The sequence below is a fragment of the Macrococcus armenti genome, from assembly GCF_020097135.1.
Classification (GTDB): domain Bacteria; phylum Bacillota; class Bacilli; order Staphylococcales; family Staphylococcaceae; genus Macrococcoides; species Macrococcoides armenti.
The window spans coordinates 690,612-805,954 of the sequence record NZ_CP083608.1; the positions used below are offsets into that span (position 1 = coordinate 690,612).

Sequence of the window (115,343 nt, forward strand, 5' to 3'; positions counted from 1 at the left end):
CACGCCTCACGACATTGAAGATGAACGTTCAGAACGAACGATTAAATGGCTCATTCCACATATGTCAGGTATATTAGTCGGGATATTGCTTGCAGCATTGTTATTACCAAGTATGTTTAAAGAAAAACAACAAGTTGTGACTGAACTTAGCCCGTCTGAAATTATTAAACAAAATAAAGCAACCGTAGTAACAGTCACGAACTTACAGAAAGCTTCAAACGAACCAATCGATGCAGAAGCTTCAGAAAAAGCGCCGGAAGAAACCGGTATCGGTAGTGGTGTCATTTATAAACTCGATGACAAATATGCATATATTATTACAAACTATCATGTTGTCAGTAAAGCACCTGAAATTGAAGTAACACAAAATAAATTAAAAGAAAAGGCAACACTTGTAGGAAAAGACATATGGACTGACACTGCAATAATTAAAATTCCAAAAGGAAATTTAAAAAAGTCAGTCAAGTTTGGTGACAGTAATAAACTAGAAGCAGGTGAACCTGTACTTGCATTTGGAAGCCCACTCGGTAAAATATTTGCAGGTAGTGCAACAAGTGGTATTGTTTCCGGATTAAACAGAACAGTTCCGGTAGACATTGATGGAGATAATCAGTATGACTGGTCAATGGAAGTGATTCAGACAGATGCTGCAATTAATCCTGGTAATTCTGGTGGTGCATTATTTAATAATAAAGGTGAATTTATCGGATTAAATTCACTTAAAATTACAATGAATGGCGTAGAAGGCATCGCATTTTCAATTCCTTCAAATGATGTTAAGAAAGATATTAAAATTTTAGAACGAGACGGAGAAATTAAACGTCCGAAACTCGGTATTAGTGTTGAAGATTTATCGCAATCCGGTTATAATGGCAATTTGAAAGATGGCGTACAAGTTATGAAAGTTGATGCAGAATCAATTGCAGCAAATGCTGGTATTGCTGAAGGGGACGTCATTACGCAAATTGATGATATAAAAATTACGGACAAAGTACAATTTAGAAAAGTATTGTTCAAAGATAAGAACATAGGGGATACAATTACGATTAAAGTTGAGTCAAAAGGTGCTATGAAATCTGTAAAACTCACATTAAAGTAAGGAGCGTTATATGAATAAACTGTTTGCTCGACTCACACCGCAGCAAGGTATTGTGTTGTATTATCTTGTCGCAATATTCATCGCCTTTTTATTACTGCGTATACCGTATGTACATAAAGAAGGTGTTACAATTTCATATATTGATTCACTGTTTGTTGCAGTGTCGGGTATAAGTGTGACAGGGCTATCACCAGTTTCTATTGCTGATTCATATTCTACATTTGGGCACGTTATCATATTGTTCATCTTAAATTTAGGTGGCATCGGAGTAATGGCGATGGGTACGTTACTCTGGGTCGTGCTCGGAAAAAAGATAGGCATGCGTGAACGACAACTCATAATGGTTGACCATAACCAGTATAAAATGAGTGGCGTCGTTACGTTAATTATTGAAATTATTAAAACGATGCTGACGATTGAAATTATCGGGGCACTCCTGCTTGCATTTTATTTCTATAAAGATATGGGAGATGTGAAACTCGCACTGTTTAACGGACTATTTGCAGCGGTTTCTGCTACAACGAATGGTGGACTTGATATTACTGGAGATAGTTTAATCTCATATGCAGATGACTACTTCGTGCAGACGATTACGATGTTCCTTATTATATTAGGTGCGATCGGATTTCCGGTACTTATAGAAGTTAAAAGTTATATCACGAATAAATTACCGAACTTTAGATTCAGTTTATTTGCTAAACTGACAATTTCAACATATTTAATATTATCAGTAGTCGGGACAATCGTTATTTATGTATTTGAAATTAATCATGCATTTAAAGATATATCATGGCATAAAGCAATCTTTTATGCGATGTTTCAGTCTTCCACGACGAGAAGTGCAGGGCTTACGACGATAGACTTAAATGTGTTGAGTGATGCAACGCAGTTCTTCATGTCAGGCCTGATGTTTATTGGTTCAAGCCCAAGTTCCGTCGGTGGAGGAATCAGAACGACGACGTTTGCCATACTGATACTGTTTTTAATAAATTATAGTAACGGTCGCAATTCTATTAAAGTATTCAATAAAGAAATTGATCCTATTGATATTAATCGAGCATTTGCGGTAATGGTACTTGCGACGATTATATGTTTCAGTGGATTACTGCTTATATTGTCATTTGAAGATGGTAAGTATGATTTACTGGCAATCTTCTTTGAAGTGATGAGTGCATTCGGTACGTGTGGCCTCTCGCTCGGAATTACAGGAGACTTAACGAGTTTAAGTAAGATTGTTATTATGATATTGATGTTTATCGGACGTGTCGGACTCATTTCGTTTATAATCATGCTCGGAGGAAAAGCGGAACCGGACAAATTCAGATACCCGAAAGAAAGAATTATGATAGGATAAGAGGCTATCAAGTGGGCGTTTAGCCTCAAGCAAAATCTCAAAAGGAACCAAAGAAACGGTTTTTGTTTCTGGTTCCTTTTTGAATTTTGTCGTGGTGGCTTCCCACTTGATGCCGTTTCAAGAGGCTATCAAGTAGGCGTTTAGCCTCAAGCAATATTTCAAAAAAAGATGGCAGAAACGAGATGTTTCTGCCATCTTTATGCTTTTACATTATCAAATGTAATTCTGAACTCTGTACCTATACTTGGATCAGAGATAACTTCAATTGTACCGTGATGCGCATCGATAATACTTTTAGTAACCGGTAATCCAAGCCCTGTTCCGTGGAGTTTTGTCGTATAAAATGGGTTGAATAATTCACTTAATGTTTGTTCATCCATACCTATTCCATTATCACTTAATGAAATAATCGTTTTTTTGTCTTTATTATACACTTCGATTTTAAGTATTGCAGGTTGTGAATGCTCCATTGCATCTTTAGCATTTTGAATTAAATTGATTAAAACTTGTTTAAACTGATCAACAGATACATTAATTAATGTTTGTTCATCTGTAAACTGTTTTACGATACGTATATTATGCATTGAAAGGTCGTAATCAAGGAATTTTAATATGTCACGAATGATTTCACGGGCATCTATAGTTTCAACTTCAACATTTGTTGGTTTTCCTAATAATAGAAACTGACTGACGATTAAGTTGATACGCTCTAATTCGCTTTTAACGATGTTGAATTTCTGATTTTTATGTTCCTTATCATATTGTAATTCCAATAGTTCTACAAATCCTTTTATCGTAGTGAGAGGGTTTTTAATTTCATGTGCAGTATTAGCAGCGAGTAAACCTATGATTTCTTTACGCTGAGTATTGATATCTTCAAGTACTTTTTCATTTGCACGTTTATTTTTATAACTAACAAATAATAATTGTAATGTAATAATAACAAATGACAAAAGAATTGTAAAAACGAGAGCCATAGGATAAGCATCATAATATATATTTCGGTTTGATGTAAGGATAATTTCCCAAGGCACTTTATAAAACTTTTCTCTAGTTTCAATTCCAGAATGGACAGGGTTTACAGATTCAAATATTTTATTACCTTTAAAGTCTCTTATTGTTACTGTCGTATCCTTTTGAAGTGAATCTATAACAGCACCAATAGTATTGACATCTATTTCGATAGTAATAATGTATTGTTCATCTTGTTTTGTTACAGTTTTTGATATATAGAAAACCTTTTTGTTAAATTCATTTTTTGTAACATCACTAATTGAAGAATGATTCAGGTTTATCTGACTTTTATTAAAAAAGAACGTTTTAGACTGTAATGTCTGACCGATTAATACTTCTGATGTTGAATGAATGATTTTACAGTTATCGTTTAACACATAAAGGTTAATGACACGTGGTTCGTTTTCTTTTATTTCAAACATTCTATCTTGTATATTCGATGTATATTGAAATGCCGTTGCTAAATTATCAGTAATTGATATGGATTCATTAATAAATGCATCCACTTGATTAGAATGTATATTAATTGAATGTCTGTATTCGTCCAGTAATCGTTCTTTTCCTAATTCAGCTAATGAATAAGTTATGAATACATTCAACGTAATAAATAGTATAATATGATAAAGGATATTTTTTCGTATATTTTTCATAAACACTCCATATTCATTTATTTAAAGGCAGGGATTTCATGAAGAAAGGTATTATTAATATACATATTATCATATCAAGCGATATATGCGGGAAGATGTTTAGTGAAAGAAATCATCCTGGGCTGATTAAAGCAGCAACATTCATTAAAATGCAGCGCACAAGTAACGATCTGTTATTGCTCAATAACGGCCAGACATTGACTGGCAGTAAGGCAGCAGCATACTTTGCAGACCATACATCTTTCAGAAGAAACCCGCAAATTTCAATAATGAATGCAATGCAATATGATGCAAGTAATATTAGTGTGTCAGATTTTAGTTTAGGCAGAATGTACTTTAATCGTTCTCATAGTTTAAGTGATTTTCCATTTATATCTGTGAATGTTATCAATTCCAGAACGAAGGAACCTTATTATAATAAGCCATACATTATTAAGAAAATTAAAGGGATTAAAGTAGCAGTAATTGCAATAAGTGAAGTGAGTGATATCTCTCATATAATTGAAGATATTGAAGTAGAAAACCCTATTCGTGCAGCGAGAACGTGGATTCGTTATTTATATGATGTGGAAAACCCTGATTTCGTAATCGGACTTCATAATGGCGACATACATCATATTGCAAAAGATGGCCAATTGCGCACAGAAGGTATTGATTTGATTATTACAAATAGTGATGAAGTACTCACAACGTCAGAGCGTGAAATTATATATACAGATCATAATGAAATGCTCACGCAAGTAGAGCTTGAATTTAAAGAACGCACGAATTCATTTGAATATGTTAAGAAAATCGTTGCACCTGTAAATATCGATTTATATCCGAATGATCCAGGTTTAGTTGAAAAAGTATATTATGATGAGAAAGAATACAGAAAAAAGCACGAGTCGTAAATTCGACTCGTGCTTTTAACGTCCATAAATCATAATGAGTATTACAATCGCACAAATTTCTCCGATAATAGGTGTGATTAATCGTTTCGTATATACATAACTTACCGATAAAATCAGCTGAACGATAAATATCATCATGACGACATTAAATGGTACCGCATAACTAAATAATGCTGCACACATTAAACTTGTTATGACTGATGCTGCAATTGGATGTATATACTGCATCAGTTTATCCTGTAATAATGCACGCATAAATAGTTCATGCAGGGGAATCGCGACGATAAGTGTAATAATAAGTTGCCACTTAAAGTATACACCCATCTTAATCATTTCACGAAGCAGTCCGTTAAATGTAATGGTCTGATGGAGCTGCAGCAGAACTGTGTATATGACTACGATAATGAATGCTGCAATTAGCCCAGTACCAATAGACTGAAAGAGTCTTTTCGATTCGATATTTCGTTCATAGAAAATATATCCAATTGATGAGAAAAGCAATAATCCCGTATAAACATACCAGAATACTTGCTTTTCATCATGTAAAAAAATAAGCACACCATGCATGAAACTATATATTATTAGAAGTGCGATGAGTGAGCGATCGAGTTTTTTCACAATTAAGCCTCATGTATAATCTTGTAACGTTTATGATTAATTACCGTTTTCTCAGGAATTTCTAACTTCTCAAAATTCTCCATAAATGTACAATCAACGATTACTGAGTTTTCATTTACTTTCTCAACAATCCCTTGTGTACCTTCATGAAATTCAATAATATCTCCAACTTTAGCAACAGTCATATGCATCCTCCTCAAAAAAGTACTAATAAACATTATACTAGAAAATTGAAGTGATGAATATCATTTTATTTCAATTTTTGAAGTTTCTTCTGACATGACTTTCGATAATTTTTTAACGTTGATACACTTTTATTCATCATGTGCGCTATTTCTTTTTGCTTATAGCCTTGTATTGTTAGCATAAGCCACTCATATTCATGGTCACAAAGCATCTGAAAGAACTGCGTATAATCAACTAATGTTTCATCTGTGTAGCTTTCATAAGTTATACATTCCATCGGCGCAAAACGATCTAAATTTCTTTTAAGCTTTCTAATTTCGTCAATAAAGAAAAAGTTAAGTTTAGTAAAAATAAACTGTTGCATATTATTTGTTAATGCAGGGTCGTAATTTTTATAAATTTCCCATAATTTTATTAAAGCGAGTTGATACATTTCATCATGCATATATGTGAGGCGATATTTGTGTATGAAATAATGAATAACGCGTTCGTTGTTCTTTAATACTTCTTCAAAATTCACTGCATACCCTTTTCTCAACATCTAGATATTGTAATGATTTTCGGATGGTTTTATCATATTCAATTTATTTATTAATCAAAAGTTAACAAATAACTGAAAATATCTTATAAATTTAAATTTTTGTTAACTTTTTGTTTAAAAAAGGTGAAAAACGTCCAAAAAAATGAAGATTTTGTATAATAAAAGTGTAAAAATTTAATTAGGAGTGGTCTGATGGAGCTGCCAATTTCTATACATACGATGTACCTTTATCAGCATGGGGCAATTGAAGGACGTACTGAAATAAGACGTTTCAAAGAAGAAGTAATGATATATGATAAAGCTGCAGATAAGCTACTGGATGACACATTGAAGTTACTTGGAAGTTCATTAAAGACGCGTAAATATTCCGCGCAAGTATTAATGAAATCTAAAAAGTATATGCCAATTATGATAGAATCCCAGTTGAACTGGGCATACTTTCAGATTCATCAGAATCACCACCATTATAAAGCATACATCAATCATAAATATGTTACATATATTGAAGGAACGGATGAATATGTGATGATTACATTTCTTGATGGATCAACTATACAGTTTAAGCAGAAACTTAAATTTGTTCAGAAACAATATGAACGCTGTATTTGTTTAGTTGATGCGCAGTATAAAATAATAAAACGACAATCAATGTATGATTGTCGTTAATGGTTGCATAAAAACTTCTGGATAATCTTTGCAATCATTTCCGGAATTTCTTCACTCACACTTTTAATATGTATACGTTCAGAATTTTGATGTGGGTCTTTTCCGAATGCACCGATATTAATGACCGGTGCTTGTAATGCATGCATATCTTCAAACGGAATATTATAGAACATTCCGTATCCAGGAGTTTGCTTCATATAAAATTCTGCGTCTTTTAAATCGGATTGATAATTAACATAGCTTAAATCTGATATGCCATTGAAATAGTGAATTTTTTTGAGCTTACGTCGATAATTCGTATCCATATACTTAATAGCATACTTTACGATTTGTTTTACTGTTTTATCATCACTTGAATTTACAGCAGGATAGTATGGCGACGCATAGTATATAACAACCGTAAAATCATTGTTATGATTATGTGTGAGCAAACCTTGTACAATTTGTTCTGCTCTTTCCTGATCGCCCGCTGCAGTAATAAATTGATTAACATCGATATCTTTATTTTGTTGAATCAATGCTTCATAAGAGATAACTTTAATGTCAGGAATTTCAGGAATAATATGTGATAAATCACGCTTAATTTCACTCACAGTTCGTTTTACGACATGTTCAAACTTTTCTAATATTTCTTCTGCCGTCTGTTTAAACACAAACATATTATAGTAAGCTGATGAAATAAACGGTGTCTGTACATTATATTCCGATTTTAAGTCATGCATTTTTAAGCTTACAGGTAGTGGGGTAAACTCTTTTTTAAATTTTTCAGTGAATGTCTGATTGTATTCAATTTCCTGATTTATTCGGCTGATAATATAGTTTGAACTTAATCCTTTTAGTGGTTCGCCGACGTGTGTTTCTTTTCCATATACCATGACTGCTGGCATGAGTTTGCCGATGGAACCAGTGTATATATAATGCGCGTTATCATGTGGTATTTGACTGAATGAAGGTTCGCTATTCATAATGAGTGTGACGTTTAGTTGTAACGATTTTAGCCATTCATTCAGAAATTGCGTTGCAGCTTTCATGCCAGAAGAACCCACCTCTTCATCCGGAACAGAGACTAGGATGATGTTTACTGGCCATGACTCAATCGTTGCACGTTCAAGTATACTCATCTGCATCATCAGACCAGACTTCATATCCATTACACCACGACCAAATAAATAGTCACCAGAGTGAATATCTGCTTCAATTTGTTCATTAAATAATGCATTTGATTTATATGCTTTCATTAATGCATCGCAATCAAATACTGCATCAGACAATTGACCGTAATCCTGAATATCAACCGTATCATAATGACTCATTAATATGAGTGTATTATCAGTTTCATACGTACGATATAGTGCACATATCGCGTTTTTATTATCAGATGTTTCTACAAGCTGAATATGTGATTCAGCCGATTTGAAATAATCGATTTGCTCAAGTTGTTGTTTCAGGAAAAATGGAAAATGTCTTTCCCCTTCGGTACCCGTTACACTTTTTTTCTCAACGAGTCGTTTCAATAAATTAATTCTGTCTTCCGGTGTCTGCCATAACATTTTAATTTGCCCCTTAATTTAAAGAATTGTGAACGTTTCTTTATTTTGTCACTTAAGGTTATTATACTGATTTTCTTATAATAACTAAATACTATACAAAATAAATTATTTTTTTAATTCAATAATAGGGGATGTAAGTTTTTTTACACGTCTGTGACTGAAAAAGTAGACGATAAAGATTGTTGATATAACTGCAAACGTTATTGTTGAAAACAAATGATCATTAAAGTATTCATTCCAGTTGCGTGCACGAAATATACCGACGAACAGACCATGTAATAAATAAATAAACATTGTTCTAGACCCGATGTATGTGTACTTTAATTGTCTGTTCGGCACGATATTTAAGAAGCTTATCGTACTAACGATAATAATGACGTATACAGCTAAACGCTTGAGTCCACTATACATATCCGGTGCATGTGCTTCAATCGATTCATAAGGCTTACTCCCGAATAACCAGTTAAAGTCTATTTTGAACAAATAGTAAAATAAAAATACTGCAGATAAAACGAGTATTGAAAAAATAACATACTTTTTATCACGAATATATTTAAAGTGTGACGGTTGTGCATAATATCCTAATAAAAATAAAGGTAAAAACACGAGTGTTCTTGATAAACTTAACGTTCCGTCGATAAAATTAAAGTACCCGGCAGTAACTCCAATCAAAAATGAGATTGGAAGTATAATTAATGCATTAAAATCCTTTACAATAAATAAAATAATTTGCCATGATAATAAACTGATCAAAAACCACATTGCCCATTGTGGGTCGAATGGATTCAGTTTAATTGTTGAAACATCATCAATTAAATAATAATAAACAGCATAAAACGACTGAAAAATAATATATGGTAATAATAATTTCAGTGTCACTTTTTTAATATATCCAGGTTTATGAATACTTTTTGCGAAGTATCCGGAAATGAGAACGAAAGCGGGCATATGAAAGCTATAAATAAACATGTACAATGCATATATAAATTGACTTTCATCAATATAAGAACGAATAATATGTCCGAAGACAACGAGTATGATGAGATATAATTTTGCGTTATCAAAGTAATAATCTCTTTCTTTTTTCATTTTAAAGCTCCTTGAAATTATATAGCTTACAACTATATTTTTATTTAGAATATATCGTTGCTAATCTAATGGGTTTAGATTATAATTTTAATAACAGAAGTGAGGAGAGAAATTATGGAAGATAAGCGCCTTAAAAGATTTGGACAGTTAATATATTTTTTGGACTCTAAAATTGATGAGATAGCTGCAGCAGAGCTTTCAGATTATACATTGACGAGAGATCAGTTGTACATGCTTGAACTCATAATGAGTGAAGATAATATTACGCAGAAAAAACTTATCTTTAAACTCAATAGAGAACAAACTGCTGTATCTCGATCAATTAAGAAATTATTTGACAATGGCTTTATTAAGAAAGAACAAAGTAAATTTGATCTTAGAAGTACTGTACTTATACCAACAGAAAAAGGTATTGAAGTTATTACGAAAACTGAAAGTATTAAATTAAGAGTGGTCCGTAATTTTCTTCGTGACTTATCTGCTCAAGAATCTGAACAGCTCATTAGCTTGCTGGAAAAAGTATATGACGCATTCGCAATTCGCGATCCATTTCGTTTCTAACCAATTATATATATAACCGAATTCATAAATTTTAATCATTCTATTAAACAACAAGTAGCGATACTTGTTGTTTTTTGTTGTAAATTGAAACTTTTTAGAAATCGTTATATATTATTTTTGAGGTGAAGATATGTTTATTAAAGTTTATGATAAAAGCCCATATGAATCATATTTAGTAGATGTAGTAGACCGCATTAAACTGGATGATATTGATGAAGCGAAAAAGTTTACATTTTATAACGGATATATAGGCGAAAAACAATTTTATGAGGAAATTAAATCATGTGGCGGTATAAAAGCATGGAATATTCGATTAAATTTGAGTGGTGAAGTGCAGTACGATTTTTTCATCATTCATGAAGGTTATTTAATTCATATTGATGTAAAGAACTTTAGTGGCAGATATACATATCGAGATAATAATTTTATTTCAGAAAGTAACTACGTTATTAAAGACCCAATCTCACAATTAAATAGTGCACATTTCAAACTTAAAGTATTCTGTGAAAAACACAACCTGAATTATATTGTAAAGAGTTACGTACTATTCATAAATGAAACATTTACGGTTTCAGGATTTAATGGACACAGTTCAATATTATTCAGAAATGATTTACAAAGAATAAAAGCTTCACTGGTTAATGAACCGAACCAGGCAGATATAAAAGCGATGGAGTTAATTGTGAGTTATCACCTGAACAAAAGTAAAAATGAACAACGTATTCATTATTATCCATTTGAGCAGTTAAAACCAGGACTGAAGTGTCCGTCATGCTTTTCTTTTTTGAAGAAGTTTGAATCGTTCGAACGTAAAATAGAGTGTAGTTGTGGACATAAAGTAAGTAAAAAAGAAGCGGTACATTTAGGATTTGAAACGGTCAGAAGATTGAAGAATGATGCTGTAAAATCGAGTGAAATTGCTGCATATACAGGGGTGAGTGAATCAACGATTAAACAAATTATGCGAAATGAATATGAATATACGGGAAGTACTTGTGGTAGGAAGTATATTAACAGGAAACAGAGAGAGATCTTTTTAAGAGAGGCACGACAAGTTTATTATTACAGAAAGATGGAGGAAAATGTGTGAAACTGCCGAACTAAGCATAATGTTCGGCAGAATGGTTGAGAAATAAGGGGAAAATATGGTGAAACTGCCGAACTCTGTATGAAGTTCGGCAGAATGATCGAGAAAGATGGGGGAAAATGTGTGAAACTGCCGAACTCAGTATAAAGTTCGGCAGAATGATTGAGAAAGATGGGGGAAAATGTGTGAAACTGCCGAACTCAGTATCATGTTCGGCAGAATGATCGAGAAATAAGGTGAAAAAACGGTGAAACTGTCGAACTCAGTATCATGTTCGGCAGAATCATCGAGAAATAGAGAGAAAAAAGTGTGAAACTGCCGAACTCAGTATAAAGTTCGGCAGAATGATCGAGAAATAAGGTGAAAAAACGGTGAAACTGCCGAACTCAGTGTAAAGATCGGCAGAATCATCGAAAAATAGAGAGAAAAAAGTGTGAAACTGCCGAACTAAGCATAATGTTCGGCAGAATTAGAACAAAAAAACAATATTAATAACAAAACCTGCCGAACTTAAACTATAGTTCGGCAGGTTTTCACATATCAATTTATTTATATTCATGAACAACATAATTAACAGCATCAAGACCTAATGTCTTATACATACCTGCTATAATAGCGGCGTTTTTAGATGCCCAGTTAATATCTGTTGCATATTGATGTGTTGCAGGTTGTGCAGGATTCCAGCGCATTTGATGTAAAGTTCGTTGACCTTGATCAATATATGCACTTCTTACATATTTCGCACCACCGATAATTGCTTTAGATTGGTTATCCCAACCTTGTGATTTTGCATATTTGATGCCACCAACTTCAGTATTCGTATCTGTAGCTTTTGTACCATACATGTTGTAATATTTTTTACCTTTTGAAGTGATTGCAGTATTAGTACTATTAATTGCTAAACCATTAGATAATCGGCTTGTGCCATGTCCAGTTTCTAAAATGGCATGTGCGATTAAATAAACTTCATTGATATTAAATTGCTTCGCTGCTTGAGCAAATGCTGCACCTTGGCCTGCAAGTGCACCTTTGCCAACAAGTAGTTTATTTAAAGTTTTCGCACTAATTCCTTCAGCTTTTCCTAAATCTAAAAATTGATACTTTTGAACTGAATCGATTAATTTATCTTTTGTATCCATCGCTTTCTTTACTTCTGCAGCTGTTGCATTACGTACATTATAACCACTTCTAGGTGTACTAAACACAACTTTAGGTGCGCTACCACCTTTTAAAGTCATTTGCTTATTAACTGCAGCAGATAAACTTGTTGGCGACTTAACACGTTTAATGTTTTGTGCAAATAAATCACGTGATGATACATATCCAATCTTATTATTGTTATATATTACTTTATGCCAAAGTGTCTTTCCAACTTTGTCAGTACGGATAACTTGTAATGTTCCATTTTTAACTGATGAAAGTTTATCAATACGCTGTTTTTGTGCGCCATTAGGTATGTTGTAAATGTAACCTTTAGGCGCTTTAACCGTGTAACTTGCTTTCGTCCAGTTAATTGTTGACGTTGGTGCTGTTTTAATAAACTTACTACTTATCCAACCTAAAACTTTATTTTTACTGTCCGCTACTTTGTAATATGCAACATTATTACGTGTAGCAGTTTCGTTTACATAAACTTGCGTGTCGATAAGTTTTGTTACTGGTTTAACTGTTTTTAAATCTTTGTAAATCAGTACTTGTTTAGGTGCAGTTCTACCAATTAATTTGACGCGTTTACTTTTAGAAATGACAGGTGTACGATCAACTGAAATTTCTTGCTGTTTTATCCATCCTGCAATGTTGTTTAACTTACCGTAAATATATACAGAATTGTTGACTGTCATTTTTTTTGATGGTGTAAATGATTTACCAATAAATGGTTTTAATTGTTTAACAACTTGTTTTACAGTACCATTCGGCATATTGTATAACGAAGTTGCCTTACTGTTAACTTTGTATTTACCAGACATTTTTACTTCTGATGTACGAGAAGCAGCAACAGCGTCATTAGCTTTTACCCAGCCACGTGGAATATTGTTCTCATCAGTTAAAGCATAAAACGTTTGACCATTATAAGTTGCCTTTTTATTAACATAAAAAGTTCTGTTCGCCTTATCCTGTGCATTCACACCCTTTGTCTGATCAACTGAAGTGTAAATTTTAGAAGTCGGCAATTTTACAGTTGCGACCATTTGTGCGTTATATACTTTTATCGGTTGCGTAACTTTAGGTTTTACGATTGGTTTTGGTTTAACTGTCGGTTTAGGAACATTTAACGTTAATTCATTAAAATTGATCCATCCAGTTAAATTGTTTACAGTTCCAAAATAATAGTTCGTTTTGCCTACTGTAACTTTCTTTTGCGGTATAAACTTTTTACCAACTTGAGATTTTAAGTTTGCAACTACTTGATTTGCTGTACCCCAAGGTGTTTTATAAAGATTTGTTGCTTGGTTGTTTACATTAAAATTACCTGAAACCTTCGTTTCTGCACTTCTGTTTTGCGCTGTAGTGTCGCTGGATTTTACCCATCCTCTTGGAATGTTTGCTTCATCTGTTAAAGCATAGTAAGTATTTCCATTTAATGTTGCTTTTTTATTAACATAATACGATTGACCTGATTTTTGACCAGCATTCACACCTTTTGCACTGTCAACTGAAGAATATACTTGAGCTGTTGGTTTATTCACGCGTGCCATCATTTGTGTACTTGCTGTTTTAACTGTACCCTTAATTGTCTGAGATTGTTTCGGTGGTGTAGGCTGAGTAGTTACAGGAGGTGTTGGTTTTGTTCCATTTAATTTATAGTTGTACTTTTCTTGAACTAAACTATAAAATTCATTAAATGTATAATTATTTTCAGCAAACCATCCAACTGGATCTGTATGATCTGTACCACCTAAAAAGTTAGATACTGCTTTATGTGACCAAACAGTACCACGGCCATCATTATGTGCATTATCTACAGGTAAGTTATAGTAAATTAAGTTTGTTGCTAAATAATCTGCTAAGTTATTAACGGATTTACTGAATCTATCTTTACCGTATACACGTACTAGTTCAACGTTTATATATCGAGGGTTTGCAACACCACCAGCTCCCCATGATAAATAATCAGTGTTTGCAGTTTCGATTATATTGTTATCATCAACGAATGCATGTACAAACGCATTGTTAATGTTACGAGACATATATGAAATTTCACCCTCAATCGTTGAATTCGGGTTTGCAGTTTCATGAGCTACGATACCTTCTGGTTTACCAACACCTTTTCGGTAGGCAATTTGAGGAGCATCTTTAAAATAGCGTGTCTCATATTGTGGTGCTTTGTAGTTTTTATATTTAATATATTCATTAACAGACATATTTGAAGGACTCTTTGCTGTTAAAGTACGCACTTGATTTGTGTTAAATGTACGGCGCACATCAATCGTTTTCGGTGCAGCAGCCGTGACTTGCGTGTTTGTTTTCGATGCAGCAGCCGTCACTTGTGTGTTTGTTTTCGGTGCAGCAGCCGTCACTTGCGTGTTTGTTTTCGGTACAGCAGTCGTCACTTGCGTGTTTGCTTTCTGTGCAGCAGTCGTCACTTGCGTGTTTGTTTTCTGTGCAGCAGTCGTCACTTGCGTGTTTGTTTTCGGTGCATCAGCCGTAACTTGCGAATTTGTTTTCTGTGCAGCATTCGTCACTTGCGTGTTCGTTTTCTGTGCATCAGCCGTCACTTGCGTGTTTGTTTTCTGTGCAGCATTCGTCACTTGCGTGTTTGTTTTCGCCGCAGCAGCCGTAACTTGCGTGTTTGTTTTCGGTGCAGCCGTCACTTGCGTGTTCGTTTTCTGTGCAGCAGCCGTCACTTGCGTGCTCGTTTTAGGCGTAGTTGCTGCATCTTGCGTATTAGTTTTCTTAGCTAAGCTATATTGAGATTTTACATCGGTAGGAGTCGCTTGATTCGTTTGTGTTACTTGTGTTGTTCTCGTTGTTGGAGTAGGTTTAACTGCTGTATTTGTCTGAGCAGTTGCAGTTGTTGTACTTGTATTAACTTTGTCCTGATTTACATTTGGTTGTTCAGCAGCATGAGCAACAGTAGTGCCTCCTGCTAACATCATAAATAAGGCTGCGGGTGTTTTGTAGTAGTATTTATTATCCATGTAAAAATCCTTTCTATAAAAGCTTCTCTTAACAACTACATTATATAATGACAGAAAATTTTAGTATACATAGTATGAAAAATGTAACATACCCTTAATATTTGAAATATCTAATTTACAGAGTAATATTTATCTTCTTATCATTATCATATTATATATCGAATTTAAACATAAAAATAGAGACGTATTCCAATACGTCTCTATCTATTTATTATAATGCCTGAAGCCTGATTATTGCTGTATATTGCCAGAATAATTTCATATGCGTTATATTCCAATGGTTCATTCCCATTGCAAATCCAGATGGTTTAAAAATTTGCACGTCTGAAACTTCTAACGCTGCTGCAATTAAATATTGATAATATACATCTATTGATTTAAAACTTTCACTTAGTTCACCATTATCAAATACAAAATCAAGTGGTACTGCATAATCAAAAATATTAATTTTCTCAAATATTTCAGGAATACCTAAAATGTAACATGCACCATCCATTAATGGATTTTCACTTGCATCTCCATAATATAAAAGTAGTGCTTCATAATTTTGTCTATGAAAATCATTCAAATAAAAGTAATCTTTACGTAAATTTTCACGATCACGTTTTGAGACGATCATCGCTTCTAAACGATCGAACACTTTATCGATATGCTGATATTTCTCATATGTTTTACGTGGCATATTCTCACTCCTTAATAGGTTGTAGTGTCTATCGGTTCTTCTGATGGTAGTTCATTCGATAACATTGTGTCAGGTGCTTCTGTACCTACATTTGGATACTCAGTCGATGGTTCGAACTCCACTTGTTCATCAGACTGAGGATTTTCAACACTTAAATTATTGAAACTTTTATCAATTTCGTCTAAATCAAATGATTGTAATGGTATTAAGTCTCCATAAATCGTTCTTATTTTGAAATCTAATAAGTCATTTTCTTTAACTTCTTTTAAATTTAAATCTTCATTTACTAGTTTAGAAATTTCAAAAACATCGTCCATAACCGGATTATAATAATACACACCGTTATACATGTAATCTGTACCTTCTAACTGGCGCTGTTTAAACTCAATATCATTCGATGCGTAATATTGTGCCATAGCACTGATGTTTTCGAACGTTAAATTATGCTTTGCGTTGTTGCCGACAATTTCAACTAAATTATCAAGTTTACTGATAGAACCAGATTCCTTCGCCTTTTTTGCGAGTGCGATAATCATTTCCATTTGACGTTTACCACGCCCAAGATCTGTATCGATATGTCTGCTTCTTGCAAGCGCCAGTGCTTCATCACCATTTAATAATCTATGACCTTGTTTAACCTGAATACGGCCTTTGTCATTTTTTGTAGGTTCATCAATATCAAACGGTACATCAAATTCAATGCCGCCAAGTTCATCAACAATATCAACAAACGCCTGCATATTAATGCGAACATAATAATCAACAGGAACATGAAATTTCTGTTCAACTGCATGTACCGAACTTTCTGGGCCACCTTCTGCATGGGCATGCGTGATTTTATCATACATTTTAACGGATGGAATGTAACTTAAAGTATCACGTGGAATGCCTACAAGTCTGACTTGTTTTTTTTCTCTGTTAAATGTCGCAAGAATCATCGAATCCGTTCTTGCCTCATCTGCTTGTTGACCATTTTTTCGTCGAGATAGACTGTCATCTATACCAAGAAATAGTATTGAGAAGTTATCTGTTGCCGGGTTGACAGCACTATTACGCAAGCTGGATTTAACATATGATTTATTATATGATGCATCTATTGCACTTTTTGTAGTTTTATATAGGGACACTGCATATGTTGCAGGTACTACAATTAAGCATATCGAAAGTACAATGAGCAGCCATTTAAAGTATTGATTCATGATTACACGTCCTATTCTTTAATTACGATTTCATATTTCCTTTAATAAACTATTCAATTATATAGCTTAAAGTGGAAATTGACAATTTTTATTTCTTTGTAAGCAGTGCTGCTTCGATAATTTTATATACTGCGTCTTTTGAATATCGTTTAACAGTATCATATCCACCTTGTTTTAACTGATGTCTTAACTTCGGATTTTCAATTAAAGTTAAAATTGCCTCACTGAATAAGTTAGTGTTAAAACAATCAACAACAATTGCATTTTGTTCATTGAGCATTGTTCTAGGTCCCATAGGAGCATTAAAACTGACAATATTACAGCCAGCCTGCATCGCTTCTAAAATGACCATCCCGAATCCTTCAGAACGTGAAGGAATTGCAACGATCATACTGGAGTTGTATATCGATGCAACGTCATGCGTCATCGGATATAGTGTTATTATATCTTCCAGCTCATAATTATGTATATATTCACGTAAACGATGATGTTCACTACCTTCACCGTAAATGTTAACTTTAAAGTTAAGTTTACGTAATGATTCTGCAATATGTGACACACTTTCAATAAGTAAGTCGAATCCTTTTTCATATTCAAATCGTCCGAGGCTTGCGATGATGTTTGTCTCATTCCTATTAAATGTGACATCTTGTATAATATTCGGTAATGTAAAGACGTTATTATGGAACAAAGCATATACATCACGATCTTCATCCGTTAACGTTGTTATAAAGTCTAACTTAATATATTCAGACTTTATTAACTGCTGCATGCGTTTCGGATGTGCATTAAAGTGCATATGCTCCATACCGATTGAAGTCGTATTACTGAAATCCGCAATTAAGAAATTATAAGTTGCACGCGTACCAACGATATAGTCTGTGTCAACACTTTGGATTGCTTTAATAATTTTACGCTCAATATATGAAGAGAACTGATTTAAACCAGGCTCGTCACGGTGAATGAACTTAGGTTTAAGTAATGGCGTATATTTATTAACTCTATTCATAATCAATGGCACAAAGTTAAATTTATTACTATAATCAATAATACATTCAATATTTATATTTTCATTAATGTCGTAAGCAGGTGAATCCTTGCTTTTAAAAACTGTGAGCAGAGTAACATGATGCCCACGTTCGCTTAACGTATTGGCAAGATTAATAACGGCTCTTGTCGTTCCACCGATATAATATATATTATGAATTAAAAATGTAAATGATTGCATGATAAACTCCTAACTGAGGTGAAATATGAGAACGATGATAAAAGCGATCTATATCACGATAATTAAAGTGATGGATCGAATAATAACTATCAAACCAAAAAATAATCATATCGTAGTAACGATGACATTTACAGAAGATGTATTACCTATAATCAAAAAACTCGTATCACAAAATGTTGATATTACATTATTATACCATCCGAAGTATAACGACGTTGTGAACAAACAATTAAATTATGATAACATAACAGCAATTCCGTTAAATAATAAGTATGTAATACAGCATATTCGAGCTGTAAAGCGTGCGAAAGTCGTACTCATCGATACATATTATTTGATGTTTGGTGCATTAACGAAACAAAAAGATCAGCAAGTTATTCAAATATGGCATGCATCAAGTGCTTTGAAGCGATTCGGACTGGAAGATCGTTCTATCGATTTATCAAATAACAAAATGGTAAATCAATATAAAAGAGTATATGATTTCACGGACAGTTATATCGTAGCAGGCGATAATATGATTGATATATTTAAACAATCATTAAATGCTACGCATAAACACTTTATTAAAACGGGTTTACCGAGGCTTGAGAATGAAGTTCCACAAAGTGAAGGGGATGCAGTACTCTTTGTACCGACATACAGAGACTATACATTAAAAGAAAGTGATAAACTAACGCATCGTGATATTGTGCATTTATTAATCCGTTCTCATCCATCGGACAATAATTATAAAACGGATCATGAAATATCACATTTATCATTAGATGAATGTATGAACCTCGCAAATATTATTATTACTGACTATAGTTCACTCGCTGTAGAAGCATTATATAAAGGAAAACGCGTACTATTATACGTTCCCGATGAAGCGGCATATGATACAGCACGTGGACTCAATCAATATTATTATGCTTTACCAGCTAACTTAAAAGCATACTCTGTCGAGGATTTACAGGACAAATTATCATCTATAGAACGTATTAATATTAATGGATGGACAAACTATCAAACAAACCATGCAACTGATGATATCGTTCATTATATAAAGGAGCAGTTATCGTGATAACAGTTATAATACCGGTATACAATGCTGAAACAACAATTGAGCGTGCACTAAATTCTGCACGTCTTGCAGATCGAATTATTTGTGTCGATGATGGATCGATAGATAACAGTGCAAAAATCATTCATAATTGGAATAAAAAGCATCGTAATGTCACATACATTTATCAGGAGAATAGTGGGGCAGCACGTGCGAGAAATAAAGGGATTGCTCATTGTGAAACAGAATTTGTTATGTTTTTAGATAGTGATGACACATTATCAATTAATGTAATTCCGCACTTTAAATCACTTGTTCATCAATATAATAAAGACGTATACATCGGTAGAATAGAACATGTTAAAAACGGTAAAAAGGTAGTGATTAAGAGCCATACATATCGTGAAGGTGAGACGACGCTGAATGATATGCCGTCAATCTTACAATCGATTGGACCAGGTGCAAAATTATATCGTACTTCTCAACTAACAACGTTTGATGAAGACATCATATTTTGTGAAGAACATACATTTAATGTTCATATGTTTATGAAACAAGTGTATGTTACAGATCACGTTGTGTATTATTATCATGATACGGAAGGCTCTATTACAAAGAGCTATGAGAATGCAATTCAATATATAAACGATGCTGTAATTGTGCGTAACCGTGTGTATACAATGCTGAAACATTCTGATACAGCCGTTCATCTATATTACAGTTATCGCATGGATGAACTGATTGTAAGTTATTTAATCAAGCATACGCTTAGACATAAGCATAACAGTACATTTATTCTTGCAGTAATAAAGTATATCGAGAACATGATTCAATATCCTTATCGCGAGGAAAGTTTAAATAAAATTGTGCTATTTGTAGATTTATATGGCAATAAAAGTGAACGTAAAACACTGCATGAATTTTTTAAGAATAAAAACATTTCACTCAATGACTATATACTTGATAAACGTGTGAAAGGGCAACTGTTCAAATTCAAAACGCGACTTAAAGATACAATTAAAGCAATAAAAAACAACCGTACATCCAGTTAATGAGATGTACGGTTGTTTAATGATTGCAATATTAAATCATGAATTGACTGATTGCTATGCGTAACGTTTACGAAATGGTTCGTTTTATAATGTGTACCACATTCAATAGCTTTTAATAAATCATTGCGCGACGTATAAATCATCGGTGACAACGACTCTATCACGTCATCATATACACCACGTGTTGCCATATATTGATCGTAATCATCCATTAACATATAGCATCGTTTATTAATTGCAAGTGCATCGAATACTACAGATGAGTAATCCGTAATTACAGCATCACAAATTGCAAGTAAGTCTTCTGTTGGTAAGTCGCTCACAATACCATTTACAGATTGCTTTGATTCAGGATGAGGCTTTGCGATTACTTCATATTGTTGCAGTGAACTAAAATCCACTGATTCGTAATCATATGACTTCCATGTCGGTAAATATAATAAAAGTTGTTTATGCTTGTCCAGCTGATACTTTTTATAAACTTCATCACGTAATTTTTCTATATTGTCCTGTCTAATGAGTGACTTTAAATAATGAACACGCGGATAGCCTGCAGCGACAATGTTTTCTGGTTGTATATTAAATGCCGAAGCAAACAAATGGTTCGCATCAGTCGTATCGGTAATAAAATAATCAGTTCGGCGTAGTTTATTATACTTTCTTAAACGATACAGAAATATGTTTGCATTTTGTTCAGGTTCTCTACTATCTAAAAACAGTTGCTTAATCGGTGTCCCGTGCCATAAATTAATAACCGTCCCATTCGTATAAAAGTCATCCGGAGGGAATGATTCAAGGACAACAACACCGGCATTTTCAATAATGGCCTTCGCATCTTTAACTGCAATCACTTCGATATTCAAATTAATTAACGGAGTAGGGGGAGCATCACATACGAAATATATTTTATTATGTTTAAAACGAGCATCTCGCGAAATTGTTTCTGCTAAATATTTGGAATTACCACGAAATTCATAATCAAACCCCATAAATACTATGGATTCATTTACAGTATGACACACTTCTTTAAGTAAATGTTGATAAGGTGCTATCTTCCTATTAAAAGACCATTGATATAAAGCACGATATAATAAGTTCGGCAGTTTAACGTTTTTATTCAACTTATCGATAAGTAACGTATATGGACTTTGATTAAATGGCTGTCTTGAAATTGTTACACGATAATACTGCATATATTGCTGCCACGAATAACCGGAAACATACTTTGCTAATTGTACAAGTAACTGTCTGTCAGGTTCAGCATACGAATTAAAATTAAAAACGATATGGCCATCAGAGGCAATTATGTCAGTCTGGCTTAATATATATAACATTACATCAATTGGCTGTTTAAATGTAATATCAATATCCTTTAACTGTGATTTCAATAAACTGCTGTTATAAATACATGAAGCACATAAATAGGGCTGAACTACTTCATTACTACTTATTTCTTTATTACCGAAGCAATGATAGAAATTGATATATTTATTATGAACAGTATAATCAACAAATATATGATTAGAGTGCATCGGTATAGCATTAAGCTGATGCTCATTTATAACCATATCGTCACACTTTAATATCACATGTGTATCCAATTGAATCAGTTCATACAAATCACCAGCACTGATTGAACCTTTCCACTTAATAATCTGAACCATATGTCACCTCACGAAAAAACCAGGACAGAAGCCCTGGTGTTATTTTGCATCTCTACCGTATAATTCTTTCTTGATCTGAGTCGTAGAAATACCTTCTGTACGTTTAATATACACGACTTCACACTGATCTTTAAGGAAATCGAATTCGCCTTCCCAGTCATGACCCATAACGAAAGTATCGACTTCAAATTTTTCAACGTCCGTTTTCTTTTGTTCCCAGTTGTTTTCAGGGATAACTAAATCAACATAACGGATAGATTCAAGCATCATTTTACGTTGTTCATAGTCATAGTAAGATTTCTTGTTTTTAAGTTTATTAAATTCATCTGTTGATAGTGCTACAATTAAATAGTCACCCATCTCTCTTGCACGGCGAAGCAGTTCGATGTGACCATAGTGTAGTAAGTCGTAAGTTCCATAAGTAATAACGCGTCTCATTAATAAAGACCTCCAGTATTTTGTGTATAATTGTAAAGTTTATGTTAATATAATATTGAGATTTTGTAAACTTTTATAGGAATGTTTACAACATGAAGGAGATTGAAAATGAATAATATTTCGGTAATACTACCTTATTTTAATAATGAAAGCCATATTGAAGAAACGTTAAATAGCTTGACACAGCAAACTTACAAATCATTTGAAGTTATTTTTGTTAATGATGCTTCTACAGATACATCAGAATCAATAATTAATAATTGGCTAAAAACGAATGATATTAAACATCAGCATATTAAAAATCAAATCAATCTAGGCGTTGCTGAAAGTAGAAATATTGGATTAGAGCATGTAAATACAGATTGGATTTATTTCCTTGATGCAGACGATACAATATCTCCTTTTACTTTTGATTATATGATTCAGCAAGTTGCAGGTATTGATGGTGTCATCGCGCCAATGAACAAATTTACACCGAATAAAGTTGAAAATTTATTTGCATCAGAATTAGAAATTGAACATTTAACAAATGAAACAAATCCTAATGCATTTTTAAGACGAAACACTGTATGTGGAATTTTATTTAAAAAGTCAATTATTGAATTAAATAAAATACGTTTCGAATCAAAGCTTAGACTATTTTGTGACTATTCATTTTCAATAGAATATCAAAAACACGTAAATCAATTTGTACGTATAAAAAATAGTGGTTTTTATTATAGAGGAGAAGTTTATGATCCTTTTAATAAGCCGAATTTATCAAGAACAGAATTCAATCAAATGTTTATTTATTACTGCAAAGGATATTTCGATGCTAGAAATCGAACATTTGATTACCGTGTGAAATCATTCCTTGATAAGAAGATGCTCGGGAGAATAAAAAGATATTTTAACCCGGATTCACCTTATATTTCTGAACGATATGAAGCGCATGCTGAATTATTACAGGCCGTGCTTAAAACGATGGATAAAGAAATATACCAATCAACCGGATTATTAATGAGAAGAGAAATTAAGTTACTGATCAATGGTGAATTCAGTAAAGCGAAAGCATTAAACCATAAGCGAAAACAATCAAGAATTTATCGACGCCTATTATTAAACAAAAAAACAAGAGCACGTTCATTATATGACTTAAACGTATATAAACAAAATATTAATGAAAAACAAGTTGTCTTTGAAAGTTTTGCAGGTAAAGGATATTCTGATAGTCCGAAATATATTTATGAGTATATGTACAAAAACTTCCCGGATTATAAGTTCATATGGGTGTTAAATGAACCAGAAAAATTTGATATTCCTGGACCAGCAATTAAAGTTAAGCGTCTGACAAAAGGATTTTATGATGCGTATGCTACGAGTAAATATTGGGTTTCAAATGCAAGAATTCCTCTATATTTAATTAAGAAACCAGGGCAAGTTTATATTCAGACATGGCATGGTACACCACTTAAACGACTTGGAAATGATATGAAAGTTGTTCGTATGCCAGGAACGACAACGCCAGCATATAAATATAATTTCAAGAAAGAAACAGACCGCTGGGACTATTTAGTTTCGCCGAATAAATACTCTTCTGAAATATTTAAAAGTGCATTCTGGATGGATCAGGAACGTCTTTTAGAAACAGGATATCCAAGAAATGATATATTGACGACGAAACAAAACGATCAAGAATTTATCGACAGTATTAAGCTGAAACTAGGAATACCTGAAGATAAAAATGTAATTATGTATGCACCAACATGGCGTGATGATGAGTTTATTAAAAAAGGTAAGTATAAATTTGAACTTAAAATCGATTTAGAAAACCTTCAGAATTCAATTGGTAAAGACTCAGTAATATTACTAAGAATGCATTATTTGATTGCTAGTGCATTAGACATTTCAGAATTTAAAGGATTTGCATATGATGTATCAAGTTATCCTGATATTTCTGAGCTATATTTAATTAGTGATTTACTCATTACAGATTATTCATCAGTATTCTTTGACTACAGTATATTAAAGAGACCTACAGTATTTTTCAGTTACGATATAGATAAGTATAAAGATGATTTACGTGGTTTTTATTTGGATTACTACAAAGACTTACCTGGCCCAATTTATAAAGATGCGTACAGTTTAGCGATGGCACTGAAAGATATTGATGTACTTGCATTAAAGTATTCAAAACAAATAGAACAGTTCCATGAGAGATTTAATCAATGGGAAGATGGTAATGCGAGTGAGAAATTAATCGATAAAATAAATTTAAAGGGGTAAATAATGATTTATTCAATTACATCTGTATTAGCTAAGATTCATGGTGGTAGGACGAAATCTTTATTAGAAAGAATTAAGTTGATGGATGAACAGTTAAAAACGAATACTACGCTGTTAACTACTAATTATAATATTGAATACCCAGAAATCTATCGACATTTTAAAGAACAAGAGATAGTACCACAATCAGTTCAATTTGAAAACATGTATGAATGGCTATCAAATTATAATATTAGTAAGCCTAAAAAATCTTTCTTTAAAAAAGAAAGTTTTAATACAGGGTATAATGCGAAAAATTTCAAAGAAGAAAAAGTATCTGATTGCATATACCGATACTATGAACAAGGTAAATATAAATTATACAAAAAGTTTTACAGTGAAAATAAAATTCATTTTGAAGATTTTATGTCAGATTATTCTAATAAAAAAGTGAAACGAAATATGTATGATAAATTTGGTAATCTACATCTATCAATTAATTATCATCCAAAAACTAACAAAAAAATATCTGATAGTTTTTATGATATTAATGGATTTAATTATTTAAACCGCTTTTTTGATGAAAAAAATAAAATTATATCGATAGAATATAATAAGCCTGATGGGACTTTTGAATACTTTTCAAACGAAAAACAGTTATTTCAATACTACTTTGAACACAAGTTTAATGATGGAGATATTATTTTTAATGATGCTAGACTTTTAGATCGACCATTATTAATGAGTAATAAAAAGACAAAAAATGTATTAGTATTACATAGCTCTCATAAAGATGTTGAAACTAATGAAACACTGCCTTCTTATAAATTTGCTTTAGATCATCACGATAAAGTATTTAAATATATCGTATTAACAGGCAAACAAAAACAAGATATTTTGGCAGTTAGTGATGTGAAAGAAGATAAATTGCAAGTAATTCCTCATTTTATAGGTAAGAAAGAACATAATAGAGCTCACATTAGAAATCAATTTGTATATATAGGGCGATATTCTCCTGAAAAGCAATTAGATAAGTTGTTATATGCTTTTAAAGATTTTAAAAACATGAATAATAATGATATTAAGCTTGTTATGTATGGTAAAGATGATAAAAATAATTTGAAAGATATTAAGTTTCTTGTTAAGGAATTAGGGTTAGATGAAAGTGTTGAAATTAATGACTTTACAAATGATGCACATAAAATATTTAGTGAATCCATCGCTGCCTTAATGACAAGTAAATTTGAAGGTTTTGGATTAACATTGATGGAAAGCATTAATGTAGGTTGTCCAGTAGTTTCATTTGACGTAGATTATGGACCTTCTGAAATAATTCAGAATCATGTAAATGGGATACTGGTAAATCCTGGAGATATACATGGTTTTTCTAAAGCTCTAGAAGAGATTCTTGATAATAAGTACAGAAATGTTGAAATAAATGAAAAATTATCAATAGAAAACGCAATAATAAATTACAAAAAATTAATCGAAAGTCTCACATCGTAATTTATTGAGAGTTAGATTATTAAAAATAATATTATATATAAAAGTTTCCGGTATTAAATACTTTGTATTTATTATCGGAAACTTTTTAATATTTTACATATAATTGTGAATAATAAGTTATAAACATTTCCCGAATTACTATTGAGCAGATTTATTACTGATATTCACTTGTTTGCACTTCTATATTTGGAAACTCATAAGTATCTTTTTCTAATGGCTGTTCCTGTAATCCTAAATTTTTTAAATACGCATTCTGCACACGATTCTTTTCTTCTAAATTAGGGATAAAGTACCAAAGATTATCATTTAAAAATTGACCCGATCCTGATAATTGATATTTCTCCACACTATTCAATGATTTTGAATAATTACTTTTTAATGCTTTTATATCGTCGAATGTAATATCAGTCACAACATTGCGTTCAATAGTTTTTAAGATTGCATCAAGCTTCGATACAGACTGTATACTCAGTAACTTATCAGCAAGTGCTTGTATGACGATTTGCTGTCTTTCCTGTCTACCGAAATCACCACCAGCACCTTCTTGTTTTCTACTACGTATAAACGATAATGCTTTTTTACCATCTAGATGGGCTTCTTGATCCTGTATAAATTGATTTCCTTCATATTCAAAAGTAGCATTACTGATGACATCCACACCGTCTACAGCATCTATCATCTCTCTAATACCATCCATATTGATTGTTGCATAGTAATCAATTGGTACATTCATAAGCTGTTCAACTGAATCTACAGCCATTTTTGCACCACCATAATTATAAGCACGATTTATTTTTTCGTGTGTATTGTGACCTACGATTTTACTATAAGTATCTCGAGGTATTGATATCATTACGCTTGAGTTCTTTTGTGGGTTAATACTTAACAAGATTATTGAGTCTGAACGACCTGCATCACCTGTTGCAAGTCTCTTTGTATTTGAGTCTACACCGAATAAAGCGATTGATATCGGATCATGCTTGTTAATTGACACTGCTGATGGGCGGAATTTGGATTTCCCTCGATTTATTGAAGTATGTATCGTATTTGCTGTGTCCTTAACTTTGGAATTGAAATGAAATGCAGCAAATATTGCAAATGTGATTGCTACGATTAAGCATAAAATGATAATATTTCTAATTCTAAATTTAATTCTTTTATTCATAAAGGCCCCCGATTGGATTGAAATATCTTGTAATATATTAACATATATTGCAGTAACAAAATACTAAAGTTTAAAGGGGGTCAAATACACAATTTTCGTTGCCTTTTATTATTCATCTAATATTAACGTTACGATATTTGTCGCTTTGTTCATATTTTCTGCTTCTAAAACCGACTCTCCGTCATTAAAATTAATTTTGGTAAAAGCGCCTTCGTAATATTTATCATTTATTTTTTTAAACTTGATCTCAATATCTGTAGATTTTCGATCAACTATTCTAATTTTATTACCGTTAACTTTATATATCGTTTCGCCGTATTGAACATCTTCATGGTCCGTAACTTTACCATCTTTCGTAAATATAACTTCCATTACAACACCTGTAAGGTCTAGCACGAATGGCTTTCCTACTATTTCTGATTTAAATTTCTGGGTTTGTTGATCTTGCTTCGTTTCTTTTTCCTTCGTTTTTACATCTTCATTGTTATTGCATGCCGTTAATCCGAAACTGAACAATATTATTAGAAAAATAAGTTTTATTTTAAATTTATGCAAATACATTGAATTACCTCCGATAATATTATTGTAATAATACAATGGTATTATTATATACAAATTAAAAATAAAAATACATAAATTACAATAATATATCCGAATGTAAATGTAATGTAAACATCTTAAACGCACGGTAAATTTGCGTTTAAGATTTCTTTAATCTTAACAATTCATACTTTTCTTAAGCTATACTACCGTTGAAATAGATAAAAATTATTACTTAACATTTAAAGTATTTTAAATTAAAAGGATGGATTATTTTGAAATTAACGACTATTGGATTAGGATATATTGGTTTACCAACTTCTATTATGTTTGCAAAACACGGCGTTAACGTTGTGGGTGTTGATATTAAACAGGAGGCTGTTGATAAATTAAACAACGGTCAAATTCATATCGAAGAGCCTGGGTTACAGGAAGCGTTAGAAGAAGTACTCGCATCAGGTAAATTTAAAGCATCTACGTCACCTGAAGAAGCAGATGCATATATTATCGCCGTTCCAACGCCAAACAATAACGATGAGAATAAGTCATGTGATATTTCTATCGTAATGAGTGGTGTTGAAAGCATCGTTCCTTTACTTAAAAAGGGTGACACTGTCATTGTAGAATCTACTATCGCACCTCGTACGATGGATGACCACGTAAAACCTTATTTAGAATCTAAAGGTTTTGTAATTGGAGAAGACATCTATTTAGTTCATTGTCCAGAGCGTGTATTACCTGGTCAAATTATGCACGAACTGATTCATAACAATCGTATTATCGGTGGTATAACGCCTGCTTGTATTGAAGCTGGTAAGAAAGTATATGGTACTTTCGTACAAGGTGAGATGATTGAAACTCAGGCGAAGACTGCTGAGATGAGTAAGTTAATGGAGAATACTTATCGTGATGTGAATATCGCACTTGCAAACGAGCTTGCTAAAATTTGTCATGATTTAGAGATTAATGTTCATGATGTAATTGAAATGGCGAATAAGCATCCGCGTGTAAACTTACATACACCTGGTCCTGGTGTTGGTGGTCATTGTTTAGCGGTAGATCCATATTTTATTATCGCAGAGTCTCCTGAAAACTCACCGTTAATTAAGTTAGCAAGAGAAATTAACGTTTCGATGCCTGAATATGTCGTAAAACATACGAAAGAAATGCTTACGAAATTAAATGGTAATAAAGTAACAGTATTTGGTTTAACATATAAAGGAGATGTTGATGATATTCGTGAGTCTCCTGCATTTGATATTTATGAAATGTTAAAACAGGATTCAAATCTGGATGTAGTCGCATATGATCCTCACGTGAAGTTATCATGGGTTGAAGCGGATTTAACGAAAGCGGTTGAGGGAAGTTCACTCGTGCTTGTATTAAGTGATCATAGTGAGTTTAAACAGATGAACGATAATGACTTTGCTGCGATGAAGGATAAAGTTATTTTCGATACGAAAAATGTTATGAAATCCAAATTTAATGACGTACATTACTTTAATTATGGTAATTTATATACAATGAAAGATTTAAAATAAACAGAATACGCTAGTATTCTGTTTATTTTGTGAGAGATTATTTTGGATTGAGGTTTTTAATATGAAGAATATTATTAATGTAATACGTGAACAAATTGAGCATGTCAATTTAATTTTTAAGCTATCAATTTATAATATGAAAAGTCAATATTCTAATCACTACTTAGGCGTGTTCTGGAATATTTTACAACCTGCATTACAAGTCGCATTATACTATATTGTCTTCGGATTAGGTTTAAGAGGGACGCATCAGGATGTGAATGGTATACCGTTTATTACGCATTTAATTTCCGGCTTATTCCCGTGGTTGTTTATATCACAATCTATTAATGCAGGTTCTAATGCTATATTAGGGAAATTGAACTTAGTTACAAAGATGAAGTTTCCATCCAGCACATTGATATCAATTTCATTTGTCAATGCGCTTATCAATTTATTGATTACGACGAGCATCGTTTTTGCATTATCTTTATACAATCAATATGTTCCGGCGTTTCATTATTTATGGTTCTTTTATTTTATAGTTGCAAGTTATGCACTTATTTTCGGTATTTCTTTAATTATGAGTACGCTGATTATTTTAGTGCGTGATATGAAGAACATTTTACAGAATATTATTAGAATGGGTTTCTTCTTAACGCCTGTATTCTGGTCTGTACATAGTGCAAATCATATTCTCGTTAAGATTGTAGCTTTAAACCCATTTGCATATTTGTTAGGTGTTTATCGAAATGCTTTTGTAGATAATTCTGAAGTGTTTTATGGAACGATGTATGATCATTTATATTTCTGGTCATTATCGATTTTCCTACTAGTGTTAGGCAGTAAAATTCACTTTAAATTTAGAAATAAACTGGTTGATTATTTATAAGGAGTTTTATTATGAAGCGTTTGTTACTCGTTACGCAAAATTTTTACCCTGAAATTGGATCAGCAGCAAATCGGATGAAAAACTTATATGTGCATTTTGAATCTAAAGGATATAAAGTGCATGTACTTACGACAGAGCCATCTTATCCGAATGAGAATATGTATATGGATAAATCATATTATAATAATGCCGAGCTTAATGCAGCACCGGACTATAAAGTTATAAGATTGCAGATGAGTCATAAAAAACATAAAAACAGCATGTCCAGCAGGCTGATGTATTATATGGAATTTATGATGAAAGTCCATTACTTTGTAAAACATGCACACCATAAGTTCGACTATTTATATGTAACGAGCCCAAATATTTTTGTACCATGGGGTGCGTTATTCTTTCAAGGTAAATTAAAGCCGGAAAAGCTTTTAGAAGTACGTGATTTATGGCCGGATAGTGTAGTAGCGATTGACAGAATAAATATTGATTTTTTCATGCCCGTCTTAAAACGACTTGAAAAGAAAATGTATTTGAGCGCCGATAAAATAGTAATAAACAATGTATCATTCAAGCGTCATATTGAAAGCATGAATGTATTTAAACCGATGCTTTACATCCCAAATGGTGTAAATCCAGGTGAATTTGAAATAGAACGTAAGTTTGATACTTTTACAGTCGTATATACGGGGAACATCGGATACGCACAAGATGTCACGATGTTAAAAAATATCGCACTGTTATTTGAACAGGAAAAAATTTATTTTAATGCTGTGATCTATGGGGTAAATAGCAGACAGTTTAAAGATTTTATAACATCAGAAAATCTTAAGTATGTTAAAGCAATACCACCAATAAGTAAACAGCAGTGTTTATCGTTCACATCGAAGCATCATGTCGCATTATCGATACTTAAAGAAAATGAAGTGTTATTGAATGTTCTACCAGGTAAAGTTGTAGATGCGATATGTACGGGTCTACCAATTATCACAAACTTAGCAGGAGATACGAATACATTAATTAATCAAAATGGTGTCGGCTATGCGAAAGCATTCGCTTCTGCTCAGGATATCGTTAACGCAGTCAAAAATTACAGAGATGATCATATGCTATTAGCGCAACATTCTGCCAATGCATTAAAACTAGCGCATGCGCAATTCAACTGGCATGAGAATATAAATAAAATTATTGAGTTTATGGAGTGAAATTATGGATAATCAGCATATTTTAAGTCGTAGTATCGGATATTCTAATTTTTATTTAATTATTGAGTCTGAAGGAACACGTATATATTCGGATAAGGAAAGAACACATCATATCGGTGATATTAGTGATTACAACTATTCAATTTTAAAAGCAATTTCAATCGATGATACAGACGGTCATATTACTGTATTGCTCCAGTCTGGGAGCATGTTAATCGGCTGGGTCGAATTACAGGATTCATTATTACTGTATCGTAAACAGCATGAGCAAGTTGAAATTGATTTAACACAATATAAAACTTCGGAATTATCTTTGTTAATCGATGACAAGAAAGATTACCAGTTAGCATTTAATGCATATAACTTATCGAGTCGCTTTTACTGTTTTTACAAAGGTGAACGTATGGAAGTTATATATAAAGGAAAAAATATGCTTGCAATTGTAGAATCTAAATACGTTGCACATCAAGTGGCATTAGAAGTTGAAGATGAAACGATTGAACAAACGATCGTTTATTCATCTTCAAAATTTAATGAAGCTTTAGATCAACATTATTTTGACTTTAACCGTCCTTTCACTATTATTGCTGCATACCCTGAACTCGGTAGATTAAAGGTTAAGCAAGGTGAACGTACTGGCTGGATTAGTAATAGTGCTGCATCATATTCGGTACAAATAGATGAAAAATCGGATGAAACAATTTATTCTGAGCATATGAATTATTGTTATATCCATGAGACTGAGCTTACGCAATCAGTCGTGAAACGATTATTAAACGAAAATATCAGTTTGAGAAACCAGTTAATTAAAGCAAGTGAGCAACGTGATAGAATCGAAACTTTATATCAAAACTTAAAGAAGTCGAAGCTTGGATCTATTCAAGTGAAAATTTGGGAACGTCGTAAAAAAGGTGGTAAAAAGCGATGAAGTTTAATAGTGATAATAATTACCATGATCTCATAATAAAAAACATACTAAAACAAGATATTGATAATGAAACGATGCAGCTGGAAATAACAAATAGTGAAAAGTTACCATATCAAGCTGAACGTGAAAGAATTAATAAATATAAAGATTATATCGATATGTTTAACCATGATTTTAAACTTGCGATGAACTTATTCGCAAAAGAGAAGGACAGTGGGCAATTTGTTGACTATTTAGAACAATTTAATAAAAAAGGTAAAAAAGATTTTATGGATCCAATTGCACCTTTTCTTGATAAATTACCAAACTCAAATGGTAGTAGAATATTCAATAAAATCGATTTGAATGTCGGTATCGTTGCAGATGAATTTCTATATAATAGCTATAAAGATGTCATCAATTTACATTACATTCCTTATGACTATACGAATATTGATTTGAACTTTGATTTTGTTATTATTGCGACGATATGGAACGGTATAGATGGTAGCTGGCAAAAAGTTGCGAGCAGTAATTCAGAAGAGAGACAGCATTTATATCGATTAATCGAAACTTTAAAGAAAAACGGGACGCCTGTCGTCTTTTATTCTAAAGAGGATCCGGTTAACTTTAACGTCTTTAAAGAAATTGCTAAATATTGTGACTACATATACACATCAGCAGTTGAAAGTAAGCAAGACTATATCGATTATACTGGAAACGATAAAGTAAATGTGATTCAGTTTGGTATTAACCCGCATTATCATAATCCTGTAGGAACACGATCAAAATTAAGCAGAAAGTACAAAGATGAAGTAATTTTTGCCGGAAGCTGGCTGCAGAAATATCCGACAAGAAACAAAGAAATTGCAAGAATGTTTGATGCTATTATAGAAAACGATACAGAACTTACGATATTTGACCGAAACCTGCACTTAAATCGAGAAAGATATCATTTCCCAGTTAAGTACATTCAAAACATTACGTACCCATTATCACATGAACAACTACAGAAGATTCATAAAGTATTCAGATGGGCAATCAATGTAAACTCAGTGAAATATTCTGAGACGATGTTTGCCAATCGTGTCTTTGAACTACAGGCGTTCGGAAATATATTATTATCTAACTACTCAACCGGCGTAAATAATCAATTTCCAAATGTGTTTATTTTAAATACTAAGAAAGATTTTGCGCAAATTTTTAATCAGTTAAGCGAGCGAGAAATTAATAAAATTCAGGCGAAAGGCATCCGTAATGTCATGCGCAGTGAAACAACGTATCATCGAATGGAACAAATGATTAATGAAATCGGCATTAAGCATGATACAAGCATTAACTTTGAACCGATGATCTATGTAGTAGTAGATGAAATCACGCAAGAGATTCAAAAACAGTTTGACCATCAAAGTTATATGAATAAACAGCTCATTACTAAAAGTTCATTTGATGAGATGAACGTTCAAACAGGGTTTGTAACGTATTTTAAAGATGCATATTTTTATGAGGAATATTATTTAGAAGACTTATTAAGTGCGTTTAAATATACGGATGTTGATTTCGTAACGAAGTCGATGGATGTAAATGAACATCATGCGTATACGACGAAACAAAATGAAGGCTTAACGATGTTTGACGTTCAAACAATGAAGGAAAACAATTTAAAAGGTTATGCACTGGATATGTCTGAGATTCTTCAGAATGAAGTGAATATGACGGCTGAAAAACGATTAAGCGTCATCATTCCAATTCATAATAACGGTATATACTTGGAAGATAAATGTATGGCCTCTTTAAAACGTTCAAGTATATATGACAATATGGAAATAATATTTGTGAATGACGGCAGTACGGACCCATTAACAATTCAAATTATTAACCGTTTAAGAAGACAGAATCCTTCTATCGTCTATTATGAATTTGAAGCGGGTTCAGGTAGTGCATCAAGACCGAGAAATAAGGGAGCAGAACTTGCGTCGACGCCTTATATTACATATTTGGATCCGGATAATGAAGCAACTGGTGATGGCTATCGTATATTACTTGAACGCATGCAGGAAAATCCGGACATTGATATGGCAATCGGTAATATTATAAAAGAAGATAATACAAGGCGTTCAGTCTTTAATTATTATGCGACGGCAAAAAAATTCAACAATGATGAACCATTAATTACAGACACACACCAATTCATGAAGCAGAGTGGATTAAGAGCACAAAGCATTCAGGCACTATTAATCAAGTCAGAAATCATTAAAGACAATAATATAAAAATGATTGAAGGGGCAGCAGGCCAGGATACGATGTTCTTCCAGGAACTTATGCTGAATTCAAGAAATGCACTTGTTGTCAATGAGTTCATTCATATGTATTATGCTGCTGTAAGTGGAAGTGTTACAAATACAATATCTAAAAAGTTCTTCGATAAATATTACAAACTTGAAGTGGAGAGAATTCCATTCCTGAAACGTCATGGATTACTTGATAGTTATATGGAAAATCGCTTCAATTTCTATATTAGAGGATGGTATTTAATACGCTTAGATCGTATTAAACAAGAAGACCGACATGATGCAATTACAAGATTTTTAGATATATATCATTTATACGATGGTATTAAACGTCCAGAAAACAAAGACCTGGAATTAATGATTGACCAATTAAGTAAAGAAGTGAACTACAGAAAGTAGGGATAATATGCTTTTTCAAGGTTATGAATATCACAAGTCATATTTGCTTACGAAAGAGACGAATGCCTCAGTAGATAAAGCAAAGGTGATACAACTTAATGACTTCTTATTATATTGCAGTGAAGATTTAAACGTATCAGAAGGGAAACATGAATCCATTCGTACACTCATTCTTGGATATGCGCTACATATAGAAGATGCAAATAAAATCGATGAACAAATTGCAGAGGAACTAGCGCAATGTTACGCAAATGAAAAACAGTTCCATACGTATCTTGATGAACTTGGTGGACGATTTGTACTCATCGTATGTGACGATAAAACGGTTAAAGTATATCCGGATGCAACGACGATGCGCAGTATTTGTTACAGCGAAGTGACGAATACGTTAGCGTCACATGCACGTATCGTATATACGTTTGACCAGATGTATTATGAAACGACATATCCACTTAGAAACTTTAAAGTAAATGGCTTTTTAGATTACACAAAATTTGAAGGCATTTATAAACTTATTCCAAACAATTATAGAGATATGGAAAGTAAAACAAATGTCCGTTTCTTCCCACATGAGCAGTTTACGTTAAAGGATAATGACCAAATATTAAAAGCATTGCTGCCATATTTAAATGAAGAGCGTAAATGGTTGCAGGATAAAGATACGTTCTTATCATTTACAGGTGGTATAGATTCCCGTGTTTCGTTATCGATAATGCATGATAGAAATTTACCTTTACTTACATACATTAGCGATAATCCAAACAAAACAGCATTCGCAAAAAAAGCATATGCGAATGACAAAAAAATTGTAGAAACAATTACGGATGACTTAAACTTAAATCATCATATGCTGATGATGAATCGTAAAGCCGTAACAGAGCAGTTCAAAAAAGCATATAACCATAAGTTTGAATCAGCGCATTCATCAACGCTTGCGTATGAATATACTCAACTAAGTCAATATAAGGATAAACTGCAAATTCGCTCTACAATTCTCGAAATGGGTAAAAAAGTATATAATACTGAAGTTTATAACGATAATGATTTTGATGCATATTATCGTATCATTCACTTTAAAGCGCCTGACAGTTTAAAGGCATTACCTGACTTTAAAGCACAAATTATAGAACCGTTCTTAAAGAGAACGTGTACTGACGTTCATGCGATTACTTCAAAAGGATATTTTATTGCAGACATTCATTATCATGAACAACGCATGGGCAACTGGCACAGTAATATTGTCCAAGAAACAGATGGCGTGTTTGATCAGTTTGCATTTTTCAATTGCCGTAAACTCATGTATTTAATCGCATCACAGCCGATTGATGTGAGAGCGCAGAACGAATTATTCAAACAAATCATATATCATTTCTGGAAAGTACTTTTATTTTATCCGATAAATGAAAAAGAGGATTTATATAAACAATCGACAACATTACAAGCACAATTACAAGCACTTCAAACAATGAACAAAGTATCAAACGACATCGTGATTAAACATAGTGCAAATATTGAGCAGACGGACAATGCTTTCCAGCCTGTATTACCGATACAAGCAGGACAGAAGTATGAAACACGCATAAAAAATGTTACGAAACAACCATTAACGATAAATGTAAAAGGCCATTACAATAATCCGTTAGGGAAAGGGAATATATTTGTAAAACTTAATAACGAAGAATACGATATTTTAGATTTATATCAAGGACAGCACGTAACAATCCAAAAAGGCAAAAAATTATATATTACTGTAACGTATAAAAAAGACTTTGATAAAATATCGTGGGCTAAAGCAGGGAAAGTAAGTATAGAAATTGTATAGAAGTGTAGGTGGAAGTTATGAAGAAAGTAACGATGTTTGTATGGAACCATTTCACGAATGATGCACGCGTTAATCGTGAATGTACAGCATTATCAAATAAATATGATGTGAATCTTATCGCAATAGATGATCCGAAAGATATAAATGTAAAACAATTTGAAAAGGTAAACGATCATTTCCATGTGACGCGTGTTAAGCGATATCCATTGGTAATAACATGCTATCAGCGCGATAAAAATAAATTTCTATTAACAGTTGGCGCAGTTTCAACTGTTATTAGCGCTGCATTTTTATATATTAACTGGATGCTCCTGATTTATTTCGCATCATGTATGCTCATGGCACTTGCAACATTTAAATTACGTAAGTTCAGAAAACACTTCGTAAACGCTGCAATCATATTCAGAATGATAAAAGCAGGCTATAAACAAAATTCAGACATATACCACGCAAATGATCTGAACACATTACCTCAAGGAATCATCTGTTCAAAGTTCAGATTAAAACCAAAAAAATTAGTATATGATTCACATGAAGTACAAACATCAAGAACTGGATATAAACCAGAAAAAATCAAACGTTATGAATCATTTATGCTGAACTTCGTTGATGAAATGATGGTCGAAAATCATACACGCGCAGCACATAATGAAAAATTATATGGATTTTATCCGAGAACGCTTTATAACTATTCTGAACTATACAATATTGAAGAAAAACGTAAAATTAATTTGCATGAACAACTCGGACTTCCTGAAAACGAAAAAATTCTGCTCTATCAAGGAGGACTACAAGAAGGACGTGGACTAGAACGTCTTATTGAAATGATGCCTCTAATAAAAGAAGGAACGCTCGTGTTTATTGGTGGTGGAAAACTAGAGAAAGAACTGAAACGACGCGCAGCAGAAAGCAGTGCGAAAGAACGCATTAAATTTATTCCGAAAGTCCACTTTAAAGACTTACCATCGCATACGAGAGAAGCGTATATCGGATTCCAGGTATTACAGAATATATGTTTCAACCATTATTCAGCATCAAGCAACAAATTGTTTGAATATATTATGGCGCACGTACCTGTTGTCAGCTGCGCGTTCCCTGAAGTAAAACAAGTCGTTGAAGGTGAACAAGTTGGAATTGCCGTAGACAGCCATAATACAGAAGCAATAGCGAATGCTGTAAATGAATTATTATCAAATCAGGAATTGTACCATCAAATGAAAGAAAACTGTAAAACTGCGAAACTTAAATACAACTGGTCAGTTGAACAGGAAAAACTATTTGAAACATATGAAGCTGTCGAACAAAAAGAGACAGCATGGATAAATAAGCAGTATGTGAAACAGAAAGCAGGTGTGACAAATGCCTAAAGTGAAAGTGCGAAACGTTTCAAAAATATACGACTTAAATACAAGTAAAAAAGATAAACTTATCCAGCTCTTTACATTCGGTAATCTATACAAAGAAAAACCATACTATGCGCTACGTGACATATCATTTGATGTTGAGGCAGGCGATTCAGTAGGAATCGTTGGACTGAACGGATCAGGAAAATCAACATTATCAAATATACTCGGAGAAGTAACACAACCGACAACTGGAACGGTAGAAATCGATGGTAAAAGCTCACTGATTGCAATATCTGCCGGGCTTAACAATGACTTAACAGGTGTTGAGAACATAAAAATGAAATGTTTAATGCACGGGATGAGTGAGAAGGAAATCGATGAAAAATTCGATGACATCGTAGCGTTCTCTGAACTGGATCAGTTTATATATCAACCAATCAAATCATATTCAAGCGGAATGAGAGCAAGATTAGGGTTTGCAATCGCAATACATACTGAGCCAGATGTATTAATTGTGGACGAAGCATTATCAGTCGGAGATGCGACATTCTCTAATAAATGTATCGACAAAATGAGAGAATTCCAGGAAAAAGGCGTTACAATCTTTTTCGTATCGCACTCATCAGCACAAATTAGAAAGATGTGTAATAAAGCATTATGGCTGCAGTTTGGGGAAGTAAAAGAATACGGTGATTGCAGTACAGTTACAGCAAATTATACAAAGTATATGAATGTATATAAGAAGAAGCCGAAAGAAGAACAGCTTGCATATAAAAAAGAAATGATCCAGAAACAGCAGGAACAGTGGGGAAAACTAGAACGCGTAAAAGAAGAACGAGATATATTTGAACCAATCGTTGGCATTGCATCGTTTTGTTTGTTTGCAGTTTGTACGTGGTTACAAATAATTCAGTAAGTAAGGGGAGTGTTTATGGCTTCAATCGATGTGAAGGATTTAAATCGTAGTTTTCTTGAGGAACACAACAATCAGCGTGTCGTCATTAAAAGTGAAGGCTTAAATTTCTATATAAAACTTGCTTTGAAAGAAACAAGTGATAAACTCGTTGTGTTTTCGAATGGAGCGATAGATCCAAGTAAGAAAAAGCCACCATTATTCATGCGATCTAACTGGGTTGAAGATATGACGTACAGCGCAGTATTTATAGACGATAAAACAATTCATAATAGCCCGCTTAGAATAGGATGGGGTGTAGGGAATAAAAATAGACATTACTTGATAGACTATTCAATTATCGCTAAGAAGATAAGTCATGTACTAGATATTAAAGACGAAAATGTATATTACTTTGGGTCATCTGCAGGAGGATTTATGGCATTAGGATTAGCGACGTTTCATAAGGATGCGACGGCTATCGTGAATAATCCGCAGACAGATGTGATGAAGTATGAAAGAAGTGCATATGTTAAATTATTCGAAAGAGTGTTCAGAGGCATAGACATATCAACGATACAGAATATTTATAAAGTAAGATTATCGATTATCGAAATGATAAAACAATTTCAATATGTACCTAAAGCATACTACTTTCAGAATAGATTTTGTGAAGGGGATATGAAGTATCACTTATCGCCGTTTGAAAAACAGTTGGATGAACTAAATTTAGATAAAGATGTAGTGAATATTATTATTTATGAAGATGAAATTAGAGGACATAATCCACCGACGAAAGAGAATACATTGAAATATATAGATATGGTTGTGTATGAGAAGGGGCTAGAAGCGGATGATGCGTTTTTGTTTCTGAATGAATACAAGCCAGTTGAAGAAACAAATGATCTGGTGGATGATGTTGTCGTTCATCATGTTAATAGTGAGATAGTATCGTCTTCAGGAGATAATGGGTTCCTGAGTTGGGTGAAGGGCTTATTGAGAAAGTAAGTGATGAAGCGGTAGTGCTGTTGCATTACTGTTTTTTTGTAAACATTAATAATATTTTGTTTATATTTGTGTAAAACTAAAGCAATTTTTAATTTATCAGTCTATACAAATAAATATTATGATATTATTAAGAGTAGAAAATAAATAGGTCTTTAGGAGGCAAATATGGAAGAAGTAATTGATATTTCGAAATTATTGAATTTATTAAAGAGAAATTGGAAGTTTATTGTGAGTTTGTCTTTGCTTGGTGCATTGATTGCTGCTGCGGTAAGTTTCTTTTTAATTAAACCGACGTATTCAGCGTCGACGCAGATTCTTGTTAATTCAAAGGAAGACAAAACACAATTTGAACTTCAAGCAAACCAGACTGATTTACAATTAATCAATACATACAATGAAATTATTAAATCACCAGTTATACTAGATAAAGTAGCAAAAAACTTAAACGTTAACAATGATCTTGCTTCAAAGATTTCAGTTTCAAATGCAACACAATCAAAAGTAATTACAATTAGCGCAAACGCTAAAAATTATTCAGATGCAGCTAAGATTGTAAATGAAACGGCACATGTATTCTCAAAAGAAGTTGGGAAAATAATGAAAACTGACAATGTTACTGTATTAACAAAAGCAGATGAAAACTTAAAAGCGTCACCTGTAAAACCAAAACCATTATTAAATACAATCATTGGGTTAATACTGGGGCTTATTATTTCATTAGCACTTATTATTATTAATAACTTACTTGATAAACGTGTTAAAACTGAAAATGACGTTCAAGAAATATTGAATTTACCTGTTATTGGAATGATTCCTCACTTTGATGAGAAAACTTTAAAATAGAAAGAATGGTGTAAAGATGTTTAAAAGAAAGAGTAAATTAACTAATCTAACTAAAGAAAGAAAATTAATTACGCACTTATATCCTAAATCAACGATTAGTGAACAATATAGAATGATTAGATCAAACATTATGTTTTCAGGAGTAGATAATGAAATTAAAAAATTAGTGGTTACATCTGCTGCTCCTTCAGCAGGTAAATCTACTACTGCGGCAAACATTGCCGTTGCATATGCGCAAGCAGGTAAGAGCGTACTTTTAATTGATGGAGATTTACGTAAGCCGACAGTTCATTACACATTTGAAACGAAAAATGTATTTGGACTTTCAAACTTGATTACTGATCAAATTAATTTGGAGCAAGCTGTTCAAAACACGAAAGTAGAAAACTTATCAATTATGACATCAGGTCCGATTCCGCCAAACCCAAGTGAGTTGTTATCTTCTAAGAAGTTTAAAGATTTAATTCAAAGTTTTGAACAATACTTTGATATGATAATTATAGATACGCCGCCTGTTTTAGCAGTTACAGATGCTGTAATTATGTCAACAGTAGTCGATGGCACAATTATTGTTACAAATGTAGAAACTAATAATAAACATCATTTACTAAAAGCTAAAGAGGTTCTTGAAAAATCAGATGTTAATATACTAGGAGTAGTATTAAATAATGTGGAGAAGTCTGGTAAAGATGATTATTATTACTATGAGTATTACGGAAAATAATTAACGGAAAGGGTTTTAATAATGGATGCTAAAGCAAGAACGATGTTTTTAATTTTTTTAGACTCATTAATAGTATCACTTTCTGTTTATTTTTGTTTTTCTATACTTAAACCTTTTTTTCCTCAAAACGACTATAACTCGTTATTAATATATTCAATAATTTTATTACTTAGTCACCATTTATTTGCATATATTTTTAATCTTTACCATCGTGCATGGGAATATGCAAGTGTTAGAGAGTTATTAGCGATTGTAAAAGGAGTAACAGCAAGTATAATCCTTACAATAATTTTAGCGTATTTCATAAACGGTCAAGTTTTTATGCGACTTATATTTATTACATGGATGATGCATTTAATATTAATTGGTGGGTCTAGAATTAGTTGGCGTGTTTTAAGAAGTCAAATATTAAATAAAAATTTTGAACTTATTCCAACTTTAATCGTTGGAGCAGGAAAGGGTGGAAATTTATTAATTCATCAAATGCTTACAACACCAGCTATGGGAATGAAACCAGTAGTTGCTGTAGACGATGACAAAAATAAAAAGAACATTGAATTAACTGAAGGTATACGAGTTAGAGGTGCAACTAAAGACATTCACAGCTTAGTTAATAAATATGACATTAAAAAGATTGTTATTGCAATTCCTAGTTTAGAAAAGAATAAACTAAAAGAGATTCATAAAATAGCTACAGATACAGGTACAGAAGTATTAATAATGCCGAACATTGACGATGTCATGGCAGGGAAATTAGAAGTTTCCCAATTGAAAAAAGTTGAAGTTGAAGATTTACTTGGACGTGATCCTGTTCAATTAGATGATGAAGGTATCTCGGATCAAATAGCTGGGAAAACTATTTTAGTTACAGGTGCCGGTGGTTCCATCGGTTCTGAAATATGTCGTCAAGTCGTTAAATATAAACCGGCAAAGCTAATAATACTTGGGCATGGTGAAAATTCAATTTATTTAATTAATGAAGAATTAAATAGTAAGTTACTTGGTAGTGTTGAAGTAATACCAGTTATAGCAGATGTACAGGATAGAGAAAGAATGTTTGAACAGATTAGTAAGTATAAGCCTGATATTGTTTATCATGCAGCGGCTCATAAACATGTCCCTTTAATGGAATATAACCCAACTGAAGCTGTAAAGAATAATATTCTTGGTACTAAAAATACTGCTGAGGCTGCATTGAATGCAGGTGTTTCGAGGTTTGTTCTCGTTTCTACTGATAAAGCAGTGAATCCTCCGAATGTAATGGGAGCTACTAAACGTGTAGCTGAAATGGTGATTCAGGCATTAGATGCTCAAAGTAATTCTACTCGTTTTGTAGCTGTTAGGTTTGGGAATGTTTTAGGTTCAAGAGGGTCTGTTATTCCGAAATTTAAAAAACAAATTGAAGAAGGAGGACCTATTACAGTTACACATCCTGAAATGACAAGATATTTTATGACAATACCTGAAGCTTCTCGTTTAGTAATTCAAGCGGGTGCACTCGCTAATGGTGGAGAAATTTTTGTGCTTGATATGGGTGAGCCTGTTAAAATTGTAGATTTGGCAAAAAATATGATTAAATTGAGTGGCTTTACGGAAAACGATATAAAAATAGAGTTTTCAGGCATTAGACCTGGTGAAAAATTATTTGAAGAATTACTTAATGAAGATGAAATTCATCCAGAACAAGTCTATCCAAAAATTTATATCGGCAAAGCGAAAAATGTAGATTTAACTTCAATTGAAAATATGATTCCTAAATTGTTGGAAAGTAATGACTTAAAAGCAGACTTACTTGAATTTATTAATACATAGGAGGAAATTATGAAATTTGGTATTGTAGGATGCGGTTTTATCGCAAAAAAACATGCAACAGCTATTAGTAATATTGAAGGTGCAGAATTAGTCGCAGTATGTGACAAAGTTGAAAGTATGATGCAACCATACATTGATGAATATGGTGCAAAAGGCTATACAGAATTATCAGATATGCTTAAATCAGATGTTGATGTTGTTTGTATTTGTACGCCATCAGGCTTTCATGCAAATTTAGCAGTAGAAATTGCTGAGGCTAAAAAACATATTATTGTTGAGAAGCCAATTGCAATGAAGCTTGAAGACACAAAAATAATGATAGAAGCAGCTAAGAAAAATGAAGTGAAATTACAAGTTGTTCATCCAAATAGATTTCGTCCAGTAGTTATGGAATTAAAAACAATTTTGGACAAAGGTTTACTTGGTAAAATCTCACATGCAAATTGTATTGTCAACTGGAATAGAGGGCAAGAATATTATGATCAAGCACCTTGGCGAGGTACGAAGGCACATGATGGTGGCGTATTAATGAATCAAGCGATACATAATTTAGATTTATTACTTTGGTTTATGGGCGAACCTGAATCAATTTTTAGTATGGAAGCAACGCGATTACGTAATATCGAAGCTGAAGATGTTTCGTGCGGTATTGTAAGATTTAAAGATGGTGCACTCGCAAATATTCAAGCGTCAACAACTGTTTATCCTAAAAATTATGAAGAATCAATTACTATCTTCGGAGAAAAAGGAACAGTAAAAATTGGTGGCGCAAATGCGCTATACTTTGAACATATTATATATGAAGGTATGGATGAAAAAGAGATTGAAGGATTAAAAGAAAATATTCAAAATGACCCTTGGGGTACCCCTGGTCATCAAAGAATAATAGAAGATATGATTGATGCTATTCAAAATGATAGAACACCTTTAGTACCAGGTGAAGAAGGCGAAAAATCATTGAAATTAGTATTAAAAATGTACGAGTCAGCAGAAAAACAACAACAATTAAATTGGATATAAGGGTGGAATTAAAATGCATACACAATTAATAGAGAAGTTTAATAATAAAACAGCTACAATCGGAGTTCTCGGATTAGGATACGTTGGTTTACCACTTGCAGTTGAGAAGGCCAAAGCAGGATATAAAGTTATTGGTTTTGATGTACAGCAAGAAAAAGTTGATAAAGTTAACGCTGGAGAAAACTACATCGGAGATGTTATTCCAGAGGATTTAACGAAACTCGTAAACGATGGTATGCTAAGCGCTACAAATGACTTTGCAAAAATTTGTGAGGCCGATGCTGTTGCAATTTGTGTTCCAACTCCAATAGATATTTATAAACAACCAAATATGAAGTATGTAGAATCTAGTGCTAAGTCTATTGCAGAACATATTACAGAAGGTACTTTAGTAGTACTTGAAAGTACGACTTATCCAGGTACTACAGAGGAAATCATTAAAACAGCAATTGAAGAAAAAGGGTTTAAAGTTGGAGAAAATGTGTTCATCGCTTACTCTCCAGAACGTGTAGATCCAGGTAATAAGCAATTTAAAACTAAAAACACACCAAAAGTTGTTGGTGGTATTACTGAGAAATGTACTGCTGTCGCAGCAACAATGTACCGTAATGTTCTAGAGGGAGATATTCATGAAGTTTCATCACCTTCAGTTGCAGAGATGGAAAAACTTTTAGAAAATACTTTCCGTAATATTAATATTGCATTAGCTAATGAGATGGCTATGTTATGTGAGAAGATGAATATTGATGTTTGGGAAGTTGTGGATGCAGCAGCAACAAAACCTTATGGATTTATGCCATTCTACCCTGGACCTGGTTTAGGAGGTCACTGTATTCCGATTGATCCATGGTACTTAACTTATAAAGCACGTGAATATAATATTCATACAAAATTAATTCAAACAGCTGGTGAAATAAACGACTCAATGCCTGAGTATGTTGTAAGTAGAATGATGCAATTATTAAACAAATCTAAAAAGGCGCTTGCTGGTTCGAAAGTTTTAGTATTAGGTGTTGCATATAAAAAGGATATTGATGACTATAGAGAAAGTCCAATTTTACCAATTTTGAATTTATTAACTGAAGCTGATGCTGAGTGGGAAGTTGTAGATCCTTACATCGGGCAGTTTAAGTTAAATAAAGAAATGGTTGAAACAGTTGAAATGACTGAGGATAAAATTCAGGAAGCAGATATTGTTTTAATTGCGACTAATCATAGTGATTTTGATTATGAATTAATACTAAATAAATCTAACTTGATTTTAGATACGAGAAATAGCTATGCAAAAGCAGAAGATAACAAATATAATAAACTTTAATAAGTTAACAAACTCTACAATAGCATTGATGATAGGGATATTTGGTGGGCAATTAATCAATTTAATTGCCATGCCACTTATCACAAGAATATATTCACCGACAGATGTTGGGATATTTAGTCTGATACTCTCTTATTCTTCTATTCTAGTTATTTTTATGACGCTTTATTTAGAAAAAGCTATTGTAATATCCAATGATAATAATGAGAGAAAGAGTATATCTAAACTTATTTTATTCGTGAGTATTATTATTTCATTGCTGTCGCTTTCTTTACTTTTTCTAGTTAGAATATTTATAGAGTTTGATATATTTGTATATATCGAGTTAATTATTCTTTCATTTTTTATTGCTGTAAATCAACTTATATACTCATTATTAAATAGTTACAAAAAGTATTTAAATATGGGAATCTCAAGAATAATTATTCCAACTTTATTTTCGCTTTTCGGAATAATTATTTTTCCTTATTTACTACAAATAAATAGTTCGTCAGAATTAATCATTTCACAAATACTTGGATACTTAATTTCACTAATATTAATGATATTATTCAGTAAAGCAATTATATTAGAAGTTTTGTACGCTAACATAAATGAAAAAATCTTGAATACTTTATACCGCTATAAAGAATATCCTATTTACAGCGCGCCACATACATTGCTTGACTTAATTGTAAATAATTTTGTGTTCTGGTTTATAACTTATATCTATGGTGCTCATTATTTAGGACTATTTTCATTTACTTTTAGATTACTTAAAGCACCACTATCTATAATAGGTGCATCATTATCTCAAAGTTATATAAAAGAACTATCAATAGATGTTGAAACAAAAAGCTTCGGCTTGATACGAAGAAAATATTTAAAAATGATTACTCGTTTAACGTTATTTTCATTAATGACGTTTCTTCCGATATTATTTTTGGGAGATGATATTTTTAAATTATTGTTTGGTGATTCATGGTCAGAATCAGGGAAAATTGCAAGTATTTTATCAGTCTGGCTAATTATCAACTTTATAGGTTCTCCTATAGTAGCAAGCTATTTAGTATTCAAAAAACAAAAAGTAGCGTTTCGATTCTCAATTAGTCAAAATATTTTATTAATTTTGGCAATGTTAATATGTTATTTACTTAAAACAAGCTTTTATAAATTTTTATTAATTTATACTTTAGTCAATTTGTTTAATAATGTCGTATTCTATGCTTGGATAACAAATTTGATATTAAAAAAGAGGTGATAAATTGAATAGACTTCTATTTACAATTATTTATATTTTGGTGTTATTATCATTTCTTTCAACTTCAGTAATAGCAATATTTAATAATTTCACTACTTTGATTAATATTTCAATCATATTAATAATAATTATTATATTTATCAGGAATAAGTTTAATAAAAGTGAATTTATATATTGGCTGCTTCTTTCTTCAATTATATTAATAACAGTAATAATGAATCAAATTATGAGTGAAGCGACACTTATAGGTGTTTTTAATTTAATTTTTACCCTAATACTTCCTTTGCTTTTAATTGCTAATATTGAAAATGTGGACTACTTATTTAAACATGTCTTTAAACTTAATTATTTTGCAATGTTTTTAGTAGTAAGTTTAACAGTTTTGCAGTACTTTAATTTTTATAAAATAGCCTATAATACGAGAACAAATGGTTTAAGATGGATTTTTGAAAATCCGAATACTTTTGGTATATTCCTAGTATGCTTATTAGCAATTGCATTAATGAATAAACATATTAAGTTAAATATTATCTACATCGTTTTAATAGGATCTCTAGTATTATTTACAGGTGCAAGAAATAGTATAACTGTGTTTATTATTTTAACTATATTGTATTTTATTCGTAACAGAACCAAGTTGTTATTTATATTACCATATATATTATTTATAGCTTTTCTCGCTCTAGTGTTTATCAACTTTGATGAAGGTGTGAATTTGGTTTCAAATAAATTAAATAATGGTAAAGATATCAGATTTGAAATTTGGGATTATGTAATACATACTTTTATTTTAAAAAATAATTATCATTTAATTTTTGGTTACGGAATATCTTTTGGACCAATAGATTATTTTGGGGGTATATCTCCCCACAATTCATATTTAATGATAATTGGTAAATACGGATTAGTTGGATTAATTGCCTTATTATCATTTTATTTAAAAGTATTTTTTAATAAAAATAATAAATTTTATATTTTGATATTATTAATAGCGATTGCATTATATGCTATGTTTGAATCATCTATGTTTAATGGGCCTAATCCAGAGTGGATAATCTTTCTTTTATGCATTATTTATTTAAAAAACTTGAATGATAAGGAAGTAGCATAATGGATATAATTACTATTTCACATATGTTTCCAACTAAAGAAAAGCCACACTATGGAAATTTTGTACAGGATCAACTTCTAGAGTTAGACAAATATGTTAATTCAAATACTGTAGTAATTCCAAAACCTTATTTCCCAATTCTTAGAAACCTATCATATATGGATAACCTTAATTCTGAACTGTTTTTTAAATACTATAGCTTAGCAAATAATACAAATATCATTTATACAAAATATCTTTCATTACCGCGAAAGCTTTTATTTAATCAATCTGGAATTTTAATGTATATAAATTTTTTAAAAAATGTAAGACATAATTTCAATGAAGTAGATTTAATACATGCTCATGTTGCTTTGCCAGATGGACAATTCGCAATGAAATTAAATGAAAAATATAATTGTCCATATATAGTTACTGTGCATGGACAAGACATGCAGGTTACAATTAAAAATAAAGGCAGAAAAAGAATTATTCATGATATATTATCAAAGAGTAAAGGGATAATATTTGTTAGTCACAAATTAGAGAATATATTCATAAAGGAGTTTCCTGAAATAGCTAGCAAACGGAAGTTTATTTCTATTCCAAATGGCTATGATAAAGCTTATAATTTAAAACAGGAAAAAAACTTTAATAACGATTTGAGGATTGTTAGTGTTTCAAATTTAAAAGCTAGTAAAGGTGTTTTATATAACCTTATGGCTATTAAGTTATTGCAGGATAATGGTATTAAATGCAAATATGAAATAATTGGGGATGGTCCTGAGTTAGCAAATTTAAAAAACTATGTCCAAAAAAATAATATTAATGATATTAAATTTCATGGCTTTAAAGAAAAAAATGATATTATTAAAATATTTTCTAAAAGTGATATTTTTTCTTTGCCAAGTTATGAAGAAGGATTTGGTATTGCATATTTAGAAGCAATGGCTAGTGGTTTACCAGTTATTTCGGTTATAGGTGAAGGAATTACTCCATACTTACCTGACAACTTAAAGTTTGAAGTTAGACCAAAAAATTATATGGATATATATTCTAAATTAATGAAATATAATGATTTGTCTATAAACGAAAAAATAAATCTTTCAAATAATGTTACAAGTCATGTCAAGTTAAATTACTCATGGGATTTAAATGCAAAGAAAACTTTTGAATTTATGTTGCAAAGTTTGGAGGAAAACTAATTGAGTTATAAAATAAAAGTTTGTCACATTACATCTACTCATAAGCTTAATGATGTAAGAATTAATTTAAAAGAATGTACTTCACTTGCCAAAAAGTATGATGTATATCTGCTAGGGAATGATATAACTTACGGGGATGTAAGCGGAGATGTGAAAGTTATTAATATTAAAAAACAAATTAAAGGAAGATTAGATAGATTTCTGAATCTAAAAAAAGACTTATTAAAAGAAGCATTAAAAATAAATGCAGATATTTATCATGTCCATGATCCGGATTTACTTCAAATTTGTTTAGCTTTAAAAAAATATAAAAAAACTATTATATTTGATTCACATGAAGATGTCCCAAAACAAATATTGGCTAAAAATTATATACCCAAATATTTAAGAGTCCCTATTTCATTTGCTTATGCCAGATATGAAAAATTTATAACTCAAAAAATTGATGCGGTTGTTGCAGCTACACCAAGTATTAGAGACAAATTTTTAAAGTATAATTTAAACACGATTGATGTTAATAACTATCCATTATTAAATGAGTTTGCAGAAAGTAAAGCAACTAATTTTGAAAATCGAAAAAAGCAGATTACATATGTAGGGGGATTAAGTAAAGAGAGAGGGATTGAGACTATAATTACCTTATCCCAAAAATTGCCACAATATAATTTTAAAATTGCAGGTAATTTTTCAAGCAAAGAAGAAGAAATTAAATACAAATCGATGGTTCATAACGAAAACATCGAATTTTTAGGACATCTAAATAGAAAAGAAATCGTTTCATTATTAATAGAATCAATGTTTGGATTGGTGTTACTTGAAAAAAATGAAAGATACGCTGAGTCATTACCTATAAAAATGTTTGAGTACATGGCTGCAGGGCTCCCATTTATTGCGACAGATTTCACTTTATGGAAAACTATAACTGATAATGCACAAACAGGCTTTTGTGTAAATCCAAATAATTTAGAAGAAATACAAAATATTTTAATGAAAAACATAGAAAATCCTGATGTGATAAATACACAATCTCAAAAAGGTATAAATTATGTTTTTAATAATTGCAATTGGGAAAATGAAGAACAGAAATTACTTAATTTATATAAAAAATTGGAGGAAATTTAATATGAAAGTGCAAATGTTAGATTTAGGTGAACAATATCAAGGTATTAAAGATGAAGTTATTCAAAAGCTTGACGAGGTTATGTCATCTTCAAGTTTTATTTTAGGGCAAAATGTAAAAACTTTAGAAGCTGATGTGGCAAACTCTAGCAATTGTAAACATGGTATCGGTGTTGGAAATGGCTCAGACGCTATCCACATTGCATTGCAGGCAGCTGGAATTGAAGCAGGAGATGAAGTTATTACAACTCCATTTACATTCTTTGCTACTGGTGGTGCTATTGCAAGAGCGAATGCTACTCCAGTATATGTTGATATTGATCCTGTTACTTTTAATATTGATCCTTCAAAGATCGAAGCAGCAATAACTGAAAAAACTAAAGCAATTATTCCGGTACACTTATATGGTCATATGGCAGATATGGAAGCGATTATGGAAATTGCTAAAAAGCATAACTTAGTTGTAGTTGAAGATGCAGCACAAGCTATTGGCGCATCAATCAACGGTAAACAAGTAGGTGAGTTAGGAACTGCTGCAACATATTCTTTCTTCCCTACTAAAAACTTAGGTGCATATGGTGACGGTGGTATGCTTGTTACTAATGATGACAAACTTGCTGAAAAAGCTAGAGTAATCCGTGTACATGGTTCTAAACCAAAGTATTATCATCATGTACTTGGCTATAATAGTCGTTTGGATGAGTTACAAGCTGCGATTTTAAATGTTAAATTCCCGCATTTAAAAGAATATAGTGAAGCACGAAGAGAAAGAGCTAAGTTTTATACTGATCAATTAAACGAAAAAGTATCAGAATATGTTACTACACCAACAGAAGTTGAAGGATACCACCATGTGTATCATCAATATACACTTCGAGTTGAGCGTCGTGATGAGTTACAACAATTTTTAAAAGAAAATGATATAGCATCAATGATTTATTATCCAATGCCACTACATTTACAACCAGTATTTAAAGAGTTAGGATACAAAGAAGGAGACTTCCCTGAAACTGAAAAAGCAACGAAGGAAGCATTATCATTACCAATGTGGCCAGAATTGAAGAGAGAACAACAAGAATATGTAATTGAAAAAATTGTTGAATTCTACAATAAGTAGGTGTTAAATAAAATGAAAATTTTAACGGTAGCAGGTACTAGACCTCAGTTAGTTAAAATAGGTGCTGTATCAAGGAAATTAAGAGAAAAGTTTACGGAAGTACTAGTTAATACTGGTCAGCACTATGATTACAATATGGCCGGTGTGTTCTTTGATGAGTTGAAAATTCCAAAACCAGATTACGATTTAGGAGTCGGTTCAGGATCTCATGGAAAACAAACTGGTGAAATGATGATAAAATTAGAAGAAGTTTTTGATATCGAAAAACCAGATGTTGTTTTAGTATATGGAGATACAAATTCAACATTAGCAGGGGCGATAGTGGCAGCTAAAAGATTGATTCCATTAATTCACATTGAAGCTGGTTTACGAAGCTATAATAAAGCTATGCCAGAAGAACAAAACAGAATATTGACAGACAATCTTTCAGATTTATTATTTATTCCTAGCAATATTGCAATGCAAAATCTTCATAGAGAAGGTATAACAGAGGGCATTTATAATGTTGGTGATGTTATGATGGATGCAGTACTTTATAACGCACAATTAGCAGAAGAACGATATAACCTTTCTGATTATGGATTAACTCCAAAACAGTATATATTAGGTACAATTCATAGAGCTGAAAATACGAATGACGTTAATAAATTAACAGCAATATTAAAATCGTTTGCAAAATTAGATAAAATTGTCTACTTACCATTACATCCAAGAACTAAGAAATTGATAAATGAATATGGTATTAATGATATTGTTGATGCATCAAGCAATATTAAAATTGTAGAACCTATATCTTATCTAGAAATGCTTTTACTTGAAAAGAATGCCTATGCAATTGTTACAGATTCCGGTGGAGTTCAAAAAGAAGCATATTTTTCTAAAGTGCCATGTATCACTTTGAGAGATCAAACTGAATGGACAGAAACCATTGATTTAGGATGGAATAAACTTTTAAATCCTTTAAATGAAGATTTATCTATTGCGCTAGATAATATTAATACTGGCGAAGATATTTATGACGCATATGGAGATGGGTCTGCAGCTGATGAAATTGTTAGAATTATTGAAGAAAAATTTATAAAATAAAAAGCCAGTTTAACGACTGGCTTTTGTTAAGTACATATATTATAGGAGTGATATATATGACAATTCAAAAAGGAAATAATGTTGTTATTGGTAAAAATGTAGAGTTTGGTGAAAATATTATTATTGGAAACAATGTGGTTATTTATGATAATACAAAAATTGGATCTAATGTTATTATTATGGACAATGCAGTTATTGGTAAGACGCCTACAAGAGCAAAATCTTCAATTTTACCAGAGATAAAAGAATTACCTCCTTGTGAAATTGGTAATGGTGTGACGATTGGAACGTCTGCTATTATTTATGTTAATGCAAAAATAGCTGATGATGTATTTGTAGCTGATTTAGCCACAGTTCGTGAAAGAGTCGAAATTGGAGAAGGAACAATTGTTGGACGTGGAGTTGCAGTTGAAAATGATTGTATTGTCGGTAAGAAATGTAAATTAGAAACGAATTGCTATATTACAGCTTATTCTACTATTGAGGATTTTGTATTTATTGCTCCTTGCGTTGTAACTACAAACGATAACTATTTAGCACGCGATAAGGAAAGATATAATCATTTTAAAGGTGTAACAGTAAAAACTGGTGGAAGAATTGGAGCTAACTCTACAATCTTACCTGGTAAGGTAATAAATGAAGATGGGACTGTAGCTGCCGGAAGCATTGTTTCTAAAGATGTTGAGAAAGAATCTTTAGTTGTAGGTACACCTGCAAAAGAGATTAGAAAAGTTCCAGAATCACAATTGTTAAGAAATCAGGAGTTGTAGTTATGGAGATTTGGATTTTCAATCATTATGCAATTGGACCAAATTCGGGTGGAGGTACAAGACATTATGATTTATCTAAATATTTAGTGAAAAAAGGGCATAAAGTTAAAATATTTGCATCTTCATTCGATCATCAAACTAGAAAAGAAAAACATTTATTTAATAAAGAATTATATAAAAGTGAAATACATGATGGAGTTGAATTTATATGGATAAAAACACATCCATATAAAGGAAATGATTATAATCGTGTATTAAATATGTTATCTTACTTTAAGAATGCAAAAAAAGTCTCAAAGTTAGTAAATGGAAATCCTGATTTAGTTATTGGAAGTTTAGTCCATCCATTGGCTGCTTATTTAGGTTATATTGTATCTAAAAAGAAAAAATCTTTGTTTTATTTTGAAGAAAGAGACTTATGGCCTCAATCATTAATTGATTTAGGTAAAGTTACAGAAAAAAATCCAGTTATTTTTTTGCTGTATAAACTTGAAAAATATTTGTATAAAAAAGCTGATAGAATTATAGTATTATTTGAAAATGCAAAAAACTATGTTGTATCTAAAGGGATTAATGAAGAAAAAGTCTTGTATATACCTAATGGTATTGATATGAATCGTTTAGAAACAAGTAACAGTTCATTACCATATGAATTAGAAAATTATTTCAATGAAAATAATGGTAATAATATTATTGTTTATACAGGAACACATGGTTTAGCTAATAATTTAGATGTAGTATTAGATGCTGCTAAAGAAATCAAAACTAATACTCAATTTCTTTTTATTGGTGATGGGCCAAATAAAGAAAAACTTATTCAAAGGAAACTAAATGAAAAAATTGAAAATGTTTATTTTGCTGATCCTGTAAATAAAGATTTAATTCCTACAATTTTACAGAAAAGTAGTGTTGGTTTACTGCCATTAAAACATTCCCCAGTTTTTAAATGGGGGATAAGTCCAAATAAATTATTTGATTATATGTCAAATAAACTACCTGTAATTTTATTATGTGATATTGAAGACTCTCCTTTGCAACAAGCAGATGGTGGTTTCGTATTTAAAAAAGATTTTAAAAATGAGTTGGTGGATTTATTAAACAATATTAACAAATATGACTTGGAATCTTTGGGTGATAATGGCTATAATTTTGTTAAAGAAAATCATAATTGGGAAAAAAATTCTCAGATAATAATTAATAGTGCTATCCAAGATAAGAAAAAATGAGGTTATTATGATGAAAAGAATTTTTGATTTTTCAGCAGCTACTTTAGGACTAATTGTTGTATCTCCAATTGTTATCGGTACAGCTATTGTTGTAAAGAAAAAGATTGGATCGCCAATCTTATTTACGCAAACACGACCAGGACAATATGGTAAACCATTTCAGGTTTATAAGTTTCGTACGATGACGAATGAAACTGATGAGAATGGTAAACTACTTCCGGATGCAGATCGATTAACTGAAACGGGTAAATTCTTACGTAATTATAGTTTAGATGAGCTACCTCAACTTATTAATGTAATTAAAGGTGACATCTCATTAGTCGGACCTAGGCCATTACTAATGGAGTATAATGATTTATATAATGATGAACAACGTCGTCGTTTAGATGTTAAACCAGGTATAACAGGATGGGCACAAGTTAATGGACGTAATGCACTATCATGGGAAGAAAAGTTTAAATTAGATGTTTGGTATGTTGATAATCAATCATTTATGCTAGATATGTATATACTTTATCTTACTGTAATTAAAGTATTTAAGAGTGAAGGTATTAATCAGGAAGGTTCTGTTACTGCGGAGAAATTTAAAGGAACTCCAAGTAATGCTTAAAGTAACTTTACTTGGTAATGGTGGGCATGCTAAGGTTTTAAGAGACATTATTAAGAGAATAGATAAAGTAGAGTTATATGCTATTTTAGATGAAAAAATAGAGAATAAGTATATAGAATCTAATGTTATTTATGATACTATGAATAATTTAAATGATTATAAAAATACGCAATTTATTATTGCAATTGGTAATAATCATGTAAGAGATAAACTAGTTAATCAGTTTCGTTTATCAGATAGCAATTTTATAACAATAGTAGATCCGTCTGCTGTAATTTCTCCAACTGCAACAATAGGTATAGGCACAGTTGTAATGCCGAATGCAGTGATAAATGCAGATGCAGTAATTGGAAAACATTCAATAATTAATAGTGGTGCAATTGTTGAACATGACAATGAAATTGGAGATTATACTCATATTTCTCCAGGTGCAGTCTTATCAGGTACAGTTACTGTAGGAGATTATACTCATGTCGGATCAGGTAGTGTCGTTATACCTAATATAAATATTGGAGCACGTTGCATTATTGGAGCTGGTAGTGTCATAATAAAAGACATAGAAAGCAATGTAACTGCTGTTGGTAATCCAGCACGCATAATTAAAAGGAGCGAATAACATGGAAGAACGAGTATTTCTATCAAGCCCACACATGGGTGGAACAGAAGAAAAGTATATAAAAGAAGCATTTGATACAAATTGGATTGCACCACTTGGTGAGAATGTGACACAATTTGAGAATGCAGTGAAATCTTATACAGGTACGAAAGCTGCTTGTGCACTTTCTAGTGGTACCGGTGGACTTCACTTAGCACTTGATCTGCTAGGTGTAGGGCCAGGAGATATCGTTTTTTGTTCGTCTCTAACTTTTATTGCAACAGCTAACCCAATTATGTACTTAGGTGCGGAACCAGTTTTTATTGACTCTGATTTAGAAAGCTGGAATATGTCACCTTATGCTTTACGTAAAGCATTTGAGAAATATGCTGCAATGGATAAATTACCTAAAGCAGTTATGATTGTAAACTTGTATGGTCAATCAGCGAAGATGGATGAATTAATGGCTATTTGTAATGAATATAATGTACCAGTTATTGAAGATGCAGCTGAATCATTAGGAAGTAAGTATCATGGCAAGATGAGTGGAACTTTCGGTAAGTTTGGTATATTCTCATTTAACGGTAATAAAATTATTACGACGTCAGGCGGAGGTATGATTATCTCTGACGACGAAGAAGCGATTAATCATGCTTTAAAGAAAGCAACACAAGCAAGAGATAATGCGCTTCATTATCAACATAGTGAAGTTGGTTATAACTATCGATTAAGTAATATCTCAGCTGGAATTGGTCGTGGTCAGATGGAAGTATTAAATGATCGTGTTGAGAAAAAACGTGAGATTTTTAATCGATATGTTGAAGATTTAAAAGATATTGAAGGTATTTCATTTATGGAAGAGTTAAAAGATAGTTTTAGTAATCGCTGGTTATCTACGATTATTGTTGATAGTGAGAAGGTAGGAAAAACTTCAGTTGAAATCATTGAGCATTTAGCCCAGTTTAATATTGAAGCACGACCTGTATGGAAACCAATGCATTTACAACCATTATTTGAAGGCAAGGATTTTATTCAGGATGAGCAACAAGATGTATCTAAATTCTTATTTGAGAATGGTATATGTTTACCTTCAGATACTAAGATGACTAAAGATGTTCAGAATAAGGTAATTGAATATATTAAAACATTTATCATCGGTTAATATTTTATGAATCACCCCTCGATATATATCAAGGGGTGATTTTTTGCGACTTATAATCAAAATTATCATCATGCTTTTTATAGCAGTCATTTATTTTTTATTTTACTAATTAAAAACCCGAGCACCCTTGTGCTCGGATTCAATTATAATGTTATCTTCTGAAACAATACATCTTCCAGTGTGTACTTATCAAGCACCGCCATATATGCAGCAAGAGCTTCTCCTAACACACCTTGTAAACCGCACATTCCTGCTATCGGACAAGTATTCGTCTCGCGATCGAAGCATTCTACAATAGTCAATGTCTCTTCAGTTTTACGTATTAATTTCCCGATATTAATATCCTCTGGCTGAATCTTAATCTTCATCCCACCGCCACGGCCACGTGTCGTTTCTATATATCCAAGCGTCGCAAGATTATTCACGACTTTCGTAAGATGATTTTTAGAAATCCCGTAAAACTTCGCAATCTCTTCAATTTGTACGCGCTCATCTTTACGCGCGATATACATTAAAACACGCAATGAATAATCTGAGTAAAGTGTCAGTTTCATGGTCATCTCTCCTTATGTTCATTATATCACATTCTTTAATGATTGAATGATTTATTATATAAATGATTTGTATATTTTATGAAAGAAGTGTATATTAAAGGTGTATTTATAATATATCTTTCAATAGGGGGAACAATTATGTTAACTGAAGAAACAAAAAATATTGTAAAAGCTACGATTCCGGTATTAGAGGAGCATGGTACAGAGATTACGTCTGCATTTTATAAACATATGTTTGAACAGCATCCAGAGCTTTTAAATGTGTTTAATAAGACGAATCAGAAATTAGGACGTCAGCAAACAGCACTTGCTCAAACGGTTATTGCGGCTGCGAAACATATTGATCATTTAGAAGCGATTATTCCGAACGTCAATCAAATTGCCCATAAACATAGAGCGTTAGAAATTAAACCTGAGCATTATCCGATTGTTGGAGAAAATTTAATTTGGGCAATCCAGCATGTGTTAGGTGATGCTGCGACACCTGAGATTGTTGATGCGTGGACGAAGACGTACGGTGTCATTGCAGATGTGTTTATTAAGATGGAAGCGGCACTGTATGATGAAGCGGACTGGCAGGATTTCGTGTCATTTAAAGTTGTGGATATTAAGGATGAGTCTCCTGATATTAAATCATTCACGGTTAAGAGTGATGTTGTTGAATTAAAGCCGGTAAAAGCTGGTCAATATATTACGGTTAAAGTTCATCCGGAAGGTGAAGATAATGATGCGTTACGTCATTATTCTATTTGTTCTGTAGATACGTCACGCGGGTTAAAGTTTGCGGTTAAGCGTGATGTTGCAGGGGATGCAAAAGGTATGGTGTCAAACTACTTGCATGATAGTGTGAAAGTGGGCGATGAGTTATTGTTATCAGCGCCAGCGGGTGAGTTTTTAGTTGAGACAGATAATAAGGATATCGTATTAATCAGTGGTGGAGTAGGTATGACACCGCTAATGAGTATGTTACAAGCTGAAGTCGATACGCGTAACATTAAGTTTATCCATTCAGCTTATAATCGTGATGCTGTACCGTTTAAAGATGAGATTAAAAAGCTGCATAATCACGAGAATGTTCATTTTTACTTTAACTATTCTGAAACTGCAGGTCGTTTAAATAAAGAGAAGTTAAGTAAGATTATAAGTGGTAATGAAGAAATCTATATGTGTGGATCGGTTGCATTTATGGAAGGTATGCTAGAAATCTTTAATGACATGGGAATTGATAGAAGCCACGTTCACTTTGAGCCATTCGGTCCAAAGATGAGTATTACAGTTTAATATCTGGTAAATTGAACTAATAAAGCACAGCGTTAGCTGTGCTTTATTTTTTCATCTTTCTTCTCCTTAGTTCATTATTTTTATTTTATACGATTTTTAAAAAACTGTATGAAATTTCTGCAGTTTTTTAAAAATAGCAGAGCATTTTTTAATTTCTGATTTATTTCAGGTTATTTTGACGTGTAATTTTTGAAAAATGAGTTTTTGACAGATTTCATGATTGTTAGTATGTTGTCTGTGAGGTGACATATGATAGCGAAATATCATGAAACGAATGATAAGGTGTTGTTGCTATATGAATTACTTGGACGCGTTAATTTGTCGAAGAAAGATTATGATGTACTGATGCGTTATTTGTCTGGGCTTGAGGGTGAACGTAAGTTTCTGGATGTGATGCGTGATGTAGAGGGTGTTTTAATACTATGGGATATTTATCTTGAGGACTATAGTGCACAGTTTGATTTTTTAGTGATAGCTGGGCAATATGTGTTTCATTTTGATGTGAAAAATTATAGTGGTGTATATGAACATAAGGATGGTTTGTTTAAAGGTGCGAATGGTCGAGTAAATAAAAAGCTTATGTTGCAGCTTACAGGGAGTGAGGCGGGGCTGAATCAGTTTTTACTGCATCACGGTTTTCATTATAAAGTGGCTAGTCGCGTCGTATTTATGAACGAATCGTTTCAATTAATTGGTGACACGGATAAGTATATTTTATTCTATTATGATCTTGGGCGTGTTGTGGAATATTTAAAAGGGAATGCTGGTATAAGTGACGCTATGATGAGGTTGTGTGATACGTTGATTGCGCATCATGGTGATGATTCGAAGTTTTATAATATTGATGATTATGATATTGAAAATGTAAGAACTGGTGTACGTTGTCCAAAGTGTCGTCGTGTTGGGATGAGTCGTGATGCTAAGGGTCATAAGTATCGCTGTCGATGTGGGCATACGGTGAGTAATCGTGAAGCGGTTGATATAGTGTACCGAATGTTACAGGTGTTTCGAGTGAAAAGCATTCGTAAATGTGATCTGAATCGGCATCTAGGCATGCCGAACCGTACATTACAGAGAATTTTGAGCAATCATTATATAAAAAAAGGGATTAATCGAGGTACTTACTATGAAAAGCAGTAGAAATGGGACTGAAAATGGCACTGAAAAATGATTTGAATGCCATTTTCAGTGCCATTTCTGATTTATTAAGTAATATTGGCGCTCAAAAATGTACTAAAATATTACCATATTGAATAGTGGCCCGATAACTTGTGAGCACCAACAAAAAAGACACCCAACTTCAGTTGAGTGTCTTACAAAGCATTACTTCTGCGCACGTTTCGCGGCAAGTAATGTATTATTTAATACCATAGTGATAGTTAAAGGTCCTACACCGCCTGGTACAGGTGTAATTGCGCTTGCTACTTCAGATACTTCATCGTATACAACGTCTCCAGTTAACTTACCGTCAACGACAGTGTTTCCTACGTCTACGATTACTGCGCCTTCTTTTACTACATCTTTCGTAACAAGTCCTGGTTTACCTACAGCCGATACGATAACGTCTGAGCGTTTTAATACGTCTCCCATATCTTTACTGCGAGAGTGTAATAATGTAACAGTCGCGTTTGCATCTGTTAATAACTTCGCTACAGGCTGCCCAACGATATGACTTCTTCCGATAACTGCAACATCTTTTCCTTCTAAATCGATATCTGCATGTTTTAAAATTTCCATAATACCAAGTGGTGTACATGGAATATATGTTTCAACACCTGCGTATAAGCGTCCAATGTTAATCGGGTTAAAGCCGTCAACGTCTTTTTCTGGTGCGATCTTCTCTAATACTTTTGTTTCATCGATTTGTTTCGGTAGTGGTACTTGTACTAAAATACCATGAACGTTTGCGTCTTGATTTAATTTCTCAATTTCATCAAGTAATGCCGCTTCACTTGTACTTTCATCTAAGTGAATGATGCTTGAAGACATTCCAATTTTTTCAGCAGATTTCTTCTTGTTGTTAACGTAACTCTGACTCGCACCGTCGTTACCTACTAAAATAACAGTTAAGTTTGGCGTTACCCCTTGTGCCTTTAACTGTTCTACTTCCTGTGCAAGGTTTGCACGATAGTCTGCTGCAATTTTCTTTCCGTCTAATACTTTTGCTGCCATTCCAGTTCCCTCCATTTATTCGAACGTTTAATATTATTATAGCAGTAAACAATAGAGAAATACGAACAAAAAATTAAAAACATCGAAAAAAATTCGTGATTGTTCGTTTTTTGCGTTGAAAAAAACACGTGTCATTGTTATGCTATATATGTAATATACACTGAATTGAACAGTATTTTCAAATAATAATAAAGGGTGATATGAGTGACAGTAGCAGTAATTATGGGTTCATCATCGGATTGGGATACGATGAAGGAAGCGGTTGCAATGCTTGAAGCGTTTGGTATCGAACACGAAGCAAGTGTTGTTTCAGCGCATCGTACGCCACTAGAGATGGTTGATTTCGCGAAGTCTGCACGAGAGAAAGGCATTGATATTATTATCGCAGGTGCTGGTGGTGCTGCACACTTACCAGGGATGGTTGCTTCGATGACTTCAGTTCCGGTGATCGGTGTGCCGATTGAGTCTAAAGCATTAAAAGGTATGGATTCACTGCTTTCGATTGTACAGATGCCAGGTGGTATTCCTGTAGCAACGACTGCTATCGGTAAAGCAGGGGCGAAAAATGCCGGTATTCTTGCAGCGCGTATGATGAGTTTAAAGGATGAGACACTTATTCAGAAACTGGATGATTACGAAGCATCTTTAGTGAAGAAAGTTGAGGCGATGCAAAGTGACCTTAAATAAGTTTCCGCTCGGTAGCACAATTGGTATCGTTGGTGGCGGTCAGCTTGGTAAGATGATGGCACAGTCAGCACAGCGTATGGGATATAAAGTTGCGATTCTGGATCCGGATGATACATGTCCGGCCCGTTACGTTGCACATCACTTCGTACATGCGCCATACAATGATATCGATGGACTGAAGGAATTAAGTAATCATAGCGATGTCATTACGTATGAATTTGAGAATATTAACGCTGAAGCACTTAAGGTGATAGCAGAAGAGAATCATGTACCTCAAGGGTATGAGACAGTGAATATTTTGCAGAACCGTTTAAGTGAGAAAGAGGCGATTGCACAAAGCGGTGCTGTTGTAGTCCCTTACTTACGCGTTGAATGTCGTGAAGATGTTGATCGTGCGATTCGTGAAATCGGTTTACCGATTGTCCTCAAAACGGTATTCGGTGGTTATGACGGTAAAGGTCAGCTCGTTGTTACAGACGAAAGTCACCTGGATGAGGCATACAAAATGGCTGAAGATAATGTACTCGTTGCAGAGAAACGCATTGAACTGGATAGAGAGATTTCGATTACTGCAAGTCGTAACTTACAAGGTGAAGTTGTATATTTCCCGGTTCAGGAAAATGTACACCGTAACCAGATTCTATTCAGTACGACTGTCCGTAAATCTCATGCGTATACAGAAGCGGCCATAAGTGAAGTAGAGAAGATTTTAAGCAAAATTCATTTCGTTGGTACTTTCACAGTCGAATTCTTTATCGATAAAGCTGGTAAGTTATATGTTAATGAAATTGCACCACGTCCACACAACTCAGGGCATTATTCGATTGAGGCGTGTGACTACTCACAGTTTGATACGCATGTTTTATCCGTGCTTGGATTTACTTTACCAAAATCAATTCGTCTGCATAGCGAAGCCGTAATGTATAATTTACTCGGTCAGGATCTTGATTTAATGGAACATCTATTCCCGGAACATCCGGAGTGGCACGTCCACGTTTACGGTAAAGCTACGAGAAAAGAAAATAGAAAGATGGGTCATATTACCCTTTTGTTAGACGATAACACGGATACATATTATCCTATATATGAGGAGCTGATGAGATGAGTTTAGTGTATGAAGGAAAAGCAAAGCGTGTATTCAGTACAGATGAGGACAATGTGTTCCGCATCGAATACAAGGATGAAGTAACAGCAGGTAATGGTGCTAAGAAAGATGCAATGGAAGGTAAGGGACGTCTGAACAACTTAATTACGAGTTATTTCTTCGAACGTTTAGCACGCGAAGGTGTGGAATCTCACTTCATTAAGAAGCTGAGTGACACTGAGCAGCTCGTAAAACAAGTAACGATTATCCCGCTTGAAGTTGTCGTAAGAAATTATGCAGCAGGTTCAATTGTTAAACGTTTAGGTTTTAAAAAAGGTGAGCAGTTCAAATCACCACTTTTAGAGTTTTACTATAAAGAAGATGCTTTAAACGATCCAATTATTACAGATGACCACGTAAAGTTACTTGGCATTGCAGATGATAATGATATCGCTGAACTGAAACGTCAGGCATTAATCGTCAATGATACGCTTGTTAAGATTATGGATGAAATGAATTTACAGTTGATTGATTTCAAAATTGAATTTGGTAAGGATAAAGATGGTAACATCCTGCTTGCAGATGAGATTTCACCGGACACTTGCCGCATCTGGGATAAAGATACGAAAGAAAACTTTGATAAAGATGTTTACAGAGAAGATACAGGTTCATTAATTGATACTTATACTAAATTTTATAATAAACTGGAGGCTTTATAATCATGACTAAAATCGAATTACACATCACATTACAACCACAAGTATTAGATACACAAGGACAAACTTTAACACGTGCAGTACATGACCTTGGTTACAAACAGGTAAATGATATCCGTGTAGGTAAAGTGTTATACATGACAGTAGACGAAGCAAGTGAAGAAGCTGTAGCAAACGTTGTGAATACATTAAGCGAAAAATTATTTGCAAACACTGTAATTGAAGAATATAGCTATAAAATTGTTGAAGATGAGGAGACGAAATAATGAAATTTGCTGTTATTGAATTCCCAGGTTCAAACTGTGATCGCGATATGTTCAATGCAGCTTTGAATACTGGTTTTGAAGCGGAATATGTTGATTATCGTAATACATCTTTAGAAGGTTTTGATGGCGTGTTAATCCCAGGTGGATTCTCATTTGGTGACTATCTTCGTTGTGGTGCGATGGCACGTGTTGCGCCAATCGTTCCTGAAGTTAAGCGTTTAGCTGCTGAAGGTAAACCAGTTCTTGGTGTATGTAATGGGTTCCAGATTTTAACTGAAATCGGATTATTACCAGGTGCTTTAATGCATAATACGAAGCATCAGTTTATTTGTCAGAACGAATCACTTAAAATCGTCAATAACGAAACGAAGTTTACGCATAAGTACGATAAAGATGAGACAGTTATTTATCCTATTGCACACGGTGAAGGAAATTACTACTGCTCAGATGAAACGTTAGCAGAGCTTAAAGCAAACAATCAAATTATCTTAACTTATAATGACAATCCAAACGGCTCAATCGAAGATATCGCAGGTATCGTGAATAAAGAAGGTAACGTATGCGGTATGATGCCTCACCCGGAACGTGCGATGGAAGCATTACTTGGCACAGATGATGGTGTGAAATTATTCGAATCAATTTTAGAAAGCTGGGGGAAATAATAATGGTAAAGTTTTTAGAACCAACTGCAAATGAAATTAAAGAGAATAAATTATACCAGGATATGGGGCTTTCAGATAAAGAGTACGACAAAGTTGTCGAAATTTTAGGGCGTATGCCGAACTATACTGAAATTGGTATCTTCTCTGTAATGTGGAGTGAACATTGTTCATATAAACATTCTAAACCTTTCTTAAAGCAATTCCCGACAATAGGTGAGCGCGTATTAATGGGTCCTGGTGAAGGCGCTGGTGTTGTTGATATCGGTGATAACCAGGCGGTTGTATTCAAAGTAGAATCACATAACCACCCATCAGCAATTGAACCATACCAAGGAGCTGCAACAGGTGTCGGCGGTATCGTTCGTGATATCGTATCTATTGGTGCGCGTCCAATTCAATTACTTAACAGCTTACGTTTCGGTGAATTAACTGAAAAGCAGAACCAGCGTTTATTTAAAGGGGTTGTTGCTGGTATCGGCGGATATGGTAACTGTATCGGAATTCCAACAGTTGCAGGTGAAATCGAGTTTGACCGTCAATACGAAGGAAACCCTCTTGTTAACGCGATGTGTGTCGGTATTATCGATCACGATAAGATTCAAAAAGGTACTGCTAAAGGTGAAGGGAACTCTGTCATTTACGTAGGTCTTAAAACAGGCCGTGACGGTATTCACGGTGCAACGTTCGCATCTGAAGAGTTAAGTGAAGAAAGCGAATCTAAACGTCCATCAGTTCAAATTGGTGACCCATTTGTTGGTAAGAAATTAATGGAAGCGACTTTAAAAGCAATCACTTTCCCTGAGCTTGTTGGTATCCAGGATATGGGTGCTGCAGGTCTTACGTCATCAAGTTCTGAAATGGCTGCAAAAGGTGGCAGCGGTATTCATTTACAACTTGAAAAAGTACCAACACGTGAAGCAGGTATTTCTCCATATGAAATGATGTTATCTGAAACACAGGAACGTATGTTACTTGTTGTTGAAAAAGGTACAGAACAAAAATTCTTAGATTTATTTGATCACTATGAATTAGATAGTGCTGTAATCGGTGAAGTAACGAATACTGATCGTTTCGTATTAACGTACGAAGGTGAAGTTTTTGCAGATATTCCGGTACAACCATTATCTGATGAAGCGCCGGTATACGTATTAGAAGGTCGTGCAGCACAGTTTGAAGATGTTAACCACGATTATTCAAATATCGATGCGAAAGATACGTTAATGAAATTATTATCACATCCTACAATGGCATCTAAAAACTGGGCGTATTCACAATATGATCAGCAAGTTGGTGCGAACACAATTATAAAACCAGGATTATCAGCTGGTGTAACGCGTGTTGAAGGAACGAATAAAGCAATCGCTGCAACACTTGACGGTGAAGCACGTTATGTATTTAACAACCCGTACGAAGGCGGTAAGATGGTCGTTGCAGAAGCATACCGTAACTTAGTATCTGTCGGAAGTTTACCACTTGCTATGACGGACTGCTTAAACTACGGTAATCCTGAAAAACCAGAAATTTATCAGCAGTTAGCAGATTCAACTCGCGGTATGGCTGAAGCTTGTGGTGCGCTGAATACACCTGTTGTATCAGGTAACGTAAGTTTATACAATGAAACAAAAGGCGAAGCAATCTTCCCGACACCAGTAGTAGGTATGGTTGGTTTAATTGAAGATGTTGATTATTTAGTAGATTTTAAACCATCTATTGGCGATACAATTTACTTAGTAGGCGATATTCAACCAGATTTCGGTGGTAGCCAGATCGAAAAATTATTATTCAATGAAGTCGCTCACACTGACGTTGCAATCGATTTAAATAAAGAAGTCGCGCGCGGTGAAGCGATTCGTAAGCATGTAGTCGAAGGTAAACTTGGCCACGTTCAGGCTGTCGGTAAAGGTGGCGCAGCTGTGAAACTTGCACAAATCGCTGCATACTTCAACACAGGTCTTGAAGCGAAACTTGATGTAAGTGACGCAGAACTGTTTGCTGAAACACAGGGGAACTATATTGTCATTGCAAAACAAGGTGCAGAAATCAATATCGAAGGTGCAAAAGCAGTCGGTACATTCGGCACTGATACATTTAAATTATCTACAAACCAAGGTGAAGTTACATTAGACGTGAATGATGTAACGGATGCTTGGAAAGGGGCAATTCACGCATGTATGACATCAGAGGTCTAAACGAAGAGTGTGGTGTATTCGGTATTTGGGGTCACCCAAATGCCGCAGAGCTCACTTATATGGCACTTCATTCATTACAGCACCGCGGTCAGGAAGGTGCTGGTATCGTATGTTCTGACGAGAAGAATATTTATGGTGCGCGCGGTATGGGATTATTACCTGAAGCGATTAGTCAAGTAAAGCTTGAGTCACTAAACAGCTTCAATCATGCAATCGGTCATGTGCGCTATGCAACAACGGGTGCATCTGAACTTTCAAACGTTCAGCCTTTTATATTCAAACATTCTAAAGGGGATATCGGTTTAGCGCATAACGGTAACTTAACGAATGCGGAACAAATTAAACGTGCATTAGAGTCTGAAGGTGCGATCTTCCAGACTTCAAGTGACTCTGAAGTGCTTGGACATTTGTTATTAAAAGCAAAGTCTGACAACAAACTGAACAACTTAAAAGCATCGTTAAATCAGATTAAGGGTGCGTTTTCGTTTTTAGTACTGCATCCGGAAAAGTTATTCGTAGCGCGAGATTCTCACGGTGTACGCCCACTCATGCTCGGTAAAGTTGACGGAGCATATTGTGTTGCGAGTGAAACGTGTGCATTTACTGCTGTAGGTGCTGAATATATTCGTGATATTGAACCGGGAGAAGTTTTAACATTATCAAACGAAGGATTAGCTGAAGACGTATATACATTAGATACACAGTCAAATATGTGTTCTATGGAATATGTATACTTTGCACGTCCGGACTCAGAATTCCGTAAACACTCATTATATGAAGTACGTAAAGCTTTAGGACGTAAGTTATATGAAGAGATGAATATCGAAGCAGATGTTGTCATCGGTGTCCCGGATTCTTCACTACAAGCTGCAAAAGGATTCTCGCTTGCCAGTGGTATCCCGAATGAGCAGGGGTTAATTAAAAACCGATACGTCGGCAGAACGTTTATATCACCAAACCAGAAGATGCGTGAACGTGCTGTACGTATGAAACACTCACCAATTCGCGACGTTATCGAAGGAAAGCGCGTTGTCGTAATCGATGACTCAATCGTACGTGGTACGACGAGTAAATTTATCGTAAAAACATTAAAACAAGCAGGTGCGAAAGAAGTGCATATGGCCATTTCAAGTCCGCCACTTATTCATCCATGTTATTACGGTATCGATGTATCAACTCATGCCGAGTTAATTGCAGCAAACAAAAGCGTTGCTGACATTGAAGCAGAACTTGAAGTGGATTCTTTAACATATTTATCCGTTGAAGGGATGCACGAAGTATTCCGTTCATTTGATTCTAAAGGTGAATGTAATGCATGCTTCACAGGTGATTATCCGATTGAGATTGTAGACCATGTATTACCGGAAGAAAAAGAAAAGAAAAAGAAGGGAGTATAATTATGGCTGAAAGTTATAAACAATCCGGCGTTGATATTCACGCAGGGTATGAAGCGGTTGAACGCATGAAAAAGCACGTAAACAAAACGATGCGCAAAGAAGTGCTTGGAGGGCTCGGTAGTTTTGGTGCGGCATTCGACTTATCACAGCTGAACATGAAAGCACCTGTACTCGTGTCAGGTACTGATGGAGTTGGAACGAAATTACGTTTAGCAATCGATAGCGATCGTCATGATACGATTGGGATTGATGCAGTTGCAATGTGCGTGAATGACATTTTAACGACAGGTGCAATGCCATTATACTTCCTTGATTATTTAGCGCTGAATAAAGTAGACCCAGTCATCGTTGAACAAATTGTAAAAGGTGTTGCAGATGGTTGTGTTGAAAGTGAATGTGCTTTAATCGGTGGCGAAACAGCTGAAATGGGCGATATGTATCACTCAGGAGATTACGATATCGCTGGATTTGCTGTTGGTGCTGTTGAAAAAGATGAATATATTACAGGTGAAAAGATCGCAGAAGATGATGTTATATTAGGACTTGCTTCAAGCGGTATTCACTCTAACGGTTACAGCTTAGTGCGTAAAATTATTAAAGATAATAACTTAGATTTAAATGCTGAATTTGAAAACGGTAAAACGTTACTAGATGTCGTATTAGAACCAACACGTCTATACGTTAAGAGCGCAAAAGCGATATTGAATGCAGCGGATGTACATGGTATGTGCCACGTAACTGGTGGCGGATTTATTGAAAACGTTCCGCGCGTATTTGTTACGGACGGTTTATATCCTGAAATCGATGTTACAAACATTCCACGTCAGAACATTTTTGACTTATTACAGGAAAAAGGTAACATCGACAAAATGGAAATGTACAATATCTTTAATATGGGTATCGGTTTTATATTTATCGTGCCAGCTGATCAAGTTGAAAAAGTACGCGCAGCTGTAGACGAAGAAGTGTTTGAAATCGGTCGTGTCGTACGCGGCGATAAAGCAATCGAAATTAAAGGTGTGTAATATGATTAAAGTCGCGATATTTGCTTCAGGTAATGGCTCAAATTACGAGAAAATAATGGAGAACATCCAGGCAGGCTTCCTGGACCATATTGAAGTGACAGGCTTATATACAGATAAACGTAGCGCGTTCGCAATTGAACGCGCACGTCGTTTTGATACGCCTGTACACGTATTTGAACTAAAAACATTTAACGATAAAACAGCATATGAAACAGCGATACTGGAACAATTAAAGCACGACGGTGTGGAATGGATTATTCTTGCCGGCTATATGAAGCTTGTTGGTAAGACGTTGCTTGATGCATATGAAGGTAAAATGATTAACATTCATCCATCTATATTACCGAGTTTCCCTGGTGTGAATGCAGTAGGGCAGGCGCTGGATTATGGTTGCCGCGTAAGTGGTGCGACAGTGCATTACGTTGATAGTGGTATGGATACAGGTAAAATTATTGACCAGATGAGTTGTCCGATTTACGAAGAAGATACAGAGGAAACATTGCAACTCCGTATTCAAAATTTAGAATACGAATTATACCCACGCGTTATTAAGAAAATTATTCGATAAGGAGTCTACTTATGAGAAAAGCATTATTAAGTGTGTCAGATAAAACAGGTATTATCCCATTTGCCAAAAGTTTAACAGAACTTGACTTTGAACTTTATTCAACTGGTGGTACGAAAAAAGCGCTGGAAGAGAACAACATTCCAGTAAAATCGGTGAGCGATTTAACACAGTTCCCTGAAATTATGGACGGACGTGTTAAAACATTACACCCGAACATTCACGGTGGTATATTAGCTGACCGCAGTAATCCAGAACACGTTATAGCAATGGAAACACACGGTATTGCACCGCTTGATCTCGTCGTTGTAAACTTATATCCATTTGAAGCAACAGTTGCGAATCCTGATGTAACTGAAATGGATGCCATCGAGAATATCGATATCGGTGGGCCGACAATGTTACGTTCATCAGCGAAAAACTTCAAACATGTAATTACAGTTGTAGATCCAAGTGACTATGATGTCGTTATTGAAAAATTAAAAGCTGATACTTTAGACGAAGCATTCCGTAAACAATTAATGATTAAAGTATTTACGCATACGAACAAATATGATGCTGCAATCGTAAACTTCTTCAGCGACAATACATCAACACTTCGTTACGGGGAAAACCCGCATCAGAAAGCGCGTTTCATTAAAACAGACGCAAAACCAAATACGTTAGCTGGTGCACGTGTACTGCACGGTAAACCGCTAAGCTTTAACAATATTAAAGATGCGGATGCGACACTTACATTAGTGAAGCAGTTTGATATTCCGGCTGCAGTTGCAGTAAAACATATGAATCCATGTGGCGTTGGAACTGGTGAATCTATTAGCGAAGCATTCCAGAATGCATATGATGCGGATAGTCAGAGCATATTCGGCGGTATCGTTGCATTGAATCGTGAAGTTGACAAAGCGACTGCAGAGAAAATGCATGCAATTTTCCTTGAAGTAATTATCGCACCGAAATTTAGCGCAGAAGCACTTGAAGTATTAACAGCGAAGAAAAACATTCGTTTACTTGAAATCGATATGGATACGGACAAAGATGAAGAAGAATTCGTATCTGTAAGTGGTGGTTACTTAGTTCAGGATAAAGATTTACTTAACGTAACGCGTAAAGACATGCGTGTCGTAACGGACACTGAACCGACAGAAGCACAATGGAATGCAATCGAGCTTGGCTGGAAAGTCGTTAAAAGCGTAAAAAGTAATGCAATCGTTCTGGCAAATGATAAGCAGACGGTCGGTATTGGTGCAGGTCAGATGAACCGTGTTGGTGCTGCGAAGATTGCCATTGAACGTGCGATTGAAATGAACGACAATGTTGTACTTGCGAGTGATGGTTTCTTTCCGATGTCTGATACAGTTGAAACTGCGAATGCAGCAGGCATTAAATGTATCGTTCAGCCAGGTGGTTCTATTAAAGACCAGGACTCTATCGATAAAGCGAATGAATTCGGTATTGCAATGGTCATGACAGACGTAAGACACTTTAAACATTAGGAGTGAAACGAATGAATGTATTAGTTATTGGAAGTGGCGGTCGTGAACATGCACTTGTACGTAAGCTGGTACAGTCACCTCGCGTGTCTGAAGTATTCGTCATTAAAGGTAATGACGCGATGGCACGTGAAGCGACTTTAGTAGATATTGCTGAGGATGATCACGTACAAATTGTGCAGTTCGCACAAGAAAAAAATGTATCGCTCGTAGTCGTTGGACCGGAACAACCGTTAATTGATGGTTTAAGTGACGCATTAAAAGAAGCGGGTATCGAAGTATTCGGACCGAACCGTCAAGCTGCACAGATGGAAGGCTCTAAAGACTTCGCGAAAGCATTAATGAAGAAGTATGACATTCCGACGGCACGTTATGAAACGATTGATAATAAAGAAGATGCGATGAAGTATCTGGATGAAAAAGGGACACCAATCGTAATTAAGTACGACGGTCTTGCAGCTGGTAAAGGGGTTGTCGTTGCGATGGATCGCGAAATGGCGGTTGACGCAATCAATGACTTTTACGCGGAAGAAGGTGCAAAAGTTGTCTTTGAAGAATATTTAGAAGGTGAAGAATATTCGCTGATGGTTATCGTTAACGATGACTTCTGTATTCCTTTTGATACGATAGCACAAGATCATAAACGTGCATTCGATGGTGATGAAGGGCCAAATACAGGTGGTATGGGTGCATATTGTCCTGTAAGCCACATTTCAGACGATGTACTGAATACAACTTATGAAACGATTGTTTATCCGACAGTGCGTGCGATGCACGAAGAAGGATTAAATTACTTCGGTGTGCTCTATGTCGGCGCGATTTTAACGTCAGAAGGACCGAAAGTAATTGAATTTAATGCGCGTTTCGGTGATCCGGAAGCACAGGTTTTATTGAGACGTCTTGAGACAGACTTAGTAGACTTAATTGAAGTTGCGCGCAATAAGAAGGAACTCGATTTAGTTTGGCACAATAAGTCAATCTGTGGTGTAGTACTTGCATCTAAAGGGTATCCAGGCAGTTACGAAAAAGGGGCTCTTGTTGAAGGGTATGATTTTCAGGATGACTACATCGTCAGCGCATTAAAACGTGACGGTGACACATGGGTAACAAATGGTGGTCGTGTAATGCTAGCATTCGGTGAAGGTGATGATTTATTATCGGCGCAGCAAGCGGCTTACGAAAATGTTAAGAAAATTAAGAGTGACGGTTTATTCTACCGCACGGACATCGGTAATAAAGGTATAAAATAAAAAGATCGAGACATATGTCTCGATCTTCTTTCGATTAACAGACGAAACGGCGGAACACTTTTGTTCCAGCTTCTTTATTCAAACGTTTTCTGAACGTCTTCTTTCGTTTGCTCCACGCCTTCTTTTACTTCTTCTTGTTTTTGTTCTGATTGTTCCTTCGCTTCTTCTGCGTTTTGTTTTAATGTTTCATATTTGTCTGTCATATAGATGACCTCCTTAAACGTGTATAGTATACATTACCCGAAATTTCGTGCGATAAACACTACGTCTTAAGCATGATTTTTCTGAAATAATAAGACATTTATAACGAAACAAATTATAATGAACAGTGAGGTGGAATTATGAACTGGATAAAAAAGCATTTTGAAATACTCATCGGGTATATACTTGCTGTAATGCATATCACACTCGGCATATTTGTAATCGTGAACTATAAACAAATTGCGCGCTTTGAAGATGTGAATATTAATAAGATGCATATGTACAGTTTCTTTGATTTTGTAAATATATATGCGTTTGAGCTGATTAAGTTGCTGAGTCATTACATTCATCAATTTACGCTCTTGTTCGGTGTGCTGTTTATCGTGATTGGTTTCGCGTTTTTCTATGTTTCACGCAAGTTAAAGGTGACGACGCTTTTTGATCGAACAATCGCGCAGTTTTATTTACTGTTCAGTAGTTTATTATACATCGTTACTTCTATATTAATTTTCGAAATGTATGGTTTCTTTGCGCTGCTGTATTTATTTTTATTCGTAAGCGTCGTGTATTATACATTAAACCGCAAACGACTGAATGACAATTTTAGAAAGCTGCACCTGAACGTACTGATTTTTATTTATGCACTTGCGTATTTCCTAACGCAGCTCGCTGTATATGATAATCTTGACAAAAGAAAAGTTACACCACTTGATGTAATGACAATTAACTTTTTCTTTATTATATTAACGGTGCTCGCTACACTTTGTTTAGTGAATTATGTGTTCTTAAAACGTACGTTAATGAAACCGAATACTGAGATGAAGCGTACTGAGAAACGCCGTGACTCTAAAGTAAGTCGTCTGTTACGAGAGAATACGAATATGACAATTAATAAACTTTCAGAAGAGTCGCTTAAACTTGATGAAAAGATCGTATATTTCCTGAAGAAATTTTCACTATCAAATCTTATTAAATTAAATGAAGATGACATTCCATCGTGGTTCAGATTACCGAAATGGTTACGCATCTTTCATATAGAGATGGTGCTGAGTAGTTTACTCTTTTTAATTACCGCAATTGAGCTGAACAACAGAAATATATTATTCAGTGCAACAAAGTTCAATGTCGTTAAAATGCAGTACTTTTATGAATGGATTAATTTATTCGGATTACTCGTCATTATCATACTTTATATTTATTTTACGATAATGATTTTCTATAAATCGAAAGGTTATATCGGTCAATTATTTACGATATCTTTTTTATTGATTAAAGTGCTTGTTAGTTTTTATCTAATGATATTTAAAGGGATCAACTTATCGTTATTTATCCCTCCGATACTGATATTATTAATTTTAATCATCTTACCACTGTATGCATTTCACATACGTCGTAAATATTAATAATTTCATAGCGTTAAATTTGTGAAATTCTATTGTGTATCCCCCGTTTTCACGATATAATTATTTTGGAAACGTTACCATGGGGATGGGGAAATTTCCGTGAATCAAATATTGAGCGTAAAATAGACACTTCTTAGAGGTGTCTATTTTTTTGTGTATGCATTTATGTGTTATAGTTATAGTATTAAAAATTAAGGAGAACGATATGAAAAACGTAACTGTAAAACGCAGCAAACAGCAGAAGTTTACACATGGTTATTTATTGCTGGAAAAAGACGATGTACTGCAGTCGGACAAAATTGATGAAGGGGAATTGTTTACGGTTAAGCTTGAAAATGGTGACCTTATCGGCACATTTTATGCAGGGCATCAGAATAAAGGACTTGGATGGAAAGTAAGTGATGCTTATATACAATTTATTGATGCATCATACTTCATCGATTTGTTTGAAAATGCAAAAGAGGAGCGTACGTCATTATTTAACAGTAGTGAAACGAATGCTTTTCGTTTGTATAATGGCGAAGGGGATGGCCTTGGTGGCTTTACGATTGATCATTATGATGGTCATCTGCTTATTACATGGTACTCAAAAGGTATCTATCATTACAAAACGGATATCATTGAAGCGATTAAAGCAGTTTTCGATTATAAAACGATATATGAGAAACTTAGATATGATAAAAATGTGCCGACGAATGTCGTCAGTGACAATGAGGCTGAGTTTCCGATTATTATTAAGGAAAACAATCTGCATTATATGATTGATTTAACGGACGGGGCAATGACTGGATTGTTTTTAGATCAGCGCGATGTGCGTAAAAAATTACAGCAGATGGACACGAAACATAAAGATATGCTGAATTTATTTGCGTATTCGGGTGGCTTTTCAGTTGCAGTCGGTACAAATGGCTATAAAACGACGAATGTAGATATTGCGAAGCGTTCGATAGAATTAATGGAGCAGAACTTTGCGTTAAACGAGATGAATTTAGAAGATCAGACATTTATAACGATGGATGCATTTGATGCATTAGCTTATTTTGCACGTCATCTGAAAACATTTGATATTATCGTTATCGATCCACCAAGCTTTTCACGCCATAAGAAGAAAGTGTTTACCGTGAAAGATCATTATCATGAACTTGTGACAGAGGCGTTACCACTTGTGAATTACGGTGGATATCTTGTATTATCGACGAACGCATCAAACGTTTCATTAAAACAGTTCAGAGCGATGATAGAAGATACATTGAAAGATAAAGCCGACTATGAAATTACTCAAATTATGGGACTGCCGAAAGACTTCAGAACGACAGATAAATATAAAGCTTCAAAATATTTAAAAGTCGTTTTCGTAAAAATTAACGGTTAATGCGTTAAAAATTTGGGAATACATGTGTATATAATTCAACAGGAGGCAATAACTATGAGTTTATTAGATAAAGCAATTGATATGGCGTCAAAACAATTGACGAAAGAAGATAAAAAGCAGGTTATTAACAGTCTGCCACAAACTGAAGCGGACTTGATCGAACGTCGTAAACGCGCAGAAAGCATGCTGCATAATAAATCGTTAATGTCATCAGCTGCAGCAGTTGTACCAATTCCAGGGCTTGATGTAACTGCAGATTTAAAGTTAATGACAGATATTATCGAGAATATTAATAAAGAATACGGTTTAAGTCATAAACAAGTAAGTGGTTATACAGATGACATTAAACAGAAGATTGTATTCTCAGCTGCGAAGTCAGGAAGTGACTTTATCGGTAAGAAAGTAACGAAAGGATTTGTAGCGGTCGTATTCAAAATGATGCTTCGTCGTGAAGCATTAAAGCAATCGAAATGGGTACCTGTATTCGGACAGGCAGTGAGCGGTACAATCAGTTATTATATGATGAAGAAGCTCGGTGAGAAACATATTGAGAAATGTGAACGTGTTGCACGAGAATTAATGGTGTAAACATTTTGTGAACATTTGCACAATTTCGCTATAAAACGTATCAAATCGTTGAGTTTACAAAAAAATTTTGGTATATTGAAAACGTATAGACAAGTGTTTATATATTAAACTAATGCATAATGCAGCCTAAAGGAGACTATTATTATGGAACAAAAATCTTACGTAATTATCGATGAAACAGGAATTCACGCACGTCCAGCAACAATGTTAGTTCAAACAGCTAGCAAATTTGAATCTGACATTCAGTTAGAATATAACGCGAAAAAAGTAAACTTAAAATCAATCATGGGTGTTATGAGTTTAGGTGTTGGTAAAGACGCTGAAATTACAATTTACGCTGAAGGTAGCGATGAGAAAGAAGCAATCGATGCAATTAGCGAAGTTTTAGTAAAAGAAGGCTTAAGCAAATAATGACGACTTTAAAAGGTATTGGTGCATCAGATGGCATCGCAATTGCAAAAGCATACCTTTTGATTGAACCTGATTTATCATTTTCGAATGATACAGTATCAGATGTTGACGCTGAAGTTGAGAAATTTAAAGCTGCAGTGAACCAATCTAAAGTTGAATTAACACAAATTCGTAATAATGCAGAAGTTGCGCTTGGAGCTGATAAAGCAGCAATCTTTGATGCACATTTATTAGTATTAGAAGATCCGGAACTTATAAACCCGATTGAAGAGAATATTCGTAACAATAAGATGAACGCAGCAGCGAGTTTATCAGAAGTTTCTACAAACTTCGTAAACATCTTTGAATCGATGGATAATGAGTATATGAGAGAACGTGCAGCAGATATTAAAGACGTATCGAAGCGTGTACTTTCACATATTTTAGGTGTTGCTTTACCGAATCCGACATTGATCGATGAGCCTGTTGTTATCATCGCTGAAGATTTAACGCCATCAGATACAGCACAATTGAACAAGAAGTTCGTTCAAGGATTTGCGACAAATATCGGTGGTCGTACGAGTCACTCAGCAATTATGAGTCGTTCATTAGAAATTCCTGCAGTCGTAGGAACTAAAAATGTAACGGAATCAGTACAGCAAGGTGACTTTGTTATCGTTGATGGTTTATCTGGAGAAGTGATTGTAAATCCTGATGAATTGACAATTACAGGTTATAAAGCGCGTCAAGCTGAATTCTTACAGGAAAAAGAAGAACTTAAACAGCTTGTGAGTGATAAGACTGTAACGAAAGAAGGCGTTCATGTAGAACTTGCAGCAAACATTGGTACACCGAATGATTTAGATGGTGTTAAAAACAATGGTGCTGAAGGTATCGGTTTATACCGTACTGAGTTTTTATACATGGGTCGCGATGCGATGCCAACTGAAGATGAACAGTTTGAAGCTTATAAGAAAGTATTATCTGAGATGGACGGTAAACGTGTTGTTGTACGTACTTTAGATATCGGTGGCGATAAAGAGTTACCATATTTAAACTTACCGAAAGAGATGAACCCATTCTTAGGTTACCGTGCAATTCGTTTATGTCTTGATCAGCAGGATATATTCAGAACACAGCTCCGTGCATTATTACGTGCATCAAGCTACGGTAAATTAAGCATTATGTTCCCGATGATTGCTACGATTAACGAATTCCGTGATGCAAAAGCAATCTTAGAAGAAGAGAAACAACAGTTACTTGCAGATAAAGTGAAAGTTGCAGATGATATCGAACTTGGTATTATGGTGGAAATTCCATCTACTGCAGCGATGGCTGATATTTTTGCGAAAGAAGTTGACTTCTTCAGTATCGGAACGAACGACCTGATTCAGTATACGATGGCAGCAGACCGTATGAGCGAACGCGTTTCTTATCTATACCAGCCATATAATCCAGCAATTTTAAGACTTGTGAAACAAGTTATTGATGCGAGTCATAAAGAAGGTAAATGGACTGGTATGTGTGGAGAAATGGCAGGAGATACGACTGCGATTCCATTATTATTAGGTTTAGGCCTTGATGAATTCAGTATGAGTGCGACAAGCATCTTAAAAGCACGTCGTCAAATTAAAAACTTAAGCCAACCAGAAATGGCTAAAGTTGCTGAACAGGCATTAAACTGTGCAACACAAGAAGAAGTTGTGAAGCTTGTAGAAGCTTACCTATAAAAAAGAGCAGCGTACGCTGCTCTTTTTATTTTATTTCAAATAATGTTATTTCTGGTCTGGCACCGATTCGGAATGGAAAATGTGTCGTCCCAAGTCCATTTGATGTATACAGTTTCATTTTTCGGCGTTTATACTTTAACGTATATAATCCGCTATAATATTTCCTGCCGAGCATCGGTCTGATCGGAGCGCCGATAATTGGCAGTCGAATTTGTCCGCCGTGAGAATGGCCTGATAACTGCAGATCGATGTCGAATCGTTTCGTGAATCTTGCGAAATCAGGTTCGTGAACGAGTGCAATCGTATATGCGGAGTTATCTTTATTTCTAAGCATCTGCTTTATATTACCACCACTATTAATAATATCGTCCGTACCGCATATATAAATTGCTTCATCATCAAAGTGAATATATTTACCGTAATTGTTTAACACTTCGATTTCTGCATGATGCATCATTCGCTCTAGATCGTGTGTACGATGTGCACGCTGATCGTGATTGCCATACACGAAAAATTTATGTTTAGCACGTATTGTTTTTAGTAATGGAATATAGCGCGCTGAATTTTCTTTAAAACGGTCGAGATTATCGAACATATCTCCAGTAATACAGACGATATGTGGTTTCAAGTCATTTACTTCTTGAATCACTTGGATTAAATCATCGTAACTGAACTGAAAACCGATATGCAAATCAGAGATATGGACGATTTTAAGTGGTGTGTCATGGTGTTCTTTTAAGCCGTTAAGTTTAACTGTATTAATTGTTAACTTGTGTAATGGATTTCGTACATATGGGATAAGGCTTTCCCCGAAACGGTCAATAAATGAATACATTAAATGTTTAAGCATTGAGATACGCTTCAATCTTCTCGATATCCGGCTGATAAAATAGCGTGTCATCTATTTTAATCAGTGGGGTACTCATCGCGTTATAATCAATCATTTCAATCTTATATGGCATATGCTTAATATTTTTCTCGATAAATACATAACCTTTATTTGTGAAATATTGTTTTATAAATGTGCACGGTGGACAATCATCCTGCGTATAAATTTCTATGTTCATCTGAATACTCCTTTAATCATCATAATGAGAAGATTATAACACAGATTTGTCATAATTAAGCGGTTCAATTACTTTTAAAAAAGGAAATTGTAATATACAATTATAATTATGTGAGTATTATCACAAAAGGAGGATTATATTAATGGACGGACTCGTTATGAGTAGAATATTAACTGCGATGACATTAGGATTTCATATTATTTTCGCAACCATTGGTGTTGGAATGCCACTTATGATTATGATTGCAGAAGGTATCGGAATTAAGACAGGTAATATGAAGTATATCGCGCTTGCCAGACGTATGGCGAAAGCGTTCACGATTACAGTTGCAGTCGGTGTTGTAACTGGAACAATAATCGGTCTGCAGCTGTCACTTTTATGGCCATCGTTTATGAAGCTTGGTGGTCAGGTCATTGCATTGCCTTTATTTATGGAAACATTTGCGTTTTTCTTTGAAGCAATATTTTTAAGTATTTATTTGTACACATGGGATCGCTTTAAAAACAAATGGATTCACTGGGCGCTTAATATTCCGATTATTATCGGTTCAACTTTAAGTGCACTGTTTATTACGAGTGTGAACTCATTTATGAATACACCACAAGGATTTGAAGTGAAAAACGGTGTGCTCGTTAATATTGATCCGATTGCAGCGATGTTTAACCCATCATTTATCGTGCGTTCATTCCACGTTATTACAACTGGTGGTATGACGATTGCATTCTGTGTCGCGAGTGTGGCAGCTGTAAAGTTACTGAAAGATAGATTCAGTGAAGACCGTGATTATCATAAATCAGCATTGCATATGGCGATGATTATCGGTCTCGTATTCAGTTTACTGACGATTCTTGCAGGAGATTTATCAGCGAAATTTTTACATCAAGAGCAACCTGAGAAATTAGCAGCGATGGAATGGCACTTTGAAACTGAAAAGAATGCAGATTTAGTACTTTTCGGTGTGCTTGACGAAAAAACGCAGGAAGTAAAAGGTGCATTAAAAATTCCGGGCGTATTAAGCTTTTTAGCTGATAATAGCTTTAATACAGAAGTAAAGGGACTGAACGAATTCCCTAAAGATGAACAGCCACCACTTATCGTTCATTATTTCTTTGACTTAATGGTGTTCTTCGGAATGTTTGCATTTGCAGTTAGCGTTTTGTATGTCATTTTAAGAAAAGTACGTAAAAGTGCAAGCACGAATAACTTTATGCTGTATATGACAGCCCTTACTGGACCACTATGTATGTTAGCGATTGAATTTGGATGGTTCTTAGCTGAAATGGGACGTCAGCCATGGTTGCTGAGAGGATACATGAAAGTAGCGCAAGGTGTGACGCATGCTGAAGGTGTCAGTCTGGTACTTGTCGCATTCGGTATACTGTACTTAATACTTGCGTTCAGCTGTAGCTACGTACTTATTCGCATGTTCAAGGATAAGTCAGCATCAAGTGATATCGAACTGTATGAAAAGACATATAATGGGGGTAGAGCATAATGGACTATCAACATATTGGTATACTTGTACTTTGGACATTCCTGTTCGGTTATATCATATTAGGATCGATTGATTTCGGCGCAGGATTCTTTATTTTATACGCGAAAGTTACGCGACAGGAAAATGCGCTGCGTGACGTCATTAAACGTTATTTAAACCCTGTATGGGAAGTGACGAACGTTTTCCTTGTGTTCTTCTTCGTAGGAATTGTCGGGTTCTTCCCGGATACTGCATACTATTTTGGTACGACGTTATTAATTCCTGTCAGTATCGCATTACTGCTACTAACGATTCGTGGGAGTTTCTATGCATTTGAAACGTACGGTAAAGATTCTAAACTCGCATGGGTCGCATTGTACGGTATTAGCGGTTTATTAATTCCGGCTGCATTCTCAACAGTATTAACAATTTCTGAAGGCGGCTTTATTCATGAGACGAAAAAAGGGGTAGAGCTGGACTGGTTAGAATTACTGATGAGCCCGTTTTCATGGAGCGTCGTATTTTTATGTATTATATCGGTGCTCTTTATTTCTGCAGCATTTTTAACTGTTTATGCAAAGCGCGCGAAAGATATGCAGGCATATACAATTTTAAGAAAATGGTATTTAATTTGGGCATTGCCAATGTTAATCATTTGTCAGTTTACATTTTTAAGTTTACGACAGCAAAATGAACAGCACTTTAATACAGCAGTGGGTAACTACTGGTGGCTGTTTGGATTAAGTATCATATTTTTCTTAATTGCACTGGCACTGTATTACTTCGAGAAATCACTCGATATTGCATTTGTCTTTGTCGTGCTGCAGTTCGCTACAGCATTTTACGGATATGGTATTAGTAAATTACCTTACATTTTATATCCGTATGTGAACATGGATAAAGCAGTCGTGAATGAAACGATGGCATTTTATTTAGTCATTGTGTTTATTTTAGGTTTACTTTTACTTATCCCTTCTTTATATTTATTATTAAGATTATTTATCTTTGATGCAGATTATGTCAAAGGGAAAAAGAAATAACAAGGGGTAGTTTAAATGGAAAAAGAATTCGTTGTCATCGGTCTTGGTCGATTCGGTGGAAGTATCGTAAAAGAATTAAATGAATTAGATATAGACGTTATGGCGATTGACTCAGATGAAGCACGTGTAAATGAATATGCTGATATCGCAACGCACGCTGTTATTGCGGATACAACAGATGAAAATGTACTGAAAAGTTTAGGCATTCGTAACTTTGATCACGTAATTGTAGCGATAGGTGATAATATTCAGGCGAGCATACTGACAACATTAATATTAAAGGATTTAGGTGTTAAGAAAGTAACAGCTAAAGCACAAAATGACTATCATGCGAAAGTATTGAATAAAATCGGAGCGGATACAGTCGTGCATCCGGAACGAGATATGGGACGCCGTATTGCACATAACTTAGCAAGTTCGTCAGTACTGGATTATCTAGAGTTATCAGATGAACATTCAATCGTTGAGATTCGTGCCGGAGAAGCATTGCAGGGACGTACGATTTTAGAGCTTGATATACGTGCGAACTATGGTATTAACATTATTGCTGTAAAACGCGGTAAAGAAATTATCGTATCACCGGATCCAACGGTTGATATTGAACATGGCGATATATTAATAATGATCGGGCATGACAACGATCTGAACCGCTTTGAGAAAAAAATAATGAAAGAATAATAGCAAGAGTCTGTAACTGCCACAAGCAAAACCGAGCAAAACTAATAAATCGCTCTTTGTAGTGAACCCTAAAAGTTAGACTATTTGGAATGGAGAAATCCATTCCATTTTTTTATGCAATTTTTACATTTAGTCTACTTTCTCTGAACCCTATCGGGCTCTTCCATTCTAATTTTGATTTAATTCGCTTATTGTTGTAATACCATATATAATTTTCAATTGCTGCTTCAAGTTGTTCATAACTTTCATAAACTTTTCCGTAGAATATTTCCTGTTTTAAAATACTGAAAAAGCTCTCCATCGGCGAGTTATCCAGACAATTTCCCTTACGGGACATACTCTGAAATATTTTATTATCTTTAAGCTTTTGCCTATATTTTTTCATCTGATAAGCCCAACCTTGATCGCTATGAAAAGTTCTTCTAAACTCACATGCATCTGTTAATGCCACAGCTTTTGTAAGTGCTGACATAATACCTTCTGCATTTGGCTTTTTGGATATACTATATGAGATAATTTCTCTATTAAACAAATCCATAAATGGGTCAAGATAAAGCTTCCCAGTACAAATTAAACCATTTTCATTAAGATAATGGTATTTAAACTCTGATGTATCTGTAGTTATTTTCTGATAGGGAATATTTGTATCAAACCTACGGTTAACCAAATTATCAGCGATACGGCCAATTTTTCCTTTGTAGGATGAATATTTTCTATTTTTTCTAGTAAATGAGATTGATTTTAAATTCAATTTACTCATGATTCTCTGAACTTTCTTGTGATTAATAATATATCCTCTATTTCTAAGTTCACCTGTAATCCTTCTGTAGCCATAATTCATGGCGTTTTCCTCAAAAATTTCCTTTATTTGATTTTCTATTTTCTGATCCTTATTTTCTTTATCAAACTGCTTCTGCCAATACATATATGTAGATTTTGGGAATTTCAGTGCTTCAAGGACAATGTTTAATTTGAAATCTTTTCGGAGCTCTTTAATGACTCTTGATTCGATTTTAGCAGTCGGTTCGGTATACTTATCCCTGAAGCTTTCAACTTTTTTATATAGGCAAGTTCAGCTCTTAAAAGTTCATTTTCATGTTCAATTTTTTTCACATAGTCACTATTACTATTATTAATTTTTTTCTTCTTCATAGATGGACTTCCTTTCTTCTTTTCAGACAATCCATCAATACCATGCTTATTATAAGCATTCACCCAAGAAGATATAAGAGATGGATTATTAATACGGAATTTGGTTGAAGTAATACTTAATGAAGCATTATTCTCTTTCATCCATCTCAGTATAACAATCTTATCCTCTAAACTGTATTTCTTCTTACTTCTTTTTCTTTCTAACCCTTCAATGCCGAAGGCACTATATGCTCTATACCAATCTCTAACCATAGAGCGACTTATACCATTACGCTTACCAACAACACTGAATCCACCTGTGCCATTAATATATTCAATTACGATTTTCAGCTTGAATTCCAAATCATATTTAGCCAAATAAAACACCCCAAAAGTTAGATTTTAAGTCTAACTTTTGGGGTGCACTACAGCCCTTTGATTTATAGTTTTTGTTCGGTTTTTGTTATAGAGGCCACTTTTGTTACGCCGTTTCGTCTTTTAATCGAAAGAAGATAGAGGAATATGTCTTAATCTGTTTGTTGTGATTTGTAAATTAATCTAAAAGCGGTGTATATTTATATTGAGGTGATTTATGTTTATTTCAACATATGAATTCAGTGATTATGAACGTTATTTATTAGAAGTGAAACATCGTGTAAAGCTTAATAAATATGACAGACGTAAACTGAGTAATTTTGAAATGGGCTATTCTGGTGAATTAATGTTTTACAATAGAGTAAAATCACTTGGCGGTGTGAAATTGTGGAATGTACGGTTTGAAACAGCTGGAGAAGTACAGTATGATTTTTTGATTATTCACAATGGTTATTTACTGCATTTTGATATTAAAAACTTCTATGGCAACTATCATGTCGTCGATAATAATTTTGTGAAAGATGATGGCAATGTAATAAAAGACCCAATAGATCAGTTATTACGTGCGGATATAATATTAAAAAACTTCTGTAAAGCACATCGTTTAAATTATCGTGTTGAGAGTTTTATTATATTTATTAATGAACACTTTAAACTTAGTGGTTTCGGAGGGCATCGTCGTGTACTGTTTCATAGAGATTTAGAAAGGATTACATCATCCCTCGTACAGCAGCCGTCCCCTGAAGCGATTCGGGATGCAGAACTTATAAAAAGCTACAGCGTAACGGATAGTAACGAACGTATTCATTATTATAATTATCATACGATGCGTAAAGGTATTAAATGTCCGAAATGTAAACAATTTTTACGGAAGTTTGAGAAACTTGAGAAAAAAATAACGTGTACATGTGGGCATAAAGTGAGTAAGGCAGAAGCTGTCCGTATTGCATTCGATGCGATAACTATTCTGAAAAATTCAAGCGTTAAATGTGCTGAAGTTATGGAATATACAGGAATCGGCAGATCGACAGTACAACGAGTTTTAAACGCATATTCTGAAAAAGAAGGTAGTACAAAGAGTAGAGTATATGTCATTAATAAGTCGAATAATTTATTCGTGAAAGAATCATGTTTAAAATATGAAGTAAAACGAAATAACAATAAGAAAGTACCAGAATAATTCATAATCTGGGACTTTCTTATTGGATAAACGTATTTTTCGTTGAGGAAGTACCAGAATAAACGATATTCTGGTACTTTCTCAAGCTCATGTAGTAAATTCCGACATGTAAGTACCAGAATAAGCAGTAATCTGGTACATACACGCGCACTTAATCAAAAAAAGCAATCTCCAGAGCAGGAGATTGCTTCATTTTATTTCTTATCTTTGTTAACGTCCATAATCATCGGTAAGATCATCGGTTTACGTTTCGTTTTTTCGTATAAATATGGTGATAACGTTTCTGTAATGGCATTCTTAATATGATGCCATTCAAGCTCTTCACCAGAGTTTAACTTTTCGATAACGCGTTTTTTAAGTAAGCGACTTGCTTCATAAATCATATGACCTGATTCACGCATATAGACAAATCCACGTGAGATGATATCCGGTCCGCTCAGTAATTGATTCGTTTTAAAGTCTACACTTACTACGACGATGACTAAACCTTCCTCCGACAGCATTTTACGGTCTTTAATGACAACGTTACCGATATCTCCGATTCCGCTTCCATCTACAAGGACATTTCCGGCTTGTATGCGTCCGGCATGTCTTGCACTATCACGTGTTAATGCGAGTACGTCACCATTTTCGTGGATGAATACATTATCCGGATTTACACCGCAATCTACACCGAGTTGTCCATGCAGGCTCTGCATACGGTATTCACCGTGTATTGGCATAAAGAACTTAGGCTTCATTAAACGAAGCATTAATTTTTGTTCTTCCTGAGAACCATGCCCTGATGTATGGATATTTGATAATTTACCATGAATAACATCAGCACCCGCTTTATATAATGCGTTGATTGTACGGTTTACGCTTAACGTGTTTCCTGGAATTGGTGATGAACTGAAGATGACAGTATCATCCGGAATGATTGAAATCTGACGGTGTGTGCCGTTTGCAATTCGGGATAATGCCGCCATCGGTTCACCTTGAGAACCTGTACATAATATTAATAGTTTATGTTTCGGAACTGTATTAATTTTGTTTGCTTCGATAAATGTTTCTGGTGGCACTTTAATATAACCAAGTTCCGTACCAATTTTAATATTGTTTTCCATTGAGCGACCAAAAATTACGATTTTACGGTCGAATTTTACAGCTGCTTCAATTGCCTGCTGTACACGGTAAATGTTTGAAGCAAATGTCGCGAAAATTATACGACCTGTACATTTACGGAAAATTTGTTCAACGTTCTGACCAACTTCACGCTCACTAATCGTAAAGTTCGGTACTTCAGCGTTCGTCGAGTCCGATAATAAACAAAGTACGCCTTCTTCACCGAGACGTGCCATCTTTGCGATATTAGCCGGTTCGCCAACAGGTGTGAAATCGAACTTAAAGTCACCAGTATGCACGATTTTACCTTCAGGTGTATCAACGATAACACCATATGCTTCAGGAATTGAGTGCGTCGTTAAGTAGAACGATACTTTCAGATGTTTAAATTCAAAAATACTGTCTTCAGTAATCGGGTTCAAACTTGCTGTGCGCAGTAAACCATGTTCTTCTAATTTATTACGAATAAGTCCTAACGCAAGAGGGCCACCGTAAATTGGAACATTCAGCTGTTTCAGTAAGAAAGGTACACCACCTATATGGTCTTCGTGACCGTGTGTAATAAATAGACCTTTAATACGTTCTTTGTTTTCAACAAGATAAGTATAGTCAGGGATGACATAATCGATACCAAGTAACTCGTCCTCCGGGAACTTAATACCTGCATCAATGACGATAATCTCATCTTGATACTCAATTGCGTAAGTGTTTTTACCGATTTCACCCATACCACCGAGTGCGAATACACCTACTTCATTTTTGTGTAATTGTTTCATTAAATTTTCTCCACGCTGTAATTATCAGCTTGTTGTTCATACTCAAGGTGTGCACCTTCAAGTTTCTGAACGAATTCAATGTTATAAGGACGATCGCTTAAATATCTTCTTACTTGTTCTTCGCTTACTGCGTCAAAATATTTAACTTGTGTGTTTTCACGAATGATAACTTCTGCTTTATTTTCCTGATAAAATACTTTAAAAATTGCCATATAAATAGCCTCCTATAATTTACATAAAGAATGCCCTAGAAGTCTAGGGCTTAAATAACCGTACAAGACATTATTAAAAATGTATGAGTACTATTATATTACATGATTTTGAATATAAGTGTAAAGCCTTATGAAAAGAATAATCATATTTATATGAAAATCGTTTGAAAACTGATAGGTTATATATATAACAATATGTGGAGGATAAACATGGATAAAAAATTAATATTTTTCGATATTGATGGTACGCTTTATGACCACGATAAGAAAATTCCGGAATCTACGATGCAGGCGCTCACTATGCTAAAGGAAGCAGGGCATATGCTTGCAATTGCGACAGGACGTGCACCATTTATGGTAAAACCTGTACTTGAAGAAACAGGCATCGAAAACTTTATATCATTCAATGGTCAGTATGTTTATGCGAATGGTGCAGTTATTTATGAGAACCCACTAAAAACAGATAGTTTAATTCAACTTGAAAAACATGCATTTAAACACAATCACCCAATCGTATTTCTGACACATGATGATCTTGTTGCAAACATTGACTTTCATGAACATATAAAAACAAGCCTCGGTACACTGCATATGAAACACCCGAGAAAAGTTTCTGCATTTTATAACGATAATAAAATATATCAGGCATTACTCTTCCAGCAGTCAGATGAAGATGAATTATACGATGGTATGGACGACAATATTAAATTTATACGCTGGCATGAGGTGAGTCGAGATGTCGTTCCTCAAAATGGTTCTAAAATGAACGGTATTAAGCATCTTGCAGAGGCCTTAAATTTCGATATAAAAGATACGGTTGCATTTGGCGATGGCTTAAACGATATTGAAATGATACGTGATAGTGGGATAGGTGTCGTAATGGGAAATGGTCACGATGTACTTAAAGCGCATGCGGACTTTATTACGAAAAATGTAGATGAAGATGGTATTATGTATGCAGTACAACAATTAAACTTAATTAAGGAGCATCATGGTGAATAGACACGCACAGGAAATAATAGCAGAACTTAAAAATGACGATATACAATTAAAAGCAATTGAGTTTAATGTAAGAGGTGAAGATGTCGTAGCAACGTTTTTATATGACGATCTGTTTGAATCTGATGACGTTCATACAGCACCAAGACCGAAAGACCCGATGTTTTTAAAGGCAGACGAACTGGATGATATTACATTCGCGCTGAAAGAAAAAGGTATTGATTATACGATAAGAAATGATGAATTTATTTAAAACAAAATAAGCCAAAAACAGATTTCTGTTTCTGGCTTATTTTTATTGGACAGCGATTGCTCCCGGCTCAATTTTCAGCGGGTCATTTTTATCGATATGATCATAGAACATCACACCATTTAAATGATCGATTTCATGCTGGGCAACGATTGCAGAAAAGTCTCTCAGACGAAGTTTAACTTCACTGCCGTCAGGCGTAAATGCTTTTACTGTAATGCGTGCGTATCGATGAACAATTCCAGGGATATTCTCATCTACGCTTAAACAACCTTCACCTGTTGGCAAATACGATTTTTCAATACTATGGCTCACAATTTTAGGGTTGATCAGCTGATGTGTAACATAAGCTTCTTTTTTATCATCATAAAAATGAATGACAAGCATGCGTTTTTTAACATTGATCTGTGGTGCAGCAATTCCAACACCACTGCGTAATTGATACTTCTTACTTAACACTTCATCCTGGCTCATCTTCAGAAATTCAAGCATGTCATCGATAATTTTCTTGTTTTCTTCTGATAACGGCATTTCTACTTCCTGTGCTTTTTCACGCAATGTTTTATGTCCATCGCGAATAATATCTTTCATTGTTAACATTGTATTCACTCCTATTCTTATAAAATATATCAAATAATGATAATATGTGCTATTGTTTGAAAATGAATTTGAAAAGATATAACATATAGCCATAACGCTAGGGAGGTACAAAATGAAAATCGCAAAATTATTTTTAGTAGGGATGCTCGCGCTAGTCCTTGCAGCATGTAATAACACTGAAGCGCTTGGTAATTTCTCTAAAGAAATTGATAAATCAGTTAAAGCTGAGCAACCTGTACAGGATGTTGGGAAAAAGCTTCAGAATCTGGAAAATGATAAAGTTCAGATATTTAATAAATTAAATAAAGCAACACCTAAGGAAGTTAAGGCAGCTGCAGATAAACTTCTGAAAAATACAGAAGAAAGAAGTAAAGCAATTGAAGAAGAGATAAAAGTGATGAATAAGTCACAGAATATTTATGAAAAAGCGAAAGCGAAAACAAATGCTATTGAAGATAAAACACAGAAAAAAGCTGTAACAGAATTTATTAAATTAAATGATAATAAATATAAAAAGCATAATGATTTAATGTACAGTTATAAAGATATATTAAAAACTGAAAAAGAAGTCTTCAATTATTTAAAGGAACCACAGCCAGACGGTAAAGCCGTTAATAAAAAGATAAAAGCTGTAACAAAAAAATATGAACAGTTCCAGAAAGATACAACGTCATATACGAATATGTTACGCGTTGTTGATCAACAAAAAAATAAAATTACCGATATCTTAAATGGTAAATAATGTGTAACCGTTTTATATTTCATAATTTGATATATAACAGTTATTCCTTTTACTATAACACAGCATGAAATTCTATTGATTTCATGCTATTTTTATTGTCACAAACTTTTCCTTTAACAGTAATACAATTCTGTGATATTATGAACATGTAACGTATAAAAACTAGAAAGGTTTGGTGAATTGAATGGCTCCGAAAAAGCAAGCTCCATTCGATGCAGTTTCGACTCTACAAGAGATCGAATCGAAATTTGAAGTAGTACAAGTATTAGATTTAGACGGTAATGTAGTGAATAAAGACTTCATGCCTGACTTAACTGATGATCAGTTAGTTGAATTAATGGAAAGAATGGTATGGACACGTGTATTAGACCAACGTTCTATTTCTTTAAACAGACAAGGGCGTTTAGGTTTCTATGCGCCAACAGCTGGTCAGGAAGCTTCTCAATTAGCTTCTCACTATGCTTTAGAAAAACAAGACTACATCTTACCGGGTTACCGTGACGTTCCACAATTAATCTGGCACGGTTTACCACTTACGAAAGCATTCTTATGGTCTCGTGGACACTTCGTTGGTTCACAAATGCCTGAAGGTATGAACGCATTAGCACCTCAGATCATTATCGGTGCACAATACGTTCAAACAGCAGGTGTTGCTTTAGGACTTAAGAAACGCGGACAAGATGCAGTAGCAATTACTTATACTGGTGACGGTGGTTCATCACAAGGTGACTTCTATGAAGGTATTAACTTTGCTTCAGCATTTAAAGCACCTGCAATTTTCGTTATCCAAAACAATAATTATGCAATCTCTACACCACGTAGCAAGCAGACAGCTGCAAAAACGTTAGCACAAAAAGCGGTAGCAGTAGGTATTCCTGGTATCGTTGTTGACGGTATGGATGCATTAGCAGTATATCAAGCGACTAAAGAAGCGCGTGATCGTGCAGTAGCTGGTGAAGGACCAACATTAATCGAAACAATTACTTACCGTTACGGCCCACATACGATGGCTGGGGATGACCCAACACGTTACAGAACTTCAGATGAAGATGAAGAGTGGATCAAAAAAGACCCATTAGTTCGTTTCCGTAAATTCTTAGAAGCGAAAGGCTTATGGAATGAAGAAAAAGAAAACGAAGTAATGGAAAAAGCGAAAGAGGACATTAAAAACGCAATTAAAGAAGCGGATGCGACACCGAAACAAACAGTGACGCAATTAATGGAAATTATGTACTCTGATAACGTTCCTCAAAACATTAAGGAACAAATGGAAATTTATAAAGAGAAGGAGTCGAAATAAGTCATGGCACAAATGACAATGATTCAAGCGATTACAAATGCGCTTCAGACAGAACTTAAAAATGACGAAAACGTATTAGTTTTCGGAGAAGACGTTGGTGTCAACGGTGGGGTATTCCGTGCGACTGAAGGACTTCAAAAAGAATTCGGTGAAGATCGTGTATTTGATACACCACTTGCTGAGTCTGGTATCGGTGGATTAGCTGTAGGTTTATCATTAACAGGATTCCGTCCAGTTATGGAAATCCAGTTCTTCGGTTTCGTATTCGAAGTATTCGATTCAATCGCAGCACAATTATCACGTCAATACTTCCGTTCAGGCGGTACGAAAACTGCACCTGTAGTTATTCGTTCACCATTCGGTGGTGGTGTACATACACCTGAATTACACGCAGATAACCTTGAAGGTTTAATGACGCAAACACCTGGTGTTAAAGTTGTTATTCCATCTAACCCATATGATGCAAAAGGATTATTAATTTCAGCAATTCGTGACAACGACCCAGTTGTTTACTTAGAGCATATGAAATTATACCGTTCATTCCGTGAAGAAGTACCTGAAGAAGAGTACACTATCGAAATCGGTAAAGCAGCAGTGAAACAAGAAGGTACAGATTTATCAATCATCACTTACGGTGCTATGGTTCAGGAATCTATGAAAGCTGCAGAAGCTTTAGCAAAAGACGGTCACTCAGTAGAAGTTATCGACTTACGTACAGTACAACCTTTAGACATCGATACAATTATCGGTTCAGTTGAAAAAACAGGCCGTGTTGTCGTTGTACAGGAAGCACAAAAACAAGCTGGTGTTGGTGCGAACGTAGTATCTGAAATTTCTGAGCGTGCAATTTTAAGCTTAGAAGCACCTATCGGACGTGTATCTGCACCTGATACTGCTTACCCATTTACACAAGCTGAAAACGTTTGGTTACCAAACAAAGACGATATTATCGAAGTAGCGAAAAAGACGTTAGAATTCTAATCCAGAACAAAAACGTGTAAAATGAAAAGTAACATCACGATGTTACTTTTCATTCATTTATTTTAATTCTTAATTCTTTAGGAGGAATTTATTGTGGCATTTGAATTTAAATTACCTGCCCTTGGTGAAGGGATTTTTGAAGGTGAAATTGTTAAGTGGTTCGTTAAGGCCGGCGACGAAGTAAAAGAAGACGATATTTTATTAGAAGTACAAAGTGATAAATCAGTAGTTGAAATCCCATCTCCAGTAACAGGTAAAATTAATACTATCGTTGCTGAAGAAGGTACGGTTGCGAACTTAGGTGAAGTAATCGTAACAATAGATTCTGACGATGCACACGCTCAAAACGACGCTTCTGAAGCGAAAGAAGAGCCAAAAGAAGAATCTACAGAAACAAAAGAAGCAGCACCTAAAGCTGAAGAAAAAGCGTCAGACGTAGCAGTTGATGAAAACCGTCGCGTTATCGCAATGCCTTCAGTACGTAAATTAGCGCGTGATAAAGGTGTTAACATTAAAGCAGTTCAAGGAACTGGTAAAAACGGTCGCGTATTAAAAGACGACGTTTTAGCTTATATGGACGGCGGACAAGCTCAAGCAGAAGCTCAAACAGAAGCGCCTAAAGCTGAAGCACAGGAAGCACCAAAAGCAGCACAACCAATTGCAGCTCCAGAAGGGGACTTCCCAGAAACACGCGAAAAAATTCCGGCAATGCGTCGTGCGATTGCTAAAGCAATGGTTAACTCTAAACATACTGCGCCACACGTAACATTAATGGATGAAGTAGAAGTTCAGGCATTATGGGATCACCGTAAGAAATTTAAAGAAGTTGCAGCTGAACAAGGTACGAAGTTAACATTCTTACCATACGTTGTAAAAGCGTTAGTTTCAGCACTTAAAGCATACCCTGCTTTAAATACTTCATTAGATGATGCAACTGAAGAAATCGTACACAAACATTACTACAACATCGGTATTGCAGCTGATACTGAACGTGGTTTATTAGTACCAGTTGTAAAAAATGCTGATCGTAAATCAATTTTCGCAATTTCTGATGAAATTAACGAATTAGCTGTAAAAGCACGTGATGGAAAACTTTCTCCTAGCGAAATGAAGGGTGCATCATGTACAATAAGTAATATCGGTTCTGCTGGTGGACAATGGTTCACTCCAGTTATTAACCATCCTGAAGTTGCAATTTTAGGTATTGGTCGTATTGCACAAAAACCAATCGTTAAAGATGGAGAAATTGTTGCAGCACCAGTTCTTGCATTATCATTAAGTTTCGACCACCGTCAAATCGATGGCGCTACTGGACAAAATGCAATGAACCATATTAAACGCTTATTAAATAATCCAGAATTATTATTAATGGAGGGGTAAACAGATGGTAGTTGGAGATTTTCCTATTGAAACAGACACTATAGTAATTGGGGCAGGTCCTGGTGGATATGTTGCAGCAATTCGTGCAGCACAATTAGGACAAAAAGTAACAATCGTAGAACGTGGAAACTTAGGAGGCGTTTGTTTAAACGTTGGATGTATTCCTTCAAAAGCAATGCTTTCAGCTTCTCACAAATACGAAACAGCTAAACACTCTGAAGCATACGGTGTTAAAGCTGAAAACGTAACTTTAGACTTCTCTAAAGTTCAAGAATTCAAAAATGGTGTTGTTGAACGTTTAACTGGAGGGGTTGGATCTTTACTTAAAGGACGCAAAGTTGAAATCGTTCAAGGTGAAGCTTACTTCGTAGATCAAAACAACTTAAAAGTTATGACTGAAAAAGCATCACAAACTTATACATTCAAAAACGCGATTATCGCGACTGGTTCTCGTCCAATCGAAATCCCTAACTTCAAATTCAACAAACGTGTTATCGATTCAACAGGTGCTTTAGCACTTACTGAAGTTCCGGAACATTTAGTTGTTGTTGGTGGAGGTTATATCGGATCTGAATTAGGTACTGCATATGCGAACTTCGGTTCTAAAGTAACAATTTTAGAAGGCGCTAAAGATATTTTAGGCGGATTCGAAAAACAAATGACACAAGTCGTTAAAAAAGGTCTTAAAGCTAAAGGTGTTGAAATCGTTACTGAAGCGATGGCGAAATCAGCTGAAGAATCAGAAAACGGTATTAAAGTAACATACGAAGCTAAAGGCGAAACACATACAATCGATGCAGATTACTGTTTAGTAACTGTTGGACGTCGTCCAAATACGGATGAATTAGGTTTAGAAGGTTTAGGCATCAAGATGACTGACCGTGGTGTAATTGAAGTTGACGCACAAAGCCGTACTTCAGTTGAGAACATTTACGCAATCGGTGATATCGTTGCTGGACCACCATTAGCACATAAAGCATCTTACGAAGGTAAAATTGCAGCTGAAGCAATCTCTGGTGAGAAATCTGAAGTAGATTACTTAGCAATCCCAGCAGTATGTTTCACTGAGCCTGAATTAGCAACAGTTGGTTATACTGAAGCAATGGCAAAAGAAGAAGGTTTAGACTATAAAGCTTCTAAGTTCCCATTCGCTGCTAACGGCCGTGCATTATCTATCGGTGAGACTGATGGTTTCTTAAAACTTATCACGCTTAAAGAAGATGGATTATTAATCGGTGCTCAAGTTGCGGGTGCTGGTGCATCAGATATCATTGCGGAATTAGGTTTAGCGATTGAAACTGGTATGACTGCTGAAGATATCGCATTAACAATTCATGCACATCCAACATTAGGTGAAATGACAATGGAAGCTGCTGAAGTTGCAATGGGTAGCCCAATTCACACAATGTAATCTTTGATTTTACAATTTCAAAGTACTATTCATATTATATGAATAGTACTTTTTTTATGGAGGAATAAAAATGAACTATAGCTATCCAATAGATACAGACTGGACACAGGAAGAAATTATTGATGTTGTTAATTTTTTAAGTTTAATAGAAGATGCTTATGAACGACAAGTGAATACTGATGATTTCTTAACACTTTATCGTGCATTTAAGCAAGTAGCGCCTATGAAGTCAGATGAAAACCGCATATTAAAGTCATTTGAAGAAGTATCAACATATTCTGGTTATCATGCTGTAAAGCGTGCGAAACTGGCGAAGGACAACAATGAAAAGTCATTCAGTATGAAGTAATTCACATAACGATATTGTAATATATATAAATTTTTGATACATTTGTTATATTATTAAACTAATTGTTTATTATCATTAAACTAAGGTGTGAATTTATGGATATCGGTAAAAAGATAAAAGATTTAAGACGCCAGAAAAACTTAACACAAGAAGAACTTGGTGAACGTACAGATTTATCAAAAGGGTATATTTCACAATTAGAACGCAATTTATGTTCGCCCTCTATGGAAACATTTTTTAATATTCTTGAAGTACTTGGTTCTAAGCCGAAAGACTTCTTCAGTGAACAGCAATATGAACAGCGTATACATTATCCGAAGTCAGAGCAGACAATTTACGATGAATATGATAATGGCTATATGATCAATTGGCTTGTGCCGGACTCAAATGAGTTCGATATGGAACCTGTTATTATTACGATTGAGCCAGGTAAGAAATATAAAAAGTTTCTGCCGAGTTTATCTGACAGCTTTATATATGTTTTACAAGGTGAAGCGAGTATTCGCATCGGTCGTAAGGATTATCATGCGGCAAAAGGTGAATCATTTTACTTTAAAGCCAATGAATCGCATCAATTATACAACCGTACGAAAGAAACAGCACAAGTATTAATCGTTGCGACAGAATCATACTTATAGAGGTGAACAATGGAACAGTTTATACAATTTAACCATGTGACAAAATCATATGGGGATAATACGATACTGAATGATATTAGTTTTGAAATTGAAAAAGGTAAATTTTATACGTTACTTGGGCCATCAGGATGCGGAAAAACGACAATATTAAAATTAATTGCCGGATTCGAGAAAGCAACAGATGGAGATATTTACTTTGATGGAGAGCGTATTAACGACGTACCACCGAATAAACGAAAAGTGAACACTGTTTTCCAGGACTACGCACTATTTCCACATTTAAATGTATTCGAGAATGTCGCTTACGGACTTCGCATAAAAAAAGTAAAAGAAGAGGTCATTAAAACAAAAGTCCGTGAGGCATTACAACTCGTGAAGCTTGCAGATTTTGAATCACGAGACATTAAAGACATGAGTGGCGGACAAAGACAACGTGTTGCAATTGCGCGTGCGATCGTTAATGATCCGGAAGTAATACTACTTGATGAACCGTTAAGTGCGTTAGACTTAAAACTGAGAACTGAGATGCAGTATGAATTACGTGAAATTCAGAACCGTCTCGGAAAAACATTTATTTTCGTAACACATGATCAGGAAGAAGCACTTGCGATGAGCGACTATATATTTGTTATGAATAAAGGCAAGATAGAACAAAGTGGTACACCACTAGATATATATGATGAGCCAGTGAATCGTTACGTCGCTGACTTTATCGGTGAATCTAATATCGTTGACGGTATTATGGTACAAGATTATGTCGTAGAAATGTATGGAAAACGTTTTGCATGTGTCGATAAAGGATTTAAACAAAACGCGAAAGTAGATGTTGTAATCCGTCCTGAAGATATAGAAATTACGACGTCGGAGTTAGGTAAAGTTCAGGCAGTAGTAGACAGTACACTTTTCCGTGGGGTACATTACGAAATTTGCTGTATGGATGAAGCCGGGAACGAATGGATTATTCAGTCGACGAAACAGGCAACACCTGGAGAAAATGTAGGTTTAACATTTACTGAAGAAGCGATTCATATTATGTTACCTGGTGAAACTGAAGAAGAATTCGATCGTCGTATTGAGTCATACGAGGTGTAATATGCAAAAAGCAAAGCAGTACTTTTTAGTCCCTTATATTTTATGGATTTTATTATTTATCGTAATGCCACTCGTAATGATATTCTATACTTCATTTACAAATCACGATGGCAAGTTTACATTTGAAAACTATGCAACGTTTTTAACGCCTGCATATTTAAAGATGACGCTTTCGTCATTTGTTTATGCGTTTATCATTACTGTCTTATGTTTAATATTTGCATATCCAATCGCACTCGTTCTGAAAAATGCGAAGCATAAGCAACTATGGTTACTAATCATTATATTACCGACGTGGATTAACTTATTGCTGAAAACATATGCATTTATCGGGATTTTCAGTAAGGAAGGTACGATTAATGACATGCTTCATTTTCTGCATTTACCGACAACGCATCTTTTATTTACAGATAGCGCATTCGTATTTGTATCGGTCTATATATACATACCGTTTATGATATTACCGATATTTAACAGTATGAATGAAATACCGGATAATTTAATTCAGGCTTCACGTGATTTAGGTGCGAATGAATGGATGACGTTTAGAAAGGTCATCATGCCGCTTTCAATGGAAGGTGTTAAAACAGGCATTCAAGTCACATTTATTCCCGCATTAAGTTTATTTATGATTACTCGACTTATCGCTGGTAACAAAGTTGTAAACTTAGGAACTGCAATTGAAGAGCAGTTTTTAGTGACACAAAACTACGGTATGGGTTCTACAATCGCTGTCTTTTTAATTTTAGCGATGGCATTCGTAATGATTGTCACGAAATCTAAAAATGAAAGTGGGGATATAAAGTGAAATTAAGAGGCAAAGTATTCTTAGCCGTTGCTTTGTTCATTTTATATTTCCCGATATTTTACTTAATGTTTTATTCATTTAACTCAGCTGGAAATATGAATCACTTTGAATCGTTTACACTGGATCACTATAAAGCAGTGTTTGCAAATAAACGATTACTCGTTATCATTGTCAACACTTTAGCGGTAGCGTTAATTGCAGCAAGTATTTCGACAGTAATTGGAATATGTGGTGCAATAGCGATTCATTATATGCGCAACAAAAAGATTAAGATTGGTCTATTAACTTTAAATAATATATTAATGGTAAGTTCTGACGTTGTAATCGGTTCTTCATTTTTAATTTTATTTACTGCAATTGGGCACTTTACAGGGTTAGGTTTAGGATTCTGGTCTGTACTCATTTCGCATATCGCATTTTGTGTACCGATTGTCGTACTGCTCGTTTTACCGAAACTGTATGACTTAAATACGTCGCTCATAAACGCAAGTTACGATCTCGGTGCGAGTACGTGGCAGACGATAAAAAATGTCATTATTCCGCATATACTGCCAGGTGCATTTGCTGGATTCTTTATGGCATTAACGTATAGTTTAGATGATTTTACGGTAAGTTTCTTCGTAACAGGTAATGGATTCAGTGTATTATCTGTAGAAATTTATTCAATGGCACGTAAAGGTATATCAATGGAAATTAATGCAATCAGTACATTGATGTTCATCGTTGTTATGACAGTTATAGCGATATACTATGTATTATCATCAAACGCTGATAAAAAGAAGTTAAAGGCAGGTGCTAAGTAATGAAACAACTGATGCAGTTAATCTTTATTTCACTTGCTGTTGCAATCTTATTATTATTCTCAAGTCGATTTATCGATCCGCCACCTTCAGGAGAAAAAGGGAATGTCCTTTATGTATATAACTGGGGAGAATATATTGATCCTGATCTACTGAAAAAGTTTGAAAAAGAAAAAGGAATTCGTGTTGTACTTGAAACATTTGATTCAAACGAAGCGATGCTTGCAAAGATAAAAAACGGTGGTACGAGTTATGATATCGCTGTACCGAGCGAGTATGCAATTCAGAAGATGAAGAGTGAAAAGCTATTATTACCGATTGATCATAAAATGATTCCGAATTTAAAAAATATTAATCCTGATTATATGGATCTACCATTTGATAAGCAGAATAAATATTCAATACCATACTTCTGGGGAACAGTAGGTATCCTATATAATCCAGAAACTACGAAAGGTATCGATTTTTCGAGCTGGGATAGTTTATGGGATAAACGTTTAAGAAATAATGTTTTAATCGTTGATGGTGCACGTGAAGCGATTGGATTGTCACTCAATAGTATGGGAGAATCACTTAATGAAACGGACCCTGAAAAACTATTAAAGGCAGAACAGAAGCTTGAAAAACTTGCGCCAAACGTTAAAGGTGTCGTGGCAGATGAAATTAATACAATGATGGTACAAAAAGAAGCGGATGTTGCAGTTGTATGGAGTGGTATGGGTGCAGATATTATGACAGAAAACGAAGATTTGGATTTTGTCGTTCCGAAAGAAGGTTCGAATCTCTGGTTTGACAATATCGTTATCCCGAAAACTGCGCAAAATGTTAAAGGTGCTCATGAATTTATTAACTTCATGCTTGACGCTAAAAACGCGAAACAAAATACAGAGTGGGTCGGCTATGCAACACCTAACGATGCGGCGCTTAAACTGCTTGATAAGGAAATACGAGAAGACGAACGTTTCTATCCGAGTAAAGAAGTACAGGATAAGCTAGAAGTATATAAAGATTTAGGGTATGAAAACATAAAAAAATATAATGAACTGTTTCTTAAATTTAAAATGTCGCTGAAGTAAATCAGCGACATTTAAATTTAATTTGATGCATAATTTTATATAATGAGGGTACACTAATACAAACAACTTAAAGGAGATGTATATATGAGTCGTAGAGAATATACGCAAACAGTAAAACCAGTCAGTCGAATTCCAGAAAAAATCTTTGGATGGCTAGCATGGCTTTCATTACTAGCGATTGCGCTATTTAGTTTATTTCAATTATTAGTCACTGCAAACAATCCAGAATTTATTACGCAGATGAAGACACAATTAAATTCACAAATTCAAAGTAATCAGGAATTTGCAGATATGTTTAATCAGTTTGGAATGTCAGTTGATGAATTTGTCCCTGCGTTAATAACATACACTTGGTACTTTTTAGCTTATACAGTATTACCGATTGTAGTAGGGCTACTTGGATTGTTAATGATGAAAAAGAGAATTTTAGCAGGTATTTTATTATTACTTGCTGGATTATTAACAACAATCTTTTTCTTTACAATTTTCTTAGGCTTTATTCCTTTATTCTTCTTTATCGCAGCAATTTTATTATTCGCGCGTAAAGATAAAGTCATTACGAACAATGATTACTACGAAGAGAAATCATATGAAGAACGTGATCATGCAACAGCGCCAGCATATGTAGAGCGTGATGCTCATATTGAAAAAGAGAAATCATATGCATATGATGCTGATGAAGCTAAAACAGAACCGGTTAAAGAAACGACATATGAACATGACCCACATAAACGTGAAGATGTTGAATCAGAATACGTTTCATCAGAGCGTGTTGAAACTGATTTTGATAATAACCACGATGGAGATAAAGACCGAGTGACTTATGTGGATAATACGAAGCGTGCAGTAGATGAACGTCGTGAAAATTATAACAATAGACGATAATAATTTAGAGGCCGTTTCGTCTGTTAATCAAAAAAAGATAGAGACTTTGAAGTCTCTATCTTTTTTTGATTTATTTTTTTAGAAGAAGTGAGCCGATGGAAATGGCAGCACCAATTCCAGCAGCAATGCCGATATACTTTGCATTACTTTCGTAGACGTTGTCGTTTAATGCTTTACTCGGTAATTCAACATGATGTACATTTCCTTGTTTGCCGGCATCAGTATGAACAGGATCTACGATGCCTTGTTCTTTTTTAAGTTGTGCAAACGATGTACCGAATCCTTTAACGAATTTCGTTAAGACGATTGAACCTTCTACGAAATCCTTATTCGTTAATACTTTAATTAATCCAAGCCAGCCAAGAGGTTTACTTTGGTTGTACTCTGTAGATAATTTTAACCCTTTGTTAAATTTCAGAATCATCGGTTCAATATCACTGAAATTAAATTTACCTAATCCTTGAACTAAAAGTAGTGCGTTTCGAATCGCCTGGTCTGTTTCTGTTTCGTTAACGGCTTTTAACACTCGCGTTAATATCGGGTCACTCTGTGCAAGTGCAGCATTTGCAAGGTTTAATGCTTCGTGCTCATCGAGTTGTTCAAGTAAACGGAAAAGTTTGTTTAAAGTATCTTTATGCTTGATTAACTGATCTTCTAATTCACGTAATTCCTTCTCTCGAACTGCTTCAACATCAACTTCCATCGGTTTGATTACACGTGTTGGTTGTGCCATTATTTTTCACCTCTTTTATTTACGATATCACCTGGATATACATAATCTTTACGGTTCCATTTCGCCTGAACGTTCACGCCCATTTGTGGTACGCGGTTTCCGAAGCGGAAGTTATTCTCTGGTAATGGTGATTTGTTACCTTTATCCAGAATAATGAGTTTTGCTTTCGTTTCTTTATAAGCAGGTGTAGATGTATCTTTATCTGCAATAGAACTTGATAATAAGTTTATTGCTGCATCACCATTGTCATTCATCGGTAAGTAAACTTCTTTACCGAATACACGGTCTGTCACAAGCGCACGTACGTCGACTTTGCCGTATGGAGATTGCAGACGGATTAAGTTACCAGTTTCAATGCCACGTTCTGCTGCAAGTTCATGAGAGATTTCTAAGAACGCTTCTGGTGTTTCCATTGCAAGTCCTTTAACTTGGTAAGTCATATTTCCTTCATGGAAGTGCTCAAGTAATCGTCCGTTGTTCACGTGAATATCATATTGTGCTTCATACTCAGTAGGTTCTGTCCAGTCAACAGGGAAGAAGTTCGCTTTCTTATCTTCGAACGGGAATCCTTCAGTAAATAATAATGGAGAATCTGTGCCGTCTTCTTTAACTGGCCATTGTAAACTATTAAATCCTTCTAAACGATCATACGTAACACCAGAATAAATTGGTGTTAATGATGCGATTTCATCCATAATTTCGCTTGGATGTGAATAATTCCAGTCAGCACCTAAATGTTGCGCGATATCTTGAATGATCTGCCAGTCTGGACGAGTACCTTCAAGTGGCTCCATAACTTGGTATAAACGCTGGATGCGTCGTTCTGTGTTTGAGAAAGTACCTTCTTTTTCAAAACTTGGTGCAGCAGGTAAAATAACATCAGCATATTCTGCTGTTTTTGAGAAGAAAATATCCTGTACAACGAAGAATTTAAGCTTTTCAAAACCTTCACGTACATAGTTAACGTTAGAGTCAACAATACCCATATCTTCACCTTTTAAGTAAAGTACATCCAGCTCTCCAGCATGCATCGCATCAACCATCTGGTGGTTATTCTGACCGACGTTCGGGTTCATTTCAACACCCCATGCTTTACTGAATTTATCCAGTGCAGCTTTATCTGAAATCTTCTGATATCCAGGTAGGTGTGTCGGCATACTACCCATATCTGATGCACCTTGAACGTTGTTGTGACCACGTAATGGATATGATCCTGCACCAGGTTTCATGTAGTTACCAGTAACGAGTAATAAGTTAGAAATAGCTGTTGAAGTATCACTACCACCACGTTGCTGAGTAACACCCATTGCCCACATTACGACTGTAGACTTCGCTTCATGTACCATTTCTGCAATTTTAATAATTTTTTCTTTAGACATGCCTGTATGTTCTGCAGCATAGTCGATTGTGAATTTCTGTAAACTTTCTACAAGTGCTTCGTAATTGTTAACGTGTTTATCAATAAATGCCTGATCCTGCCAGTTATTATCAATGATATATTTCGTTACAGCGTTTAACCATACGAGGTCGCTACCTGGATTAGGACGAACGAACATATCCGCACGTTCTGCCAGTTCGTGTTTACGAATATCTACAACTAATAATTTAGAGCCGCGTAATTTTTGTGCACTCTTCACACGTGTTGCAATAACAGGGTGTGCTTCTGCTGTGTTTGTTCCTAGACCGATGATAAGTCCTGCATTTGCAATGTCAGTTATCGATCCAGAGTCACCACCGTAACCTACAGTTCTCCAAAGTCCCATTGTAGCAGGAGACTGACAGTATCTTGAACAGTTATCAACGTTGTTTGTACCTACAACTTGACGTGCTAATTTTTGCATTAAGAACGATTCTTCGTTTGTACATTTTGAAGATGTAATGAATGCTAATTTTTCTGGTCCTCGAGTAGCAATTGTTTCTTTAAATTTAGAAGCAATTAATGTAAGTGCCTCATCCCATGTTGCTTCTCTGAATCCATCTGCTTCACGAATTAACGGTTTTGTTAAACGCTCACCAGAATTCACAAAATCCCAGCCAAATTTACCTTTCACACAAGTAGAAATTTGGTTCGCCGGTGCTTCTGGACTTGGTTCAACTTTTAAGATGTCGCGACCTTTCGTCCATACTTCGAATGAACAACCGACACCACAGTATGTACATACTGTTTTCGTCTTTTTAATTCTATCTTTACGCATTTCAGCTTCTACATCTGAAATTGCCATAAGTGGTGTATATCCTGTTTCAACTGCTTTTGTTACTTCAACTGCTGGACGGAATGCATCTTTTAGCATACCCGTTAAGAATCCTGCTTCTCCGACCATACCAACTTCCATCATCGCATTACATGGACATACTGTTGAACAGTGACCACAGTTAACACATGATGAATCATCAATATTTGTGTCACGGTTACCATCCCAAATAACACGCGGGCGTTCTAATTCCCAGTCAATCATTAACGTTTCGTTAACTTGAACGTTCTGACATGCCTGAACACATCGGCCACATAAAATACATTGATCCGGGTCGTATCGGTAAAATTTACCGATATTTTTAGGCGCACCTTTTGGAGATTGTGCTGTCGCCTGATGATCGATTTTAAGTTCTTTTACAGTGTTGTGAATTGTACAGTTACCATTATTAAAATCACAAACTGTACAATATAGTTCATGATTCGCTAAAATTCTGTCCATCGCGATCATCTGCGCTTCAAATGCTTTGCTTGAACCTGTCTTTACGACATCCCCGTCTTTAAGCTGTGTACTACATGAACGCACGAGTTCACCGTTTACTTCAACGATACATGCATCACATGTTTCAATCGCGCCAAGATCTGGATGATAACATAATGCCGGAACATCGATGCCCTTAAACCTTAAGTAGTCTAGAATGCTTACATTGCCTGGAACTTCCATCGGTTTACCATTCAGCGTGATGCTGATAGTTTGTGATGTTACATCATTCATAAAATTACCCCACTTCTATTTAATAGTTAAAAATATTACGCCCTAATTCAATTATAAATTATCTGTGTATTATTGCAATTTTATTATCGCAATATGAAGCAGAAATTTACTATATAAAAATAAAAAGCCTGCGTATATATACGCAGGTAAAAATTATTACTGATATAGTGGAAGTAATGCAAAGAATGTTGATTCTATAGCAGTTAGAAATTTTTTATCGGACTTTAATGATTCATCGCCTGGATAAAAAACTTTACCAAACATTAACTCACCTTTTTTAACAGTTTCGAGGCGATTGATATATTGTTCGATTTTTTCATTGTCGATATCTTTAATATATTCAAATGACTTCTTCATGTGGTCGCCTTTAATGATAAAGTGATCGTCTAAATTTTTAATTTCAGTAAGTTGATTTCGCCACTTTTTAGCCATGCGTTCTTTTTCAGGAGACTCGTATATAACACCGAATAGTACGAATGCATGGTCATCGAATAAGCCAATCTGGAAGTGGGGGAGCATTTTATATCCGCGTTTATTCGTTGCAAATGCAACCCACGTATCGTTAGGTGGATTCGTTTTACGGCGAAGATGTTTCGCAACGTGTGCATAAAAAGTTTCATCCGTCTGTTCTGTTAAATAAGCACTAAAATGTTCACCAAGCGCTTCTAATTTTGGACGCGTCGTTTCAATCAGCGCATTCATTCTAGGCTCAAGACCGTCTACGGTAAAAACTTTGAAATCTTTATTTGTAAAATGATATTTAGCCATAATAACCTCACTCTTTTTTTTATTATGCTATTATTCTATCTAAGTTGAAACAATTTTGCTAATATATCCGTTCATGTATAATGAAACTATGGAATAAGGAGGCGTAGCCATGGAATTATTTGAATTTATGAAAGAAATTACTATTCAGGCGGGCAGTAACATACGACAAAAATTAAATGAGCCTTTATTAATAGAAACAAAATCTAATGCAAACGACTTAGTGACAAATATGGACAAAGAAACTGAGCGTTTTCTATATGAAACAATTATGAATACTTATCCAGAACATAAAATCATTGGTGAAGAGGGTAGTGGAAAAGATATAAATGATTTATCCGGGACTGTCTGGATTATTGATCCTATCGATGGCACGCTAAACTTCGTTCATCAGAGCGAGAACTTTGCAATTTCTGTCGGCGTATTCATCGACGGAAAAAAATATGCAGGTGTAATTTATGATGTTATGCGTGATAAATTGTACAGTGCGTGTGCAGGACACGGGGCATATTTGAATGACAGTCCGATTGCGCCGTTAACACATACGGCATTAAAGCAATCAATTGTATCGATTAATCCTAATTGGTTAACGAAACCTTATACAGCACCGATATATAGTCCAATTGTCGTTGATGCGAGAAGTGCGAGAAGTTATGGTTCTGCAGCACTGGACTTTGCATATGTTGCAACAGGAAAGGTTAATGCATATATTACGCTACGATTACACCCGTGGGACTTTGCAGGTGGATTAATTATTGCAGAAGAAGTGGGTGCAGTTGTAACAAATCAGTTAGATGAATCTCTCAATATGCTGCATGCGAATTCGATTCTTGTTGCAAATAAAGCATTGCATCACGAAATTTACAACAACTATATGAAACCGTTTCAGTCAGAATTACTAACGATACATCAAGGCCGTTTCCATAACCGTTAAACGTAGTAAGTACCTCTTTTAGAACCTTGTCGTTCGAAATATTTATTTAATAGTTTAACGGATATAAATGCCGGAAAGTAACCGTCTGTAAATCTATCTAATGTTCGACGTGTTAGTTTCTCTTCTGAAAGTGCAATATATTGCTGTATATTAAATTGAAATAATTCATCCATACGAATGACAGAATCGCACTTATCACAATAATTGAGTGACTTATATCTTGTCATACGATTAATCGACTGACATTCAGGACAGCAAATACCTGTTTTATAGGTAGGGATTATTATTGATTGATGTGAACAGCTATTTAATAAGACAGCGCTGAAGGTGCTGTTTTTTTTTTTTTTTGAAGCGCGACTTAATCGTTCGAGATATGGAATGATTTGCTTCTTTGTTAGTATATCTCCATTGTAGCTATGTACATCCAGTTCAAACGATTCGTTCATCATGATACACTTTGTATACACAGGCAATTGGGTTGAAGTTTCAGGCATAACATTTATTACTGAATATTTCATACAGTACAATTCACTTAAATCAGCATGTGCTTCTAATGTAATACTATTCACAAGCATGCCGTCACCATCAATATAATGCAGACCGTGATAATTATTAAATTTAAAGAGATGTACAGCATTATCTGTAATAAGAATGAGGTTGATATAAATATTATGGTGCGTATAATATTGCCAGATGCATTCAAACTGATCACATCCAGTAATCTTCAGAAATTGTTCAAACTGACATTCAAGTTCATAACGATTACGAATTGTGTCGAATATTGCTTTCGTTGAAGCAGTAAGTGTAGTGCGATGCGATAATGCTTCTAGAGCTGTCAAAGTATGTGGTTTACCGAGTGGTTTCATTATTGAAACTCCTTTCTGAATGTGATAGTTTTACTATAATTTGCAGACAAATCATTATCAAACTGCAAAAATTGAAAAATCGCAAAAAAAAAACACTGAAATTTAAAAATTTCAGTGCGATTTTTTAATTTCTGCATATAAAACGAAAAAATTTCATACAAAAATTAAAAAATAGTCATTTAATAAAAATATTATAATTCTCCACTTTCTCTGAATTTCTTCTTAAATGTAAAACCGACGCCGAAAGTCGCAATAAATAAAATAATTGCAATCCCCATAATAATAAAGTTACCTTCAGCTAATCCGATGCTGAATAATATAAGCATTAATACTGCAAAACATGCAAATATGAATTGTGTAATCGTACTTTTTTTCATATGTAATTACTCCTTTTTGCTTTCTATAAAATACAGGATATATTAAAATCGTATTATATGTTATAATATCACAGTTACATAAAAACTGTAAGTTGATTAAGAAGGGAAAGTCCAGATGACTAAATTAAGAGAAGATGTACGTAATATTGCAATTATTGCCCACGTTGACCATGGAAAAACTACATTAGTAGATGAATTATTGAAACAATCAGGAACGTTTCGTGATAACGAACAAGTAGATGAGCGTGCAATGGATTCAAATGATATCGAAAGAGAACGTGGTATTACGATCTTAGCGAAGAATACAGCAATTGATTATAAAGGAACACGTATTAACATTTTAGATACACCAGGACACGCCGATTTCGGTGGAGAAGTTGAACGTATTATGAAAATGGTAGACGGTGTTGTACTTGTTGTTGATGCTTATGAAGGCACGATGCCTCAAACGCGTTTCGTATTAAAGAAAGCGTTAGAGCAAAATTTAAAACCAGTAGTAGTCGTTAATAAAATCGACAAACCTTCAGCTCGTCCTGAAGAGGTATTAGATGAAGTGTATGATTTATTTATTGAATTAGAAGCAAATGATGAACAGCTTGACTTCCCGGTTGTGTACGCAAGTGCAATTAACGGAACAGCAAGTTTAGATGAATCAACACAAGATGAGAACATGCAGAGCTTATACGAAACAATTATAGATTACGTACCTGCACCTGTTGATAACCGTGAAGAAGACCTTCAGTTCCAGGTTGCATTGCTGGATTATAACGATTATGTTGGACGTATCGGTATCGGACGTGTGTTCCGCGGTACGATGGAAGTAGGACAGCAAGTATCATTAATTAAATTAGATGGTACGATTAAAAACTTCCGTGTGACTAAAATTTTCGGTTTCTTCGGATTAAAACGTGTAGAAATTGAAAAAGCATATGCAGGAGATTTAATCGCTGTATCAGGAATGGAAGATATTAACGTAGGTGAGACAGTTGCGCCAGTTGATAATCCTGAAGCATTACCTGTATTAAGAATCGATGAGCCGACATTACAAATGACATTCTCAGTTAACAACTCGCCATTTGCTGGTAAAGAAGGTAAGTTTGTTACTGCACGTAACATTCAGGACCGTTTAGAATCACAACTTGAAACTGACGTTTCATTACGTGTTGAATCAGTTGGTCCAGATAGCTGGATAGTTTCTGGACGTGGAGAACTACATCTTTCTATCTTAATCGAAAACATGCGTCGTGAAGGCTTTGAATTACAAGTTTCTAAACCTGAAGTTATCGTTAAAGAAATTGATGGTAAGAAATATGAACCATACGAACGTGTACAAATTGATGTTCCTGAAGAACATACAGGATCAGTAATAGAATCACTTGGTACTCGTAAAGGTGAAATGGTTGACATGGTGAACAGTGGAAACGGACAGACACGTTTAATTTTCAACGTACCTGCACGTGGATTAATCGGTTACCGTACTGAATTCATGTCGATGACACGTGGTTATGGTATTTTAAACCATACATTTGATGAATATCGCCCATTACTTAAAGGTCGTATCGGTGGCCGTCGTAACGGTGTACTCGTATCAATTGATAAAGGGGTTGCAAGTACTTATGCAATCTTAGCCCTTGAAGATCGTGGTACAAACTTTATGGAACCAGGTACTGAAGTTTATGAAGGTATGATCGTTGGTGAAAACTCACGTGATAATGACTTAACGGTCAACATTACGAAAGTAAAAGCAGCGAACAACATTCGTTCTGCAACAAAAGAGCAGACAACAACAATGAAAAAACCTAGAATCTTAACACTTGAAGAAGCGTTAGAATACTTAAATGATGATGAGTTAGTGGAAGTTACACCTGAATCAATTCGTTTAAGAAAGAAAACGTTAGATAAATCTCAACGTGAAAGAGAACAGAAGAAAGCGAAAGCTGCACTGCAGGAAGAAGAATAGGAGTGATTAAATGAACTTTCTTATAGGGAACGTCAGTGTCGATCCTGAACAAAGAATGTCATTTCTCGCAAAACTGTTTGCAGTAGATAAAAATCCAGATGCCGGTATGTGGTATTTACTAATTGCGATATTTATTTTAAGTGCAATTGTCTATAACTTAGGATTCGCGCGTAAAATTGAACCTTGGCAAAATGTCGTAATTTATATCATGCTGTTTATCGGATGTATTATCCTGACATTTTTAGCGGTATTTTTACCGATAGGAGAAAGTCTGATTATCGCAGCAATTGTATTAGGATTATATCGCTACAGACTGCATAAAGAAAGAAAACAAACATAAAGAGAAGACGATTTCGTCTTCTCTTTTTTTCATTGTTATAAATATACATTTAGAAGATATCTTTTCTAAAAAAATAAAATATTTGTAAATTAGTCGTATACACTGTAATATTAAGGTAATAATTTTAGGGAGGAAAGCTTAATGAGTAAATTTACAAATAAGCAACAAAAATTTTCGATTAGAAAGATGAGCGTTGGTACTGCATCGTTATTGATTGGAACATTGTTTTTTGTAGCGCATGATGCGGATGCTGCAACTGAAACGACAACACCGTCTAAAGAAACAACAACTGAAAGTGCTTCTAACCAACCACGAACAAATGATACAAATCAATCAACTTCTAATAGTACTTCACCTGATACATCTACTAAGCAATCATCTACTGACAAACCTGATTCGTCTACAATTGCATTAAAATCGACAAATGATGCACCTGTTATGGCTTTAGCTGCGAATAATATCCCCGTAATTTCTACTACTGCATTAAACAATTATAAAGTTGGAGATACATTTAATCCGTTAACTGGTATGAGTGCAACTGACGCTGAAGACGGTGACTTAACTGCTAACATTCAAGTTATATCAAATAACGTTGATACTTCAAAAGCAGGAACTTACCAAGTTGTATATCAAGTCACTGATTCGAATGGAAATATTGCGAAAGCAACTCGAAATATTTTAGTATCAGACACGACACCACAAAGTATTCCAAAAATTACAAATACAGCATCAAATACATATACTGTCGGTGACGCATTTAATCCATTAACTGGTGTAACTGCAACGGATGCTGAAGATGGAGACTTAACTCCCAAAATTCAAATTGTATCAAATAATGTTGATTTAACTACACCTGGTACTTATCAAATTGTATATCAAGTCACTGATACAACAAATCAGACATTCAGATTAACAAGAACGATTACTGTTCAACCTAAACCTGTAGCAAACGATATTCCTAAAATAGTTTCTAATGATACTAATAACTACACAGTTGGTCAAACATTCGACCCATTAAAAGGAATTGTTGCAACAGATACAGAAGATGGTACGATCACTTCTAAAGTTGTCGTTGCTTCAAATAATGTAGATACAACTAAAGCAGGTACATATCAAGTTGTGTATGAAGTAACAGACAGTAAAGGGCAAACTGCTAGGTTAGTCAGAACAGTAAGTGTAGCAGTTCCAAATAATGCACCGAAAATTACATCATCAGCTTCAAACAATTATTTCGTAAACGATAATTTTAATCCAATGGATGGAGTAAATGCAATGGATCCAGAAGAAGGGGATATCTCTTCTAAAATTACAATAGTGTCTAATAATGTAGATACATCAAAAGCAGGAACGTATCAAGTTATATACCACGTTGTTGATGCGCAAGGTAATACTGGAAATTTTACGCGTAATATTTTAGTAAGTGAAAGAAATACTATGCCTAAAATTACAAGCAGTGGATCAAACAACTTAACTGTTGGTGATACATTCAATCCATTAACAGGTATTAAAGCGACAGATACAGAAGACGGAGACATTACATCAAAAGTCGTTGTCGTATCAAATAACGTAGATACAACTAAGCCAGGTACGTATCAAGTCGTATACAAAGTAACGGATTCAAAAGGCAGTGCGTTTACGTTAACACGTAACGTATTAGTAAGTGCGGTACAAGTGCCACCAGCACCAAATACAGCTCCGAAAATTACAAGCAGCGCATCAAACAACTTAACTGTTGGAGATGCATTTAACCCATTAACAGGTATTAAAGCGACAGATACAGAAGACGGAGATATTACATCGAAAGTCGTTGTCGTATCAAATAACGTAGATACAACTAAGCCAGGTACGTATCAAGTCGTATACAAAGTAACGGATTCAAAAGGCAGTGCGTATACGTTAACACGTAATGTATTAGTAAGTGCGGTACAAGTGCCACCAGCACCAAATACAGCACCGAAAATTACAAGCAGTGGATCAAACAACTTAACTGTTGGAGATGCATTTAACCCATTAACAGGGATTAAAGCGACAGATACAGAAGACGGAGACATTACGTCAAAAGTCGTTGTCGTATCAAATAACGTAGATACAACTAAGCCAGGTACGTATCAAGTCGTTTATAAAGTAACAGATTCAAAAGGCAGTGCATTTACGTTAACACGTAACGTATTAGTAAGTGCGGTACAAGTGCCACCAGCACCAAATACAGCACCGAAAATTACAAGCAGTGCTTCGAATAACTATATCGTTGGAGATGCATTTAACCCATTAACAGGGATTAAAGCGACAGATACAGAAGACGGAGACATTACATCAAAAGTCGTTGTCGTATCAAATAACGTAGATACAACTAAGCCAGGTACGTATCAAGTCGTATACAAAGTAACGGATTCAAAAGGCAGTGCGTTTACGTTAACACGTAATGTATTAGTAAGTGCGGTACAAGTGCCACCAGCACCAAATACAGCACCGAAAATTACAAGCAGTGCTTCGAATAACTATATCGTTGGAGATGCATTTAACCCATTAACAGGGATTAAAGCGACAGATACAGAAGACGGAGACATTACATCAAAAGTCGTTGTCGTATCAAATAACGTAGATACAACTAAGCCAGGTACGTATCAAGTCGTATACAAAGTAACGGATTCAAAAGGCAGTGCGTTTACGTTAACACGTAATGTATTAGTAAGTGCGGTACAAGTGCCACCAGCACCAAATACAGCACCGAAAATTACAAGCAGTGCTTCGAATAACTATATCGTTGGAGATGCATTTAACCCATTAACAGGTATTAAAGCGACAGATACAGAAGACGGAGACATTACGTCAAAAGTCGTTGTCGTATCAAATAACGTAGATACAACTAAGCCAGGTACGTATCAAGTCGTATACAAAGTAACGGATTCAAAAGGCAGTGCGTTTACGTTAACACGTAACGTATTAGTAAGTGCGGTACAAGTGCCACCAGCACCAAATACAGCACCGAAAATTACAAGCAGCGCATCAAACAATTTAACTGTTGGAGATGCATTTAACCCATTAACAGGTATTAAAGCGACAGATACAGAAGACGGAGACATTACGTCAAAAGTCATTGTCGTATCAAATAACGTAGATACAACTAAGCCAGGTACGTATCAAGTCGTATACAAAGTAACAGATTCAAAAGGCAGTGCGTTTACGTTAACACGTAACGTATTAGTAAGTGCGGTACAAGTGCCACCAGCACCAAATACAGCACCGAAAATTACAAGCAGCGCATCAAACAACTTAACTGTTGGTGATACATTCAATCCATTAACAGGTATTAAAGCGACAGATACAGAAGACGGAGACATTACGTCAAAAGTCGTTGTCGTATCAAATAACGTAGATACAACTAAGCCAGGTACGTATCAAGTCGTATACAAAGTAACGGATTCAAAAGGCAGTGTGTTTACGTTAACACGTAACGTATTAGTAAGTGCGGTACAAGTGCCACCAGCACCAAATACAGCTCCGAAAATTACAAGCAGCGCATCAAACAACTTAACTGTTGGAGATGCATTTAACCCATTAACAGGTATTAAAGCGACAGATACAGAAGACGGAGATATTACATCGAAAGTCGTTGTCGTATCAAATAACGTAGATACAACTAAGCCAGGTACGTATCAAGTCGTATACAAAGTAACGGATTCAAAAGGCAGTGCGTATACGTTAACACGTAATGTATTAGTAAGTGCGGTACAAGTGCCACCAGCACCAAATACAGCACCGAAAATTACAAGCAGTGGATCAAACAACTTAACTGTTGGAGATGCATTTAACCCATTAACAGGGATTAAAGCGACAGATACAGAAGACGGAGACATTACATCGAAAGTCGTTGTCGTATCAAATAACGTAGACACAACTAAGCCAGGTACGTATCAAGTCGTTTATAAAGTAACAGATTCAAAAGGCAGTGCGTATACGTTAACACGTAACGTATTAGTAAGTGCGGTACAAGTGCCACCAGCACCAAATACAGCACCGAAAATTACAAGCAGCGCATCAAACAACTTAACTGTTGGTGATACATTCAATCCATTAACAGGTATTAAAGCGACAGATACAGAAGACGGAGACATTACATCGAAAGTCGTTGTCGTATCAAATAACGTAGATACAACTAAGCCAGGTACGTATCAAGTCGTATACAAAGTAACGGATTCAAAAGGCAGTGCGTTTACGTTAACACGTAATGTATTAGTAAGTGCGGTACAAGTGCCACCAGCACCAAATACAGCACCGAAAATTACAAGCAGTGCTTCGAATAACTATATCGTTGGAGATGCATTTAACCCATTAACAGGGATTAAAGCGACAGATACAGAAGACGGAGATATTACATCGAAAGTCGTTGTCGTATCAAATAACGTAGATACAACTAAGCCAGGTACGTATCAAGTCGTTTATAAAGTAACGGATTCAAAAGGAAATGTATTTACTTTAACAAGAACTGTAACAGTAAATAAATCACAAGTACCACCTGTGACGAAGCCACCAGTAAATGAAGAACATAAAAATTCTGTTCCAGAAATTAAAGTTGTAGCACCTAATGAAATAAAAGTAGGGGAAAAATTTAATCCACTGGATGGTGTTATCGTTTCTGATAAGGAAGATGGTAACATCACGTCGAATGTTGAAGTTATCTTTAACAATGTTGATACAACAAAGCCAGGATCTTACGAAGTAAAATATAAAGTAACTGATTCAAATGGAGGAACATTTACATTAGAACGAACTGTAATTGTAAATGCGGTAAATAATGTAACCTCTAAATTAGGCACTTCAAATAATGAAAATAGAGGTAAACAAAATTTAATGCAAGATAAAAACGATGTTCATAATATGAATAGCAGTTCTCAAAAACAAGTTGACCAAAAAACAAAAGGTGAGTCAGCAAAAAATGACACCGCAAAAGCTTTGTTACCAGAAACAGGTGAACAAAATGGCCTGTTGCCTGTTGCAAGCGCATTACTTAGCCTTGGATTTGTATCATTATTTGTTTCAAGAAGAAAAAAATAGATAGAAATTAATGATTTGTAATCATTAAAATGTAGTATTAAAAACGCTGAAAAATGTATGTATACATTTTTCAGCGTTTTTATATGTGTCATTAAATAATTTCGATACCTGTTACATGTTTTAATTTTAAAATTAACGTATCTTCAAGTAAATAAGCATCGACCATACCGTCATCATAGAGTCGTTTACCGTCTTTTGAAAACTGGATGTAAAATTGATGCAAATCTTCTAGTTTGATTTCAGCGCTATCCGTTTCATTTATAAGTTTAATCGCTGTCGCATCTTCATGTGGTTCAGCATTAGTTATAAAAGGTTCCAGGTTCATTAAGAATGTCCCTTCTAATAACTGCTGTTTTTTAAACTTCTTCTCGGATATGAGTGTTGGTGGTTTTGAACCGCCTTCTAATATTTCTCGATTCCATTCATAATTATCTTCGAATGAAATCGAATCGTTGTCGCGCTTTATCGTTTTGTTCAATGTATCCATCTCAACTTTACGATCATCAAAAATAAAAGTTGAAGGATCTAACGTAATATTAAAGTTTACTTTTCCTTTA

General features: G+C 34.5%; 105 protein-coding genes (2 of these 105 cut by a window edge). 75 read left to right on the forward strand and 30 right to left on the reverse strand.

Annotated features, from left to right (window positions below):
- Together LAU42_RS03730 and LAU42_RS03735 are read left to right on the forward strand one after the other, a co-directional pair.
- Window positions 1-1,099: the 3' portion of a S1C family serine protease gene (locus LAU42_RS03730; RefSeq protein ID WP_224184349.1), read on the forward strand. Its footprint begins 392 nt before the window's first position; 1,099 of the gene's 1,491 nt are visible here — the last part of the coding sequence; its start codon lies beyond the left edge, outside the window; it ends in the stop codon at window positions 1,097-1,099.
- Window positions 1,100-1,109: 10 nt separating this feature from the next.
- Window positions 1,110-2,453 (forward strand): TrkH family potassium uptake protein, encoded by a 1,344-nt coding sequence (locus LAU42_RS03735; protein ID WP_224184350.1) that lies wholly within the window; start codon window positions 1,110-1,112, stop codon window positions 2,451-2,453.
- 197 nt (window positions 2,454-2,650) lie between these two features.
- On the opposite strand, the gene LAU42_RS03740 is transcribed toward LAU42_RS03735, so the two are convergent.
- On the reverse strand, window positions 2,651-4,117 hold the full coding sequence (locus LAU42_RS03740) for an ATP-binding protein (protein ID WP_224184351.1): 1,467 nt from the start codon (window positions 4,115-4,117) through the stop codon (window positions 2,651-2,653).
- A gap of 38 nt (window positions 4,118-4,155) precedes the next feature.
- Here LAU42_RS03740 and LAU42_RS03745 point away from each other — a divergent pair, with 38 nt between their 5' ends.
- On the forward strand, window positions 4,156-5,010 hold the full coding sequence (locus LAU42_RS03745; protein ID WP_224184352.1) for a bifunctional UDP-sugar hydrolase/5'-nucleotidase: 855 nt from the start codon (window positions 4,156-4,158) through the stop codon (window positions 5,008-5,010).
- 15 nt (window positions 5,011-5,025) lie between these two features.
- Here LAU42_RS03745 and LAU42_RS03750 read toward each other — a convergent pair whose 3' ends face one another.
- From LAU42_RS03750 to LAU42_RS03760, 3 genes are all read right to left on the reverse strand, one after another.
- Complete coding sequence (locus LAU42_RS03750; protein WP_224184353.1) at window positions 5,026-5,628, reverse strand: CPBP family glutamic-type intramembrane protease; 603 nt, start codon at window positions 5,626-5,628, stop codon at window positions 5,026-5,028.
- A 2-nt stretch (window positions 5,629-5,630) separates the two neighbouring features.
- Entirely contained in the window at window positions 5,631-5,813 is a 183-nt protein-coding gene (locus tag LAU42_RS03755) for a YkvS family protein (protein WP_224184354.1), read from the reverse strand.
- Window positions 5,814-5,878: 65 nt separating this feature from the next.
- Window positions 5,879-6,355: a sigma-70 family RNA polymerase sigma factor gene (locus LAU42_RS03760; RefSeq protein ID WP_224184355.1), complete on the reverse strand. Its 477-nt coding sequence runs from the start codon at window positions 6,353-6,355 to the stop codon at window positions 5,879-5,881.
- 192 nt (window positions 6,356-6,547) lie between these two features.
- On the opposite strand from LAU42_RS03760, the gene LAU42_RS03765 reads away from it, so the two are divergent.
- The gene (locus tag LAU42_RS03765) at window positions 6,548-7,021 is read left to right on the forward strand and encodes a competence protein ComK (RefSeq protein ID WP_224184356.1); all 474 of its coding nucleotides are present in this window, start codon (window positions 6,548-6,550) and stop codon (window positions 7,019-7,021) included.
- Here the strand turns inward: LAU42_RS03765 and LAU42_RS03770 are convergent.
- Window positions 7,018-8,571, reverse strand: a complete 1,554-nt coding sequence (locus LAU42_RS03770) for a M20/M25/M40 family metallo-hydrolase (protein ID WP_224184357.1) — start codon at window positions 8,569-8,571, stop codon at window positions 7,018-7,020. The two genes, LAU42_RS03765 and LAU42_RS03770, sit on opposite strands and share 4 nt — an antisense overlap.
- Before the next feature lie 105 nt (window positions 8,572-8,676).
- Window positions 8,677-9,660: an acyltransferase family protein gene (locus tag LAU42_RS03775; protein ID WP_224184358.1), complete on the reverse strand. Its 984-nt coding sequence runs from the start codon at window positions 9,658-9,660 to the stop codon at window positions 8,677-8,679.
- 114 nt (window positions 9,661-9,774) lie between these two features.
- On the opposite strand from LAU42_RS03775, the gene LAU42_RS03780 reads away from it, so the two are divergent.
- Both LAU42_RS03780 and LAU42_RS03785 read left to right on the forward strand, forming a co-directional pair.
- A complete protein-coding gene (locus tag LAU42_RS03780; protein ID WP_224184359.1) occupies window positions 9,775-10,221 on the forward strand; it encodes a MarR family winged helix-turn-helix transcriptional regulator in 447 nt (148 codons plus the stop codon).
- 130 nt (window positions 10,222-10,351) lie between these two features.
- Entirely contained in the window at window positions 10,352-11,311 is a 960-nt protein-coding gene (locus LAU42_RS03785; RefSeq protein ID WP_224184360.1) for a nuclease-related domain-containing protein, read from the forward strand.
- A gap of 542 nt (window positions 11,312-11,853) precedes the next feature.
- On the opposite strand, the gene LAU42_RS03790 is transcribed toward LAU42_RS03785, so the two are convergent.
- The 4 genes from LAU42_RS03790 to LAU42_RS03805 all read right to left on the reverse strand — a co-directional run bounded on the left by LAU42_RS03790 (window position 11,854) and on the right by LAU42_RS03805 (window position 18,556).
- Window positions 11,854-15,405 (reverse strand): glucosaminidase domain-containing protein, encoded by a 3,552-nt coding sequence (locus LAU42_RS03790; RefSeq protein WP_224184361.1) that lies wholly within the window; start codon window positions 15,403-15,405, stop codon window positions 11,854-11,856.
- Window positions 15,406-15,658: 253 nt separating this feature from the next.
- The gene (locus LAU42_RS03795; RefSeq protein WP_224184362.1) at window positions 15,659-16,129 is read right to left on the reverse strand and encodes a DUF2538 family protein; all 471 of its coding nucleotides are present in this window, start codon (window positions 16,127-16,129) and stop codon (window positions 15,659-15,661) included.
- A gap of 11 nt (window positions 16,130-16,140) precedes the next feature.
- On the reverse strand, window positions 16,141-17,328 hold the full coding sequence (locus tag LAU42_RS03800; RefSeq protein ID WP_224184363.1) for an LCP family protein: 1,188 nt from the start codon (window positions 17,326-17,328) through the stop codon (window positions 16,141-16,143).
- A gap of 88 nt (window positions 17,329-17,416) precedes the next feature.
- Window positions 17,417-18,556, reverse strand: a complete 1,140-nt coding sequence (locus LAU42_RS03805; RefSeq protein WP_224184364.1) for a glycosyltransferase family 4 protein — start codon at window positions 18,554-18,556, stop codon at window positions 17,417-17,419.
- Window positions 18,557-18,581: 25 nt separating this feature from the next.
- Between LAU42_RS03805 and LAU42_RS03810 the strand changes: the two genes are divergently transcribed.
- Together LAU42_RS03810 and LAU42_RS03815 are read left to right on the forward strand one after the other, a co-directional pair.
- Window positions 18,582-19,622 carry a CDP-glycerol glycerophosphotransferase family protein gene (locus LAU42_RS03810; RefSeq protein WP_224184365.1) on the forward strand — a complete coding sequence of 347 codons (1,041 nt, stop codon included), beginning with the start codon at window positions 18,582-18,584 and terminating at the stop codon, window positions 19,620-19,622.
- Window positions 19,619-20,653: a glycosyltransferase family 2 protein gene (locus LAU42_RS03815; RefSeq protein WP_224184366.1), complete on the forward strand. Its 1,035-nt coding sequence runs from the start codon at window positions 19,619-19,621 to the stop codon at window positions 20,651-20,653. The genes LAU42_RS03810 and LAU42_RS03815 overlap by 4 nt, the downstream gene beginning before the upstream one ends.
- Here the strand turns inward: LAU42_RS03815 and LAU42_RS03820 are convergent.
- Window positions 20,650-22,317, reverse strand: coding sequence for a CDP-glycerol glycerophosphotransferase family protein (locus tag LAU42_RS03820; protein ID WP_224184367.1), 1,668 nt, complete (start codon window positions 22,315-22,317; stop codon window positions 20,650-20,652). The two genes, LAU42_RS03815 and LAU42_RS03820, sit on opposite strands and share 4 nt — an antisense overlap.
- Window positions 22,318-22,356: 39 nt before the next feature.
- Window positions 22,357-22,755: a glycerol-3-phosphate cytidylyltransferase gene (gene tagD / locus LAU42_RS03825; RefSeq protein ID WP_138070796.1), complete on the reverse strand. Its 399-nt coding sequence runs from the start codon at window positions 22,753-22,755 to the stop codon at window positions 22,357-22,359.
- Window positions 22,756-22,863: 108 nt separating this feature from the next.
- Here tagD and LAU42_RS03830 point away from each other — a divergent pair, with 108 nt between their 5' ends.
- Together LAU42_RS03830 and LAU42_RS03835 are read left to right on the forward strand one after the other, a co-directional pair.
- Entirely contained in the window at window positions 22,864-25,020 is a 2,157-nt protein-coding gene (locus tag LAU42_RS03830) for a bifunctional glycosyltransferase/CDP-glycerol:glycerophosphate glycerophosphotransferase (RefSeq protein ID WP_224184368.1), read from the forward strand.
- A 3-nt stretch (window positions 25,021-25,023) separates the two neighbouring features.
- Complete coding sequence (locus tag LAU42_RS03835; RefSeq protein ID WP_224184369.1) at window positions 25,024-26,505, forward strand: glycosyltransferase; 1,482 nt, start codon at window positions 25,024-25,026, stop codon at window positions 26,503-26,505.
- Window positions 26,506-26,659: 154 nt separating this feature from the next.
- Here the strand turns inward: LAU42_RS03835 and LAU42_RS03840 are convergent, their stop codons facing one another.
- Together LAU42_RS03840 and LAU42_RS03845 are read right to left on the reverse strand one after the other, a co-directional pair.
- Window positions 26,660-27,670 carry an LCP family glycopolymer transferase gene (locus tag LAU42_RS03840; protein WP_224184370.1) on the reverse strand — a complete coding sequence of 337 codons (1,011 nt, stop codon included), beginning with the start codon at window positions 27,668-27,670 and terminating at the stop codon, window positions 26,660-26,662.
- A 108-nt stretch (window positions 27,671-27,778) separates the two neighbouring features.
- Window positions 27,779-28,231 (reverse strand): hypothetical protein, encoded by a 453-nt coding sequence (locus LAU42_RS03845; protein ID WP_224184371.1) that lies wholly within the window; start codon window positions 28,229-28,231, stop codon window positions 27,779-27,781.
- Window positions 28,232-28,485: 254 nt separating this feature from the next.
- On the opposite strand from LAU42_RS03845, the gene LAU42_RS03850 reads away from it, so the two are divergent.
- From LAU42_RS03850 to LAU42_RS03970, 25 genes are all read left to right on the forward strand, one after another.
- Window positions 28,486-29,751: a nucleotide sugar dehydrogenase gene (locus LAU42_RS03850; RefSeq protein WP_224184372.1), complete on the forward strand. Its 1,266-nt coding sequence runs from the start codon at window positions 28,486-28,488 to the stop codon at window positions 29,749-29,751.
- A gap of 61 nt (window positions 29,752-29,812) precedes the next feature.
- Entirely contained in the window at window positions 29,813-30,622 is an 810-nt protein-coding gene (locus tag LAU42_RS03855; RefSeq protein ID WP_224184373.1) for an ABC transporter permease, read from the forward strand.
- An 11-nt stretch (window positions 30,623-30,633) separates the two neighbouring features.
- Window positions 30,634-31,818, forward strand: a complete 1,185-nt coding sequence (locus tag LAU42_RS03860) for a glycosyltransferase family 4 protein (RefSeq protein WP_224184374.1) — start codon at window positions 30,634-30,636, stop codon at window positions 31,816-31,818.
- A gap of 4 nt (window positions 31,819-31,822) precedes the next feature.
- Window positions 31,823-32,746, forward strand: a complete 924-nt coding sequence (locus LAU42_RS03865) for a hypothetical protein (protein ID WP_224184375.1) — start codon at window positions 31,823-31,825, stop codon at window positions 32,744-32,746.
- Window positions 32,743-35,415 carry a glycosyltransferase gene (locus LAU42_RS03870; protein WP_224184376.1) on the forward strand — a complete coding sequence of 891 codons (2,673 nt, stop codon included), beginning with the start codon at window positions 32,743-32,745 and terminating at the stop codon, window positions 35,413-35,415. The genes LAU42_RS03865 and LAU42_RS03870 overlap by 4 nt, the downstream gene beginning before the upstream one ends.
- A gap of 7 nt (window positions 35,416-35,422) precedes the next feature.
- A complete protein-coding gene (locus tag LAU42_RS03875) occupies window positions 35,423-37,237 on the forward strand; it encodes a hypothetical protein (RefSeq protein ID WP_224184377.1) in 1,815 nt (604 codons plus the stop codon).
- A gap of 17 nt (window positions 37,238-37,254) precedes the next feature.
- Complete coding sequence (locus tag LAU42_RS03880) at window positions 37,255-38,604, forward strand: glycosyltransferase (RefSeq protein ID WP_224184378.1); 1,350 nt, start codon at window positions 37,255-37,257, stop codon at window positions 38,602-38,604.
- Window positions 38,597-39,499 carry an ABC transporter ATP-binding protein gene (locus LAU42_RS03885; RefSeq protein WP_224184379.1) on the forward strand — a complete coding sequence of 301 codons (903 nt, stop codon included), beginning with the start codon at window positions 38,597-38,599 and terminating at the stop codon, window positions 39,497-39,499. The genes LAU42_RS03880 and LAU42_RS03885 overlap by 8 nt, the downstream gene beginning before the upstream one ends.
- A 15-nt stretch (window positions 39,500-39,514) precedes the next feature.
- Entirely contained in the window at window positions 39,515-40,483 is a 969-nt protein-coding gene (locus tag LAU42_RS03890; RefSeq protein WP_224184380.1) for a hypothetical protein, read from the forward strand.
- Window positions 40,484-40,648: 165 nt separating this feature from the next.
- Window positions 40,649-41,326 (forward strand): YveK family protein, encoded by a 678-nt coding sequence (locus LAU42_RS03895; protein ID WP_224184381.1) that lies wholly within the window; start codon window positions 40,649-40,651, stop codon window positions 41,324-41,326.
- Between the two features lie 16 nt (window positions 41,327-41,342).
- Window positions 41,343-42,050, forward strand: coding sequence for a CpsD/CapB family tyrosine-protein kinase (locus LAU42_RS03900; protein ID WP_224184382.1), 708 nt, complete (start codon window positions 41,343-41,345; stop codon window positions 42,048-42,050).
- A gap of 21 nt (window positions 42,051-42,071) precedes the next feature.
- Window positions 42,072-43,862 (forward strand): polysaccharide biosynthesis protein, encoded by a 1,791-nt coding sequence (locus LAU42_RS03905; protein WP_224184383.1) that lies wholly within the window; start codon window positions 42,072-42,074, stop codon window positions 43,860-43,862.
- Between the two features lie 9 nt (window positions 43,863-43,871).
- Complete coding sequence (locus LAU42_RS03910) at window positions 43,872-44,882, forward strand: Gfo/Idh/MocA family protein (protein WP_224184384.1); 1,011 nt, start codon at window positions 43,872-43,874, stop codon at window positions 44,880-44,882.
- A 7-nt stretch (window positions 44,883-44,889) separates the two neighbouring features.
- Window positions 44,890-46,200, forward strand: coding sequence for a nucleotide sugar dehydrogenase (locus tag LAU42_RS03915; protein WP_420908215.1), 1,311 nt, complete (start codon window positions 44,890-44,892; stop codon window positions 46,198-46,200).
- The gene (locus tag LAU42_RS03920) at window positions 46,163-47,440 is read left to right on the forward strand and encodes a lipopolysaccharide biosynthesis protein (RefSeq protein ID WP_224184386.1); all 1,278 of its coding nucleotides are present in this window, start codon (window positions 46,163-46,165) and stop codon (window positions 47,438-47,440) included. Before LAU42_RS03915 ends, LAU42_RS03920 begins: the two co-directional genes overlap by 38 nt.
- 214 nt (window positions 47,441-47,654) lie before the next feature.
- Window positions 47,655-48,551, forward strand: coding sequence for an O-antigen ligase family protein (locus LAU42_RS03925; RefSeq protein ID WP_224184387.1), 897 nt, complete (start codon window positions 47,655-47,657; stop codon window positions 48,549-48,551).
- Window positions 48,551-49,735, forward strand: coding sequence for a glycosyltransferase (locus tag LAU42_RS03930; protein WP_224184388.1), 1,185 nt, complete (start codon window positions 48,551-48,553; stop codon window positions 49,733-49,735). Before LAU42_RS03925 ends, LAU42_RS03930 begins: the two co-directional genes overlap by 1 nt.
- Window positions 49,736-50,857, forward strand: a complete 1,122-nt coding sequence (locus LAU42_RS03935; RefSeq protein WP_224184389.1) for a glycosyltransferase — start codon at window positions 49,736-49,738, stop codon at window positions 50,855-50,857.
- A 1-nt stretch (window position 50,858) separates the two neighbouring features.
- The gene (locus LAU42_RS03940) at window positions 50,859-51,971 is read left to right on the forward strand and encodes a DegT/DnrJ/EryC1/StrS family aminotransferase (protein WP_224184390.1); all 1,113 of its coding nucleotides are present in this window, start codon (window positions 50,859-50,861) and stop codon (window positions 51,969-51,971) included.
- 12 nt (window positions 51,972-51,983) lie between these two features.
- Window positions 51,984-53,057 (forward strand): non-hydrolyzing UDP-N-acetylglucosamine 2-epimerase, encoded by a 1,074-nt coding sequence (gene wecB, locus LAU42_RS03945; protein ID WP_224184391.1) that lies wholly within the window; start codon window positions 51,984-51,986, stop codon window positions 53,055-53,057.
- 56 nt (window positions 53,058-53,113) lie between these two features.
- Window positions 53,114-53,827, forward strand: a complete 714-nt coding sequence (locus LAU42_RS03950) for an acyltransferase (protein ID WP_224184392.1) — start codon at window positions 53,114-53,116, stop codon at window positions 53,825-53,827.
- A 2-nt stretch (window positions 53,828-53,829) separates the two neighbouring features.
- The gene (locus LAU42_RS03955) at window positions 53,830-55,053 is read left to right on the forward strand and encodes a glycosyltransferase family 4 protein (RefSeq protein WP_224184393.1); all 1,224 of its coding nucleotides are present in this window, start codon (window positions 53,830-53,832) and stop codon (window positions 55,051-55,053) included.
- Between the two features lie 7 nt (window positions 55,054-55,060).
- On the forward strand, window positions 55,061-55,663 hold the full coding sequence (locus LAU42_RS03960) for a sugar transferase (protein WP_224184394.1): 603 nt from the start codon (window positions 55,061-55,063) through the stop codon (window positions 55,661-55,663).
- Window positions 55,656-56,279 (forward strand): acetyltransferase, encoded by a 624-nt coding sequence (locus LAU42_RS03965; RefSeq protein ID WP_224184395.1) that lies wholly within the window; start codon window positions 55,656-55,658, stop codon window positions 56,277-56,279. The genes LAU42_RS03960 and LAU42_RS03965 overlap by 8 nt, the downstream gene beginning before the upstream one ends.
- A gap of 1 nt (window position 56,280) precedes the next feature.
- On the forward strand, window positions 56,281-57,420 hold the full coding sequence (locus LAU42_RS03970; protein ID WP_224184396.1) for an aminotransferase class I/II-fold pyridoxal phosphate-dependent enzyme: 1,140 nt from the start codon (window positions 56,281-56,283) through the stop codon (window positions 57,418-57,420).
- A 143-nt stretch (window positions 57,421-57,563) separates the two neighbouring features.
- On the opposite strand, the gene LAU42_RS03975 is transcribed toward LAU42_RS03970, so the two are convergent.
- Window positions 57,564-57,974, reverse strand: coding sequence for an RrF2 family transcriptional regulator (locus LAU42_RS03975; protein WP_224184397.1), 411 nt, complete (start codon window positions 57,972-57,974; stop codon window positions 57,564-57,566).
- Window positions 57,975-58,112: 138 nt separating this feature from the next.
- Here LAU42_RS03975 and LAU42_RS03980 point away from each other — a divergent pair, with 138 nt between their 5' ends.
- Window positions 58,113-59,255, forward strand: coding sequence for a globin domain-containing protein (locus LAU42_RS03980; protein WP_224184398.1), 1,143 nt, complete (start codon window positions 58,113-58,115; stop codon window positions 59,253-59,255).
- 249 nt (window positions 59,256-59,504) lie between these two features.
- The gene (locus LAU42_RS03985) at window positions 59,505-60,395 is read left to right on the forward strand and encodes a nuclease-related domain-containing protein (RefSeq protein WP_224184399.1); all 891 of its coding nucleotides are present in this window, start codon (window positions 59,505-59,507) and stop codon (window positions 60,393-60,395) included.
- A gap of 183 nt (window positions 60,396-60,578) precedes the next feature.
- Here the strand turns inward: LAU42_RS03985 and folD are convergent, their stop codons facing one another.
- Complete coding sequence (gene folD, locus LAU42_RS03990; RefSeq protein WP_224184400.1) at window positions 60,579-61,427, reverse strand: bifunctional methylenetetrahydrofolate dehydrogenase/methenyltetrahydrofolate cyclohydrolase FolD; 849 nt, start codon at window positions 61,425-61,427, stop codon at window positions 60,579-60,581.
- A 204-nt stretch (window positions 61,428-61,631) separates the two neighbouring features.
- On the opposite strand from folD, the gene purE reads away from it, so the two are divergent.
- Genes purE through purD form a run of 11 tightly spaced genes read left to right on the forward strand, consistent with a single transcriptional unit; the run spans window position 61,632 to window position 72,758 of the window.
- A complete protein-coding gene (gene purE / locus LAU42_RS03995; protein WP_224184401.1) occupies window positions 61,632-62,114 on the forward strand; it encodes a 5-(carboxyamino)imidazole ribonucleotide mutase in 483 nt (160 codons plus the stop codon).
- On the forward strand, window positions 62,101-63,219 hold the full coding sequence (gene purK, locus LAU42_RS04000) for a 5-(carboxyamino)imidazole ribonucleotide synthase (protein WP_224184402.1): 1,119 nt from the start codon (window positions 62,101-62,103) through the stop codon (window positions 63,217-63,219). Before purE ends, purK begins: the two co-directional genes overlap by 14 nt.
- Window positions 63,216-63,917 carry a phosphoribosylaminoimidazolesuccinocarboxamide synthase gene (gene purC, locus LAU42_RS04005; RefSeq protein ID WP_224184403.1) on the forward strand — a complete coding sequence of 234 codons (702 nt, stop codon included), beginning with the start codon at window positions 63,216-63,218 and terminating at the stop codon, window positions 63,915-63,917. The genes purK and purC overlap by 4 nt, the downstream gene beginning before the upstream one ends.
- 2 nt (window positions 63,918-63,919) lie before the next feature.
- Complete coding sequence (purS, locus tag LAU42_RS04010; protein ID WP_224184404.1) at window positions 63,920-64,180, forward strand: phosphoribosylformylglycinamidine synthase subunit PurS; 261 nt, start codon at window positions 63,920-63,922, stop codon at window positions 64,178-64,180.
- Window positions 64,180-64,842, forward strand: a complete 663-nt coding sequence (gene purQ / locus LAU42_RS04015) for a phosphoribosylformylglycinamidine synthase subunit PurQ (protein ID WP_224184405.1) — start codon at window positions 64,180-64,182, stop codon at window positions 64,840-64,842. Before purS ends, purQ begins: the two co-directional genes overlap by 1 nt.
- Window positions 64,843-64,844: 2 nt before the next feature.
- Window positions 64,845-67,031, forward strand: a complete 2,187-nt coding sequence (purL, locus tag LAU42_RS04020) for a phosphoribosylformylglycinamidine synthase subunit PurL (RefSeq protein ID WP_224184406.1) — start codon at window positions 64,845-64,847, stop codon at window positions 67,029-67,031.
- The gene (gene purF / locus LAU42_RS04025) at window positions 67,010-68,428 is read left to right on the forward strand and encodes an amidophosphoribosyltransferase (RefSeq protein WP_224184407.1); all 1,419 of its coding nucleotides are present in this window, start codon (window positions 67,010-67,012) and stop codon (window positions 68,426-68,428) included. The genes purL and purF overlap by 22 nt, the downstream gene beginning before the upstream one ends.
- 2 nt (window positions 68,429-68,430) lie before the next feature.
- Window positions 68,431-69,453 (forward strand): phosphoribosylformylglycinamidine cyclo-ligase, encoded by a 1,023-nt coding sequence (gene purM / locus LAU42_RS04030; protein ID WP_224184408.1) that lies wholly within the window; start codon window positions 68,431-68,433, stop codon window positions 69,451-69,453.
- A 1-nt stretch (window position 69,454) separates the two neighbouring features.
- Entirely contained in the window at window positions 69,455-70,021 is a 567-nt protein-coding gene (gene purN / locus LAU42_RS04035; protein WP_224184409.1) for a phosphoribosylglycinamide formyltransferase, read from the forward strand.
- A gap of 11 nt (window positions 70,022-70,032) precedes the next feature.
- Window positions 70,033-71,511: a bifunctional phosphoribosylaminoimidazolecarboxamide formyltransferase/IMP cyclohydrolase gene (gene purH, locus LAU42_RS04040; RefSeq protein ID WP_224184410.1), complete on the forward strand. Its 1,479-nt coding sequence runs from the start codon at window positions 70,033-70,035 to the stop codon at window positions 71,509-71,511.
- Window positions 71,512-71,522: 11 nt separating this feature from the next.
- Entirely contained in the window at window positions 71,523-72,758 is a 1,236-nt protein-coding gene (gene purD / locus LAU42_RS04045) for a phosphoribosylamine--glycine ligase (RefSeq protein ID WP_224184411.1), read from the forward strand.
- Between the two features lie 74 nt (window positions 72,759-72,832).
- Here purD and LAU42_RS11840 read toward each other — a convergent pair whose 3' ends face one another.
- The gene (locus LAU42_RS11840) at window positions 72,833-72,961 is read right to left on the reverse strand and encodes a hypothetical protein (protein ID WP_277601861.1); all 129 of its coding nucleotides are present in this window, start codon (window positions 72,959-72,961) and stop codon (window positions 72,833-72,835) included.
- 138 nt (window positions 72,962-73,099) lie between these two features.
- On the opposite strand from LAU42_RS11840, the gene auxA reads away from it, so the two are divergent.
- The 5 genes from auxA (at window position 73,100) to ptsP (ending at window position 78,442) form a co-directional block, all read left to right on the forward strand.
- Window positions 73,100-74,362, forward strand: coding sequence for a lipoteichoic acid stability factor AuxA (auxA, locus tag LAU42_RS04050; protein WP_224184412.1), 1,263 nt, complete (start codon window positions 73,100-73,102; stop codon window positions 74,360-74,362).
- 205 nt (window positions 74,363-74,567) lie between these two features.
- Window positions 74,568-75,734 carry a class I SAM-dependent rRNA methyltransferase gene (locus LAU42_RS04055; RefSeq protein WP_224184413.1) on the forward strand — a complete coding sequence of 389 codons (1,167 nt, stop codon included), beginning with the start codon at window positions 74,568-74,570 and terminating at the stop codon, window positions 75,732-75,734.
- A gap of 54 nt (window positions 75,735-75,788) precedes the next feature.
- Window positions 75,789-76,322, forward strand: a complete 534-nt coding sequence (locus LAU42_RS04060) for a DUF697 domain-containing protein (RefSeq protein ID WP_224184414.1) — start codon at window positions 75,789-75,791, stop codon at window positions 76,320-76,322.
- 144 nt (window positions 76,323-76,466) lie between these two features.
- Complete coding sequence (locus tag LAU42_RS04065) at window positions 76,467-76,733, forward strand: phosphocarrier protein HPr (RefSeq protein ID WP_099482422.1); 267 nt, start codon at window positions 76,467-76,469, stop codon at window positions 76,731-76,733.
- Entirely contained in the window at window positions 76,733-78,442 is a 1,710-nt protein-coding gene (ptsP, locus tag LAU42_RS04070; RefSeq protein ID WP_420908104.1) for a phosphoenolpyruvate--protein phosphotransferase, read from the forward strand. Before LAU42_RS04065 ends, ptsP begins: the two co-directional genes overlap by 1 nt.
- Before the next feature lie 25 nt (window positions 78,443-78,467).
- Here the strand turns inward: ptsP and LAU42_RS04075 are convergent, their stop codons facing one another.
- Both LAU42_RS04075 and LAU42_RS04080 read right to left on the reverse strand, forming a co-directional pair.
- A complete protein-coding gene (locus LAU42_RS04075; protein ID WP_224184415.1) occupies window positions 78,468-79,292 on the reverse strand; it encodes a metallophosphoesterase in 825 nt (274 codons plus the stop codon).
- The gene (locus LAU42_RS04080) at window positions 79,285-79,509 is read right to left on the reverse strand and encodes a glutaredoxin family protein (protein ID WP_224185988.1); all 225 of its coding nucleotides are present in this window, start codon (window positions 79,507-79,509) and stop codon (window positions 79,285-79,287) included. The genes LAU42_RS04075 and LAU42_RS04080 overlap by 8 nt, the downstream gene beginning before the upstream one ends.
- A 142-nt stretch (window positions 79,510-79,651) precedes the next feature.
- On the opposite strand from LAU42_RS04080, the gene LAU42_RS04085 reads away from it, so the two are divergent.
- Genes LAU42_RS04085 through LAU42_RS04095 form a run of 3 tightly spaced genes read left to right on the forward strand, consistent with a single transcriptional unit; the run spans window position 79,652 to window position 82,701 of the window.
- Window positions 79,652-81,004 carry a cytochrome ubiquinol oxidase subunit I gene (locus tag LAU42_RS04085; RefSeq protein ID WP_224184416.1) on the forward strand — a complete coding sequence of 451 codons (1,353 nt, stop codon included), beginning with the start codon at window positions 79,652-79,654 and terminating at the stop codon, window positions 81,002-81,004.
- Complete coding sequence (locus tag LAU42_RS04090; RefSeq protein WP_224184417.1) at window positions 81,004-82,023, forward strand: cytochrome d ubiquinol oxidase subunit II; 1,020 nt, start codon at window positions 81,004-81,006, stop codon at window positions 82,021-82,023. Before LAU42_RS04085 ends, LAU42_RS04090 begins: the two co-directional genes overlap by 1 nt.
- A 15-nt stretch (window positions 82,024-82,038) precedes the next feature.
- Window positions 82,039-82,701, forward strand: coding sequence for a potassium channel family protein (locus LAU42_RS04095; RefSeq protein WP_224184418.1), 663 nt, complete (start codon window positions 82,039-82,041; stop codon window positions 82,699-82,701).
- A gap of 112 nt (window positions 82,702-82,813) precedes the next feature.
- Here the strand turns inward: LAU42_RS04095 and LAU42_RS11920 are convergent, their stop codons facing one another.
- Window positions 82,814-83,713, reverse strand: a complete 900-nt coding sequence (locus LAU42_RS11920) for an IS3 family transposase (protein WP_331463387.1) — start codon at window positions 83,711-83,713, stop codon at window positions 82,814-82,816.
- The gene (locus LAU42_RS11925) at window positions 83,668-84,210 is read right to left on the reverse strand and encodes a helix-turn-helix domain-containing protein (protein WP_338147634.1); all 543 of its coding nucleotides are present in this window, start codon (window positions 84,208-84,210) and stop codon (window positions 83,668-83,670) included. Before LAU42_RS11925 ends, LAU42_RS11920 begins: the two co-directional genes overlap by 46 nt.
- A gap of 214 nt (window positions 84,211-84,424) precedes the next feature.
- Here LAU42_RS11925 and LAU42_RS04105 point away from each other — a divergent pair, with 214 nt between their 5' ends.
- The gene (locus LAU42_RS04105) at window positions 84,425-85,387 is read left to right on the forward strand and encodes a nuclease-related domain-containing protein (RefSeq protein ID WP_224184420.1); all 963 of its coding nucleotides are present in this window, start codon (window positions 84,425-84,427) and stop codon (window positions 85,385-85,387) included.
- A 194-nt stretch (window positions 85,388-85,581) separates the two neighbouring features.
- On the opposite strand, the gene rnjA is transcribed toward LAU42_RS04105, so the two are convergent.
- Window positions 85,582-87,267 carry a ribonuclease J1 gene (gene rnjA, locus LAU42_RS04110; protein WP_224184421.1) on the reverse strand — a complete coding sequence of 562 codons (1,686 nt, stop codon included), beginning with the start codon at window positions 87,265-87,267 and terminating at the stop codon, window positions 85,582-85,584.
- Window positions 87,267-87,479 (reverse strand): DNA-dependent RNA polymerase subunit epsilon, encoded by a 213-nt coding sequence (locus LAU42_RS04115; protein WP_224184422.1) that lies wholly within the window; start codon window positions 87,477-87,479, stop codon window positions 87,267-87,269. The genes rnjA and LAU42_RS04115 overlap by 1 nt, the downstream gene beginning before the upstream one ends.
- A 210-nt stretch (window positions 87,480-87,689) precedes the next feature.
- Here LAU42_RS04115 and LAU42_RS04120 point away from each other — a divergent pair, with 210 nt between their 5' ends.
- Complete coding sequence (locus LAU42_RS04120) at window positions 87,690-88,481, forward strand: Cof-type HAD-IIB family hydrolase (RefSeq protein WP_224184423.1); 792 nt, start codon at window positions 87,690-87,692, stop codon at window positions 88,479-88,481.
- Entirely contained in the window at window positions 88,471-88,731 is a 261-nt protein-coding gene (locus tag LAU42_RS04125; protein ID WP_224184424.1) for a hypothetical protein, read from the forward strand. The genes LAU42_RS04120 and LAU42_RS04125 overlap by 11 nt, the downstream gene beginning before the upstream one ends.
- Before the next feature lie 42 nt (window positions 88,732-88,773).
- Here LAU42_RS04125 and def read toward each other — a convergent pair whose 3' ends face one another.
- Entirely contained in the window at window positions 88,774-89,328 is a 555-nt protein-coding gene (gene def / locus LAU42_RS04130) for a peptide deformylase (RefSeq protein ID WP_224184425.1), read from the reverse strand.
- Window positions 89,329-89,440: 112 nt separating this feature from the next.
- On the opposite strand from def, the gene LAU42_RS04135 reads away from it, so the two are divergent.
- The 12 genes from LAU42_RS04135 to LAU42_RS04190 all read left to right on the forward strand — a co-directional run bounded on the left by LAU42_RS04135 (window position 89,441) and on the right by LAU42_RS04190 (window position 100,790).
- Window positions 89,441-90,070 carry a YkyA family protein gene (locus LAU42_RS04135; protein WP_224184426.1) on the forward strand — a complete coding sequence of 210 codons (630 nt, stop codon included), beginning with the start codon at window positions 89,441-89,443 and terminating at the stop codon, window positions 90,068-90,070.
- A 184-nt stretch (window positions 90,071-90,254) separates the two neighbouring features.
- Window positions 90,255-91,370, forward strand: a complete 1,116-nt coding sequence (pdhA, locus tag LAU42_RS04140; protein WP_224184427.1) for a pyruvate dehydrogenase (acetyl-transferring) E1 component subunit alpha — start codon at window positions 90,255-90,257, stop codon at window positions 91,368-91,370.
- A gap of 3 nt (window positions 91,371-91,373) precedes the next feature.
- A complete protein-coding gene (locus LAU42_RS04145; protein WP_224184428.1) occupies window positions 91,374-92,351 on the forward strand; it encodes an alpha-ketoacid dehydrogenase subunit beta in 978 nt (325 codons plus the stop codon).
- A gap of 93 nt (window positions 92,352-92,444) precedes the next feature.
- Window positions 92,445-93,731, forward strand: a complete 1,287-nt coding sequence (locus LAU42_RS04150) for a dihydrolipoamide acetyltransferase family protein (RefSeq protein ID WP_224184429.1) — start codon at window positions 92,445-92,447, stop codon at window positions 93,729-93,731.
- Window positions 93,732-93,735: 4 nt separating this feature from the next.
- Window positions 93,736-95,142: a dihydrolipoyl dehydrogenase gene (gene lpdA, locus LAU42_RS04155; RefSeq protein WP_224184430.1), complete on the forward strand. Its 1,407-nt coding sequence runs from the start codon at window positions 93,736-93,738 to the stop codon at window positions 95,140-95,142.
- A 70-nt stretch (window positions 95,143-95,212) separates the two neighbouring features.
- Window positions 95,213-95,491: a UPF0223 family protein gene (locus LAU42_RS04160; protein WP_224184431.1), complete on the forward strand. Its 279-nt coding sequence runs from the start codon at window positions 95,213-95,215 to the stop codon at window positions 95,489-95,491.
- Window positions 95,492-95,586: 95 nt separating this feature from the next.
- Window positions 95,587-96,129: a helix-turn-helix domain-containing protein gene (locus LAU42_RS04165; RefSeq protein ID WP_224184432.1), complete on the forward strand. Its 543-nt coding sequence runs from the start codon at window positions 95,587-95,589 to the stop codon at window positions 96,127-96,129.
- 9 nt (window positions 96,130-96,138) lie between these two features.
- A complete protein-coding gene (locus LAU42_RS04170; protein ID WP_224184433.1) occupies window positions 96,139-97,221 on the forward strand; it encodes an ABC transporter ATP-binding protein in 1,083 nt (360 codons plus the stop codon).
- 1 nt (window position 97,222) lies between these two features.
- On the forward strand, window positions 97,223-98,029 hold the full coding sequence (locus LAU42_RS04175) for an ABC transporter permease (protein WP_224184434.1): 807 nt from the start codon (window positions 97,223-97,225) through the stop codon (window positions 98,027-98,029).
- Window positions 98,026-98,832 (forward strand): ABC transporter permease, encoded by an 807-nt coding sequence (locus tag LAU42_RS04180; protein ID WP_224184435.1) that lies wholly within the window; start codon window positions 98,026-98,028, stop codon window positions 98,830-98,832. Before LAU42_RS04175 ends, LAU42_RS04180 begins: the two co-directional genes overlap by 4 nt.
- Window positions 98,832-99,905 (forward strand): ABC transporter substrate-binding protein, encoded by a 1,074-nt coding sequence (locus LAU42_RS04185; RefSeq protein WP_224184436.1) that lies wholly within the window; start codon window positions 98,832-98,834, stop codon window positions 99,903-99,905. The genes LAU42_RS04180 and LAU42_RS04185 overlap by 1 nt, the downstream gene beginning before the upstream one ends.
- Before the next feature lie 84 nt (window positions 99,906-99,989).
- A complete protein-coding gene (locus LAU42_RS04190) occupies window positions 99,990-100,790 on the forward strand; it encodes a DUF4064 domain-containing protein (RefSeq protein ID WP_224184437.1) in 801 nt (266 codons plus the stop codon).
- A gap of 70 nt (window positions 100,791-100,860) precedes the next feature.
- On the opposite strand, the gene LAU42_RS04195 is transcribed toward LAU42_RS04190, so the two are convergent.
- The 3 genes from LAU42_RS04195 to LAU42_RS04205 all read right to left on the reverse strand — a co-directional run bounded on the left by LAU42_RS04195 (window position 100,861) and on the right by LAU42_RS04205 (window position 105,257).
- On the reverse strand, window positions 100,861-101,523 hold the full coding sequence (locus tag LAU42_RS04195) for a helical membrane plugin domain-containing protein (RefSeq protein ID WP_224184438.1): 663 nt from the start codon (window positions 101,521-101,523) through the stop codon (window positions 100,861-100,863).
- Window positions 101,523-104,489 (reverse strand): formate dehydrogenase subunit alpha, encoded by a 2,967-nt coding sequence (gene fdhF / locus LAU42_RS04200; RefSeq protein ID WP_224184439.1) that lies wholly within the window; start codon window positions 104,487-104,489, stop codon window positions 101,523-101,525. The genes LAU42_RS04195 and fdhF overlap by 1 nt, the downstream gene beginning before the upstream one ends.
- A 156-nt stretch (window positions 104,490-104,645) precedes the next feature.
- Window positions 104,646-105,257: a YktB family protein gene (locus LAU42_RS04205; RefSeq protein ID WP_224184440.1), complete on the reverse strand. Its 612-nt coding sequence runs from the start codon at window positions 105,255-105,257 to the stop codon at window positions 104,646-104,648.
- 109 nt (window positions 105,258-105,366) lie between these two features.
- Here LAU42_RS04205 and LAU42_RS04210 point away from each other — a divergent pair, with 109 nt between their 5' ends.
- Window positions 105,367-106,188 carry an inositol monophosphatase family protein gene (locus LAU42_RS04210; RefSeq protein WP_224184441.1) on the forward strand — a complete coding sequence of 274 codons (822 nt, stop codon included), beginning with the start codon at window positions 105,367-105,369 and terminating at the stop codon, window positions 106,186-106,188.
- Here the strand turns inward: LAU42_RS04210 and LAU42_RS04215 are convergent.
- A complete protein-coding gene (locus tag LAU42_RS04215) occupies window positions 106,185-107,054 on the reverse strand; it encodes a hypothetical protein (protein ID WP_224184442.1) in 870 nt (289 codons plus the stop codon). The two genes, LAU42_RS04210 and LAU42_RS04215, sit on opposite strands and share 4 nt — an antisense overlap.
- A 191-nt stretch (window positions 107,055-107,245) precedes the next feature.
- The gene (locus tag LAU42_RS04220; RefSeq protein ID WP_224184443.1) at window positions 107,246-107,431 is read right to left on the reverse strand and encodes a DUF5325 family protein; all 186 of its coding nucleotides are present in this window, start codon (window positions 107,429-107,431) and stop codon (window positions 107,246-107,248) included.
- A 115-nt stretch (window positions 107,432-107,546) separates the two neighbouring features.
- On the opposite strand from LAU42_RS04220, the gene typA reads away from it, so the two are divergent.
- The 3 genes from typA (at window position 107,547) to LAU42_RS04235 (ending at window position 114,786) form a co-directional block, all read left to right on the forward strand.
- Window positions 107,547-109,391, forward strand: a complete 1,845-nt coding sequence (gene typA / locus LAU42_RS04225; RefSeq protein WP_224184444.1) for a translational GTPase TypA — start codon at window positions 107,547-107,549, stop codon at window positions 109,389-109,391.
- Between the two features lie 10 nt (window positions 109,392-109,401).
- Window positions 109,402-109,731 carry a YlaH-like family protein gene (locus LAU42_RS04230; protein ID WP_224184445.1) on the forward strand — a complete coding sequence of 110 codons (330 nt, stop codon included), beginning with the start codon at window positions 109,402-109,404 and terminating at the stop codon, window positions 109,729-109,731.
- A gap of 141 nt (window positions 109,732-109,872) precedes the next feature.
- Window positions 109,873-114,786 carry an immunoglobulin-like domain-containing protein gene (locus tag LAU42_RS04235; RefSeq protein ID WP_224184446.1) on the forward strand — a complete coding sequence of 1,638 codons (4,914 nt, stop codon included), beginning with the start codon at window positions 109,873-109,875 and terminating at the stop codon, window positions 114,784-114,786.
- Window positions 114,787-114,877: 91 nt separating this feature from the next.
- On the opposite strand, the gene LAU42_RS04240 is transcribed toward LAU42_RS04235, so the two are convergent.
- Window positions 114,878-115,343, reverse strand: partial view of a hypothetical protein gene (locus LAU42_RS04240; RefSeq protein ID WP_224184731.1) — the 3' portion only. Its footprint extends 11 nt past the window's final position; only the last 466 of its 477 coding nucleotides appear in the window; its start codon lies off the right edge, out of view; it ends in the stop codon at window positions 114,878-114,880.

Coding starts and splice junctions, on each gene's coding strand:
- LAU42_RS03895 (WP_224184381.1), top strand. CDS start 40,649: ATGGAAGAAGTAATTGATATTTCGAAATTATTGAATTTATTAAAGAGA.
- LAU42_RS04175 (WP_224184434.1), top strand. CDS start 97,223: ATGCAAAAAGCAAAGCAGTACTTTTTAGTCCCTTATATTTTATGGATT.
- LAU42_RS03985 (WP_224184399.1), top strand. CDS start 59,505: ATGATAGCGAAATATCATGAAACGAATGATAAGGTGTTGTTGCTATAT.
- wecB (WP_224184391.1), top strand. CDS start 51,984: ATGAAAATTTTAACGGTAGCAGGTACTAGACCTCAGTTAGTTAAAATA.
- LAU42_RS03870 (WP_224184376.1), top strand. CDS start 32,743: ATGAAGTTTAATAGTGATAATAATTACCATGATCTCATAATAAAAAAC.
- LAU42_RS03760 (WP_224184355.1), bottom strand. CDS start 6,355: ATGTTGAGAAAAGGGTATGCAGTGAATTTTGAAGAAGTATTAAAGAAC.
- LAU42_RS04145 (WP_224184428.1), top strand. CDS start 91,374: ATGGCACAAATGACAATGATTCAAGCGATTACAAATGCGCTTCAGACA.
- LAU42_RS03775 (WP_224184358.1), bottom strand. CDS start 9,660: ATGAAAAAAGAAAGAGATTATTACTTTGATAACGCAAAATTATATCTC.
- fdhF (WP_224184439.1), bottom strand. CDS start 104,489: ATGAATGATGTAACATCACAAACTATCAGCATCACGCTGAATGGTAAA.
- LAU42_RS03800 (WP_224184363.1), bottom strand. CDS start 17,328: ATGAATCAATACTTTAAATGGCTGCTCATTGTACTTTCGATATGCTTA.
- purS (WP_224184404.1), top strand. CDS start 63,920: ATGACTAAAATCGAATTACACATCACATTACAACCACAAGTATTAGAT.
- LAU42_RS04120 (WP_224184423.1), top strand. CDS start 87,690: ATGGATAAAAAATTAATATTTTTCGATATTGATGGTACGCTTTATGAC.
- LAU42_RS04125 (WP_224184424.1), top strand. CDS start 88,471: ATGGTGAATAGACACGCACAGGAAATAATAGCAGAACTTAAAAATGAC.
- LAU42_RS04090 (WP_224184417.1), top strand. CDS start 81,004: ATGGACTATCAACATATTGGTATACTTGTACTTTGGACATTCCTGTTC.
- LAU42_RS04220 (WP_224184443.1), bottom strand. CDS start 107,431: ATGAAAAAAAGTACGATTACACAATTCATATTTGCATGTTTTGCAGTA.
- purD (WP_224184411.1), top strand. CDS start 71,523: ATGAATGTATTAGTTATTGGAAGTGGCGGTCGTGAACATGCACTTGTA.
- LAU42_RS03920 (WP_224184386.1), top strand. CDS start 46,163: ATGCAAAAGCAGAAGATAACAAATATAATAAACTTTAATAAGTTAACA.
- LAU42_RS04195 (WP_224184438.1), bottom strand. CDS start 101,523: ATGGCACAACCAACACGTGTAATCAAACCGATGGAAGTTGATGTTGAA.
- LAU42_RS03950 (WP_224184392.1), top strand. CDS start 53,114: ATGACAATTCAAAAAGGAAATAATGTTGTTATTGGTAAAAATGTAGAG.
- LAU42_RS04215 (WP_224184442.1), bottom strand. CDS start 107,054: ATGAAACCACTCGGTAAACCACATACTTTGACAGCTCTAGAAGCATTA.
- LAU42_RS03790 (WP_224184361.1), bottom strand. CDS start 15,405: ATGATGTTAGCAGGAGGCACTACTGTTGCTCATGCTGCTGAACAACCA.
- LAU42_RS03970 (WP_224184396.1), top strand. CDS start 56,281: ATGGAAGAACGAGTATTTCTATCAAGCCCACACATGGGTGGAACAGAA.
- tagD (WP_138070796.1), bottom strand. CDS start 22,755: ATGAGACGCGTTATTACTTATGGAACTTACGACTTACTACACTATGGT.
- LAU42_RS03740 (WP_224184351.1), bottom strand. CDS start 4,117: ATGAAAAATATACGAAAAAATATCCTTTATCATATTATACTATTTATT.
- LAU42_RS03745 (WP_224184352.1), top strand. CDS start 4,156: ATGAAGAAAGGTATTATTAATATACATATTATCATATCAAGCGATATA.
- LAU42_RS04080 (WP_224185988.1), bottom strand. CDS start 79,509: ATGAACATAGAAATTTATACGCAGGATGATTGTCCACCGTGCACATTT.
- LAU42_RS04230 (WP_224184445.1), top strand. CDS start 109,402: ATGAACTTTCTTATAGGGAACGTCAGTGTCGATCCTGAACAAAGAATG.
- LAU42_RS04105 (WP_224184420.1), top strand. CDS start 84,425: ATGTTTATTTCAACATATGAATTCAGTGATTATGAACGTTATTTATTA.
- LAU42_RS03880 (WP_224184378.1), top strand. CDS start 37,255: ATGAAGAAAGTAACGATGTTTGTATGGAACCATTTCACGAATGATGCA.
- LAU42_RS04170 (WP_224184433.1), top strand. CDS start 96,139: ATGGAACAGTTTATACAATTTAACCATGTGACAAAATCATATGGGGAT.
- LAU42_RS11840 (WP_277601861.1), bottom strand. CDS start 72,961: ATGACAGACAAATATGAAACATTAAAACAAAACGCAGAAGAAGCGAAG.
- LAU42_RS04235 (WP_224184446.1), top strand. CDS start 109,873: ATGAGTAAATTTACAAATAAGCAACAAAAATTTTCGATTAGAAAGATG.
- LAU42_RS03865 (WP_224184375.1), top strand. CDS start 31,823: ATGGATAATCAGCATATTTTAAGTCGTAGTATCGGATATTCTAATTTT.
- LAU42_RS03890 (WP_224184380.1), top strand. CDS start 39,515: ATGGCTTCAATCGATGTGAAGGATTTAAATCGTAGTTTTCTTGAGGAA.
- LAU42_RS03875 (WP_224184377.1), top strand. CDS start 35,423: ATGCTTTTTCAAGGTTATGAATATCACAAGTCATATTTGCTTACGAAA.
- LAU42_RS03960 (WP_224184394.1), top strand. CDS start 55,061: ATGATGAAAAGAATTTTTGATTTTTCAGCAGCTACTTTAGGACTAATT.
- LAU42_RS03765 (WP_224184356.1), top strand. CDS start 6,548: ATGGAGCTGCCAATTTCTATACATACGATGTACCTTTATCAGCATGGG.
- LAU42_RS03885 (WP_224184379.1), top strand. CDS start 38,597: ATGCCTAAAGTGAAAGTGCGAAACGTTTCAAAAATATACGACTTAAAT.
- LAU42_RS03830 (WP_224184368.1), top strand. CDS start 22,864: ATGAATAATATTTCGGTAATACTACCTTATTTTAATAATGAAAGCCAT.
- LAU42_RS04190 (WP_224184437.1), top strand. CDS start 99,990: ATGAGTCGTAGAGAATATACGCAAACAGTAAAACCAGTCAGTCGAATT.
- LAU42_RS03930 (WP_224184388.1), top strand. CDS start 48,551: ATGGATATAATTACTATTTCACATATGTTTCCAACTAAAGAAAAGCCA.
- ptsP (WP_420908104.1), top strand. CDS start 76,733: ATGACGACTTTAAAAGGTATTGGTGCATCAGATGGCATCGCAATTGCA.
- def (WP_224184425.1), bottom strand. CDS start 89,328: ATGTTAACAATGAAAGATATTATTCGCGATGGACATAAAACATTGCGT.
- LAU42_RS03955 (WP_224184393.1), top strand. CDS start 53,830: ATGGAGATTTGGATTTTCAATCATTATGCAATTGGACCAAATTCGGGT.
- purL (WP_224184406.1), top strand. CDS start 64,845: ATGGTAAAGTTTTTAGAACCAACTGCAAATGAAATTAAAGAGAATAAA.
- LAU42_RS04160 (WP_224184431.1), top strand. CDS start 95,213: ATGAACTATAGCTATCCAATAGATACAGACTGGACACAGGAAGAAATT.
- LAU42_RS03735 (WP_224184350.1), top strand. CDS start 1,110: ATGAATAAACTGTTTGCTCGACTCACACCGCAGCAAGGTATTGTGTTG.
- auxA (WP_224184412.1), top strand. CDS start 73,100: ATGAACTGGATAAAAAAGCATTTTGAAATACTCATCGGGTATATACTT.
- LAU42_RS03840 (WP_224184370.1), bottom strand. CDS start 27,670: ATGAATAAAAGAATTAAATTTAGAATTAGAAATATTATCATTTTATGC.
- LAU42_RS03805 (WP_224184364.1), bottom strand. CDS start 18,556: ATGCAATCATTTACATTTTTAATTCATAATATATATTATATCGGTGGA.
- LAU42_RS03770 (WP_224184357.1), bottom strand. CDS start 8,571: ATGTTATGGCAGACACCGGAAGACAGAATTAATTTATTGAAACGACTC.
- LAU42_RS04075 (WP_224184415.1), bottom strand. CDS start 79,292: ATGCTTAAACATTTAATGTATTCATTTATTGACCGTTTCGGGGAAAGC.
- LAU42_RS03910 (WP_224184384.1), top strand. CDS start 43,872: ATGAAATTTGGTATTGTAGGATGCGGTTTTATCGCAAAAAAACATGCA.
- purM (WP_224184408.1), top strand. CDS start 68,431: ATGGCTGAAAGTTATAAACAATCCGGCGTTGATATTCACGCAGGGTAT.
- LAU42_RS04185 (WP_224184436.1), top strand. CDS start 98,832: ATGAAACAACTGATGCAGTTAATCTTTATTTCACTTGCTGTTGCAATC.
- purQ (WP_224184405.1), top strand. CDS start 64,180: ATGAAATTTGCTGTTATTGAATTCCCAGGTTCAAACTGTGATCGCGAT.
- LAU42_RS03965 (WP_224184395.1), top strand. CDS start 55,656: ATGCTTAAAGTAACTTTACTTGGTAATGGTGGGCATGCTAAGGTTTTA.
- purN (WP_224184409.1), top strand. CDS start 69,455: ATGATTAAAGTCGCGATATTTGCTTCAGGTAATGGCTCAAATTACGAG.
- LAU42_RS04055 (WP_224184413.1), top strand. CDS start 74,568: ATGAAAAACGTAACTGTAAAACGCAGCAAACAGCAGAAGTTTACACAT.
- LAU42_RS04065 (WP_099482422.1), top strand. CDS start 76,467: ATGGAACAAAAATCTTACGTAATTATCGATGAAACAGGAATTCACGCA.
- LAU42_RS03940 (WP_224184390.1), top strand. CDS start 50,859: ATGAAAGTGCAAATGTTAGATTTAGGTGAACAATATCAAGGTATTAAA.
- LAU42_RS04060 (WP_224184414.1), top strand. CDS start 75,789: ATGAGTTTATTAGATAAAGCAATTGATATGGCGTCAAAACAATTGACG.
- LAU42_RS03925 (WP_224184387.1), top strand. CDS start 47,655: ATGAATCAAATTATGAGTGAAGCGACACTTATAGGTGTTTTTAATTTA.
- LAU42_RS04115 (WP_224184422.1), bottom strand. CDS start 87,479: ATGGCAATTTTTAAAGTATTTTATCAGGAAAATAAAGCAGAAGTTATC.
- folD (WP_224184400.1), bottom strand. CDS start 61,427: ATGGCAGCAAAAGTATTAGACGGAAAGAAAATTGCAGCAGACTATCGT.
- purC (WP_224184403.1), top strand. CDS start 63,216: ATGAGTTTAGTGTATGAAGGAAAAGCAAAGCGTGTATTCAGTACAGAT.
- LAU42_RS04135 (WP_224184426.1), top strand. CDS start 89,441: ATGAAAATCGCAAAATTATTTTTAGTAGGGATGCTCGCGCTAGTCCTT.
- LAU42_RS03755 (WP_224184354.1), bottom strand. CDS start 5,813: ATGACTGTTGCTAAAGTTGGAGATATTATTGAATTTCATGAAGGTACA.
- LAU42_RS04210 (WP_224184441.1), top strand. CDS start 105,367: ATGGAATTATTTGAATTTATGAAAGAAATTACTATTCAGGCGGGCAGT.
- LAU42_RS03820 (WP_224184367.1), bottom strand. CDS start 22,317: ATGGTTCAGATTATTAAGTGGAAAGGTTCAATCAGTGCTGGTGATTTG.
- LAU42_RS04095 (WP_224184418.1), top strand. CDS start 82,039: ATGGAAAAAGAATTCGTTGTCATCGGTCTTGGTCGATTCGGTGGAAGT.
- LAU42_RS03900 (WP_224184382.1), top strand. CDS start 41,343: ATGTTTAAAAGAAAGAGTAAATTAACTAATCTAACTAAAGAAAGAAAA.
- purH (WP_224184410.1), top strand. CDS start 70,033: ATGAGAAAAGCATTATTAAGTGTGTCAGATAAAACAGGTATTATCCCA.
- LAU42_RS03860 (WP_224184374.1), top strand. CDS start 30,634: ATGAAGCGTTTGTTACTCGTTACGCAAAATTTTTACCCTGAAATTGGA.
- lpdA (WP_224184430.1), top strand. CDS start 93,736: ATGGTAGTTGGAGATTTTCCTATTGAAACAGACACTATAGTAATTGGG.
- LAU42_RS03785 (WP_224184360.1), top strand. CDS start 10,352: ATGTTTATTAAAGTTTATGATAAAAGCCCATATGAATCATATTTAGTA.
- LAU42_RS04165 (WP_224184432.1), top strand. CDS start 95,587: ATGGATATCGGTAAAAAGATAAAAGATTTAAGACGCCAGAAAAACTTA.
- LAU42_RS03780 (WP_224184359.1), top strand. CDS start 9,775: ATGGAAGATAAGCGCCTTAAAAGATTTGGACAGTTAATATATTTTTTG.
- LAU42_RS03975 (WP_224184397.1), bottom strand. CDS start 57,974: ATGAAACTGACACTTTACTCAGATTATTCATTGCGTGTTTTAATGTAT.
- pdhA (WP_224184427.1), top strand. CDS start 90,255: ATGGCTCCGAAAAAGCAAGCTCCATTCGATGCAGTTTCGACTCTACAA.
- LAU42_RS03905 (WP_224184383.1), top strand. CDS start 42,072: ATGGATGCTAAAGCAAGAACGATGTTTTTAATTTTTTTAGACTCATTA.
- rnjA (WP_224184421.1), bottom strand. CDS start 87,267: ATGAAACAATTACACAAAAATGAAGTAGGTGTATTCGCACTCGGTGGT.
- typA (WP_224184444.1), top strand. CDS start 107,547: ATGACTAAATTAAGAGAAGATGTACGTAATATTGCAATTATTGCCCAC.
- LAU42_RS03980 (WP_224184398.1), top strand. CDS start 58,113: ATGTTAACTGAAGAAACAAAAAATATTGTAAAAGCTACGATTCCGGTA.
- LAU42_RS03835 (WP_224184369.1), top strand. CDS start 25,024: ATGATTTATTCAATTACATCTGTATTAGCTAAGATTCATGGTGGTAGG.
- LAU42_RS03855 (WP_224184373.1), top strand. CDS start 29,813: ATGAAGAATATTATTAATGTAATACGTGAACAAATTGAGCATGTCAAT.
- LAU42_RS03810 (WP_224184365.1), top strand. CDS start 18,582: ATGAGAACGATGATAAAAGCGATCTATATCACGATAATTAAAGTGATG.
- LAU42_RS03845 (WP_224184371.1), bottom strand. CDS start 28,231: ATGTATTTGCATAAATTTAAAATAAAACTTATTTTTCTAATAATATTG.
- purF (WP_224184407.1), top strand. CDS start 67,010: ATGTATGACATCAGAGGTCTAAACGAAGAGTGTGGTGTATTCGGTATT.
- LAU42_RS04205 (WP_224184440.1), bottom strand. CDS start 105,257: ATGGCTAAATATCATTTTACAAATAAAGATTTCAAAGTTTTTACCGTA.
- LAU42_RS04085 (WP_224184416.1), top strand. CDS start 79,652: ATGGACGGACTCGTTATGAGTAGAATATTAACTGCGATGACATTAGGA.
- LAU42_RS03795 (WP_224184362.1), bottom strand. CDS start 16,129: ATGCCACGTAAAACATATGAGAAATATCAGCATATCGATAAAGTGTTC.